The organism is Acinetobacter sp. YH12117, from assembly GCF_013418865.1.
GTDB lineage: Bacteria > Pseudomonadota > Gammaproteobacteria > Pseudomonadales > Moraxellaceae > Acinetobacter > Acinetobacter indicus.
In genome coordinates, this window is record NZ_VPBF01000006.1 from 1 (window position 1) to 91,853 (window position 91,853).

The following is a 91,853-nucleotide window of genomic DNA, read 5'->3' on the forward strand; positions in this document are numbered from 1 at the left end:
GTCAGTATTAGGCCAGATGGCTGCCTTCGCCATCGGTATTCCTCCAGATCTCTACGCATTTCACCGCTACACCTGGAATTCTACCATCCTCTCCCATACTCTAGCTAACCAGTATCGAATGCAATTCCCAAGTTAAGCTCGGGGATTTCACATTTGACTTAATTAGCCACCTACGCGCGCTTTACGCCCAGTAAATCCGATTAACGCTCGCACCCTCTGTATTACCGCGGCTGCTGGCACAGAGTTAGCCGGTGCTTATTCTGCGAGTAACGTCCACGCATCTAGGGTATTATCCTAGAGCGCCTCCTCCTCGCTTAAAGTGCTTTACAACCAAAAGGCCTTCTTCACACACGCGGCATGGCTGGATCAGGGTTCCCCCCATTGTCCAATATTCCCCACTGCTGCCTCCCGTAGGAGTCTGGGCCGTGTCTCAGTCCCAGTGTGGCGGATCATCCTCTCAGACCCGCTACAGATCGTCGCCTTGGTAGGCCTTTACCCCACCAACTAGCTAATCCGACTTAGGCTCATCTATTAGCGCAAGGTCCGAAGATCCCCTGCTTTCCCCCGTAGGGCGTATGCGGTATTAGCATCCCTTTCGGAATGTTGTCCCCCACTAATAGGCAGATTCCTAAGCATTACTCACCCGTCCGCCGCTAAGAATCGGTAGCAAGCTACCTATCTCCGCTCGACTTGCATGTGTTAAGCCTGCCGCCAGCGTTCAATCTGAGCCATGATCAAACTCTTCAGTTAAAATCATTTTGTCACTTTATTCGAAGTGACCAAATCTGGCTCATCAATTTTCTGACTTAAATTTCGCTCAAATAAACTTCGAGTAATTTAAACCAATCAATCAATGATAATATTTCGATTAATCAATCAGTAAAAATCCACACAAGTTGTTCTTCATAATCTCTTAATGATCTTCTCGATGCTTCGTCAGCATCAAGCTAGGTCGGCTATATTACTCTTTATTTTTAGAAAGTCAACATGCAATGTTGATTTTATTTCTAAACTTACCACCTAAACCAGAACTCAACCATTTTAGCTAAATCCTTGTTTATCAACAAGTTTTTATCAACATCACCACCAATGGATGTGCATTATAGGCGAAATATTTACGCTTGCAAGCCCTTTGATAAAAAAATTTAATCATCCGATTATTTTTTATTCATTTTACCTTTTTTAGCTATAAATTTCGGCCAAAAGTGTTTAAATACTCTCTTAAAATGTGCGCTGGGTCGAATGACCCTGCTTTCTCTTTTTTGCTTTCAGTATTCAAAGCACTAGGATCTTTTATGCGTCAACAACAATATGTATGGATTAGCCTGCTGACTTTAGGGATAGCCTCCCCTGCTTTTGCCAATGAATCTGCAGTAGACAGTTCTACCCGCACCACAGCAGAAGCAGACTCATCTGCAGCAACCAGCAAAGCCCCTTCACGCTTTGAATCCTTAAAAGAGCTGAAAAATATTAAAGCACAAGATTTGAAAGTGAATGCCAATGCCGCACAACCGGAAAGTGTTAAAGATCCACTACAACCTTTAAACCGTCAGGTCTATGCCTTAAATGATGTGTTAGACCGCAATATCGCCCGTCCGCTGGCTGTGCAATATACAGAAAAAGTTCCTGGCGATGTGCGTGGTTCTTATCGTAACTTCCGTAAAAACCTGGGTGAACCATGGAATGCAGTAAACCAGCTGATTCAGGGCCGTCCGCTCAGAGCAGCAAAAACGCTGGGCCGTTTTACTGTAAATACCATCACCACTTTAGGTCTGGCTGATCCGGCCCGTCGTTTGGGAATGGAAACCGAAGATGAAGATTTTGGCACCACTTTAGGCTATTTCGGGGTGCCGTCTGGCCCGTATCTGGTTTTGCCGATTATTGGCCCAAGTACCTTCCGTGATGGTTTTAGCCGTCTGGTTGACAGTCAGGCCCGTCCACAAAAATACATTCTAGAAGATCATGATGGACTGTACTGGACCGAGCAGGCTTTACGCGGCATTGATGCCCGTTCCCAGATTCTGGATGTAGAACAGGTGTTACAAGGGGATCGCTATGCCGCTATTCGTGATATTTACCTGCAGCGTAAAAACTTTGAAATTGCCGAGAAAAAAGGCTTAGAGGCCGAGAGCATTTCATTTATTGAAGATGTCGAAGACGACTACATCGAAGATGAAGAAAACTTTGATTCAGTTGCACCGCTCACTGAATAATTTGTAATACTTCTTTCTGGCGGGAAGTTCAACTTCCCCTAGTAATTCATTGATTGTTATAGTACATCTATCCCCTAAAGCGCATAGGATTATATTCTACATTTATGTATTTCATTCAGCCCACACGTGATATTCCCTATCTAGATCAGGTGATTGACACACTGCCCAGTGTGCAAATGATTCGCATAGATGACATCGACCTATATGATCAGACCATCATTGCCATTGCCGATGTGCAGGATTATTTAACCCATCGCTGGAATTTACCGACCATTGTTTTGGGCTTTGAAGATGAAGGGCTGGCCCTATCGCAAGCCTGGGAGCAAGGTGCTTTAGCCGGCTGGATCTGGAGCAAACTGCCGACAGAACCGCAGCAGGCCCTGCTTAAAATTGATGCGCAATATAAACGCAATCAGGACAGCCGTGATTTACCCTCGGCTGCAGAGTTACAAAAACGTTTACTGCCAAACCCAATTGAACTGGTCAATTATGAAATTGAAACCCTGTTTCAACCTTCCGCCTATTTATCTGGCGACTGGTTCGATTACTGGAAAATTAGTGACAAAGAGCTGATTTTTTATCTGGCCGATGTGTCTGGCCATGGGGTAACCAGCAGTTTATTAACGTCATGGATGGCGGCTTTTCATGGTCGTTCCAAAACCCCGCGCGAGTTACTGAAAAAACTCAACGGGATGCTGGTACAGGAAAATATTGAAAAGCATATCACCATGATTAGCGGGATTTTAAACCTGGAAACCCATCAGCTGCGCTGGTCCAGTGCCGGACATTATCCGCCTGCGATTATCTTTGAACCGAATCAGCCACCGAAAATTTTAAACACCAGCAGCTTCCCTTTGGGTCTGACCGAAGACCTGGAAGTAGAAGAATATGAATGCGTGCTGTCACGTCAGGCGCGCTTTATTATCTGTTCAGATGGTGCGCTTGAACCTTATGTCGGCGGACTCAATGAACAGTTTGAACAACTGGTCTATCACTTGCAGAATCAGTCCTTTAAAGCGCCAGAACACGTGGCCGATGATATTGCCATCCTCAGTTTGTGCCGACTGAATTAATCACTTAATCAACCACTTAAAACCATCCTTAGACTTATGTCCATAGCAGACACTTGAGTCTGTGGTGTCCCTATGGGATAATTTTATCTATCCTTCTCTGCAAATGGCATTTATATGTCAACAGGTCATGTTGAATACGCAAGTTTGGATGGAACGCATATTTTCAAGCTGATCGGCGAAGTGCGTGCCCAATCTTGTATCAGTTTAGACAAACTACTCAGTAAAATTGAACAGCAAACCAATGTGGTCGGCGCCATTGTCGATTTAACTCAAACCACATTTATTGACAGTACTGTTTTGGGTGTTTTGGCAAAACTTGGGCTGAAACTTAAACAGGTACATCAGATTCAGACGGTCATGCTGTCGACCAATCCGGACATCACCACACTGGCCAATAGCATGGGCTTGGGACAGGTGTTTGTGATTCTGAATTACTGTGGCGATCCGAGTGTCTGCACCCGTGCCCTGATTGAAGAGCATGTGACGCATAGCAATATGCTCTCGACCGTACTGGATGCCCACAAAACCCTGATGAAACTCAACGACAGCAACCAGAATATGTTTGAACCCCTGGTCAAACAGCTACAAAAAGAACAGGACAACTTGGAACAGGTGTCTAATCAGCAAAACGTATAATTTTCAGTTTGGGAGAATGCCTGCATGACTTTCGTTTCTGTTGCACAGATGAACTCGCAAAATGATATTGAAGCCAATTTCAACACAGTCGAGCAGCTGATTCAGCAGAGTAAAGCCGCCGGCAGTGAACTGCTGGTTCTTCCTGAAAATTTTATCTGTTTTGCTGCCGGCAAGCAGCGCGAAACTGCAGCCCAGTTTGAATCTATTCAACAACGTCTGGAACAACTGGCCCATCAGCATCAAATCTGGCTGGTGGCGGGTACCCTGCCGTGTCCATTCCGCCCGGATGGTTCAGTCATTGAAGATGGCCGGGTACGTACTGTCAGCCTGTGTATCAGTCCGGAAAAAACCGAAGCCCGTTATGACAAGATTCACCTGTTTGATGTACAGGTGGGTGATGCCGTCGGGGGTTATCAGGAATCCAAATTCTTTGAACCGGGCCAAGACGTTGTGGTGGCCAAAACCCCATTTGGCAATATTGGCCTGATGGTCTGCTATGACCTACGTTTCCCGGAACTGGCGCTAAAACTGCGTGCACAAGGCGCCAATCTTCTGACAGCACCTTCTGCTTTTACCTACACCACTGGCCAGATGCACTGGCAGCTGCTGCTACAAGCACGTGCCATGGACAGTCAGTGTCAGGTTTTAGGTGCTGCCCAGCAAGGCTGGCACGGCGAAAAACGTCAAACCTGGGGTCATTCTGGTGCGACCAATTCCCGTGGACAATTACTGGCCATGGTGCAGGACGAAGGCGCGCAACTGATTACAGTCGAATTTGACCTGAAAGAACAGCAACAGGTACGCGAGTCAATGCCTTTAATGCAGCATCGCGTGTTAGTCAATTATTAAGTCTTTCCATTAATCTCACTAATATTGTGATCGACGTAGGCTTGTAACTCAAATATAATAATGATTCTTATTTTCAACAAAAAATTATCCTGATGTTTAAAAGCGTGATCACCAGTCTGGGGCTACTGTGCTCAACACTGGCCTTGGCCGAGCTGAGTATTTCTGAAAAAATGCGTCCTGTGGTTTATTCTCAGGTCAATCCGGAGATGGCACGTCTGCCAGTTCCAGCCACACCGAATCAGATGAATCTTCCGGCCTTTGGACAGGGACTGATTGGCTGGGGCAGCGGCCCGGAAGGTGCGCAAGCGCGTTTAGATTCCATCACAGCTGCCGATGTGCATCAGATGCAAATTCAAGGTTTAACCCTGGAGATGGTGCAGGCCTGGCAGGCATTTTATACTCATGAAAGCCAGCGCAATCCCGGCAATCCGACAGCACCCTTACGCGCCCTCTTAATGCAAAAAATCGTCAGCCTGTGGTAGGGACTGACGATTTTTTTAAACAGGCTCTACAGCTCTGCTAGTCTGCCGCTTCATTGGTGACACGTAACACTTCTTCGACTGTGGTTTTACCGGCCAGTACTTTACGCAAACCATCTTCACGAATCGAACCAGATTGCTGGCGCGCATAGTTTTCCAGTTCATACTCTGCAGCATTGCCATGAATCAGGCGGCGCATGTGATCATCTACCGGTACAATTTCATAAATGGCGGTCCTGCCAGTAAATCCGGTATGCGCACACTGCTCACAGCCTTTCGGTTTCGGCAGGCGCAACATGGTTTCACTGCTAACAGGTTTAAACAGTTCTTTTTCAAAGTCATCGGCATCATGCCAGGTGGCACAGTGCGAGCACAAGGTTCGGACCAGACGCTGCGCAATCACACCAATCAGGGAACTGGACAGCAGGAAAGGTTCAATGCCCATATCTTTTAAACGGGTTACGGCACCAATCGCAGTATTGGTGTGTAAGGTTGATAATACCAGATGACCAGTCAGCGAAGCCTGTACCGCAATTTCTGCAGTTTCCAGATCACGGATTTCCCCGACCATCACCACATCCGGGTCCTGACGCAGCATGGCTTTTAAAGCACGCGCGAAAGTCATATCGACCTTGGTGTTGACCTGAGTCTGCCCAATCCCTTCCAGCTGATATTCAATCGGGTCTTCAGCGGTCAGAATATTTTTCGAGCCATCATTCAGGTCCGATAGTGCTGCATACAAAGTCGTGGTTTTCCCCGAACCGGTTGGACCAGTCACCAAGATAATGCCATGCGGACGATGTACCAGCTGTTTTAGCCGGTCATAATCATTTTGCATCAGGCCCAAATGGGTCATGTTCAGCCGTCCGGCCTGTTTATCCAGCAGACGCATCACCACCCGTTCACCATGCGAAGATGGCAAGGTCGATACCCGCACATCGACTTCACGGCCCGCCAGTCGCAGCGAAATACGGCCATCTTGCGGAATGCGTTTTTCAGCAATATCCAGTTTGGCCATGACTTTAATCCGCGATACCAGTAACGGCGCCAGCTCACGACGCGGCTGTACAATTTCACGTAATTGTCCATCTACCCGCAAACGCACCGATAAGCGTTTTTCAAACGATTCAATATGAATATCCGACGCACCGACCCGAATGGCTTCGGACAGCAGTGCATTAATTAGCCGGACAATGGGCGCATCATCTTCCTGATCCATTAAATCTTCGGCTTCAGGCACCGAGTCGGCCAGACTGAGTAAATCCGGATGATCTTCCAGACCTGCCGCAACCTGTTGTGATTCCCCGGTATCGCCGGCAAAACTGCTGCTTAACAGCTGATGAAATTCCTGATCGGTACATAACTGGAACTGGGCCGGATGCCCGAGAAAACGGCGCGCCTCCTGAATAGCCAGCAGCGGCGTATTTTCACGGCGCACGATAAAAGCATGATCCCCCTCATAGCGAATTAGCACGCCATGGCGTTTTGCAAAACTATAGGGAATTTGTAATTGTTTAAGTACTTGCATCAGCGATTATAATAATGATGAAAAAATCTCATTTGAGTGTACTCTAAGCTTATGACAGCGTGAAGTCTGTTTTTATGGTTTTAAATTGAAAGGAAGACGCCCTTGCCGCATCCGAATGAATTACTGAATCATGATGAATTGCCCGATTTAAAATGGTGGGGCGAACACGAGTTTGAGCTGCATCAGCCCAAAGCCTGGCAATTTGGCTCCCTACTGTTTCGTTTAACACGCGGCATGCAGGAGTGGCGTCTGGAATATCATCGTCCGCAGGTGCAGTATGACTATGAACAGCAATGGCATCGCATCAATGACCCGAATTTTTCCTTTCCGCAGCCGGTGAAAATTGAACGCTACATGTTCAAATCGACCACCAACAAACTCCAGCTGATGCCGCGTCTGGCAGACCGTTCAGTGGTGATTAAACCGGTCGATCCAATTTATATTCCGGCTGGCCAGCGTGGGACACTGTACATTAGTACCCCGTTATGGATTGCCGGCTTTGTCGATGGCCAGCGCGAGCCGATTTTTGATTTGCCGGTGATTTTGCCCAAAGATACCTGGTTTGGACCGAATCACCGTTATGGCGAAATCTGTTATGCCACCGCGGTGGATGGCCGGACCGAGCTGCACCAGCTACGCCCGCGCGCTTTTCGTGCCATTACGCCTATCGAGTTTCATAATATCAGCAACCAGCAATTGCGCTTTGACCGGATGAATGTACCGGTGCCGGCACTGCCGCTATTTTTTAGTGAAAGTACCGGACGTTTATGGACCTCCCAAATTAAAGTCTTGCACGAAGGCTCTGACCGGCCACCACGGGTACGAATTGAAAACCGTACCCCACCGCATGCCGGTGAAGTGATTTATGTGCATCCGCCACGTGAAACCGCGGGGGCGTTATTTAATATGTTTGATTCATTCTTCTAGGGAGTAGACATGGCCGATTCCAATATCCCTAAAGAAATTACCAATAGCCTGAAAGGGATTTTCACCAATATCAACACCGAGCGCCTGACTGAAATTCTGGTGGCGCTGGTGCTGTGCTTCTTAGGCTTTCTGGTGGCGCGTTTTGTCTCTAATGCCTTTATCCGCACCATTGGGAAACGCTTTAATGCGCATCAGAGTCTGGTCTGGCGTCGCGGGATTTTCTACTTTATTTTCCTGATTTTTGTGATGGCCAGCCTGAAAGAAGCCGGCTTTAAACTTAGTGTCTTCCTGGGTGCAGCCGGTATCTTAACCGTGGCGTTGGGTTTCGCCTCACAAACCTCGGCTTCCAACCTGATCAGCGGTCTGTTCCTGATTGGTGAAGGTTCCTTTGAAGTGGGTGACACCATCCAGATTACCCTCATTCGTGGTCATACCGTAGAAGGTGAAGTGATTTCGATTGACCTGCTCTCGGTGAAACTGCTCACCCAGGACAACGTGTATGTGCGTTTACCGAACGAACAGCTGATTCGGGCGCCAGTACACAACCTGTCCAAATTCCCGATCCGGCGGATTCCAATTACTTTGGCCATTAATTTCCATGAAGATATTATCAAGGTGCGTGAAGTGCTGCTGGATGTGGCCAATAAATATCCATTGGTGCTGGCCGATCCGAAACCTGCGGTGACAGTAACTGCCTTCCGAGAATCCTCAATTGAACTGCTGTTTGCGATCTGGTGCCAGCAGGAAAATTTCCTGCGAGTACGTGATGAAATGCAGGAACGGATTCGTAATGGCTTTGTCGATAACCAGATTGAAATTCCGGTACCGAAAATGGGCTTTGTCGATCATCCGCTGTCCCGACCGCTGGAAAATGCAGAGATTGATCAATATGCCAATGAAAAAGCCCTGAAACGTGAACCGGATGTAAAATAAACTTTGTAATATTAGCCTTCTCCACCAAGAGAAGGCTTTTTCTATTCAGAGGGTGAGCGTTCAACCGGTTGTTCTGGATCGGGCATTGGCGCAATATAGGCAATGATCAGCATCACCGCACCGGCGGCTAAAAAGGAAATGACCCGGGTTAAAGTGCCAATATGCGACAGATCAAACAGCACCAGCTTTAAGCTGACAATCACCAGAATACTGCCGCCCAGGACCCAGACCGAACGCAGCTGTTTGCGGCTGGCCCAGCTCATGGTAACAAATGCTAGGCTAACCCAAAGTAAAGTCAAACTCAGTTGTACCGTGCCATTACGCCACAGCGCCAGTTCATTCAGCGGCGTCCCCAAATACACATGCAAGCCACGCAGCACAATATAGCTACTCAGCCACAATAAACTCAGCACCATCAACACTGCAGCCATGCTGCGGTCCAGCCCGGCCTTAACCTGTAACGACAGCATCCATAAAAAGCCGACCAGCATGGCGATGCTGACCAGATCAAAAGGATTTAAGATGGGCAGCAGATAGCCATGAAACGCCTGCTGGCTTAACAGCTGCGAACAGATCATCCAGGCCAGCATCAACAGCAAACTGCTTCGGGCCTGCCAGAACATCTGCCATTCGGGCTGTGCCTGCCAGTAACACCAGCCGCAAAACAGCAGCGGCAAAATCACCATACTAATATACGGCTGCTGCGGTAATAAAGTCAGACTGGTCAGTAGCAGACTGAGTAAAGTACCGGCACTGACCCATTCCTTTTCGGTTCGCACACCCAAAAGTGGCCTCAACCAGAGCAGGCTGAGGATGATGCCAGCTCCGGCAAAGAACAGCCGCTCATTGAAAGATGCCCAGACAATACTGCCCTGTTGCATCCGCAGCATGACAATTCCTGCCGCAAACAGCAGCAAGGGAACCAAGCCCGACCATTTGCTGAATAGCCAGGCCACCCCGGCCTGACGGCGTAACAGGATTTCATTCACAACCCAATAGGCCAGACCTAGAGTCAACAAGCTCAGCACCGCACTCAGCTCGCCGGACCATTCATCCTGGAGCAGCACCAGCAACATGGTGGTCGCCAGCAACATCAGCAGACATTGAAAGCCAATCATACTGCTACTAAGTTGTTGCTGAAATTGCAGCCGGCTATTGGACAGCAATACCACGCCCACATAGCTCAGGCACAGCACCCAGAACATGGCGCGTGGAAATACAATCAGCTCCACCAGATAATACAGACTCGACAGTCCCGCCACGACCAGCAGGCCCATGGCCAGATACAGACTGATTTTGGACTGCCGCACCAGCCCCAACAGGAAAATCAGCAGGCCTTCAATGGCCCAGCCCATAACACTTTTTTCAGCTGGTAATAAAATCGGCGGAATTAAGGCCAGAAAAATTAAGGTCAGGCTTAAATAGCTGTGCGCAATTAGCTGTACCGTTTGATGGTGTCTGGACAATCGGTACAACACGGCGAACAGCAGTGCAAACAGCAGACTAAGCCCTGCCTGCCAGGCCGTGTCCTGAAAATGCATCACATATAAACCACTATAGGCCAGCAATGGAGCAGCAAAAATCAGCCCGATATCCAGCGCCGGCTTGAGCTTAAACTTGTCTAAGTCCTGCTGTGCCAATAACTGGCTAAAGCGGAAACCCAGCCAGATAAAGATAGCGGCATGTGCCAGAATCAGTACGGTCATCAGGTCACGGTCAGTATCGCTACCATGCACGAAGGCATAGCTGCCACCGACCAGCACGGTCATTAAAAAGGCAATCTGATTCAGAAACTTCCATGGCCGCAGGCTGCTGAGCACGGCCACCGCAATATTAATCACCAGATAATAGCCAATAAATTCAGGCGCAGTTGCATCACGCACCGGTAAGGTAAATGGTGCAAGATAGGCCATCACCATGGCCATTAACGCCAGTTCAACCGACTGCTGTCTTAAACTCAGCCATAACGTCAGGGCCATTAGCAGCAGAAAACAGCCACTGGCAATCAGCAAGTTTGGAATCACCGCATTGTAATAGGCAAAGAATAAGGTCAGACACAAGGCCGCCAGCCCGAGCCCTTCCAGCCCCAGAGCAAAACTGCGATTGCGCTGTTGCAGGCGATAACCCAGTCCGGTCACGGCAGCACTGCTCAGCGCGACCATGGCCAGTTTGGTGGCCAGGCTCAGCTGCCAATGTTCCGTGGCAAAACGCAGCAGCAGAATAATGCCGATCACCAGAATAGAAATCGCGGTTTTCAGCACCGGATTACCGTCAAAAATCCAGTGTTTGATTTGCTGGACTAAATTGGGAGCAGGCACTGGCGTAGCTTCAGCTGTTGCACTAAACGGTAAAGGCGGTATGTCCGGCTGTACCGAAGAAGCCGGCTGCGGCAAAAAATGCTGGGCCTGTTGAATGTGGCCCAAATACTGTTCCAGACGCCGCAGCCAGCGCAGAAAAAAGAAAATCCAGGCCGCAGCGCCAGCAGCAATCATCCAGCCCCAATCCAGCAGCCCACCGACCACGGCAATAATCGAGGAGAGATACAGCGGCACTTTGGAGGTGGCACGAAATGCAATTAACCTTTGTTCGCCTAGCGCCTGGGCCGGTTGCTGAATAGCATCGACATAGTGCATGACACTCATCAGCAGTGCAAAACCACAGACATAGGTCAGCAGTGGAAATGATAAAAACCACGCGCTGATGGCGACAATCATCAGGCTCATCAACCAGATCATGCGGATTTCGCTCTGCCCTCTCAGCATCTTGTTTTATTCCTTTATTAATTGTGCTGATCATACAACAACTTGCACAGTGCTTATTTTATATTCATCAGATATTCGGTAACCTGCATATACAATCATCACTCAGCGTGCGTGTGTAAAATCACGTACAATAAACAGGTTTTTTGGATTAGGAAACTTTCAATGCCACCATTTGTCTTGGTCGATGGGTCTTATTTTTTATTTCGTGCGTTTCACGCCTTACCCCCTTTAACCACGTCAACCGGTATACATACCAACGCCATCCGTGGGGCAATTTCCGCAATCCAGAAACTGATGCGCCGTACCCAGCCCACCCATATGGCGGTGATTTTTGATACCCCGGAACCAACCTTCCGTCACGAACTGTCACCCATTTATAAAGGTGACCGTCCAAGTATGCCAGATGAACTGTCACAGCAGATTCCTTATTTACACGCCTTAATTCGCGCACTGGGGATTCCTCTTTATATGCTGCCGGGTGCCGAAGCCGACGATATTATTGGCACGCTGGCCAAACGCGCCGAAGCCGAAGGTCATCAGGTGTTAATTTCCACCGGCGACAAAGACATGGCTCAGCTGGTGACCGACAAAGTTACGCTGGAAGACAGCTTCAAAGAAAAGCCAATGGATGTGCAGGGTGTCTTTGAGAAATTTGGCGTCTGGCCGAATCAGATTGTTGATTATCTGACCCTGATGGGCGATGCCTCGGACGGGATTATGGGTGTTCCGGGCGTGGGTGCTAAAACTGCCGCCAAACTGCTGACTGAATACGGCTCTTTAGGCGGAATTCTAGAAAATGTCGACAAAATTAAAGGTCGCGTTGGCCAGAATATTAAAGACAATGTCGATGGTATTGCCATTGATCATCAACTGGCCAGTATTGTCTGTGATCTGGACATGGGCCTGACCTTTGCAGACCTGAAACTGTGCGATCCAAATACCGAAGAATTGCGCCGCCTGTATACCGAACTGGAGTTCCGGAACCAGCTGCAGTCGCTCGATCATCCGAACAACCCGAACAGCAACAGCTACAAACAGGTCAGCCAGGCCATTAGCCAAACCCCAGCGGCCGCAGAAGTCGCTACTGAAGATCAGGCCCAGCTCAGCAGCAGTGAAGACCAGCTAGGTGAAGCCACCTATCATACGGTGTTAAGCCCGGCAGACTGGGATGCGCTATTCCAGCGTTTAAGCACCGCCACACGTTTTGCCTTTGATACCGAAACCACCAGCCTAGATTATCGGATTGCCCAGATTGTCGGCTTCTCGGTGGCTTTTGATGCTACGGAAGCCTTCTATGTGCCTTTGGCGCATGACTATGCCGGCGCACCGGAACAGTTAAACCGTGAAGCGGTGCTGGCGCAGATCAAACCGATTCTGGAAAATCCAGCGGTTGAAAAAATTGGCCATCATTTAAAATATGATGCGCATGTGCTGGAAAACCACGGCATTCACTTACAGGGCTGGTATTTTGACACCATGCTGGCCTCGTATGTCTTAAATTCTGTCGCCACCCGTCATGGGATGGATGATGTGGCACGTTTGTATTTAAGTCACCTGACCACCACCTATGAACAGATTGCCGGTAAAGGCGCCAAACAGAAAACCTTTAACCAGATCGAGATTGAAACAGCTGCGCATTATGCCGCCGAAGATGCACATGTGACGTATCGCCTGTATGAAGTGCTGAATGAAAAGTTACAGCGTCATCCGGAACTAAGCAATCTGCTGCATCATATTGAAATGCCGGTAGCACGCGTGCTAACCCAGATGGAAGAAAACGGCATCAAGCTGGATCTGAATTTCCTGGATCAACTAGGAGTAGAATTCTCCAATACCATGCTGCAACTGGAACAGCAGATTATTGAACTGGCCGGCCAGCCGTTTAATGTCAGCTCGCCAAAACAGGTTGGCGAAATCCTGTTTGAAAAACTGGGCATCAAAGGCGGCAAGAAAACTGCCACCGGCCAATACAGCACCAGTGAAAGCATTCTAGAAAAGATTGAGCACCCGATTGCCAGCCTGATTGTGGAATATCGCGGTCTGTCGAAACTGAAAAGTACCTATACCGATGGCTTGCAAAAACAGGCCAACAGCAGCAGCCATCGCGTGCATACCAGTTATCATCAGGCCCTCACCGCGACCGGCCGTCTGTCTTCCACCGATCCGAATCTGCAAAATATTCCGGTACGTATGGATATTGGCCGTCAAATTCGTAAAGCCTTTATTGCACCAGAAGGCCGCGTATTACTGGCTGCCGACTATTCGCAAATTGAACTGCGTTTAATGGCGCATTTCTCGCAAGATGACGCGCTGGTTGATGCCTTCAATCATGGTCAGGATGTACACCGCCGTACCGCAGCAGAAGTGTTGAATATTGCCCTGGAAGATGTCACGCCAGATCAGCGCCGCCAGGCCAAAGCGGTTAACTTCGGCCTGTTATATGGTATGTCCGAATTTGGTCTGATCCGTCAATTGGGCTTTACCCGGGAAGAATCGCAGAACTATATCAAGCAATACTTCCAGCGTTATCCGGGCATTTATGAATATATGCAGCGCACCCGTCAGGTGGCTCTGGAACAAGGCTTTGTTGAAACCCTGACCGGCCGCCGTTTATATACCCCGGATATTGATGCCCGTAACATGATGGTGCGTAAAGCAGCAGAACGTGCAGCAATTAATGCGCCCTTACAAGGCTCTGCGGCAGATATTATTAAAATGGCCATGGTGGAGGTAGATAAAATGCTGCCACGCCATCAGGCCAAAATGCTGCTACAGGTGCACGATGAACTGGTGTTTGAAGTCGATGCCAATGTCGCCGATGAACTGGCACCCAAACTGGCCGAAGTGATGCAGTCGGTGATTGAACTGTCTGTTCCGCTAGTGGTTGAAGTGGGCAAAGGCCAGAACTGGGATGAAGCACACTAAAGTCTTTCCACCTTCCTCCTCGGAGGAAGGCTGGGCTGAAGGTCATTTGCCTCTTGGGCGAAATATCAAGGTCTTCACCTCAAAACTTGAGCCATAAAAAAGGACTCAATTGAGTCCTTTTTTTCTTGAGCTGAATTTATTAGAAGCCGGTCAGCAAAACAATCGCCACCTGGTTCATCAGAATTTCAGCAATATACAAGGCCAGAAATGCCAGAATTGGAGACAGGTCAATCATGCCCATATTCGGCATGATCCGGCGAAACGGTGCCAGCAAGGGTTCTGCCAGCTCCTGCATCACTTCAATATAAGGCCCGCGTGACTGGGTAAACATCACTACCCAGCTTAAAATAATGGTGGCAAAAATCAGGTAACGACAGAAACGTAGCAGGTCCTGAATCATGGTCACAAAGGTGAGAATCAGCAGATGTACCGGGCCATTAGGCATCGCCCCGTTTAAATACATCATGCCGTAATTTTTCAGCAGATAAAGCACCACCAGCAGCGCCAATGCCGCCAGATTCACCCGGCCTTTTGCCACGGTCGGGAAAATACGGCTAAATACATCTACAATTTTCGTGGCCTTGATCGTAGACAACACCACCGGATTATAAGGACTCACCGCAGCCAGCTGCATGAGAAAACGGAAGAAGACGAGCAAAATCGCTACGTTAATGATGATGCCAAAAATTAGCGCAGAATTTGCACCCATACTTGAACGTTCCTAAAATTAAATACTTTATTTAATGCTGTCACTCAGCTCGGCAGCCAGTTCCTGACTGCGTGTTTTGGCAGCCGCCAACGCCGCCTGAATATTCTGCGACACTTGCGCACGGTCAAACACTTCCAACGCTGCCTGCGTGGTCCCGTTTGGAGAGGTCACGTTTTTACGCAGCTCTGCCGGGGTATTGGAACTGGTAATTGCCATTTGTGCCGCACCCAACGCAGTTTGCAAGGTTAAAGCCGTTGCCACTTTTTCATCCAGGCCCAAATTTTTGCCGGCACGAATCATACTTTCCATCATATAGAAAAAGTAAGCCGGGCCAGAACCGGATACTGCCGTGACTGCATCAATTTGCGCTTCAGAGTTTACCCAAATTGTTAAACCCGTGGCAGCCAAAACCTGACTTGCCAATTCACGGTCTTTGCTATCGACCGCATCATGCGCATATAAACCATGCGCACCAGTTTGTACCAGCGCCGGGGTATTTGGCATCACCCGTACCACACGGTCGGTATCGAGCAATGCCGAAATGGTAGCAATTTCTGCACCAGCAACAATCGAAATCACCAGTTTGCCTTCAAACTGCCCTTTTAGCGGTTGCAGCACGCTGGCCAGTACCTGCGGTTTGACCGCGAACACCACAATATCGGCATCACGAATGGCAGCCTGGTTGTCTTCGGTCACATGTACATCTTTTTCTTCCAGCAACAAACGGATTTTTTCGACCGGATCAGCAACTGTAATACGCGTTGAAGGCATGCCACGTGCAATCAGACCGCCAATTAAGGCCTGCGCCATATTTCCGCCACCAATAAAACTAATATTACAATTTAACACTGCACTCATGATTCACACTCTTGGTTGAGTTCTTTATAGTTAAGAGATTAAAGTCGGTTGCCAGCCATCCGGTTCGCAATAGGCAGAATCTGCCAGCCAAAACCCTTTTGGCGTGAAAACCCCTAGCATAACATTATCTCTGCTTAATATTTGAATTGTATGACGCTTCCAAGGAAAAATTTGTGCCTGTTGTATCGCCTTTTTTAATGGCCAGGCCCCGACACGTCCATGAAGATGGATTTTTTCTCCGCCCACTCGCGTACTTAAAGTCAATTCTTGTTGGAGTAATGCAAAAGACAAACCAACCTGATGCGGTGCATTCAACTGAAACTGTCCGGCTGGTAAATCTAGGGTTTGCCCCAACTGGCAGCACACTGGTTCCCGCGCAGGGATGGCCTGTTGACTGGCCAAATATTCCAGCTGGGGCAGACGGTAAATGACATTTTGATAGCGCACATAATAAAAGCCATTGCAATGCAAAGCTGCTTGCGCATCGGCCCGGGCCTGAATCACTTCCTGCTGAATGCGCTGCACCATGTCAAAACTTGGCCGGTACTGGCTGTCCCCTTTCATCCAGAATGACAGTAACTGGCGTTGCCGTGCCTCGGACAATTGCTGAATACGGTGTAAATCCAGATGCTCGGCATCGCCACAGTTGGCCAAATCCTGCAGCAATACTTCGGTCAGAATCTGCTCGGCATCCTGCATCAGCTGGCTGCTGCGGCAAATGCTTTGCTGCATTTTGGGAAAGCGCGCGTTTAACAGCGGCCACAACTGTTCCCGGCACCAGGCCCGGTCGTAGTGAATATCCTGATTGGTCGGATCTTGAATATGTGGAATCGAAAGCTGCTGGCACCAGCTCTGAATCTGCTCACGCGATAAAGATAGCAATGGTCGCCAGATTGACAGCTCAGGACGAAAATCGAAAGTTTTCATGGCGGCAAGACCAGGAATTCCAGCACCGGAAAACAGGCGCAATAACACCGTTTCCGCCTGATCCTGCTGATGATGGGCCAGTACCAATATCTCGTTGGTTTGAATATGCTGCTGAAATGCCTGATAACGTGCGGCGCGCGCCTGCTGTTCCAGATTGCCTTCGGCGACCTGTACCGCTTGAATGATGCAGGGAATATTGAAGGTCTGACAATACTTCTGGACAAATTTGCCCCAGGCCTGGCTGGAAGGCTGTAATTGATGATCAATATAAATGGCCCGGACTTTTTCCGGGCATAAAAACGCCATCAGATGCAGCAGCAGCATAGAATCCATGCCGCCACTACATCCGATGAGAAAATGCGTATCTTCTGGAAAAGACTGAATCTGGGTTAAGACGCCAGTCCTAAATTGTCGCTGCCAAACTTCATCAAACGCTGGTAACGTGCTTCGCATCGTTCTTGTGCATCCATCGGTTGCAATTCTTCTAGAGCCTGTTTTAACACGGCTTTTAAATCTTGCATGACTTTTTCTGGTTGCAAGTGAGCACCCTCACCTTCATCAACCACATATTCAACAATACCCATCTGCTGTAATTTTTCAGCAGTCAGTGCCAATGCTTCACTTGCCTGTTCTGCTTTTTCTGCAGTTTTCCACAAAATAGATGCACAGCCTTCTGGAGAAATCACTGAATAAATACTGTGAGATAACATCACCACACGGTCCGCCACACCAATACCCAAGGCACCGCCTGAACCTCCTTCACCTAAAACTGTTGCCACGACCGGCACTTTCAGGTTCGATAATTGAGCAAGACTGGTAGCAATCGCTTCCGCCTGACCACGTTCTTCTGCACCCACCCCCGGATAAGCCCCCATGGTGTCAATAAAGGTAAAGACCGGCAGCTTGAAACGTTCTGCCATATCCAGCAAACGCTGTGCCTTACGGTAACCTTCCGGGTTACTCATGCCGAAATTGTGCTGCAATTTTTCGCGGGTACTGCGACCACGATGCTGGCCCACGACCATGACCGGCTGACCATCGAAGCGTGCCAAGCCACCCACCATTGCACCATCATCACCAAATAAACGGTCGCCGTGCAACGCATCAAATTCAGTGAAAATTTCGCCTACATAGTCCAGGAATTGCGGACGCTCTGGATGTCGTGCAATTTGGACCGTTGTCCATGCTTTTGATTGAGCAGCTTTATTTTTCATAAGTCGACTGTTATCCCTAAATTAACCAAAACGTTAATCGACAAATTGTTCCGAATGAATTTTTAATTCAATGTCCCAATTCTTGAACTGCACTTGTTCATCGTGCAATTCAGCGACAAGCAATGGCCATTGTTTAGCATCACCCGAAACGCTGAGCTGCCATTGTTGCGCATTCTGAACACTCAATTCAATGGCAGGAAGCATCTGATCGCTGCGACTGTGATTGACTAAAACTGCTAGGCGCAGCAGCAGACATAAATGCATTAATTTATGGCCACCGACCTTGTTGACATCAATTTTATCGTCCTGACGCAGCTTGCGGCGATGGTGCGCAACCAGATGCGACAGATGGTTTTGATCAATTTGTGAAAAGCCCGGAATATCCGAATGTTGTAATAAATAAGCACCATGACGATGATAGCCACCATGACTGATCGCCAGACCAATTTCATGTAAATAGGCCGCGCGGCGCAGTAAATCACTGTCATCGCTGGTCAATTTCAGCTCCGCGGCTACGCCTTCAAACAGGTGCTGCGCGGTTTTGACCACACGTTCTGCCTGTTTCGGATCGGCGTTATAACGGCCCATCAGCGCCTGCACACTGCGGTCTCGGATATCTTCATGCTGGAAACGGCCCAGCAGGTCATACATTACGCCTTCACGTAAGGCACCATCGGAATAAACCAGTTTATCAATATCTAAAATATCAAAAACTGCATATAAAATCGCAATCCCGGCTGGCAAAACTGCTCGTCGATCTTCTTTTAAACCGTCAAAGTCCATTTCAGAGACATGCTTGTATTTAAGCAGTTTATCTTTGAGTTTTTCCAGGCCCTCACGGGTCAGATTTTCCTGCGCATTGCTCCAGCCCATATTCACGGTAATCTGGCGGCAGGCTTTAATGGTGCCACTTGAGCCTACTACGGTATCCCAGCCGGCATTTTTATAAGTATTGGCAATGGTGGATAATTCTTTGCGTGCGGCAAACACGGCTTTGTCAAAACTTTTATGGTTAATTTCACCTTTGGCGAAAAAGGCTTTGGTATAGGCCACACAGCCCATCTGTAAAGATTCGGTATGAATAGGTTCGAATTCTTCACCAATAATCAGCTCGGTTGAACCACCGCCAATATCAATCACCAGGCGGCGACCACTGTTTTCCATGGTGTGCGACACGCCCAGATAAATTAAGCGGGCTTCTTCACGACCGGCAATAATTTCAATGGGTTTTGGCAAGATTTCTGCGGCTTTTTGAATAAATTCATGTCCGTTTTTGGCCTGACGCAAGGCGTTGGTGGCAACAATACGTAAACGGTTCGGCTGTACAGCGCTTAAACGTCCGACAAAGCGTGCCAAACAGGCTAAACCGCGCTGCTGTGCGGCTTCGGTTAAATTTTTATTCTCATCTAAACCAGCGGCAAGCTGTACTTTTTCTGACATTGATGCCACTTTTTTTACTTCACCATGATCCACACGGGCAATGGCCAGGTGGAAGCTGTTCGACCCCATATCGATGGCTGCAAGTAACTCTTCATCAATTAAAAAATCAGACATTCTTCAAACAAACCTATACAGAATTGTGCCTAGAGTAATTCACATACATGCAATTTAAAAGCCATTTGTGCGCACATTTCGATGAGTATTTAAATTTTCGGCAGATGTGACAATTGTGTGACACGATCATCAGCATCGTGAGCATCAATTAGACAAATTCACAGGAAAGATCGAAAATTTACATATTCCTCTACATTGTTCTAGATGGCTATGTAATACTAATAAATATAGCTATCTATACAAAAATTCATTTGGAGCACATTCCATGTCTGGCAACATCGTAAACACAACGGATGCAAACTTCGAAGCAGACGTTCTTCAATCTGAAACACCTGTATTGGTTGACTTCTGGGCGGGCTGGTGTGCGCCTTGTAAGGCAATTGCGCCAGTACTTGAAGTTTTGGCGACTGAATATGAAGGCAAAGTTAAAATTGTGAAAGTTGACGTGACCGCTTGCGAACAAACTGCCGTGAACTACAACATCCGTAACATCCCTGCACTGTTGATGTTCAAAAATGGTGAAGTGGTTGCCCAGCAGATTGGTGCTGCACCAAAATCGAAACTGACTGCATTTATTGATGAAAACATCTAAATCCTGTCTGTTTAGAAAAATTAAAATACGCTATGTTTCATAGCGTATTTTTTTCGTCTATAAATTGACAAATCGGCGTTTCTCTCTTATATTGCTTGCTCAAGAAATAAAGGACTTCCCGTCCCGCCCGTTTCTTAAAAGACACAACACAAAAATGCCGCTCGGCAACAGAAATTGTTTTTTCACATTTTTCTCTGAAACAATTAATCAGTCCTCTGAATTGTTATTGTGCAAATACAATTGCGTTCGTTTTATTGCCTGCATGCGGTCAAATGTTGCTTCCCTTCCAACCTGTACCCCAGAATTTTTGATTCTATCTGATCACCTATGAATTTAACCGAACTCAAGAAAAAACCGATTGGCGAACTCATCAAGATTGCCGAGTTTATGGGCCTTGAAGGAATGGCTCGTAACCGTAAGCAAGACATTATTTTTGCCATCTTAAAACGTCATGCAATGAATGGCGAAGAGATTTTTGGTGATGGCGTGCTCGAAATTCTGTCAGATGGTTTTGGCTTCTTACGCTCTGCAGCAGGCTCTTATTTAGCCGGTCCTGACGATATCTATGTCAGCCCTTCGCAAATTCGTCGTTTTAACCTGCGTACCGGTGACACCATTACTGGCACCATTCGCCCACCAAAAGAAGGCGAACGTTATTTTGCCCTGTTAAAAGTTAACCAGATTAACTACGACACGCCAGAAAACTCGCGCAATAAAATCCTGTTTGAAAACCTGACCCCACTGTTCCCAACCGAACAACTGGTGATGGAACTTGGTAACGGCACCACTGAAGATTTAACCGCGCGTGTGGTGGATCTGGTTGCGCCAATTGGTAAAGGCCAGCGTTCAATTATTGTAGCGCCGCCAAAAGCTGGTAAAACCATGTTATTACAAAACATCGCCCAGTCAATTGTACGTAATAACCCGGAAGTATTCCTGATTGTTCTGCTGATTGACGAACGTCCGGAAGAAGTGACCGAAATGGAACGTACCGTGCGTGGTGAAGTGGTTGCCTCTACCTTTGATGAATCTCCAGCCCGTCACGTACAAGTGGCCGAAATGGTGATTGAAAAAGCCAAGCGTCTGGTAGAACACAAAAAAGATGTGGTGATTCTGCTTGACTCGATTACCCGTTTAGCGCGTGCCTATAACACCGTGGTGCCATCTTCAGGTAAAGTCCTGACTGGTGGTGTCGATGCTCACGCACTGGAACGTCCAAAGCGTTTCTTTGGTGCCGCACGTAATATTGAAGAAGGCGGCTCACTGACCATCATCTCAACCGCGTTAATTGAAACCGGCAGCAAGATGGATGAAGTGATTTACGAAGAATTCAAAGGTACCGGTAACCAGGAAATTACGCTGGATCGTCGTATTGCGGAAAAACGCGTGTTCCCTGCCATGAACATCAAGAAATCAGGTACCCGTCGTGAAGAGCGCCTGATGTCTGAAGACAACCTGCGTAAGGTCTGGATTCTGCGTAAGCTGCTGCATACCCAAGATGAACTGGCAGCTATGGAATTCCTGCTGGATCGTATGAAAGAAACCAAAACCAATGACGAGTTCTTTGATCATATGAAGCGTAAAGCCAGCAACTAAGATCAAAACTTTTTAAAAAGGCCATCGTATAACGATGGCTTTTTTATTTCGGTTGACCATCTTTACATAAAGACACAATTGGACGTTTTCTGTGTAAACTTATTTTTAAGTAAATGATTATAAATAAGTATTTCAAAAAAACCCTATAGTTTTTAATGATTTAAATCGCCTTTCGCCAATATAAACTGAACTCTTGATTGTTATTTTCTGTTAAAAAACAACGTATTTTAGGGCTTTTTTCGGCTTTTTTTAGAGCAAGCTAGTAGTAATTAAAAAAACTCAGTGATAGCATATTCGCAGACCAGTTAGACTGCTCCTGCGTTGTTAGTGCCTAACAAAATTAGGAATAATAAAAGCATATAACAGGCTAACGTCGGTTTTTTTTAATCTCAATTTTTTAGAGAGTGATGCCATGTTATTCAAAAAAATCGCTATTGCTGCTGCAGTTGCTACTACTTTAGCTTTCGTTGGTTGTGCTAAAAAAACTGAAGAAGCTGCTGCTGACGCTAACCAAGCTGCATCTGAAGCTGTTGTAGCTGCTTCTGAAGCTGAAGCTGCTGCTGACGCTGCTGCTGTTGAAGCTGCTTCTGGCGCTGATGCTGCTGTTGACGCTGCTGCTGATGCTGCTGACACTGCTGCTGCTGCTGCTACTGACGCTGCTGATGCTGCTACTGACGCTGCTGATGCTGCTGTTGACGCTACTGCTTCTGAAGCTCAATAATCTTAGATTATTGACAAAAAGAGAGCCTTTTGGCTCTCTTTTTTATTGTCTGAATATTTCTTACAACATCTCATCATCACATACAAGGAACACGGTAATACCTGCCGTTAGAACCTCAGCCCTTACTTTTTTAGCGGCATAAAAAAGCAGATCAATCGATCTGCTCATTTCCAACACGTTGGCGGAACTTCTGTCCGGCACGGAAGGTTACCACCCGGCGTGCAGAAATCGGAATTTCTTCACCCGTCTTCGGATTTCGGCCTGGACGTTGACGTTTATCACGCAACTCGAAGTTACCAAAACCTGAAAGTTTCACCTGCTCCCCAGAGATTAGCGCCTGGCTAATCTCATCGAAGAATAACTCGACCATTTGTTTCGCTTCACGACGGTTTAAACTCGTGAGCTCACTTAAATGATCAGCCATTTCTGCTTTTGTTAATGCTGTCATGAAGCCCTCAATGTCGCTTGATAAGTGTTTTCTAACACTTTTAGGATATTGTCCATACCTGATTTAATTTCAGCATCTTCAAGCGTACGTGTCGGATGTTGCCATAACAGTGCAAATGCCAATGAGCGTTTACCCGCTTCAACACCTTGACCAGTGTACACATCGAATAACCAGGTTGAATGCAGAAGCTCGCCGCCCGTTTGTTCGATAAGTTGCTGAATTTCGCTAACATTAATCTTATCACTAATTAAAAGCGCAATATCACGTCTTACCGACGGAAAACGTGATAATTCTGTAAAATTAGATACATAAGTTTGCAAAACAGCCTGCTGATCCAGTTCCGCCACCCAAGTGGTGCCCAAATCCAGTTCATTTTCCAGAGATGGATGCAAACGGCCCAAATAACCAATTGACTGACCATTGAACAGAATCTCTGCAGATTGGCCTGGATGCAACCAGCTACGCTCTGAACGTACATATTCGACCTGTACACGACCTGCCGCCAGTAACTCTTCAACTTCACCTTTCAGGTCAAAGAAGTCCATGGCTTGTGGTTTGCCATGCCATGATTCTGCTGTTTTAGCACCCACCGCAATCATCGCCAGGGTTGGAATCTGTTTCAGGTCATGAATTGAAGCTGCATTCTGATAATCAAAACGTAAACCCAGTTCAAAGAAACGCACACGGTTTTGCTGACGGTTAATGTTGTACTGTACGCAAGGAATCAGGCTCGACAGCAAGGTTGAACGCATCACCGCCAGATCGCTTGAAATCGGGTTCGCCAATGCCAGCGGGTTGACCGCCGCATTTAGCTGTTTTTCCAGTTTCAGGTCAGCAAAGCTAAAGCTGATTGCTTCCTGATAACCCAAAGTCACCAGGGTTTGACGCAGCTGTGCCACTTCAAACTGATCCTGATACTTCGCCAGTTTGGTATCAATCACCGGCAGGCTGATTTGAATATTGTCATAACCGTGAATACGCGCGACTTCTTCAATCAGGTCCTGGTAAATGGCCATGTCATAACGATGCGATGGCGGTACCACAGACCATTGACCTTGCGCTTTTACCGTCACTTCACAACCCAAGCGTGTTAAAGCATCGGTAATAAAGTCTGAATCTACGCTATAACCCAGCAGCTGATCGACCTGTGCCTGTTTCAGTTCAATCGCGTCACGTGTTGGCAATACTGCTGCATTTTCCGCCACCGTAATTGGGCCAAACTCACCGCCTGCAAGCTCAGAAATTAACTGAGAGGCACGGTGCATGGCGATCAATGGCAGTTCAAAATCCACACCACGCTCATAACGCTGAGAGGCATCGGTATGCAGGCCAAAACGGCGCGCACGACCGGCAATATGCAGCGGTGCAAAGAAAGCAGATTCCAGGAAGATTTCAGTGGTTTCATCGGTAACCGATGAAGACAGACCACCCATGATGCCGGCAATCGCCAGAGCTTTTTCATCATCAGCAATCACCATGACATCGTCTTGCAGTTCTACTTCTTGTTCATTCAATAGAACAAGTTTTTCACCCGCAGTCGCCTGACGCACCTGTACTGAACCTTGCACTTTTGCACCATCAAAGGCATGGAGTGGTTGACCCAGTTCCATCAAGACATAGTTGGTAATATCAACCAGAATGCTGTGCTGACGGATACCCGAACGTGCCAATGCGCGCTCCATCCATTCAGGCGTCGCGGCTTTGGTATTCACGTTCTTGATCACACGACCTAAATAACGTGGACAGCCTTCAGTCGATACAACCACTTTCTTTTCATCAGCAATGCTTGCAGCCACTTCTTGAATGTCAGGCGCAGTCACAGGCAGTTGGTTAATCACCCCAATTTCACGTGCGATCCCACGAATGCTGAAACAGTCACCACGGTTTGGGGTGATGCTGATGTCAATCACGTTGTCATCTAGGTCCAGATATTCACGAACGTTCACACCCACAGGTGCATCCGCAGGTAGCTCTAACAGACCGTCGATTTTGTCTTCTAAGTCAATTTCAGATGCACCGCAGAGCATGCCTTGTGATTCCACACCACGCAGCTTGCCTTTCTTGATTTTAAAATCGCCTGGTAATACCGCACCAATGGTTGCCACAGGCGCTTTCATCCCTGCACGTACGTTTGGCGCACCGCAGACAATTTGTAAAGGCTCGCCTGAACCAATGTTCACCGTCGTTACACGTAAACGGTCTGCATCTGGATGTTGTTCTACAGTCAGCACTTCACCAACGACTACGCCAGTAAATGGTTTTGCTGCAGGAGACAAATCATCGACTTCTAGACCTAACATGGTTAGTTGGTCAGATAAAGTATCGCTGTCAATGGCTGGGTTTACCCATGTGCGTAGCCAATTTTCGCTAATTTTCATACATTCAATTCCTGAATCTCCCCTAACCCCTCTTTAATAAAGAGGGGAACACCCACACTTTTACTTGTTTCGTGTAAGTCCCCCTTTCTCAAAGGGGGATTTAGGGGGATTATTTAAAATCTAAAAACTAATCTATGTCTCAAGCCCTAATTCATATAAGGAGAGGATTAAAAAATTCTTAAGCAAACTGGCGTAAGAAACGCACATCGTTTTGGTAGAACATACGTAAGTCGTTAATGCCATAACGTAGCATTGCAAAACGCTCTACGCCCAGACCAAAGGCAAAGCCTTTATATTTGTCCGGATCAATACCTGCCGCGCGTAATACATTTGGATGCACCATACCGCAGCCCAGCACTTCTAACCATTTACCGCGCTCATCCATAATATCCACTTCAGCACTTGGCTCTGTGAACGGGAAATACGACGGACGGAAACGGACTTTCAAATCTTTTTCAAAGAATTCGTTCAGCAAGTTCACCAGTAAACCTTTCAGTTCAGCAAAGCTGGTGTTTTCCGCCACGTACAAACCTTCAATTTGGTGGAACATTGGTGAATGCGTCTGGTCGGAGTCACAGCGATAAACACGGCCCGGGCAGACAATACGGATTGGCGGCTGCTGGGTTTCCATGGTCCGAATCTGTACACCAGAGGTATGGGTACGCAGTAAATGAGTCGCATCAAAATAGAACGTGTCGTGCATGGCACGGGCCGGGTGATGGCCTGGAATATTCAGCGCTTCAAAGTTGTGATAATCATCTTCAACTTCTGGGCCAGTAGCCACAGTAAAGCCAGCTTTGGTAAAGAACTGGCAAATACGCTCTTGCACCTGAGTTACCGGGTGAATGGAGCCAATGGTCTGACCACGGCCTGGTAAAGTAATATCCACCGTTTCGCTGGCAAGTTTTTGTTCTAATGCCGCTTGCTGTAATGCTGCCTGACGCTCGGTTAATGCAGTATTAATGGCTTCACGCACCGCATGGATTTGCGCACCAAACGCTTTACGCTGTTCAGGATCCATTTTACCAAGTGACTTAGATTGTTCCGCGAGCTGGCTTTTCTTCCCCGTAAATTGCACCCGTACTTGATCGAGTGTAGCAAGGTCGTCTGCTGCTGCAATGGCAGCGAGCGCTTCAGTGGTCAGGGCTTCCAGTGACATAGTAACTCTCAAAGCAACAAATTTTGAATATAATTAAAAAACCCCACATTCTAACAGTTTTTGGACAGTAGAATGAAGTTGCATTGCAGGAAAATTAGATTGGCATCGCAATTTGGAAAAAGTATAAGATAATCAAAATATCAATGAGATCAAACACTATGGCGCTCGATCAAATTTGGAAACAGCAACTGACCCTGGTCACCTATGGCAATGAATATCTGAGCCAAGATTTGAGTTTCAGTCTCTGGCGTGCGCATCCCATTTTTAATCAGCACCTGTTCTGGTTTCGTGATTTAAATTCCCAGCATCTGCTGGCCCAGCATTTTGAAATCTGGCTGGAAGGCTTAAAACGCCAGGGTACAACCCGACTGAGTCTGCACAATGCCAGTCTGCTGGTCGATGAAAAAAATCCCAACGCCAATGTCGAGCTGCTGCCCTACCCGCATTTTATTGTCAGCCATGAAGCACATAAAAAATTCGCCTGGATTTGTGGCAAGGAATTGCCGGAATGGTATAACGCCGACAATGATTATGAATTTCCATCGGCACAGCGTATTGAACTGCGCCAGGAAACGTTCTGGCGTTATGAACTCAATAGTAAGCTGGCCAAAAAGGTAGAGGCCGATCTAGAACCCGCTCACTGGGATGAAATTCATCTGTTTACCGAGCAGGAGCTGTTTTCCCATACACTGGCGGCCGACTTTCAGCCACCTGAACAGCAGAATTTACCCTATTATGGTGTTCCGCTTACGGCAGATACACCTGATCCGCATCAGCTGTCTTTATTACCGACTCACTATCAGGCCGATTATGCACATCGCATGCTGTACCGTTTAGAAGCGCTAAAAGATGATATTCAACAGAAAATCCAGCATCCCTATAATGCAGATAATGAAGTGCTGAGTCCGGAAGAGCAGCTTGACCTGCGCCATTTTGCCCAGAAGCTGGATGATTTAAGCGCCAAATTTATTGTCAAGGTGGCCAACCATTACCAAAGCGCCCAGCTGACGCCTGTCGCACAGCCGAATCCGCTGGAACCGTTCGCATCTGACAACAAGGCTACCCATGCGCAAGCAGCGCATTCAGCCAAAGCCCCGTCTCATCATAAAGTTGGTGCGACTGGAGTCATCAAGCTGATTCTTATTACTGTGGTAATTTGTTTATTGGCCTATTATTTCGGACTTTAAACGCGATTCAGAAACCGTTCAACCTCAGCGACCGAGGTCAGCCGAATCCAGTGCAGATGGGCATATTCGGGAGATTGCATCAGCTGCAGATAATGCCGGCGATTTTTCTGATGGGTTTTAATCATCCACCAGACAATCGAATCGCGGCTAAACAGCTGTCTGATCGTTTCCCGATTATTGGAATTAGGCCAGAGGGTTTGCTGTGAAACCGCGCGCTGCACGGCGCGTTGTACAGAGCGCAGCAAATTGCTATGAAACGGTAAATCCAGCCAGATAATAGTATCGGCCTGTGCCCATTTAATGGGAATAGTGCGGGTATAGTTGCCATCAATCACATAGCCATTGGGTGCCTGCTCAATGGCTGCCTGAATTTTGGCAAAAAAATCTGCATCAGCACTTTGCTGCCAGTCATCTAACCAGAACAGATTATCCAGCTCGATATAGGCCAGTCCCAGCTTTTCTGCCAGCGCCCGGGCAAAGGTCGACTTGCCTGTAGCCGAAGTACCAACCACATTAATTCGCTGCATACAATTTCCCTGTTTCATCATCCAGATCCTGATTCTGCGCAATAAAAAAGACCGCATAAAGCGGTCTTCTTTTAAGTCACGAGGACTTAGGCAGCCAATGCACCTTTCGCTTTTTCAGCTAAAGCAGCAAATGCAACTGCGTCATGCATAGCGATGTCAGCAAGTACGCGACGGTCGATGATCACTTGAGCTTTCTTCAAACCAGCAATCATACGGCTGTAAGATAAGCCGTTTTGACGAGCACCAGCATTGATACGCGCAATCCATAGAGCACGGAATTGACGTTTCTTCTGACGACGGTCACGGTAAGCGTATTGACCTGCTTTGATTACCGCTTGGAACGCTACGCGATATACGCGTGAACGAGCACCATAGTAACCTTTAGCACGAGCAAGAATTTTTTTATGACGGCGATGAGCCTGTACACCACGTTTTACACGAGCCATTTATAAATCTCCTTAGATGTATGGGCACATACGACGAACTGAAGCAACGTCACTCACGTGAACCATTACACAGCCGCGCAATTGACGGATACGTTTAGCAGATTTTTTGGTCAAAATGTGGCGTTTGAACGCTTGTTTACGCTTGAAACCGTTAGCAGTCGCTTTGAAACGTTTAGCTGCACCACGGCGAGTTTTTAACTTAGCCATAACAACCTCTTTTAAGTACCTGTTCGGCTCATTTGCACCATTACAAACGACCTGCAGGTAAGGGAGCACGTATTCTAAAGCATCTTTGTCTAAAACAAAAGCAAATATTGCAAAAGTCGCTCGCCTTCTATCGGCAGATGAGGTCTTTGAGATTAGCAGGATCTCTCCTTGTTATTGAACAGCCAAAACATGAAGATGGAACATCTTATTTTTATAGCGGAAGACTTGTACTGAAGCCCGATTCAGGAAATACTGCGCAGCGTTCCTTCTTTTGCCCAACAACAAGCTAATCCTCATGAAAAAAACCATTTGCCTGAGTCTGTGTCTGGCACTGCCGCTTAGTGCCACGCTTGCCATTGCTGCCCCTGCCGAACAACTGCAAGTACAAAAAACCTCGGCGTTGGCTGCCCATCTGACCACGCGTATTCAATGGACCGAGTTTCCGCAGCTGCGTTATAGCAATGCCGATTTAAAGCAGCAAAACCGCGCGGCCATTTTACGGATTCATGCCGATGAATCGGGGCAAATCAACAAAGTCACGGTACAGGAAAGTACCGGGCTAAAATCTTTAGATCAGCTGATTAGCCAGGCGGTAAAACAGGCCAGAATCAAACCACATCTGGTCGATGATACCCCGGTTCCAGTGATTGGTTATCAGGTCTTTCATCTGGATTTAAAAGATACTGCTCAGGACTGCCACTACAGCTTTGACTCGACTGTCTGGCAAGCGCAGCAAGCCGGCGCAAAAAGCGCGTTTCAATATCGCAGCCAGCCTCAACTGAACGTCACCGAAGATGAGTTAAATGGTCATGCCCGCCGGATTCAGTTCAAAATGAAAGCCGATAAATACGGCAACATCCACAAGGTTAAAATTCAGCAAGGCTCCGGCCGTTATGCGCTGGACCAGAAACTGATTCAGGCGCTGCAAGGTGCACAGGTCGATGTACCACGCAAATTCTGGATCTATAAAAAATCCAGCCTGAAAGATGAAGTCCGTTTTCAGCCAGCAGAATGTGAGGGCTAAACTAGAACATGGCATAAGCCAGATAAATAAACAGATAACGCCCGATTTTGGCTACACTCACCATCAGCAGAAATCGAGCGAAGTTTTCTTTCATTAAACCGGCAATTAGGGTGATTGGATCACCAATCACCGGCACCCAACTGAGCAGCAAAGACCAGAAGCCATATTTCCGATAAATCTGCTGTGCCTGCTGCAGCTTGGGTTCAGACACCGGAAACCAGCGCTTGTCTTTATACTGCTCGATCTTGAGTCCTAACCACCAGTTCACACAGCTGCCCAGAATATTGCCCAGACTGGCGATGGCTATTAAAGCCATCACCGAATGTTGCTCTTGAATGAGCAGGCCCAGTAATACCGCTTCAGATTGCAACGGCAATAAGGTAGCCGCCCCAAAGGCCGACAGAAATAACAGCAGATAAGCCATAACAGATGCAGTTAACAGGTTCTGCCCATCTTAACTGAAATCACAAAAAAAGCACCCGAAGATGCTTTAGGTGATTTTATGATGATTATTTAAACCTGAATCGCCAGGGCGCGTTGTACTGCCGGACGGGCGGTTAAACGCTCAATATAATCCTGCACATGCGGATAATCTTCTAGCGGAATCTGCTGCCATTCATGGCGTAACAACCACGGTAAAATCGCCATATCGGCAATTGAATATTCACCGGCTACATATTTCTGCCCGATCAGCTGCTTGTTTAACACGCCATACAGACGTTTGCTTTCATTGACATAACGCTCGGTGGCATAGGCAATACGCTCGGGTGCAAAACGGCTAAAGTGATGGTTCTGCCCCAGCATCGGGCCTAAGCCACCCATTTGCCACATCAGCCACTGCTCCACCTCTACCCGCTCGAGCTCATCTACCGGATAGAACATACCGGTTTTACGGCCCAGATATTGCAAGATCGCACCCGATTCAAAAATCGAAATCGGCTGGCGATTCGGTCCATTCTGATCGACGATAGCTGGAATTTTATTGTTGGGAGAAATGCGCAGAAAATCTGGCTGGAACTGGTCGTTTTCAAGGATATTAATCGGGAAAATTTGGTATGGCAGCGCCATTTCTTCTAAGGCAATCGTAATTTTATGGCCATTGGGCGTGCCCCAATAATAAAGATCAATCATCAGATTTTATACTCCACACACCTTCACTGGTGTTTTGTTATGACAATTTAATGTATCTTCAGAAAAACAGCAAGCGCATCATTTATAATTTATTTCTATTTTAATTTCAGTATTTTAAGAAATTTTTTTAAATAAATTTAGCTTTAATTCTTGAAATTTTAACACCTACACCTATATTTATTTTTGCGTAAGGATGAAATTCATCTTTCGCCCTGTCGATGATATTCATGACAGATCTTATTTCTTATTTTTAAAACTTTGCTGACCTCAGGAGGTTCTAATTATGAGTAATTTAAATCTTCATCCATTATTCCGCCGTAGCATTGGCTTCGACCGTCTTAACGACTTTATTGAGTATGCAATGCAAAGCGATGCACCGAATTATCCGCCCTACAATATCGAAAAAAGTGGCGAAAATCGTTACCGTATCGTGGTTGCAACTGCAGGCTTTAGCCAAAATGAACTCAGCATTAGCCTTGAAAATCAGTTACTGTCCATTACAGGCAAACCTGAAGCAGTACAGCAAGAACATACTGAATACTTACACAAAGGCATTGCGCGCCGTTCATTTAAATTATCATTGCGTCTAGATGAGCATATTGAAGTGCAACAAGCGGACTACGAAAATGGCTTATTGGTGATTGATCTTGAGCGCATTATTCCTGAAGAAAAATTACCGCGTCAAATTCCAATCGGCAAAAAACTGTTACTCGAAACACCTGAAGTGACCGAAAAAACAGTGAATGCTGAATAATCATTAAATCCCAAGAAAGACTCGAAGATGGGTCTTTCTTTTTTTATTTAAATTGATACATTTAAAGCAATGAAACATAAAAATAAAAAGTATGAATATTCAAAACCACTCCTATCCTATTTTGATCTTTCAGTATGCCTCCATTTTAAGTCTAGCTGCACCCATTGGCGTGTTATGGATTCTTTGGAAGATGGGGCTTGATAATGATATACCCTTCTTGGAAGTTTTAAATGCGCTTATCAAAGAAGCGCCGCAATCTTTGCTCTATATGCTTATTTTTATAATAATTTCATTGTCTTTGTGGAATATACGACTACATATTACCGAGTCTAAAATTTATTATAGTGTGCTTGGCATACCTACATTGTGGTCAATCAAACGCGAAGATATTTCAAGTAGCCGATTTAATGCTAAATATGACCCACCTTATTATTATATCAAACGAAATCTCACCCGATTTAATACGCCTGAATCAGAACAGCAGTTTAATTTTCGTCAGGGGACGGTACAATTTATATTTATTGAAAAAAACTTAGGCAATAGCCTCAGACAAAGGTTTACACTCATTCAGTTAGGCAGCTTCTCTAAAAATTACACTGATCAAATCGTAAACGACCTAAAGCAGCATTGGGATTTAAATACAAAAGTTTAAAAATAAAAAAGCCCTGCACTTGCAGGGCTTTTCTGATCAATGAGTGCTTACTTTTTCTTTTTCGGTCCAAGCAGCATACCCATTTGACGACCTTCCATTTTTGGCGCCTGTTCAACTACACCAATTTCAGCTACATCCGCTTCAATTTTCTGTAATTGTGCCAGACCCAATTGTTGGTGCGCCATTTCACGACCACGGAAACGCAGCGTGATTTTGACTTTGTTGCCTTCTTCCAAGAACTTTAAAATGGCACGCAGTTTTACGTTGTAGTCACCTACATCGGTTGCTGGGCGCAATTTAATTTCTTTTACCTGCACTTGATGCTGCTTTTTCTTGGCATCTTTTTGCTTTTGCTTCAGGTCAAACAAGTGCTTGTTGTAATCCATGATTTTACAAACAGGCGGCTCTGCATTTGCCACAATCTCAACGAGGTCAAGATCTGCATCCTCTGCAGCACGCAATGCTTCCGCTAAAGAAACAATTCCTTTTTGTTCACCATCCGCTGCAACGAGGCGTACTTCTTTTGCACGGATCTCGTCATTAATTGCAGGGCGGTTACTCTTAGCACCTTGTTGTTGGTTACGGTCAGGCTGTTTAATCTTTCTTACTCCACAATGTACCGGCCGCGTTCGGCAACGGCTGCTTTTACTAGGTCAATGAAAGCATCAATTGACATAGTACCCAAATTTTTTCCTGAGCGGGTACGCACGTTCACTGTACCTTCCTCTACTTCACGGTCGCCAAGAACCAGCAAGTAAGGAATACGCTCTAAAGTACGTTCACGAATCTTAAAGCCGATTTTCTCATTTCTCAAGTCAGAAATCGCACGGATACCGTTTTCTTTCAGTTTCTCGACGACTGACCCACAGGCTTCAGCTTGCGCGTCGGTAATATTCATTACACAGGCTTGTGTTGGCGATAACCAAGGTGGCATAAAGCCCGCATAGTGTTCAATAAGTATACCAATAAAACGCTCAAAACTCCCAAGAATCGCACGGTGTAACATTACCGGCTGATCACGGTCGTTATCTTCCGTCACATAAGAAGCATCTAAACGTTCTGGCAAGTTAAAGTCACACTGAATGGTACCGCACTGCCATACACGGCCTAAGCAGTCTTTCAATGAGAATTCAATTTTCGGACCATAGAATGCACCTTCACCCGGCTGTAATTCCCAGGCCAGACCCGCTGCATCCAAAGCATCGGCCAGTGATTTTTCCGCCAGATCCCACAGTGCATCATCACCGACACGTTTTTCAGGACGAGTCGATAACTTCATTTGCACATCTTCAAAACCAAAGTCTTTGTAGACGTCTAAGGTTAATTGAATAAAGTCAGCAACCTCTTGGCCAATCTGCTCTTTGGTACAGAAAATATGCGCATCATCTTGAGTGAAACCACGTACCCGCATAATACCGTGCAATGAACCCGATGGCTCGTTACGGTGACATGAACCAAATTCTGCCAGACGGATTGGTAAATCACGATACGACTTTAGGCCCTGGTTAAACACCTGCACGTGACATGGGCAGTTCATTGGCTTCACTGCGTAGTTACGGTTTTCAGAATGCGTGGTAAACATGTTTTCCGCATAGTTCGCGGCATGACCCGATTTTTCCCATAAGGTGAAATCGACCACCTGCGGAGTACGGATTTCCTGATAACCGTTGTCCTGCTGCACTTTACGCATGTACTGTTCCAGCACCTGGTAAATGGTCCAGCCATTTGGATGCCAGAACACCATACCCGGCGCTTCTTCCTGCATATGGAACAGGTCTAAGGCTTTACCAATTTTACGGTGGTCACGCTTTTCTGCTTCTTCAATACGTTTGATGTAGGCAGCCAGCTGTTTTTTGTCAGCCCAAGCGGTACCGTAAATCCGTTGCAGCTGCTCGTTCTTGGCATCACCGCGCCAGTAAGCACCCGAGATTTTGGTCAGCTTGAACGATTTTAAGAATTTGGTATTTGGTACGTGCGGACCACGGCACATATCCAGATAGTCCTGATGGTAGTACAGGCCCATTTGAGTTTCTTCAGGCATGTCTGCAATCAGGCGCAGTTTGTATTCTTCGCCACGCGCAGTGAATTCAGCAATAACTTCATCACGCGGGGTCATTTTTTTCACAACATCGTAGTCCTGGTCGATGAGCTTTTTCATACGCTCTTCGATGGCCGCCATGTCATCTAAAGTAAATGGACGTGGCATCCAGATGTCATAGTAGAAACCTTCTTCAATGACCGGACCAATCACCATTTTTGCTTCAGGGAACAATTGTTTTACCGCATGGCCCACCAGGTGCGCACAAGAGTGACGAATAATTTCGACCCCTTCTTCGTCTTTCGGTGTGATGATTTGTAAGGTGGCATCTTCGGTAATTAAATCGCAGGCATCGACTAAACGATCGTTCACACGACCTGCCACAGTATTTTTGGCAAGACCCGGGCCGATGCTTTGTGCAACTTCCATCACAGATACGGCTTGATCAAATTGTTTTTGATCACCATTCGGCAAAGTGATAATTGGCATAGAAAATCCTTAAGGAGTGATGCCCCGTACCATGGAGCATGTCACCGCGAGATTATGATCGAGGAGAACCTCAAAAGATAAAAAACGGTGGTAAATAAAAAATCGACTAGAATTTTACACGTCTTGGCGCGGTGATTAAACCTTTTCTCCGAGAAAATTCAAATTAAGCCTCGTGTTTATGCTTAATTTTTTCCGATTTAAAAAAATGTGCTGCATGGGCCAATTTTATTTCCGGATTTACCGGTCAAACGGATGATGTGGCTTTTTATATGCTGATCTGGCCAATCTATCTGCAACTGCCATCATCAGCTACACCCAGATAAAAAAGAAATATCTCCATACAATTTTACCGGATCAAAAAAGGTTTATATTTCAGATGATAGCGTGCCTATTCAGCAGCAATACCGCTCACTCGACTAAAGAATAACTGCAAGCCTGCACTGAAATGAATATCTTTAAACCAGAGAAACAATAAATATGATTAGGGAGTAATAATAATGGTTAGCGCATATGATCAATTGCCGCGTACCCCTGCCAATTTCGTGGCCTTGTCTCCACTGAGATACCTTGAACGCGCTGCTTATATCTACCCGCATCAGGACGCCATTATTCACGGTAAACGCCGCATTACCTGGCGAGAAAAATATCAACGTTGCCGCCAGTTTGCCCATCAGCTACAACAGCTGGGGGTCGGCAAGAATGATACCGTGTCCACCTTACTCCCGAACGTACCAGCCATGCTGGAAGCACATTTTGCCGTACCAATGGCAGGCGCCGTCCTCAATACCCTCAACACCCGGCTCGATGCCAAAAGTCTGGCCTTTATGCTGGAACATGCCGAATCCAAAGTGTTACTGGTTGATCCGGAATTTTCTGCCGTGGCCAAAGAAGCGTTGGCGCTGGTGCCACAAGAAATTTTTGTGATTGATGTTGAAGATGAGCTGTACGAGCAGTGCTTTACTGCCCCGATTGGCCAGATTGAATATGAAGACTGGCTGGCTGAAGGCGATGCCAATTTTGAATGGTCACTCCCACAAGATGAATGGGATGCGATTAGCCTGAACTATACCTCTGGCACCACCGGCAACCCGAAAGGCGTGGTCTATCATCATCGTGGGGCTTATATCAATGCCGCCAGTAATATTATTGCCTGCGGCATGACCCCGCGCGCGACCTATTTATGGACCTTGCCGCTGTTCCACTGCAATGGCTGGTGTTTTGCCTGGACCATGGCGGCCAATGGCGGCACCAATATCTGCCTGCGCAAAGTCGATCCTGAACTGATTTTTAAGCTGATTGCAGAACACAAAGTTGATTACTTCTGCGGCGCACCGATTGTACTGTCGATGCTGATTAATGCCCCGGAACAGCAGCAGATCAAAATTGAGCATCGCGTAGAAGTGATGGTGGCCGGTGCTGCACCACCTGCGGCGATTATTGAAGGGATGCGTAATCTGGGCATTAACGTGACCCATGTTTATGGCTTAACTGAAACCTATGGCCCATCGGCGCTATGTGCATCACAAGCTGGCTGGTCTGAGCTGACTATTCAGGAACAGGCGCAATTGCATTCACGCCAAGGCGTGCCATATCCGCTGCAAGATGGCATGAAAGTCCTCGACCCGGAGACCATGCAACCGGTACCGAACGATGGCGAAACCATGGGCGAAATTATGTTCCGTGGCAATATCGTGATGAAAGGCTATTTAAAAAATCCGGAAGCGACGGCCGAAGCCTTTGCCGGTGGCTGGTTCCATACCGGTGACCTGGCCGTTTGCCAGCCGGATGGCTATGCCAAAATTACCGACCGCTCCAAGGATGTGATTATTTCCGGCGGTGAAAATATTTCCTCGCTGGAGGTTGAAGAGGTGCTGTACCAGCACCCTGCGGTCCTCACCGCGGCAGTGGTGGCCAAACCGGATCCGCGCTGGCAGGAAGTCCCGTGCGCCTTTATTGAAATTAAAGAAGGTAAAACCGTGACCGAAGATGAAATCATTGCCTTCTGCCAGCAGCATCTGGCGCGCTTTAAAGTGCCAAAAGAAGTGGTGATTACCGAGATTCCTAAAACCTCGACCGGAAAATTACAGAAGTTTGTATTACGTGAATGGGCCAAAGAACGCGCTGTCGGCGAGTTCGGTTAAAGCCAGCTGAGATGTTGATGCGGGTCATAGTGCCCGTTTTCAAATCAGTCACCCAAAAATGAACCGCAATAAAAAAACGACTCCATTGAGTCGTTTTTAATGGCTTCGGACCAGATAAAGTCTGATTAGCTTAATTGTCAGATAACAGCGCCACTTGCTGCACATAGTTAAACAATTTTAACTTGGATGCTTCCAGCTCTGCTTCCGGCATTTCCACTTTCAAATCACGGTGAATGCGCAACACATGCTGACGCAGGGTATGTCGTTCTGCCGCATTATAAGTTTTGCAGAAATCATTAATTACCGGATCACCATCTTTAATAATCCGCTCGACCCAGCGTTGCAGCTGTGCGGTTTTTTTGGCACCCTGCTGCGGGGTTAAATAAGACAGAATCACCGATTCATCTTCATTGCGCAGCAGTTTCCCAATCCGCTGGAACTGACGGCGACGCGCCTCATGCGAACTGATATTCTGCACTTCAATGAGTGCATCAATTAAACGCTCATCTACAGGAAGCTTTTGAATTTGCTTCGGGTTCAGTTGAGACAACTGCTCGCCCAAAGCAGCCATACGCTGTACGGCTTTTTTCTGTTCAGTTTTACTTGCACGTCCTTCTAAAGATTCGAAATCATCTTCGGTAAAACGGTGCGGTCGACGTGCCACGATTAATCTGCCTCGTAAAATTTTGCTGCAAAAAGTGCCTGAATTTCAGATAAAGCTTGTTCTTCATCTGCACCTTCAATCACTAAACGTAAAGTTGTGCCCTTACCTGCGCCGAGCATGAGCAGGGACATGATATTTTTTGCATCGACCAACTTGTCACCTTTGCCAATTTGAATGGACGAACGGAATTTCGTGGTGACTTCAATCAGTTTGCCTGATGCACGCGCATGTAAACCTAGTTTATTAATTACGTCAACAGTTGTGTCAATCATGACCAGTGCTTCATTTCCCGGTGTAAGACTTGAATAGACCATTGTGCCTCAAGTGCCTTTTTTAGTCTATCCACCATATAAACAGATCGGTGCTGCCCACCGGTACAGCCAATAGAGATGGTCATATAATGACGATGCCCTTCTGCAAATGCAGGCAGCCATTTATTTAAAAACTGATAAATATCCTGGAACATTTCATTGGTCTGTTCATGCTGTTCCAGAAACTGTTGCACCGGCTCATCCAGCCCGGAATATTTGCGCAAAGACAGATCCCAATGTGGGTTCGGCAAATGCCGGATATCAAAGACATAGTCGGCATCCAGCGGAATACCATGCTTGTAGCCAAAAGATTGCAAAATCACAATCAGTTTATCGGTCTGACCCAGCTTCGACAGCAAGGTATGCTTTAAGTCATGCACACTCTTGTCGGTGGTATCAATGTGCACCGTGGAGCGCAGCTGAATCGGCATAAGCAGGACTTTTTCTTCCTGAATGCATTGATGCAGACTTTTAAACCGGCTGGCCAGAGGATGTGGACGGCGCGAAGCACTAAAGCGGGTGATCAGCTCCTGATCTTGGGCGGTCAGATAAATAATATCGACCGAGCCATGACCCTGCAGCTGTTCAAATACCTGGTCAAATTCCTGCAAATTGGCGCGGGTACTGCGCACATCGACCCCTAGCGCCAGCTGTTCCAGATTATTTTCCAGATCAAGCTTGGCCACAATTTCGGGCAGCAATGCCAGAGGAAGGTTATCAATACAGTAATATCCGAGGTCTTCGAGAACCTGCAAAGCCGAGGATTTTCCTGAACCTGATTGTCCGGTCACAATCAAAATACGCTTCATGACAAGGCTGTCCTTTCCATTGCTGAGCTATGCAGTCGGTTTGATCTGCATATTATCAATTAAGCGGGTGCTTCCCAATTTTGCCGCCACGAACAAAACAATCTCTTGATTAAATTCATCAATTTTTTGCAGTTCAGGTGTACGTGCCTCTACATAGTCCACAACAAAGCCGGCCTGCGTCAATGCTGCTTTAATATTCGCTAACACTTCTGACAGCTTTTCACCCTGTTGCAGTGCCTGTTCAGCGTTTTTCAGGCTTTGATAAATTACTGGTGCCGTTTTACGTTCCTGTTCACTTAAATAACCGTTACGTGAACTGAGCGCCAGACCATCCTCTGCCCGGACAATTGGCACGCCAATCACTTCCAGCGGAATATTCAGGTCACGTACAAACTGACGGATCACCGCCAGCTGTTGATAATCTTTTTGGCCAAAGAAGGCATAGTTCGGCTGCACAATATTAAACAGCTTGGTCACCACCACCGCGACACCATCAAAATGTCCCGGACGCTGCAAACCACACAGGTCTTCGGTAATTTCAGACACACTGATGTTGGTTAAACGCGGGTTTTTGCCATACATTTGCTCGACAGAAGGTGCAAATACGATGTCACAACCGGCTTCTGCCAGCAATTGACTGTCTTGTTCCAAGGTCCGTGGATAGTTGTCAAAGTCTTCATTTGGACCAAACTGAATCGGGTTCACGAAGATGCTGACCACCACCACATCACATAATTGACGCGCTTCACGCACCAGGCTCAGATGGCCTTCATGCAAATTGCCCATGGTCGGGACAAAACCAATAATTTTACGCGCTGCACGTGCAGGATTTAATGAGGCTGCCAATCCCTGAATCGTGGTTTCTGTTTTCATGTTTTACAACTCAACTTGGAAAGTTTGTTCACGTGCCGGGAAAGAACCGTCTTGTACCGCAGCATGATAGGATTTGAAGGCATCTAAAATGGCTGTTTCACCAGACTGCTCTTTCATAAAGTTCCGTACAAATTTGGCAACGCGGCCAAACGTCAGACCCAGCATATCTTGCACCACCAGCACCTGACCATCGGTGTCTGCACCGGCACCAATCCCAATTACCGGAATATGCGGGAACAGGGCACTAATTTCCTGACCAAGCTGCGCCGGTACACATTCCAGCAATAACAGCGCAGCACCGGCATCAACCACCGCCTGACAGTCGGCAATCAACTTGTCCGCCGCTTCACGGGTACGCGCCTGGAGTTTATAACCGCCAAAGACATGTACCGATTGCGGCGTCAGGCCCAAATGCACACACACTGGAATTCCGTTACGGGTCAGCACTTCTACGGTTTCAGCCAGCCAGGCACCACCTTCCATTTTGACCATTTGCGCACCGGCCTGCATCACGGTTTTCGAGCTTTGCAGTGCATCATTCAAGGTGGCATAACTCATAAATGGCAGATCGGTCATGATAAAGGCATGCTGATTGCCACGACGCACTGCTGCCGTATGATAGGCCATATCTTCAACGGTCACCGGCAAGGTAGAGTCACGGCCCTGAATCGACATCCCCAGCGAGTCGCCAATTAAAATACTATCAATTTCAGCAATTTCCATTGCCTTGGCCATACTCGCATCATAACAAGTCAGGCAGGAGAATTTGCGACCATCGGCTTTAAATTGTCTTAAGTCACTGAGACTAATCATGGAGATGTTCCTCTAGGAAAAGCATAGAACATGCTAAAAATCACTTTAAATATTTGCCCAGTGTTCATGGTCCAGCACATCCAGTGCGGGCTGTTGAATGAACGGCAAGTCTTTTAATAATTGCGTATGCACACGCAGTTCGGGGTCTAAATCCAGTAATGGAATGACCACGAAATTGCGTTCTAAAACGCCGACATGCGGCACAGTCAGACGTTCATGCTGAATCTGCTCCTGTCCATAGAGGAGTAAATCCAGATCGAGCGTGCGTTCACCCCAATGGCGTAAACGCACCCGTCCGGCTTCCTGCTCAAAACGCTGCAGCTGATCCAGCAATTCCAGCGCCGGTAAATCTGTACGCAGCTGTACCACCGCATTTAAATAATTCGGCTGGTCTTGTGGCCCCATTGGCGGACTTTGATACAGTTTAGAGGTTTTGACCTGACCCAACGTCGCCAGCTTGTGCACAGCTTCGGTCAGAATCTGGCGTGAATCGCCCAGGTTACTACCTAGGCCAATATAAGTCACCCTACTCATTGTGTTGGCCCGAAAATAACCTGACTTAAATCACGTTGTACCCGCTTGCGCTTCAGAATTGGATGGTCTGCACCAATACCCGAGCCATTGCTTGATGATGTTGATGCAACTTGGGCACGGGCATCTTCCTGCTGTTTGGCTTTATGGGCACGGCGGCTGCGTGGCTCCGGCTCATTCACCAGCGGTTCAATTTCGGCGGTCTGCGCGGCATTCAGCTGCTGCTCCAGATGTTCTTCCTGTGCAGCTTTGCGACGGCTCTTGGCCCGCTGACGGTTGTACTGGCCAATGGCACGTTCTTTTTCATCGGTGCTCATGGTCTGGTACTGATCCCACCACGTACCCATCTCTTGAGTCTGGGCATCGCCAGATCTTTCACGCAGCAGCAAAAAGTCGAAACCGGCACGGAAACGCGCATGGTTGGACAAGGCAGCAATTTGCTGAGGTTTTGGATTCAGCAAACGGGTTTGCATTTCCCAGACTTCACGAATAAAGGTTTCGGCAAAACGCGGAATCACCGTGCGGGTGGCCTGACGTTTCAACACATCCAGCCCAGCCTGTGCACGTGCTTCTGCCGGAATTACCCCTTTGGACAGATAAAAATCACAGCGCTCTAAAAATGGCTTCCACAGCAGCACCGCATAGAAAAAGGCCGGGTTGATGGTTTTGCCAATCGCAATGCGCTGATCGGTATTTTTTGCAGCCAGTTCAATAAAGGGGGTGATGTCCGGCTTGATGTCGGCAAAAAGCTGACGCCAGATACCGAAGTCAATCAGCATCGGCAAGACGCGATTTAAATGCCCCATGGTGAACAGTTTTTGCGATTCATCATACAGACGGTGCGGAGAAACATCGCGCAGCAACTGAGTCATTTCCGGAGTAAAAATCTCCAGAATGGCCGGATCAATATTGAAATTCAGCTTGGCCGCAAAACGTAAGGTCCGCAGCATCCGCACCGGATCTTCTTCAAAACGGACGGTCGGATCCCCAAGCAGACGCAAGGTTTTGGATTTAATGTCATCAACTGCATGACAGAAATCCAGCACGATTCCTTTACGTGGCTGGTAATACAAAGCATTGATACTGAAGTCACGACGGGCAAAATCCTGCTCAATCGTGCCCCAGTTATTGTCTCTTAAAATCATGCCCGCAGCAGAGGTCACCGCTCTTTTCGGCGGTGCACGGAAGGTAGCAACTTCCACCAGTTCACGTCCAGAATAGACATGAGCCAGCTCAAAGCGGCGTCCGATAATGCGACAGCGGCGTCCGAACACCTCTTTGACCTGAGATGGCGTGGCATTGGTCACGGCATCAAAATCCTTCGGATTCAGGCCCAACATCAGGTCACGAACACCACCACCAACGATATAAGCTTCATAGCCAGCTTTGGTTAAAGCATCAATAACATCTAGAATGTAAGCAGGTAATTGCGTGGTTGATAAACCACATTTTGACGCGCGCAAAGTTTGCAAAAGACGCTGTCTCCTACGTCTGAACGTAAAATAGATTAGATGACGCTAATCATATCTCTAACACAATCAAAGGGCAATTTGATTATCTCAATACTCGGGCCCGGCTGATGCGGTGTTGGCCGATGATCAGACCCGATTAAATACCCAGCCGGTGCCGGTTTTTGGCCAATAATGCCGGTCCAATCCCTTTGACTAACTGTAAATCTTCAATCCGTTTGAATTTTCCATGCCGATTGCGGTACTCAATAATAGCTTCCGCCTTCTTTTGTCCCACGCCAGATAATTGCTGTAATTGCGCGGCTGTTGCCATATTCAGATTAATTTTTTCACTACTGCCTGCGCTAGCTGAACGGGGTTGGGAAGTCTTCGTAGAAGCCGACGGGCTTAAGCGGGCATCAATCGCCTCTTGTTCAGCCTTCCATTGCAGATAACGCGCATCATAATTTTCTGCCTGCGCATTTTGCAGCGCGAAAAAGCTACAAAACACGCAGAACATCACAGTAAATTGAATTAGAGCTTGAGCGTGTTGAAATCTTATTCTTCTTGTCATGGTCACTCTGTCATTTTAATTGTTGTTTTGCCTGCTCCCACAACTGATCCATTTCAGCCAACGACACCTGTTCTATATTTTTATGCTGCTGTTGTAACTGCTGTTCAATGAAAGCAAAGCGGGTTCTAAATTTATGTACGGTACTCAGCAAAGCCATTTCGCTGGACAGATTCAGTTTACGGCCAACATTAATTAAAGAAAATAAACAGTCACCCAGCTCATCCAGAATTTCGTCGGAATTTTGCCGATCCACCGCCTGTTTCAACTCCTGCAACTCTTCATCGACTTTCTGCATCGCGCCAGTGACATCGGGAAAATCAAAGCCAATCTGCGCGACATTGTGCTGTAACTGCTGAGCCTGCTGAATGGCCGGGCCATGTTTGACCTCAGATAAGCGCGATGCAGGTTTGCCGGCTTTTTCCTGCTGTTTAATCTGCTGCCACAATGCACTGACATCTTCCGGGCTTAAGGCCGCAAACTGCTCGGGCTGAAATACATGCGGATGACGGCGAATCATTTTATCGGTAATGGCCTGCACCACATCCTGAAAGTCAAAAGCACCCTGCTCGCTATACATTTGCGACTGGAATACCACTTGCAGCAATAGATCGCCCAGTTCCTCTTTGACGTCCTGAGCATGACCACTGCGCACGGCCGCTTCGACTTCATAGGCTTCTTCAATCGCATACTTGGTCAGCGATTCTGGGGTCTGCTTCTGGTCCCACGGACATTGCTCACGAAGCTGTTTCATCACTGCCAATAACTGATCCATGCCGATTTCTACCTTCTTCAACCATCATCTACATAAAAATATTTGCTATGCTCTCAACAGAACCACACGTTGAAAAACAAAAACACAAGGAGTTAGCCACATGCACAGTATCTTCATTAGTGGCGCAGCACAAGGCATTGGTGCAGCAGTGGCCCGCTTATTTTATCAGGCGGGTTATAAAGTCGGAATTTATGATTTAAATGTTGCGCTGGCCGAGCAACTGGCGCAGCAGCTGGGTCCTAATGCGCAAGCCGGCGGGCTGGATGTCGCGGATTATGCGCAGTGGCAAACGGCTTTGGCGCGTTTTGTAGACTGGGCTGGCGAGCTGAATATTTTAGTCAACAATGCCGGCATTTTATATTCGGGTGCTTTTGAAGACACCGAGATTCAGGCGCATCAGCGCACCATGCAAGTTAATGTCAATGGGGTACTAAATGGCTGTCATGCCGCACTGCCTTATTTAAAACAGGCGACTTTTGCCCGGGTGGTGAACCTGTCGTCAGCTTCGGCCATTTATGGACAGGCCGATCTGGTGTCGTATTCGGCCAGTAAATTTGCGGTACGCGGTATAAGCGAAGGGCTGGATGTAGAATGGCAAAAATACGGTATCCGGGTGCTGGATGTGATGCCGCTGTTTGTACAAACCGCCATGGTCAAAGATATGGATGCCGGCACCATCCAAAATATGGGGGTACATTTAAGCGCGGAAGATGTGGCCGATGAAATTTTCAGTTGTGTTACGCGAAAAAGCTCGCTATTTACCGCCACCCATCAGCCGGTCGGATTAAAAAGCAAATTCCTGTTTACCCTGTCGCGCCTAAGCCCGCAGTGGGTGAATCGTTATAGCAATATGTGGCTGGCACGGCGTCCAGACTAGAAACTGATGGCCATAAAAAAGCCCGAATCTGATTCGGGCTTTTTTTGTATCAAGTAAAAACCGCTTAACCGCGTTTAAATTTCTTCTCGGCTTTCTTAAACTTCTGTACATAACGACGACGACGCGCAGCAGTACGTTCATCCACCTGTGATTTACGTCCTTCAAACGGGTTCTCAGAGGTTTTAAATTCAATCTTCACCGGAGTTCCTTCCAGCTTATAGACCTTACGGAACACGTTTTCCAGGTAACGACGATAATCGGCCGGGGTTTTATCCACCTTGTTACCGTGAATTACAATCGTTGGCGGGTTCTGGCCTCCCATGTGTGCATAACGCATTTTAATGGCACGACCCTGCACTTTTGGCGGATGGTGCGCTTCAGTTGCATCATTCAGAATCTGAGTCAGTTTGGCTGGTGATACTTTTAAGCGCGAAGACTCATAAGCACGATGAATCGATGGATAAAGATCACCCACCCCAGTGCCATGCAGCGCTGAAATCAGGTGAATACGCGCCCAAGGAATAAAGTCAAAGCGGCGCTCGACATCCAGCTTACACTGCTTGCGATCATATTCAGACATGTTGTCCCATTTATTGATCGCAATCACCATGGCACGGCCAGCTTCCAGCGCATAACCAATCAGGTGCAGGTCCTGCTCGACAATCCCTTCACGCGCATCGACCACCACAACCACCACGTTGGCATCTTTCATCGCCTGCAAGGTTTTTACAATCGAGAATTTCTCGATCATTTCATCGACCTTGCCTTTACGGCGTACACCGGCAGTATCAATCAGGGTGTATTTACGCCCTTCACGCTCAAACGGAATATAGATCGAGTCACGTGTTGTGCCCGGCTGGTCAAAAGCAACCACGCGCTCTTCACCCAGCAAACGGTTCACCAGCGTCGATTTACCCACGTTTGGACGACCAATAATCGCTAGACGCAGACCCGTGTCTTCATCACGCTCTTCCGGGTTTTCATCTTCCGGCACATCTTGCAGTACTTCTTCCAGCATCTGCTGAACACCGCGACCATGGCTGGCGGCCACTTGCATTGGCTCGCCCATCCCCAGTTTAAAGAATTCAACCAGCGCGGCTTCTGCATGTACGCCATCGACCTTGTTGGCCACCAGAAAGACTTTTTTACCCAGCGTACGCAGTTCACGGGCAATCTGCTCATCCGAAGCCAGCAGACCGGCACGCGCATCGACCACGAAGATGATCATATCGGCTTCATGGATGGCGGTTTTCGACTGCTCGGCCATGTAAGAATCGATACCACCTTCAGATTCGCCAATACCGCCGGTATCGACCACGATGAAGGATTTATTCTGATAGGTCGCATCACCATATTTACGGTCACGCGTCAGGCCGGCAAAGTCTGCGACCAGAGCATCACGACTCTTGGTGATCTGGTTAAACAACGTTGATTTTCCGACGTTCGGACGACCAATGAGCGCAATTACGGGTTTCATAGATTAACCTTTATTTGAGATCAGTCCACTACACGGGTCTGAACATCAGAAACAAATGGGAAGAAAAAATTTGAGTCAAAGACCTGAATAAAAACACGGGGCATTGAACATTCAATCACCCCGCGTTAAAAAATACGGAAATTGTCGCCTAGTTTAACATAAGGCAACAAAAAGTTAACGGTTTTGCCAAATGCTGAATGCACCCTTTTGCGTACCAACATATAACTGGTTGTCGATGACACGTAAAGAACGCACTTCACCGCTGGTTTTGGCGCGACCAATCAGCTGACCGTTGCTCGGGTTAAACAGATGCAAGACACCATCCATATCTCCCACCACCAGGTCCTGACCCAGCATTACCGGGTTACTTAAACGACGGTTAAGCAACTGGTCATTTTCCCACAGCTTCTGGCCACTGGTAATTTCATAAGCCACTAAACGGCCATCGGCACTGGCGACAAAAACCCCATTGCCGACCACTTCCGGACGTTTGGTGCTGCTCAGGTCTTCGCTCCAAACCACTTGCTGTGAAGCCAGATCAGTGACGGTCACCTGGCCCTGGAAGCTGGTAGTGACCAGGAACTGGCCAGCTACTACCGGATCGCCATCAATATCATTTAAACGCTGAATATCGGAGCGACCTTCACTGATGGCCACACGGCGCTGCATACGCGGCGTACCGGTCACCACATCAATTGCATAAATATAAGCATTGGCGGTTGCTACCAGCACGGTACGCGGATCAACCGCTACCGGTGCAGCGCTACCACGCAGGCTAAACTGGACATTCGGCAAATTGTAAGTCCACATTTGCTGGCCAGTCGCCAGGTTATGCGCATAGACAATACCATCATTGCTGATGGTCACCACACGGTTGGCATGCACCAGCGAAGGTGCCAGAATGGCGCCAGTCAATTGTGCGGTCCATTTTTTCTCACCTGTAGCCTGATCCAGTGCAAACAGTTGGCCTTTCTGATTCCCAACAATCACCAGACCTTCTGCCGCTTCTACACCTGAGCTGAGCCCCTGTTTGCTGACTTCGGTCTGCCACAAACGCTGCTTGCCACGATAGGCTGCTACTTCACCTTTAGGATCAATATTAAATACCACGCCATTATCGACATCTAGCTGTAAACGCAGCGGATCTTCTTCAGCAGTCGATGAGGTGTTTTGAGAAAATACAGGCACCAGGGTTTTGGCCTGTTGCAGTTTTGGCAAAGGATTCGGTTTTACTTTTTCAACTTTAATGCTGTTGCTTGAACAGCCAACCAATGCAAGGCTTAAAACAGTTAGTGCAAACGGGATCTTATATTTTCTATTCATTCAGTTTCATCCACTTGTGTGTCGATTACAGGACGTTCAATTTCAGGATCATCAACTAAAACGCCGACACTTTCGAGTTTAATTTGTAAAATTTGACGTTCCTGTTGACGTTCAAGTAACGCATTCCATGCGTTCTGATACGCTTTTTTGGCATTTTCAATATCATTTTTCGCCACGTACACATCACCACGCGCTTCTTCAGCTGTTGCTTTAAAGGCAGGATCGTTGACGGCAGACAAGGTTTTCAGTGCCTCATCATATTTCTTTTGTGCCAATTGCGCATAGGCCAAACGCAGTTTTAATACCTGCATTAAGCCGGCATCATCGACTTTAGAATTTTCAACTTTCTTTAAGGCTTTTTCTGCACCGGCATAATCGCCCTGATCATAGGCCAGTTTCGCCATTAAGAACTGGGTCTGAATGGCCTGGACGGAATCTGGTGCTTCTTTCACAATCTTATCGGCCGTGGTTGACAGATTCTGGAAAGCTTTGTCATCGCCTTCAGCCGCACGCGCCTCGTCCATCAGTTGCTGGACTTTGGCGGTGTTGGTCTGATCTTCAGCCAGGTTTTTCTTCTGCCAGTATTGCCATCCGAAAAAGGCAATCAGCGCAATCAAAATCCCGCTAATAATTGCAGAACCATATTTCTTAGCGAATGATTTTAAATGATCAAGTTGTTCATCATCACTTAATGCGCTCATTGAATTACCCTTTTCCTTATATTCTTTGGCTTATTTTGAAGAAAATTTTTCAATCATAAATGGCACAATCTCTGCCACAGCTACATCCAACTGCTCGGCAGTGGCCAGTTCTTTAACGGCGAAGCGCTGGTTTTCCCACTCACGCTCACCCAGAATTAAAGCATACAGTGCACCCGACTGGTCGGCTTTTTTCATCTGGCTTTTCATCGAGCCTTGTGAGCCGACTTTCAGGCGAATGGCACTACCACTGGCTTCAAGCTGGTCACGAATCTGCTCTGCCAGCACCAGTGCTTTACCTTGTGATGCCGGATCGGCCACCAGGAATACTTCACAATCGCGGCTTGGGCTGTTGTCTTCGACCTGTTCCAATAGAAGCAATAAACGCTCCATGCCCATGGCAAAACCAACTGCCGGAACCGACTGTTCTGGCTTGCCTTTTAACTGCCCCACCAGACCATCATAACGGCCGCCGGCACACACTGTCCCCTGTGAACCCAAATGGGTGGTGGTCCATTCAAATACAGTTTTGTTGTAATAATCCAGACCACGGACCAATTTTTGATTAATCACGAAGCTGACACCGGCATCAGTCAGATACTGCTGCAACAGGGCAAAATGCGCCATGGTGTCTTCACCCATAAAGTCGTGAAGTTTTGGTGCATTTTCCAGGATGCTTTGAGTTTTGGCATCTTTAGAGTCCAGAATACGCAGCGGGTTGGTGCTTAAACGGCGCTGAGAATCTTCATCGAGATCGGCTTTGTGCGTTTCCAGGAACTCAACCAAGGCGGCGCGATACGCGGCACGTTCATCTGACTCACCTAAAGTATTCAGTTCAAGTTGAACTTTATCTGCAACGCCCATACGTTTCCATAAACGCGCGGTCATTAAAATCAGCTCGGCATCCATATCTGGGGTAGCGACACCAAAAGTTTCCACACCAAACTGATGGAACTGGCGATAACGGCCTTTTTGCGGTTTTTCATAACGGAACATTGGGCCGATATACCACACGCGAGGCGTTGCACCGCGCAGCAGGTTATGCTCAAGCATGGCACGTACACAGCCTGCCGTACCTTCCGGACGTAAAGTCAATGACTCTGGCGGATTGCCTTTGTCCAGGAAGGTGTACATTTCTTTTTCAACGATATCGGTTGCATCACCAATGGAACGCTTGAACAGATGGGTCTGCTCAACCATCGGCAAACGGATTTGCTGATAACCATAAGCATCCATAAGACTGGACAGATGCTGTTCCAGACGTCTCCAAGCCGGGGTCTGGGTTGGGAGAATGTCATTAAAACCTTTGATTGCGACGATTGAACTCATGATCTACTCAGAAAAACCTGTGCGAATAATCTCTTTTGACTTAGCTTCTTCAAGCTCTTTAACACGTTGACGAACCATTGTTTCGATTTCATCAACCAATTGATTGGTATCAATTAAATGGCTCTTTTCACCATTACGATACACCAGTGAACGCGGACTTGCACCTACCACGCCAATATCAGCTTCTTTGGCTTCGCCCGGACCGTTAACTTTACAGCCAATCACCGACACATCCATTGGAGTGCGGACATCTTCCAGACGCTCTTCCAACATCTGCATGGCTTTAATCACGTTAAATTCCTGACGTGAACAGCTTGGGCAGGCAATGAAGTTAATGCCATTAGAACGCAGGCCGAGCGATTTTAAAATATCAAAGCCAATTTTGACTTCTTCTTCCGGCTCTGCTGCCAGGGAAATACGCATGGTGTCGCCAATGCCTTCCATCAGCAGGCCACCTAAGGCAATCGCTGATTTCACCGAACCGGTCCGATAGATTCCCGCTTCAGTCACACCTAAATGTAGCGGATTATCAATTTGCTGCGACAGCAAACGATAGGCATCCATGGTTAAAAATACATTCGATGCTTTCACCGAGACCTTAAATTCCTGGAAATCCAGACGGTCTAAAATATCAATATGGCGCATGGCCGATTCAAGCAAGGCTGCACCGGTCGGCTCGCCGTATTTTTTTTGAATATCTTTTTCCAGTGAACCGGCATTGACCCCAATCCGCATGGAAATATCATGATGTTTGGCCGCAGCCACCACTTCACGGATTTTCGCTTCCGAACCGATATTACCCGGGTTAATCCGCAGACAGTCAGCACCGAAATCGGCCACAGCCAAAGCAATTTTATAGTCGAAGTGAATATCAGCCACCAAAGGAACAGAGACCTGCTTACGGATTTCACCAAAAGCCTGTGCGGCTTCCATGCTTGGTACCGATACCCGCATGATGTCTGCACCAGCATCAACACAGCGCTGAATTTGCGCAACCGTTGCAGCGACATCACAGGTTTCGGTATTGGTCATACTCTGAATGCTGATTGGCGCATCACCGCCCACATAGACTGAACCGACACGAATTTTACGGGTTGGACGGCGTCGAATTGGATTCTCAATCATGATTTCGCTCTACTCTGTGCCATTAAGGCGACAAACGGAATTCCGCTTTGCCATTGACGGTATATGGAGACAATGAAATATTTTCATTGTTTAGACTTAATGACACTGCGGTTGCATCATCTAAACGAATCTGAAATGGTGCCTCACCAGTTAAATTCAAGCTGGACGCCTGACGGCCAGTGGCCAGCACCTTCCCGGTCGAATCCACAATATGAACCGACGTCGGACGGTTAAAGCTTAAAGACAGCTGATCGCCGGTCACGGCACTGCTGTTGTCTAAATTAATAATTTCGACATCAGACATTGGCACAATATTCTGCTCAGTGTCGCTCGACTGCGAAGATGACCAGTTTTGCACGGCCGCGATGATAATCCAGATTAAGGCCAGTGCCACTACCGCCAGCGCAATACGTTTTAACCATTTGCGGTTACGGTCACGATTCGAGCCAGGCAGTTTGCCCATAATTTTAATTGGGGAATTATTCAGGGCATGATTCGGCAGCATGCCGGTATCATTGGCATAGATTTCATCAAAACGCTGGATGATACTGGTGGCATCGACTTTTAAATATTTGGCGTAGGTGCGGTAATAACCCTTGATAAAGGTCGCTTCAGGCAGTGACTTGTATTCATCCTGCTCCAGCGCCGTCAGGGTTTTGACCGGAATATTCAATTCTTGCGCCACATCTTCAAGCTCAAGCTTCTGATTTTGACGGATTTGACGCAGATACTCACCTGGGCGTTGGATATTTCCTAATGCATTGGGCGCTACATTTGTATTTGATTGCGGTGAATTAGGATTTACTTCCATACGGCCTCAGTACTGTGCTGTAATTGCAAATAACGTTGATATTCCTGGCTTTCAGGGAACAATGCCCGAAGCTGATTGACCAGCACCTGCTGTCCCAACTGATCGCCATTTGCTCGTGCAACACGGATCCCAATCCACAATGCACGCGCACCTTGATTTTTTTGTCCCACAGCACGCACAAACTGTTCATACATTCTGGATGCTGCAGGAGTCTGCTGGTTGAAATAAAAAATTTCCGCCAACTCTAACATTGAAACATAGGAGTCACGGTTCGCCTGCAGAGCCTGCTTGAATGATTTTTCAGCATTCGCCATATCGCCCAGTTTCAGGTAAATCCGCCCCACGTTTTCCAATGCACGAAAACGTTGATCATAACCGAGTGTTGCCCCGGCAATACTCAGCTGTTCAATGGCATCATTATAGCGTTCAACCTGATACAAATACGTACCATAGTTGTTACGCGCCTGCGCATTGTTCGGATCGGCAGAGATGGCACGCTTAAAATACGTATCGGCCTTCTCCAGATTCAGCTTGCTTCCTTCTTGCTGTAGCAGCACGCCCATCATCATATTGGCCATGGAATCACGCGAATCTGTTTCCAGCGCCTGATCCAGGGCACGTTTGGCCGAGTCTAAATCACCCGATTTTAAATACTCGGCCGCCAGCTGGGTACGCACCTGAATTGCCTTTTCCGGATCTTTCGGACTTAAAGTAGGAGTTGTGGTTTGACAGCCGGTGCTCATCCATGCAGCCACACACAATGTGCTGATGGTTGTGAATTTATACATCAACTTAGTCAATGGACCTCTCCCCCTAAATTTAATTATCCTTGAGAGCGCATAATTTCATTTCGCTCTGCAACTTTCTTTTTCCATTGTTCCGCACGACGGGTACGGTCTGCCACCTGTCCCACCAGCTGGCCACACGCTGCATCAATATCATCACCGCGTGTCTGACGAATCGTACACACAAATCCGGCATCAGACAAAGTTTTTTGGAAAGAAATAATCCGGTTCCGGCTTGAACGGCCATATGGCGCATGCGGGAACGGGTTAAACGGAATTAAATTGATTTTGCTTGGCAGGTCTTTGAGCAGCTTGATCATCTCTTTGGCATGTTCAATGCTGTCATTCACGCCATCGAGCATGACATATTCAATGGTCACGTGCTTACGCGCACTTTCGTTGCCATCTTTTTTGATATAACGCTGGCAGGCTGCAATCAGCTGTTCCAGTGGATATTTCTTGTTGATTGGCACCAGCTCATTGCGCAGTTCATCGTTGGTGGCGTGTAAAGAAATCGCCAGCGCGACATCAATATCTTCAGCCAGCTGGTCAATTTTTGGCACTACACCCGAGGTCGACAGCGTTACACGGCGTTTTGACATGCCATAGGCGAAGTCATCCAGCATAATACGCATCGAGTTTAAGACCGCATCATAGTTCAGCAGCGGCTCGCCCATGCCCATCATCACCACGTTCGTCACCGAACGCTCACGATCCGCGATAGGCACATCTTCCATATAGGAATAGTTTGCCATCCACAACTGACCAATAATTTCCGCTTGGGTTAGGTCACGTTGGAAGCCCTGTTTACCAGTTGAGCAAAATGAGCAATCCAGTGCACAGCCCACCTGTGAAGAAATACACAGGGTCTTACGTGAACCAGTTTTATCTTCTGCTGGAATCAGTACGGTTTCAACCAGTGAGCCTTCCCCATCACCCACACGGAATACCCATTTACGGGTACCGTCTTTGGAGAAGTTTTTATGCACCACTTCTGGCGCTTTAATTTTACAAATCTTTTCCAGCTTTTCACGCAGCTTGCCTGAGATATTGGTCATCTCAGAAAAATCAGTCACGAAATACTGGTGAATCCATTTCATCACCTGCCCGGCACGGAATTTCTTCTCACCCATATCTTCGAAGAATTTTTCCATTTGCGGACGTGACATGCCAAGTAAGTTCACTTTCTCCACAGTTTTTTCCTGTGCAGGAGCGGATGGAGTGTGTTGCTGTGCATCAGAAACGGCTGATACAGCGACTGCTTCAGTACTCATGTGTGTTACCTAAACCATGTCTAAAGATGAAAGGAGAAGCTCAATATGTGAGCAAAGGATTATTCAGAGAATAAAAAAACCAGATAAGTATAATAACACTTATCTGGTTTGAATACTGCGTATTAACGAGTACGTGGAGCAATCTCAGTTTGAGCGAAGAAGTAGTTAATTTCGCGGTCAGCAGATGCTACAGAGTCAGAACCGTGAGCAGCGTTTTCGTCGATGCTTACAGCGAAGTCTGCACGGATAGTGCCAGGAGCCGCTTCTTTAGGGTTAGTTGCGCCCAGGATTTCACGGTGAGCAAGAACTGCGTTTTCACCTTCAAGAACTGAAACAACCACTGGACCAGAAGTCATGAACGCAACTAAGTCAGCGAAGAAACCACGTTCTTTGTGCTCAGCGTAGAAGCCTTCAGCTTCAGCTTGAGTCAAGTGTTTCATTTTAGTTGCAACGATTTTAAGACCCGCTTTTTCAAAACGTGCGAAGATTTCGCCGATTACGTTTTTAGCAACTGCGTCTGGTTTAACGATAGATAATGTACGTTCGATAGCCATGATTGGCTCCTTAAAGTCAAAGTTGACAGAAATTTTGCCGCATTATACCGAAAAATGGGCTTTTTTCTGCGTTTAATCTGTAAAAAAATCGGTTTTTTGAGGTCGCTGTTAACGTGCTTCGTCAATCCATGCCATTTGAATGGCTTCTAACAGACCTTCGGTTGACTTGGTCGGATCATCTTCAAAATCTGGAAGTGCACAAACCCAGGCATGCAGGTCAGTAAAACGGATCCATTGCGGATCGACATCTGGATGTGCTTCATACAATTCAATAGCGATATCGATGCTATCTGTCCAACGTAAACCCATGTCTATTCCTAAGGCAGTTTAGTGTGATGCACTACTTTAGCAAATTTTGCAAATGCTGTACCAGCTTTGACAGGCCGTACCGCCGGTGAATGGGCTATAGCGCAATTTCCAGATACGGCGCAGCCGAAATAATGCAGCTGGCCACCAGACCGCCAATTAGTGCACCGACCGCCACATCACTTGGATAATGCAGCCCCAGCACCATACGTGATAGCGCCACCAGAATGGTAAAAGGTAACATCAACACCAGCAGTAGCGGCTGAATATAGCCCAGCACTGTGGTAATCATGACCGCATGCAAAGTGTGACCGGAAGGAAAACTAAAGTGATCAAGCGGACGCTCGCCCAGGCGGATCACCTGATGTACCTGATAAGGACGGGGACGCACCGTTTTGCTTTTAAGCAGTTTATAGATGCCCGTACCGACCGATCCACCTAACAGCAAGTAGATAATCTGTAATCCATACAGCAGACCCTGCCATAACCAGACTGTGGCCAACATGACATACCAGAATAAACCGTCGCCTAAGCGGCTCACCACTTTAAAGAAATAAGCCACCCGTTCGGAGTGGGAAAAATGATTGAGATACAAACAGCCTTTCAAGTCGAGATCAAGTATTCTTATTTTTGCATTTTTAAGTTTCATTCTATGCTCTCCTTTAAGCTTGAGCTTAAAATCTAGGTCGTCATATGCGACTCCTGCACCACCCGATAAAGTGCCTGTTCAAATTGTTGGATCGGATATTGCCAGCCGATATGCTGGGTAGATTCACGGGCTTTTTTACCCATCTGTCTTAATACTTTTGCGCTTGGTAACTGATAAATCGAACGCATAATTCCGGCGACATCACCCAGTGGACTAAGCCAGCCGGTTTCATCTTGCTTGACATGCAAATTGGCACAAGCATAGTCATACGCCACGACTGGCAAGCCGCTGGCCATGGCTTCAAGCACCACATTACCAAAGGTTTCTACCTGACTGGCAAAGACAAACACATCGGCACTAGCATAAGCTTCAGCCAGTTTTTGTCCGCTTAAGCTGCCCATAAAAATGACTTCGCCATCGGTGTTCAGCCCTTCCAGACGTTTCAGGTCCGGACCATCGCCTACTACCACCAGCTTGGTTGGATATTTGGCAATGGACTGCATGGCCCGATAGGCATCAATCACCACATTCACTTCTTTTTCTGGCGACACCCGGCCCACATAAATCAGCACCCGGGTCTGTTCATCGGCGCCCCAACGTAAACGTAAGGCTTCTGAACGATGTTGCGGTGAGAACCTGTCGACGTCGACCCCACGACCAACGACCACCAGTGGGCCTTCCACACCAAACTGGCGTAAAGACTGCTCGGTATCGGTACTGGGTACACAGGTCAGTTGCGTATTGTTATGGAACCAGCACAGATAACGCTGGATCGGTTTAACCAGAAAAGCCAGGTCAAAAAAGCGGCTAAAGTCCTGAAAGGCAGAGTGGAAGCCGCTAGACACCGGAATCTGCTTGGATTTTGCCACCTGTAACGCAGCCAGACCCAGCGGCCCTTCGGTCACCACATGCACGATATCTGGCTCAAACTCATCCATGGCAGTGGAGAGTTTATAAAGCTGTGGCCAGCCAAACTGCAGATGACCATATTTCGGAATAGACTGCGCCTTGACCAGACATTCTTTGTTGGGACTAAAATCGGTACAAGGTTGTTTTTGTTCAGGACGAATCAGTAGAATTTTATGTCCCAGTTTTTGCAATCCTTTGCACAGTTGTAATAATGAATTGGCTACACCATTAATTTCTGGCGGCCAGGTTTCTGTCACTAACGCAATTCTTAAACGAGGTCGCACCAGCTCTTCAATTTCAATGACTTCATTAATCGCGTTTTTTTGTTTTTCCTGTTTAAAATAAAATTTAAAATTCTCAGGAATATTAGGCGACTTTAATACCAGTGTGCGTGAAGACGCTGACATCCGCGTATTCCTCTGTTGTTGTTGTCTGCCCAGCATAATCCTTACAGTTTGCAGTTTTATGATAAATTCATGAAATTAATTTCATACTTGTATCAAACTCGTGGTATTGCACCCGCCTGGTTAGAGCCTTGGAAAAATATTCGATATTTCCAATATTTAAAGCATAATTAAAACATCAAATTAATATATAGACTGTCCCGGTATACACCGGCAGGTGTTCTTGCCGTTGGACGTTCCATTAATTGTACCAACACCACAAATTTATCTTGACCAGTGGGAGCCTGACTAAGCGGAACATTCCAGCGTGAAGAGCTGGCACCACTAATATTCATCTGGGTTCTGAGCTTATAATTCTTCTCATTCACCAGATAACTGCTGCCTGTACTATTCACCAGATTTCGGCTATTAAACTTAATGGCATAACGACTATCACAATTCACCGAAAAGGAAGTCGCAGCCTGACTTAAATAAGAGGCATTCAAATTTAATTGGGTTGCCGTTAAACGCTCGATTTGGCATTGTCTCGCATGTGCCAGAGACAGACTGCTGCTGATACAACAGACTAAAAACAGTACACTCGCTTTCATTACCCCTACTCCTTTTATTTACACACAAGTTCAACTGGTACAGTTATATCTTGTGCCTGAGCTGAAACCTGTAATACAGCACTACAGGTTTGCGCCTCTCGGGTTTTAATCCGGACACTATAATTCCCTGGAATCAAGCCATATAAAGTGACCGTTCCATCCGAACCAATCGGATAAACCTCGCCACCTTCATTGTTAATATGCAGCTCTGATCCCGGTACAAAACTGCGATTTTGGACATCTACCGGCCGGATACGAACCTGTTTAGCATGGAAAACCGGGAAATTGATTTTGTAGCCGCGCTGGTTTAACGCGGTAATTTGTTTACTTGAATAAAGAATTTTATCTTCGATAGGTAACTGGTTTTCATCAAAGGCGATGTCGTATTTCACATAAGGAATAATGTCATGCACAAAGGCATAGCCGTCTTTGTTGGTTTTATCGACATAAACCAGTGAGCGTAGAATATCAATATCTTGATAATCCCCGACTTTGACCAAACCAAAAGCATGTTCAACAATTTTGGTAAAACTTAACTGATTACCCAGCCAGACAACAGCACCACGATAAGCCAGTTGCGAGTCACGCGTTTCCTTGCCCTGAACATGGTAAAAATCTAGATCACCTACCTTGGTTTTCAGCAGGCCATTTACATTATAAAGTGTGTCATCATTGCGATGATTCACACCGACAGCATAGTCAAAGCCGACCTGACTCGAGTCACTTTTCACTAGCTGCAGGTTGGTGTTCTGGTCTGCAGACTGACTAAAATAGACGGATTTATCATTATCAAAATTATAACTAAGAGATAATATCCCGCCAGAATCTTTACGATCGCCAAAAGCATTGAAATAACTGAGCCCGACAGCAAATCGGCGTCCAAAATTCCGGTTAAATCCGACATTGATCACCCGCTGGTTCTGCTGTTCAAATTCAGGATGATCATAGTATTTCTGTTCAGCATAGTTCAGATTAATATTGTGCACATAAGGCACATTGGTCAGCCCTAAATACACCAGATTTTCAAATTTTGGATAATTCGAAACATTGTCCAGATCATCGCCTAAAAACTTAAAATCCCGTTCGGTATACTTGGAACTGGCACCCAGTGAAAAATTCCCGAAATCTTTGCTGGCGGATAAACCATAGGAATAGTTCATCTGATTCCGGTCATCATGCGAGGCCATGACCACACTGTCTACAATTAAAATATTACTGATGGCCTGAGTCCACATAACCCCTGCATTCTGAATATCTTCACTATAGGACAGGTTGGTTCCCAAGGTGGTTGCGTTAGACAGCCCCCTGCGGTAAAAGCCATTAACAAAGAAATCCCGATAATCGCTACTGTCCAGATTGTAGTTATAACGCAGCTTACCTAAGGCAATATTATATTCATTCAGGCCATCACGTAATAAACGGTTAGTGACCAGCACTGGAAAAGTTTGCACACTGCGATTACCTAAAACATCTTCAACTACAATTTGTGCATCACCCGCCTGCTGAATTTGCGCCCCTGTTTCCAGCATGTAATCACCCGGGCTGACTTTCTGGCTATAAATACTCACCCCGTTAATAAACAGCTCAACAGTAGATGGAATACGCGCGCTACCCTGTAAGGTTGGAATATTCCAATAGACAAAACTTGGTCGCTCGGTGTAGTTGGTTCCCCAGTTTAAACCGGCAAAACGCAAAGAGTTAATTAACGGGTTATAGGTTGTTGTGGTGTCGCCCAGGGTTAGACGGGTCATGCTTTCCGGAAATTCCAGATCAAAACTGCTATTTAAACGTACCACCTGCTCCTCGACAGAGGTATTCTGATACAGCACCGAATTCTTGAGAATCCAGTAATCTTTAAAGATCCCCAACTCGGCCAGACCACTATAAGCTTCATTTGAATCGCTGTTGGCATAGACCCAGTCATAATTCATAAAGCCACCAAAACTGGCTTTTTCAGGAATCACTTTCTGGTTAAAAACGTTTAAATCGGATTGAAAATAGTGAGTGGGGATGGTTAATTTAATGGACTGCGATGAACTATCAAAAACCGCTTGAATATCGCCTTCACTGACCAGACAGAAATCCGCACGCTGCTGATGTTTCTTTAACTTCTGCACTTGAATTTGCCGTTCGGACAGCACATCACAACCCATATAATAATGCTGCCCTTCTGTGATTAAAATAATATCAGTATGATGATCAAGTTCATTAATCCACAGATTGGCAAGACTTTCTTCTACCGGATTTTCATTCGCATTCGCTGCGAAGCTAAATAAAATATGAACAACAATAAACCACCGATTTTTTATATTCATCGCAAATTCCCCCTATACCGCTAGTCCGAGAATTTAAGCTCCACCATGTTATCGTTCTTATCCGTAAAAAATTGGACAGTATACTTTTTTGGATCTGCAATCTTGGTTCCATTTAACTCATAGCTGTAATTCATTTTGGCCAATAAGTAAGCCATAGTATCGGCCTTAAACACTTCCTTCTTATTGGCATCAACAATCTTCAAATTATTAATCTGAACATGCGAATTGGCCTGATTTTGTGCAACCAGCCGGTTATTCTCAATATTAAATTTAACGTTCGTATCTTCCTGCTTACCGACAAATAAAGGCAGGTTAAAGCTGAGCAGAAAGTTAACTGAGGTTTCTTTCACGGCCTGTGGAATTTCTTCCACCAGAATGCGCCATGCACCCTCCTGATTACCGGTGAGTACCGACTCTAAAGGACGATTAAAACCAACACGGATAGTCTGTTTGCCATTCGGCTGCAGAATAAAGTTTTTGGGATTTAAAATAAGGGTGTCATCTGGTACTAAAACATTCTCACCATTGCCTTGTTGCGTCCATTTAAAGGCTTTAATTTCAAAAATTTTTGCTTCAGTTTCATCTGTAGATTCTAAAGTAAGCGTTGTGGTTCTTTGTTTAGCCTGACTGTTGATATACATCTGAACCGGGTCAATAGAAACACCTGCATAACTTGCAGATGCATAACACAGCGATGAAACTAAAAAGGCTATTATTTTTTTCATATTATTCCCCAGCTTTTATAACGAAAAAGCCTAACTTGGTCCGAAGACCAAGTTAGGCGAAACACTAAATTAGTAGAACACTTTGATTTTATAAGTGTCTGAATATGTACCTGCACGCTGGAATGGAGCTACTGCCGAGTTAGTAACCGAAACAGTATAGACATCATCTGCTAGACCAGCATGGTTACTGCTACCCCAAGCAATCGCACCACCACCTGTTTTTGTTGTTGTGATTGTAGTTGGAATACGTACTGTGCCATCATCTTCATGCTTAACATATGTACTTGCATTGGTACCATTGTTTGCAGTTGTAATATTTAATACATAGTGAGTATTACTTCTTACTGTATAGTTAGATGTTTTGGTACCACCGGCTTTGCTCAACTCAATTGCTGATCCGCCTTTAATTTCACATTTTTTTGGAACTTCTAGTTTAATTGGAATATCTTTTTCACAACCTAAAGTTGTACAGTTATTCCAGTTATGTTTACCACCTGGTTTACCAGCTGTTTCAGCTTCTGTTGCATAAATTGCTGATGAGCAAGTACCTGCAAATAATACCGCCATAGCTGTTTTAATTAATGTAGACATGTCGTGTTTCTCCATAACTTTAATATAAGAACCATTTTTCTAATCACTCACCCAAACCAGAATGTCTTTAGACTGATTAAAACCCGATCCTGAGCAAGTTCTTTTATTGTAGGTATTCCACAGAAAAAACCATCTATACGGGATTTTTCACACAAGGCTAAGTATTTATTTTTTAAAATTATTTTTCTTGCCTAATCGACTGTTTTTGGGCTAATTCTCTTTTTTTGGTGACCCAAATTCTCCTTGCTACTTGGGTCACTATTTTTAGGGAATTTTTTTCTAACCAGTTTTTTAAGATAAAAACAAATAGATGTTTTTTATAAAAAATATTAAATACCCTCAATAAACATTCCTTTACATTTATTACATTTTTTTTTAGTTTTCCTCGAAATATTGGAATTTTCCACCAAAAATTAGTTGAAATTTCACATATTATTAAGAAGCCTGACAATTTAAACAGATTATTTGATTGTTATTTTAAATATAAAATACTTAGTAATAGGGATAGCCTTATTCAATAAACTGTCAGGAAGAAATAATAAAATACATAAAGCACATCAGAAAAAACCAAAGCAGCCCAATCTGTTTTATTCCTGATTCATTTTTTACTTTTTTCGCATTTATTCATTTTTCACTCGACTTTTAATCTGAGTAAAAAATAATTCTTCTAAATAAAAGTATTTTTCAGCCAATTTAGTACCCCTATGCGATTAATTATCTCACTCAGTACAGTAGTTCTTTTTCATGCCGATGATCTGGCAGCGACGTCAATGCAGCGCCTTGAGTGAAGCGCAAGAAGTAGAAAAACAGTGTTTTGTATGAAGTACAAGGAAGAAAAGCACTCCTTTGAATGAAGCAAGGCACACAATATTAAATGTAAAAAAACCCACTCTAGTGAGTGGGTCTTCGCGTTCAAATCAAGTGATTCGAGAAATTAGTTCTTTTCTTTGTCTACGATTTTGTTTGCTTGAATCCAAGGTATGAGCAAGCTCAGAACACTGTTCTGAGTGAAGTGCAAGGAAAGAAAAGCACTGCTTTCTTTTCTTTAAGGCACGGAAGTTAACTTAACTCAGTAAGCTCTATTTTTAAATGACATAAAAAAGCCCCTGTGAAACACAAGGGCTTTTTGGCTCAGAAATTAGAACTTAGTTCTTTTCTTTATCAACGATTTTGTTTGCTTGAATCCAAGGCATCATCGCACGCAATTTAGCACCAGTCACTTCGATACCGTGAGCAGCATTTTGACGACGGCGAGCCGTCATAGATGGGTAGTTCAACGCACCTTCCTGGATGAACATCTTCGCGTATTCACCAGATTGAATACGTTTAAGCGCATTACGCATTGCTTCACGAGACTGTTCGTTGATGACTTCAGTACCTGTTACGTATTCGCCGTATTCAGCGTTGTTTGATACAGAGTAGTTCATGTCCGCGATACCGCCTTCGAACATTAAGTCAACGATCAATTTAAGTTCGTGTAGACATTCGAAGTAAGCCATTTCAGGCGCATAACCCGCTTCAACCAGAGTTTCGAAGCCCATTTTAACCAGTTCAACTGCACCACCACAAAGAACCGCTTGCTCACCGAACAGGTCAGTTTCAGTTTCTTCACGGAAAGAAGTTTCGATGATACCTGTACGGCCGCCACCTACGCCTGAAGCGTAAGAAAGTGCAAGGTTACGTGCATTACCAGAAGCATCTTGGTGAATCGCGATAAGATCAGGAACACCTGAACCACGTTGGTATTCAGAACGTACAGTGTGACCAGGTGCTTTAGGTGCAACCATGATTACGTCTAAGTCAGCACGTGGAACAACTTGGTTATAAAGAACAGAGAAACCGTGAGCAAATGCTAAAGTCGCGCCTTGCTTGATGTTTGGCTCAATCACGTCACGATAAAGTTGCGCTTGGAACTCGTCTGGAGTCAAGATCATCACCACGTCAGCTTGTGCAACTGCAGCAGGAACTTCAGCAACTTTAAGACCTGAATTTTCAGCTTTTTTCCAAGAAGCTGAACCAGCACGTAAACCAACAGTTACGTCAACGCCAGAATCTTTAAGGTTAAGCGCATGCGCGTGACCTTGTGAACCGTAACCAATGATCGCTACTTTCTTAGATTGGATGATAGATAAGTCGCAGTCTTTATCGTAAAAAATTTGCATTGCTGTCTCCGCTTAAATGCTTTTGATTCCTGTCCGCTAGGGCAATTTCATTATTCAGCTTGCTAGCGCCTCTCCCAGCCGAGAGAGGTGAATTCGTTGTTAAATTAAATAGTTAAAACTTTTTCGCCACGTGCGATACCCGATACGCCTGAACGCACCACTTCCAGAATGGTGTTCTCAGCCAACGCATCAATAAAGCCATCGAGCTTTTCTGTGGTACCGGCAATTTGAATGGTATAGGTCGTTGGTGTCACATCGACCACCTGACCACGGAAAATATCGGCAGTACGCTTGATTTCATCACGTGCTGAACCCAGTGCCTTGACTTTAATCAGCATCAGTTCACGCTCAATATGCGCACCTTCAGACAAATCTACCACTTTGACCACTTCAACCAGCTTGTTCAGCTGCTTGGTAATCTGCTCAATTTTGTGGTCATCACCATAAGTAGTGAGTGTCAAACGTGACAAAGTCGGGTCTTCAGTCGGTGCTACGTTCAGCGTCTCAATGTTATAACCACGTTGAGAGAACAAGCCCACTAAACGAGAAAGCGCACCAGCTTCGTTTTCAACGAGAACGGAAATAATGTGTCTCATTCTGTACGCTCCCCTTTTCCTAACCACATATCTTTCATGGACTGACCGGCAATCTGCATCGGATAAACGTGTTCAGTACGGTCAACCATCACGTTAATAAATACACATTTATCATTGATGGCCATGGCTTCAGCCAGCTTCGATTCAAGCTCATCGGCATGGTCAATCTGGATTCCCACGTGACCATACGCTTCCATCAGCTTGGCAAAGTCAGGTAAAGACTCTACATATGAGCTTGAGTGACGACCTTCATAGTTCATATCTTGCCACTGTTTTACCATACCCAAGGCACGGTTGTTCAGGCACAGAATTTTCACGTTCAAACCGTATTGCTTACAGGTCGACAGTTCCTGAATACACATCTGGATGGATGCTTCACCAGTAATACACACCACCTGCTGGTCTGGATACGCCAGTTTCGCAGCCATTGCATAAGGTAAGCCTACACCCATGGTGCCCAAGCCACCCGAGTTGATCCATTGACGTGGACGCTTATATTTGTAGTAAAGCGCACCAAACATCTGATGCTGACCAACGTCAGAAGTAATAATGGCCTCACCATTGGTCACTTTATCTAAAGCTTCAACCACCTGTTGTGGCTTCATGGTGCCATCAGTTGGCTTTTCATATTTCAGACCATGAACTTTACGCCATTCATTGATCTGCTCCCACCATGCTGCAATCGCTTCAGGATTTGGCTTCGACACATTCATCTGTTTCAGCTGTACCAGCATCTCCTGGAGTACAGGTTCAACTGCGCCCACAATTGGAATGTGCGCCATGATGGTTTTAGAAATTGTTGCCGGGTCAATATCAATATGAATGACTTTAGCATTCGGACAGAATTTTGCCGGATTGTTGGTGACACGGTCATCGAAACGCGCGCCGACACACAGAATCACGTCTGCATTGTGCATGGCCATGTTGGCTTCATAGGTACCGTGCATACCGAGCATGCCGATGAATTGCGGATCATCACCCGGGAATGCGCCCAAGCCCATTAAGGTATTGGTCACAGGATAACCCAGAATATGCGCCAGCTCAGTTAACTGTGCTGCGGCATTGCCCTGCACCACACCACCGCCTGAATAAATCACTGGACGTTTGGCATGAATCAGTTCATCAATCGCTTTACGGATTTGACCTGAGTGACCACGATGTGGTGGTTGATACGAACGCATCTTCACTTTTTCAGGATATTCGTAGGCAAATTTTTCTGCCGGATTGGTCGCATCTTTTGGAATATCAACCACAACCGGACCAGGACGGCCAGATGACGCGATATAGAATGCTTTTTTAATAATTGATGGAATTTCGCTGGCATGACGCACCTGGAAACTGTGTTTTACGATTGGTCGGGAAATCCCCACCATATCGGTTTCCTGGAACGCATCTTCACCAATTAAATGAGAAGCAACCTGACCTGACAGAATCACCATTGGAATGGAGTCCATATAGGCTGTTGCAATTGGAGTAACGGTGTTGGTTGCACCTGGACCTGAAGTCACCAGCACCACACCGGTCTTACCGGTTACGCGCGAGTAAGCATCAGCCATATGGCCTGCTGCCTGTTCATGGCGCACAAGGTAATGATTGATTTTGTCTTGTTGAAAGAACGCGTCGTAAATGTGTAAAACGGCGCCGCCTGGGTATCCAAATACATGTTCAACGCCTTCGTCCGCTAATGCACGAACGAGCATTTCACCACCAGATAAAAGTTCCAACGTGATTCACCCTAATCTTAATCACTGCGAAATGGGAGGCATTTGCAGCGTTTCATTAATTCATTGTTGCACTGTTATAGCACACATATTTCATAGTTTTCATCGCAATAGGAAAAATTTGTGATCTGATTGCTGATTGAGCAATATGAGATCTAAAAACATGTTGGGATAAACACGTTTCACAGCTTTGTTCAGCTTCTCGGCTAGAGAAGTTGCCCATTGCATGACATGACACTTATTCGAAGGGTGATCGATCTAAGGCATATAAAACTAAAGACAGCATTTTTGTAGTTTCGTCCCCTAAAGTCAAGTTTAAAAATTGGCTTTTTTCCTAAACTTGGCTGTGTGCCTGTTTTTTAAACATATCTAGTTTTCAAGCATTACATAGAAAAATTTAAATTTCCGTTATAAAACATGATATTTCATGTGTTTGCCTTTATTTCACATAAATTTTAAATATAAAATACATAAAAAAAATGAATGAATTTTATTAAATAAAAAATCGTTTATTTATAATTCACCCATCAAAATGGATCATTCTGCAGCAGTAAAATGGTTATTTCAGATACAACAGCCGAGGATATTCAGGCGCAGATTCATGCTGTTATTTTTCATCTTCCAGCCTAAAAATTAATCAACTTTGGCGCCAATTATTGCTAAGATAAACGCGCAGATTGATCAGCTGAATACAGCATGAGGATAACAAGATGAATCGCTCTATTTTAACTTGGGGATTATGTTCAGTAGTCGCACTGGCCAGCGCCAATGTGATGGCCAAACAGTACTACAAATGGGTCGATGCCAATGGTTCAACCCATTACACCACCACCCCGCCACCGAAAAATGCCAAGAAACACGGCAAAGTCGATACTTACGGCTGGCGCAACTCTGCCCCAACGACTTCAGCGCAAACGGCGGCAGCGAATAATACGCACAGTCCAACCACAGCACAGACAGCGAACACGCCAGCAACCGCTCCCGAGATGGATTCACAGCAACGTGAAGCCAATGCTGCCCTGCAGCAAGCCCAACAGGAACGTGCCAATCCGCAAGTTTTTTAAGTTTCTGCTTGCTCTGGCCTGATCAGTTAAATTTTTCCAGCAGAAACCGCCGCGCAAAATTCACTTTTCGCTGCATTTTGCGCTATGCTGTGCAACAAACTTTTAACCGTAATTCATTAATCCGTTTATGACTACTCATATTGACCCTGAATATCAAGCCAGTGCGATTGAACCTCAAGTCCAAAGCGACTGGGAAACTCGCAAAGCCTTTAAAGTTGCCGACACTGTAGAAGGTCCACGTCGTTATATCCTCTCGATGTTCCCTTACCCAAGTGGCAAACTGCATATGGGTCATGTGCGTAACTATACGATTGGTGACGTGATCAGCCGTTTCCACCGCTTAAAAGGCGAAACCGTACTGCAACCAATGGGTTGGGATGCCTTCGGTCTGCCTGCTGAAAACGCAGCCATTGCACACCAGGTTGCACCAGCAAAATGGACTTTTGAAAACATTGATTACATGCGTAATCAGTTGAAAAAACTTGGTCTATCGATTGACTGGGATCGTGAATTTGCAACCTGTACACCAGAATACTATCGCTGGGAACAATGGTTATTTGTTCAGCTTTATAAAAAAGGTCTGATCTACCGTAAACTTTCAACGGTGAACTGGGATCCAGTGGATCAAACCGTACTTGCCAACGAACAGGTTGAAAATGGTCGTGGCTGGCGTTCAGGTGCATTGGTTGAAAAACGTGATATTCCAATGTACTACTTCCGCATTACTGACTATGCGCAAGAATTACTGGACGACCTAGACACGCTGAAAGATGGTTGGCCACAACAAGTATTAACCATGCAACGTAACTGGATTGGTCGCTCACAGGGTATGGAAATTACCTTCCCTTCAGCAAATCCTGACGTGTATGCAGATGGTTTAACAGTCTTCACAACGCGTGCTGACACCTTAATGGGCGTGACTTATGTTGCAGTTGCAGCAGAGCACCCAATGGCGCTTAAAGCAGCTGAAAACAACCCTGAACTTGCTGCATTTATCGAAGAATGCCGTATGGGTTCAGTTGCAGAAGCTGATCTTGCGACTGCTGAGAAGAAAGGCATGGCAACAGGTCTTTCTGTAAAACACCCTGTGACAGGTGAAGAAGTTCCGGTTTGGATCGCGAACTATGTGCTGATGTCATACGGTTCAGGTGCGGTGATGGCAGTGCCTTCACACGATGAACGTGACTTCGAATTTGCCAATAAATATGGCCTCACCATCAAACAAGTGATTGATGCCAAAGGCGCAGATGATGCGGAATTTGACGCAACTCAGTGGCAAGAATGGTACGGCTCTAAAGAAGGTAAATTGGTCAATTCAGGTGAATTTGACGGTTTAGACTTCCAGGGTGCATTTGATGCATTCTTGGCAAAACTTGAACCACAAGGTCTTGCCAATGTCAAAGTTCAATTCCGTTTACGCGACTGGGGTGTATCTCGTCAGCGTTATTGGGGTTGTCCAATTCCAATGATCAACTGTGACACGTGTGGTCAAGTGCCAGTGCCTGAAGATCAACTTCCGGTTGTACTTCCGACTAATGTTGTGCCTGATGGTTCAGGTAACCCACTCAATAAAATGCCTGAGTTCTACGAAACCAAATGTCCATGCTGTGGTGGCGACGCACGTCGTGAAACAGATACATTGGATACCTTCGTAGAATCTTCTTGGTACTATGCACGTTATGCTTCTCCAGACTTTACAGATGGCATGGTGAAACCTGAAGCGGGTCAAACCTGGTTGCCTGTGAACCAATACATCGGTGGTGTGGAACACGCGATTCTGCACTTGTTATATGCACGTTTCTTCCACAAATTGATGCGTGACGAAGGCGTGGTACAAGGCAACGAACCATTCACCAACTTGTTAACACAAGGTATGGTACTTGCCGATACTTATTACCGCGAGTCTGAATCAGGTAAGAAAACTTGGTTCAACCCTGCCGACATCGAACTTGAAAAAGACGAAAAAGGTCGTATCACGTCTGCGAAATACAAAGGTGATGGTCAAGACGTCATTGTTGGCGGCCAAGAAAAAATGTCGAAATCGAAAAATAACGGGATCGACCCGCAAGCGATTATTGACCAATACGGCGCAGATACGGCTCGTGTATTCATGATGTTTGCAGCCCCTCCTGATCAATCTCTTGAATGGTCTGATGCTGGTGTTGAAGGTGCAAACCGCTTCCTGAAACGTGTATGGCGTTTGGCAACTGGTTTCCTTGAACAAGGCAACAATGCATCAAACATCGACAAAGCTGCGCTTTCTACAGCAGCGCAAGACTTACGTCGTAAAACCCATGAAACCATCCAAAAAGTGGGTGATGACATCGAACGTCGTCATGCCTTTAACACTGCTATTGCAGCGATGATGGAACTTCTAAACGCAAACAACAAGTTTGAAGTGAAAGATGACAATGACGTGGCGGTTGCACGTGAATCCATCACCACGCTGTTAACTTTACTTGCACCATTTGCCCCACACTTAAGCCAGACTTTATTGGCGCAGTTTGGCATTGAGTTAACCTCTGCTCAATTCCCAATCGTTGATGAATCTGCGTTAACCCGTAATACCCAAACCATCGTGGTTCAGGTGAACGGTAAGCTTCGTGGCAAATTAGAAGTGTCTGTGGATGCATCGAAAGATGACATTTTGGCACAAGCAAAAGCATTGCCTGAAGTGCAACAATTCTTGACTGGCCCAACCAAGAAAGAAATTGTGGTGCCGAATAAGTTAGTGAATTTGGTGGTTTAAGAATCTCCCCTACCCCCTCTTTAAAAAAGAGGGGAAAAGCCTCCCTGAGCAAGAGATAAAGCACCGCTTTAGATCGAAGCGCAAGAAAGGGAGGCTTAAAAAACACAAAGCCCGTTGCCAGTCAACGGGCTTTGCACATACAATCAAAATCTCATTTTATTTTTCGCTTGATTCAGGCCAACACAGAGGACAACACATGCATTTGGGCAAACGTGTCGCAGCTATTGTACTTACATGCGGTTTAGCTACTAGCCTGGTCGGTTGTGGTTTTCATCTGAAAGGCACCAACCCAACCGTCGCCCCGGTGGCCTATTCGAAAATGCGTCTGGCGCTGCCTGCCCAAGCGGAAGAATTACAGGAAAAACTGTCGATTTATTTGGGTGCCGCCGGTGTCCAGCTCAGCAATAGCAATGATGCCTATCTGCTGCGGGTACTCGACTATAGCCCGCGCCGTCTGGAATTAAATGGCAAGCTGGTCGAAACCATGCTGCGTTTAAATGTGACTTTCCGTATTGAAGATGCACAAGGCAATCCGGTAACTGAACCGCGTACCGTAGTCGCCACCCGAAGCTATCAATATGATGTCGCAACAGTGAACACCGATGATCAGGAACAGAAATTCCTGCGTGATGTGATCATTGATGACGTGGCTCAGCAAATTGTGCGTCAGATTTCATCAAACCGCTTACCTGCCGCATCGACCAGCCAAACTGCTGCACCATGAAACTGGATTACTTACAGGCCCTGAAACGGATTGATGATGCCCGGGGGGCCTGGGTGCTGCATGGTCAGGAACCATTACTAGAACAAAACCTGATTGATGCTTTTCGCCAAAGCTGGCAGAAGCAGGACATTGAACGTCAGCGCTATGATATTAGCAGCGTCAGTGACTGGAAAAATGTCTTTAATGCCTTAAACAGCCTGTCTTTATTTTCCACCCAACTGGCGGTTGAAGTGCATGGTAACATCAAGCCCGATGCCAGCAGCTTAAAACTGCTGAAAAACTACTTACAACAAGACAGCAATAACCTGCTGCTGGTGGTCATGCCCAAGCAGGATGCCAGTAGCCTCAAGTCAAGCTTTTTCCAGACGGTGGAGGCCAATGGCGTTTGCGTCGCCTTAACGGCAAATTACCCACGCGATCGTCAGCAGATTTTAGCAGTTGAAGCGCAGAAACTCGGGATTCAACTGGCCAATGATGCCTGGCAATGGCTGGAACAGCATCATGAACACAACTTGCTGGCGGCCAAAAATAGCTTGATGCGGGTGCGCGATACATTTCCGGACCTTGAACAGATTCAGATTGAGCATTTATATGCCTGCCTGCAAGACCAGTCACGCTATACCACTTATGATTTAAGCGATGCCCTTTTAGCCGGAAATCTGGCTCAATCTATCAAGATTTTTCAGTATCTGACTGCCTCTGGCGAGCCGATGAGCCTGATCTTATGGAGTATCAGCAAGGAAATGCGACTTCTGATGCAACTGTTCGAGCAACCACAGAATGCCTTGCAACTGGGGATCTGGAAAAACAAGGTCAGCACTTATCAGCAGGCGGTACGCCGTTTATCGCCACAGACGTTTTTAAGCTGGCCAGCGCTGTTATTAAATATTGATGCGGCTATTAAAGGCGTCAGTCAGGACAACCCGGAACAGCTGGTGCAGCAAGCCATTGCCAGTCTCTGTGGTCGGCCTTTATTTGCTGTTTAACCGGATATTCAGACCTGCATAGAATAATTATCATTTGCAATGTCTTCAAAATATTCACGATTTATCCTTAATTCGCTTTTATAATTCCGTTTAATTCTTTTTACCTGTTTCGATGATCATGCCTAAAATAAAACCAACCAAACTCGCGCTTGCTGCGTTGGCCATTGTGGCACTTATTGCTGCAGCCTGGTTCTTTTTAAAACCTAAACAGGAACAGCCACAGTACATTACCGCTGCCGTCAGCCGTGGCGATATTGAAAATTCAGTACTGGCCACCGGTGTCCTTGAAGCCACCAAAATGGTCAGTGTCGGCGCCCAGGTGTCGGGACAGGTCAGAAAAATGTATGTTGAACTCGGCGATCAGGTCAAACAGGGCCAGCTGATTGCCCAGATTGATTCGGTACGTCAGGAAAACGAATTAAAAACCGCAGAAGCCAGCATTAAAAACCAACAGGCTCAACTGGCGGTGCGTCAGGCCAATCTTGCCAAAGTCGAAGCTGAATATCGCCGACAACAGGCCATGTATGACCAGGATGCGACCTCACGTGCAGAACTGGAAGCCGCACTGGCCAGCTACAAAACCGCACAGGCCGATATTGCTGCCATTAATGCCCAGATTGAACAGTCCCGCTTAACTTTAGCCACCACACGTGAAGATTTAGGCTATACTCGTATTGTTGCACCCATGGATGGTACGGTCGTGGCGATTGTTACGGAAGAAGGTCAGACTGTAAACGCCAACCAGAGTGCGCCGACCATTGTCAAACTAGCCAAGCTCGACACCATGACCGTAAAATCGGAGATTTCTGAAGCCGACGTTATGAAAGTGGAAGAAGGCCAGCGTGTGTACTTCACCACCTTGGGCAACAGTGAGAAAAAACACTACGCCACCTTGCGTCAGGTTGAACCGGCACCGAATTCAATTAACACCGAAACCAGTAACAGTTCCTCTACTTCAAGCTCTGCGGTGTATTACAACGCCCTGTTTGATGTTCCGAATGAAGATGGCAAGTTGCGTATTGACATGACCGCACAGGTGTCAATTGTGCTGGATGAAGCGAAAAATGTCCTGATGATTCCAGCGGCAGCCATTCAGGCCTCTAACCGTCCACAGCGTAGCCGTGCCCCGGGTGCAGATCAGGCGCCGGCTGAACGCGGTGCATCTGAAGCTCGTGGTCAACGCCCGGCCGATGACCGTCCTGCGCGCTTAACCCTGACCGAACAGGAACGTGCCCTGATTGATCAAGGCAAAGCTGCACTGGCAATGGTACGTGTCTTACAGGCCGATGGCAGCGCCAAACCGCAACAGGTCCTGACTGGCTTAAATAACCGGGTTAGCGTTGAAATCATCAAAGGTTTGAAAGAAGGTGATCAGGTCATTATTGCCGATGGTTCAGATACTTCAAACGATGGCGCCAAACGTAGTAACCGTGGTGGTCCTTCCGGCCCAATGAGAATGTAAGCATGAGTCAACAACAGCAACCTCTACTCGAGGTCAAGAATCTGACTCGTGAATTCCCGGCAGGTGAATCAACGGTGCAGATTCTCAAGGGTGTCGATCTGGCGATTTACCCCGGTGAACTGGTCGCAATTGTCGGTCAGTCCGGTTCGGGTAAATCGACTCTGATGAATATTTTAGGCTGTCTGGATAAACCGACCTCGGGCAGCTACCGCGTCAATGGCCGTGAAACCCGTGAACTGGAACCCGATGAACTGGCGCAGTTACGCCGTGAATATTTTGGTTTTATTTTCCAGCGTTATCACTTACTCGGTGATTTGAATGCTGCTGGTAACGTTGAAGTTCCCGCGATCTATGCTGGTGCCGATACCGATGAACGTCATCAACGTGCAGAAAAACTGCTGACCGATTTGGGTCTGGGCGAGAAAACCCAGAACCGTCCGAGCCAGCTTTCCGGTGGTCAGCAACAGCGTGTTTCGATTGCCCGTGCACTGATGAATGGCGGCGATGTGATTCTGGCCGATGAACCAACCGGTGCGCTGGATAAAAATAGCGGCATCGAGGTGATGCGGATTCTGCGCGAGCTGAATGCCCAAGGTCATACCATTATTCTGGTCACCCATGACCACAATGTCGCCAAAAGCGCCAGCCGGATTATTGAAATCAGTGATGGGAATATTATTTCCGATCAGCCGAATACGCCGGAAACCGAAGGCGCGCCCCTAGAAAAACAGCAACTGCAACGCAATACACAAAAGAAAATTTCGTCCTGGCGTTCTGCGGTGGACCGCCTAGGGGAAGCCTTTCGTATGGCCTTACTGGCCATGAATGCACACCGGATGCGGACCTTCCTGACCATGCTCGGGATTATTATCGGGATTGCCTCGGTGGTTTCGGTGGTCGCACTCGGCAATGGTTCACAAAAACAGATTCTGGAAAACATCAGCAGTCTGGGTACCAATACCATCACCGTGTATCAGGGCCGGGGCTTCGGGGACAATTCACGTTCCTCTCAGGTCAGAACCCTGATTCCCGCAGATGCCGATGCGCTGGCGGAACAGCCCTATGTCGATGGGGTCAGCCCGTCGGTGAATACCAGCGTGACCGGACGCTTTAAGGAAATTGAAGCCTCGACCACCGTGAATGGTGTGAGTGAAGACTTCTTCTATGTACGCGGTCTGGATTTTAACAGCGGTCAACCTTTTGACCGGAGCAGTGTCCGCACTCAAGCCCAAGACGTGGTGATTGATACCAACACCCAAAAGACTTTCTTTAGTGACGGCTCTAACCCGGTAGGTCAGGTGATTTTACTGGGGAGCGTACCCAGTCGGATCATTGGGGTGGTCGATGCCCAGCAAGGCATGGGCGGTAATGCGGATAGCCTGAATGTCTATCTGCCCTACTCCACCGTTTTAAGCCGGATGCTGGGGCAATCGCATGTGCGCAGCATCATTGTCCGGATTAAAGATGAATATCCAAGTGCCACCGCAGAAAATGCAATTTTAAGCCTGCTGGTCCAACGCCACGGTGCGCAGGATGTCTTTACCCAGAATGCCGACAGTATTCGGGAAACCATCCAGCAGACCACTGCGACGATGACCCTGCTGATTTCAGCCATTGCCGTGATTTCTCTGGTGGTGGGTGGTATCGGGGTGATGAACATCATGCTGGTATCGGTTACAGAGCGGACGCAGGAAATCGGCGTTCGTATGGCGGTGGGTGCCCGACAAAGTGACATCTTGCAGCAGTTCCTGATTGAAGCCGTACTGGTCTGTATTTTAGGTGGTATTCTCGGGGTGCTCTTATCTTTAGGGATTGGACAACTGATTACCCAGTTCGCCGGCGGGACTTTCCAAATGGCTTACTCGACCACCTCCATTGTGGCAGCCTTTATCTGTTCCAGCCTGATCGGGATTGTGTTTGGCTTTATTCCTGCCCGTAACGCTGCCCGTTTAAATCCCGTCGATGCCCTGTCTCGAGAATAAGGATACTTTCATGCAATTGAATTTCAGTAAACTTGCAACCGCCTTGCTATTGAGCAGCAGCCTGGTCGGCTGTGCGGCGGTGGTGAAAACCCCATATCAGGCACCCGCTGTGACTATTCCAGGCAGTTTCCAGAACAGTAAAGCGGTTAGCCAGCAGGTGCATGCCCAGGTTCAGGCCGATCAGTGGTGGACGCTGTTTAAGGATGCCCAGCTGAATGCCCTGGTTGAACAAACCTTGACGCGCAATAGCGATCTGGCAGTTGCGGGGATTAACCTGCAACAGGCTCGTCTACAGGCGGGACAGTCTCAAAGCCAGCAAGGGATCCGGATTGGAGATGCCAGCATTTCAACCGGGCACCGTTTTAGTCTGGATGGCGATGGTAATGCCTCGACCGGAATTTCTCTGGGCTATCCACGCTTGAGTTATGAACTGGATTTATTTGGCAAACTGGCCAACCAGACCGAAGCTGCGCGCTGGGAAGCCTTAGCCACCGAGCAGGATTTACAGGCCACAGCACAGAGTTTGATTGGTACAGCAGCAGAGCTGTATTGGCAGCTGGGCTATTTAAATGAACGTTATCAGGTGGTCCAGCAAAACCTGGCGACCGCACAAAAAACCTATGAACTGGTACAAGTACAGTATCGGGCTGGCGCGGTATCGGGTCTGGATGTAACCCAGGCAGAACAGTCGGTACAAAACCAGAAATCAACCTTAAGCCAGATTGAGCAGCAGCGTGTAGAAACCCGGACAGCCTTGGCGGTTTTATTAAACATGCCGGTGCAGCAGCTGAATATTCAGGAACCGCCGCGTTTACCACGCACGGCTCTGCCGGAGATTAGTGCCGGTTTACCTGCAGAATTATTGGCGCGTCGTCCGGACTTACAGGCTGCCGAGTTACGCCTGCGTAAAGCCCTGGCCAATAAAGATGCCAATCGGGCCAGCTATTATCCATCGATCAGCTTGACCGGTGCGCTCTCTAGCGGTGTAGTCGCCTCTACCTCACTAAGCAGTGCATTGCAAAATCCGGCCTTGACCTTGGGTGCAGGATTAAGTCTGCCATTTTTACAATGGAATGACATGAAACGCGATTTACAGGTCAACGAACTGGAATATGAAAAAGCGATTTTAGAGTATCGCCAGACCCTATATGCCGCCTTTGCAGATGTGGAAAATGCATTATCGGCACGTAATGAGCTGGATAAGCAGCTTGCTTTACAGGCACGTAATGTCGAACTGGCGGAAAAGTCTGAACGGTTGACTGAAGTTCGTTATCGTAACGGCGCAGTGGCGTTAAAAAATCTGTTAGATGCACAGGAAACCACGCGTAATGCCCGTTTGTCTTTGGTACAAACCCGTCAGAGCCAATACAATGCTTATGTGACCTTGTTACAAGCGTTGGGTGGGAGTCCAATTCAGCAGTTGCCTTAAATTTGATTAAAAATTAAAAAGCCCTAAGGGGCTTTTTTAAATTCAAGATGTAAAAATCTTAGAGTGTAGTATTTCATGGGCTTTGTTGCACAAACCTATCTGTAAAGGCTTTTTCAGCGATATAATTTTCAAATGAAGAAGCCTACACACAAAATCTACCGTACAACCAATTGGCCCGCATATAACCGAGCACTCATGAGTCGCGGAAATATTGCCATTTGGTTTGATCCTGCTACGCGATGGGCTGCATCTACTCATAGACTCTACAGGCATGAAGTTTCTGGGTGAGGGCGAATGGAAACGCAAGAAACATGGACCTGAATATCGTCGCCAATGGCGTAAATTACATATTGGTATAGATGCTAAAACCCTGCAAATACGTGCTATTCAGCTCACAACCAATAATGTCAGTGATTCACAGGTGCTTGGTGATTTACTCGATCAGATTCCACAAGATGAGCAGATTGACTCTGTTTATACCGATGGAGCTTATGATACCAAGCAATGCCGTCAGGTCATTGCAGATCGGCAAGCGCATGCAGTGATTCCACCTAGAAAAAATGCGAAACCATGGAAAGATACAAAGAGTAGCTCGCTAGCGCGAAATGAATTACTTCGAACAGTTAAACGTTTAGGCAGGACACTATAGAAAAAATGGTCAGGCTATCATCGCCGCAGTTTGGTGGAAACCAAGATGCATTGCATCAAATTATTAGGCGATAAATTAATGGCAAGAAGCTTTCCTAGTCAGGTGAATGAGATTCATGCACGTGTAGCAGTCCTCAACAGATTTACGGAATTAGGTCGACCACTTACCCAAGTTACGCCTTAAATTTGGCTCAATTAGGGGCGCTTTGCATTTCAAATCTTTGTGCAACAAAGCCGTAAATAGACCAAACTACTTATCACTCTCCATAAGAAGTTTTATATCATCTGGTATTGATGCATCTGGTATTTCATTATTTTTTATTTTCTGTAAATAACTTTTAGCAATTTCTTCATTATTACTTGCAGCAAGTGTTAGCCACTTTTCTGCTTTTACCAAATCTTGAGTTACTCCATTAGTTCCAAAAAAATAGGCTGTACCTAAATTAAGTTGAGCAAGTGAAGACCCCTTAGATGCAGCTAACTCTGACCAATAAATAAATTTCTCTCCACTTTTTGGTACGCCCTCACCAAATGCATATAATCCAGCCAATTCATTTTGGGCAATTACATCCCCACTTTCAGCAGACGTTTCTAAAAGTTTTAAATAATTTTCCTTATCGCCAGCTTCAGAATATTTCTGTATTTTTTGATATGAATCTTGCTCCGTTGATGTAATCTTTTCTGAATCAGGAAGTGTATTCGTTGATGTACCATTACTACAACCACTTACCATCAATAGGCTGAAAAAGATAGAATAAGAATATTTCATTTACTAACTCCAAAAATTAAAAACTTGACGGAAACCATTGAGAACTCGGAGGTACATTTAAATACACAGGATTTTCTTTTTGATATCTCTCCCCCAGTTCTTGTAATCGCTTCATTTCAGTACATTTGCCACTTGAGTTGGATTAGGCATAACTAATGCAGCGGTCTTTTGCTTCATCCAATAATGTAGATGCGCCGACAGGACTTGTATTAGTATAGACTACCCACCCATCGAAAATGCTTATGGTGAGGCAGGTAAACTATAATTAGCTAATGCTGGTACTGCTACTCAGCATGCTGAGTTATATTTTCTTGCGCATGGCTTTTTTGGTCATTATCACCACACCCAGTTAACCCCAATAAAATTGCTAGTAAAAGTATTTCTTTCATTTATTTCTCCTTGTTTTCAGTTATTTTACTTTTTAATAAATGACTATAATTGGTAAGAAATAAAAAAACCTGCTAATACTTTTCTCTTTAATTACAAAAACAAGAAAATAATTTTATTTAAAAAACCTATCAAACAGTATCTTTTCATATAACCCCAGAAAATAAAGCTTCATTATGATAAAAATGATAATGAAGCCTCATCATTTATTTTTGCCTAAGAATATTTAAATTATTAATTGCGTTTAAATGTCCTTGTTTAGCTGCTTTTTCATACCAAAATTCAGCTTGATTTTTATCTTTTTTTACATACACACCTTGCTCAAAGAAAACCCCTAAATTATATTGAGCTTCAGGATTACCTAGTTCAGCAGCTTTTTCAGAAAAACTAAATGCTTTCTCATAGTTTTCCTGATCCAAGTACATTTTTGATAAACCCTCATATGCCCGTGAAGGGTTATCTTGGACCCCTAATAAATACCAACTCTCTGCTTTTTCAAAATCTGGTGATCGACCAAAATCCTTAACTCTATATAGCTCTGCTAAGTTCAATTTAGCATCTTTGTTACCATACTTATTTGCTTCTAGAAAATACTCTTCAGCCTTCTGAAAATTCTTATCTTTTCCTAAACCAGCAAAATAAATCATACCTAATGAGTTTATAGCTTCATGGTTATTAGCTTTTGCAGCCTTTTCAAACCAATAGTAAGCTTTATCATAATTAGGTTTGATATTATCTAACCCATTTAGATAGACCCATCCCATTAGATTCTCTTTTTCATCTAAGGATAGATCTTTTAAATTAAAAATTTCACACTGCTTACTACTACTTCCTGCTAATTTACACTCTTCCTCAAGCGTAGGAAACCTGTCCTGTTTATTCAAATTTGTACAAGCAATTAAACTTCCGAGAATAAAAAATAGTAAAATATGCTTCATATACGATTACCTACAATAATTAACTGCATAACAAACTGAACCCGTTGCACCAGCGCCAGCACCTACAATAACGTTCCCTGAATATGTTTGTGAGCCATCTGTATTTTGACAAGCTTGAACACCACCACCTATCACAGCAGCTCCTTTTGCACTGCCACAAGCAGAACCAGAACTTGAAAATCCTTGACTTGTTGAACTATTGGTATAACTTTGTCCACCACTTCCATAAGCGCTTGCCTCTGCTCCAGCACTACCACACACGGTTACAGCTGCACAACGTAAAACTTTTCCATATTGATCTCGAGTATGTCCACCACCAACGCCAATCGATGCTCCCGCTATTGCTGAGAGCCCAACATTCACATTTGTCATTGTCGTATAAGGCACATGTGTTGCGGCTTTTACAGGTGGAGGAGGCGTCATTACCTGATTTCGATAAGCTGGATCATTTTGCATTCGCCAATTATGTTCAGATGCTTTGGCTCGACCATACTCCATTAATCCAGGAGGGAATGCATTTGCCCAATCAAGTCCCATCGGATCAACCCATTGAGTTGGATCTCTTACATAAGCAGAAGTATTCATTCCTCCATTCAACCCAATCGGATCTTTACTCACATATCTTGCACTATGTGGCTCGTAATATCGGTAACGATTATAGTGCAGTCCTGTTTCTTGATCGTAATATTGACCTTGGAATCTGAGATTACTCTGCTCAAACGGATTGTCTGGATTTACTGTTTTGATGTCGAGTGTGCTGCCCCAAGTATCTTGGGTAATTTCCCAAACACACTCACCTCTTGCATTGGTCATAGTCTGTGGCGTACCGACTTGATCACAATGGTAAAAAGTGATCTGCTCTAACTCCACTCGATTTTTACGGGTATCATTGCGCCATACAGGATCTTTATAAACCGAATAAGGTTTACTTTGATATTCAGCATAATCAGGTGTTTCAATCAGTTGAATAAAATCTTTATATCCAGCTTGCAACAGTGGAACAAAGCTATTCGGTTCATACAGATAGTGCTTGGTAAAACTATCTTGCTCTGATTTGCGGGATTCCCAAATCATCAAATCGCCATCCCAACCAAACAAGGTCAGCGCATCTACCGTTTTCTTATAAAGTCTGCGCCCAAATACATCATAACCGTAGTCAGTGACTTGACCATTGCGATCACTGCGAATCAATCGATTTTGGTTGTCCCATGTCAGTTTGAGGGTTTTACCTGCTTGTTTAGCCTCTATGACATTGCCTTGTGCGTCGTAGTGGTAATGTTTTCCTTGATAGCTTCTGACCAGATTGTTTTTAATTTGTGCCGTACTAGATGCGGATACAGGGTCGATCAAATTACCCGCAGGATCAAAGCTAAAACTCTCGGTTTTATGTGCGCTTTGTGTTGTGATTAAGCGCCCAATTGGATCGTATTGATAGTTGAGCTTACCCAAACGGCTATCTTCAACTTGGTTTAGTAGGTAGTTTTGGTCGTAATGATAATGTCGATGCGCTTGGTACTGTAAATAGTCTTGCGTTTCTTGTTCAGGCTGAATCAGTTGTGAACTGAGTAAACCAACGTCATTATAGTGTTTAGTTTGGATGAGTCCATTTGCCAATAGGCGTGTTGTTTCTCGATGTAAGTCATCTCGTTGGAATGAAACCATGTCCTGTTTATTCAGGGCAATCGCATATAAATGTCCTGAGCCGTAACTCAAATTGGCTTGTTCCTGTCCATCTGGACGGATTGTTTTAACTAGATTACCAAGTTCGTCATATTCATAACGTAACACCGCAGTAAGTGGACGAAGCCCTGAGATTTTGTAGTGCTGATGCTCTCTCACCAATTGCCCAAGGGCATTGCGATAAAAATCAATTTGGCTAACCTCATTACTGACTCGGCTCAGTTGACTGTTCAGATTGTAATCAAATTGTTCTGTTTGCTTCTTTCCTGTATGTAAATGGGTAAAGCTTTTCGATGCGATTTGTCCATCTGCGTAATAATCAAATTGGGTCAGGATATTAGGCTGTCGGATTTCAGATAACCTGCCACTCTCATCATGATAGCTGTAGTTTTTTTCTTCTCCATCAAAAGCTTGTTCACGTACCAAATAACCATATTGATTGTAATCAAATAAATATTCTGCTTGGTTTTGGTTGATTAGTTTTTTGATGCGTCCCTGTTTATCCCATTGATAGCCAATGCGATGTCGATTAGCATCGATGCGTTGTTCGAGTAATCCTGTGGCATTGTATTGGTACTCAGTCACTAAACCTTTAGTATCAATATGTTTGAGTAAACGCCCTTCTTCATCATGTTCAAAATGTTCTTTTAATCCATCAGGGTAAACAATACTTTGGAGTTGTCCTTTGTCTCGACCTTGAGTGCTGTAAAGGTACTGTACGACTTTATCATTTGCAGTTTGTTCAGCTGTTAGCGAACCCTCTTCATCGTATTCCCAAGTACTGCTTTTGCCTGAGCAATCAGTATAGGAGGTCATTTGTCCTAATTCATTGTATTGAATTTTTTTGCTGCCGCCTTTGGCATCAATCACTTCGATCAATTGATTGTCATTGTTGTATTTATATTGGGTGATATGCCCCAAAGGATTTATTTCTTTGCTGATATTACCCTTGGCATCATATTCTCGTTTCCAAATATTGCCTTCAGGGTCTTTGGTTTCGACCAAATTGCCTTGCTCATCATAGGCAAAACGGATTACTCCGCCATTTGGCTGTACGATTTTGATGAGTTGATCTTGATCATTGTATTCTTGTTGGGTCTCTCGCCCTTCAAAATCAATTTGACGGGTAATACGTTTTTTACTATCACGGCTGTACCACGATTCACGCCCATCTGCTAAACGTGTACGGTAGGTAAATCCATTCAGATCAAAATAGTAATAGGTCGGGACATCGTAAGCGTCATAAACAGCAACTTGGCGTAAGCGAGGATGCCACTTGAGTTTGGTATGGTAACTACCATCATCTGCCCATTCTTCAATTGCTTTAGCTTGGGCGTCGGTTGATTCATAGCGAATATTTTGTCCACGCCCTGTACGATCGGTATAACGTGTAAGTTGATGAAAATGGTTGTATTCATAGTTTCGGACATGACCATTTTGATCAATAGCTTCAATTAAATTGCCTTGGGTATCATATTGATAACGCGCTAAAGGCTCAACTTGTTCATCAACAAATACAGCAATGATTTTAACTTGCTCATTAAAAGCAAATTTCAATTGATGTTGGGCATGTGCTAATTGGAAATCAACGCTTTGTAGATAGGCAATTTCATCAAAAATAAGGTAGCTTAAAACAATTTTTTCTTGCGTATTTTCATTAAATTGTTGAATCAACTGATAAGGCTGTCCAGTCGAAAATTGATGGAATTGAAAAGACCACTCTCCACCAAAGTTTAAAACGAGATCACTATTTTCAATGGGTTGTACCGTTATACCTTCATACGGCACTTCATAGGCCTGCTGAATAATAGAGGCAGGTAATTGTAGTTTGCGGCCTTTTCCATCAATAAACAGATAACCTTTTTCATTCTGTTGAATGATATTGGAAAAAGGCATCTGCCAGCGCGCCCCCATGCTGCTACCATCAAGCTCAGATAATTGAGAGTTATAGAGCCGGCTAAAGACAAAACCTATTTTGGGCAAGCTAAAGTCACTATGGCTAATCCGCTCAGCGCCGATGGCATAGCTAATACTGTTACCTGTTGCAGATTCAGATGCTACTGCGGTTTGCGACATATTCAAACAAGGCGGTTCCTTTAACGCATCAGCTTGTAAGGAAACAAACTCTAAAATATCACCTTCAGTATGTCGTTCATATTCACCGGTCTGATTGATGGGTACACTGGCTCTGCCCTGATATTCAGCGGACTGAATTGCGCTGAGCGTTTCCTGAATCAGCCAGGCCAAACTATATTGCAAACCGGCATTGGCCTGTTCTTGCAGAACGGTATTTAATTGAGTGATGGCTTCGGGAATAAGGGTCTGTAATGAACTCTGTTCCGGATTTAACTTTGGTCGTACATCCGCTTCTGCTGGTGCCTGGATTAATTCAATTAATGGACTGGCCCAATTGTTAAATTGTAATTTAGGATCACGTTTTTCTGCTGAGGCGCCAGCAGATGCCGTAGCTGTGGTCGCCCCAGCTCCAGAGGAGACCAAACTGTTTAAAATACTTCCGCCCAAATCAGCCGCTGCTTTGAGCAGGCCAGTGAGTTTGGTCTGAGTTTCCTGTAAAAAAAGCTCCAGATCACCTGCAATACGTGCATTCAGATGCAGCTCCATCCGACGTAAATCGGCTGTTTTTACTTTAGTATTGGCAGGATATAAACACTCTGCCATAAGTCCAAACATTGGACGTAGCGCCATCCGTGCATGTGCTTCATTTTTGGGCTCTGCAAATAAACCAATTAAATTGGCTGCCAGTAATGCATGACGCTGTACAGCTGCCGCGCCCGTTTGTGGCGCCATAACATAAAGCAGTAAATCTAATACGCTACCAGTTAAGGCATAAATATTGGCTACGGTTTTAATTGTAGCCTGGCCTTCAATTTGCATCAGACTGGTTTGACCACAAACCTGCAAATAATTCTGGATCTGATGGGCAATCAGTTTATGATCTTCCAGATGAGTTACACTGTTTAAATTAAATACAGCCAATTCGACAGCAGCTTGCTGTTCTTGTTTTTTATTCTGATCGGTTGATGTAGACATGTTTAATCCATACGTTCTTTATTTTAAATACCGGCACAACTTAAGTTTTCTTTCTTAAGGTTTCGGTAATTTTCAGCCCACCCGCCTGATAGTGCTTTTGGGAAATAAAATCTTCCGAGGTTGGAGAAGACTTTGCAGCCACTGGAACTGCAGGTTGCTCCACCGGAGAAAAGTCTGGCTGCTGGGTTAACACTGGAGCCACTAGATTTTTTGATGCTCCATACCGCGTGGTTTCGGTATAGGTCAGCCCTCCAGATTGGTAATATTTTTGGCTTACCCAATCATTATCCTGAGGCAAACTCGAAGATGTATTTCCATTAGAGCCTGTTGGCATCAAGGACATTGCATTCTGTGGCAATTGCGCTGTATGTTTTAATTGCTCAGGCGATAAATTAATATTGAGCTGATTGGCCACAGCTCCTAGTGCAGCTGAGCTTGCTTGCCCTTGGACCTGACTCAGCATTTGGCTTCCAGTCTGGTTCAGTGCAGTTTTAGCCATATTCTTCAAGCCATCAGCATTCAGCGTATCTGGAGATAACAGGTTTGTCTTTAGCTGTGACAGCATATTCTGTTTCACAGACTGCAAGCTATTTTGAGCCAAACTTTTAACCTGACTGCTTAATTTGTCTGTCCAGGTATAATCGCGCTCAAAGTGGCTGGCCTGATCCCAGGCACTCCGGGTATCTTTGTCAAAGATAATTTTTGCTGCTCCTGGAGCAATACCCGTCACCTGAGCAAATCCATTCGCATCCAATTTACCGCTAAACTCCTGCCCTAAAGCATCAATCACTTTATAGCTATTTTGTTCAAAGAAGTCTTGACCTCCATAACTACGCAGCAGCTCCAGGGTTCCTTTTAATGGTTTAGCTCGAGGTAATTGCTGTACGCTGGCATCTATATTGGCACCGGTATTAAAGGCATGCTGCCCCGCCTTCACCTCAAACTTGCCACCCGTGGTTGGAAAAATCCCCGAGCCATTAATCTTGATTTGTGAACCACCGGCGGTCAGGTTAATTTCGGTTGGACTGGTAATATAGACCGTGTCTTCCGTCGAAATAATTTGCACCCCTTTTCTGGCAATCAGATCTGCACCATCACCCTGTGCCTGAATTTCGACTTTGCCTTTACCCGCATATAAACGTGCACCCTCTTGTGCTGCAAACAGGCTCAGTTTCTGGCTGGCATGGGCAATCAAAGATTGCTGCGTACTCAGGTTAATACTCTCTCCGGCACTGTGACTGATCTGACCATCAGCAGAGAGATGCACATCTTGCTGGCTACTTAAAGCAATAGAGTTTGGTGCGCTGAGGATCATCAGTGCCTGTTTAAAAGCAGCGGCTTTGCTTTCATCCTGCTGTTCGATCTGCTCTAAAAAATTCTTTAAGTTATCGAGAACTTCTAAAGGGTCAGTCTGCTGGTTTTCGGCCACTTCACTTAGGGCAGTACTGTTGTTTAAGCTGCTTTCTAGCTGGCTCTTGGCTTCACTGGCATCGAGATGATTGCCTTCGGCCTGTGCCTGTGGATGGGTGGAAATCAGCAAGCCTTCTCCAGCACGGACTGCACCCCACTGATCGGTTCTCAGTTCAAAACCTTCACCACGACCGTCACTTTCAGCGCTGGCTTTGGGATGGCTCAAGTTCCCCAGGTTCAGTTGGGTCGCGCCATGACTACTTTGCAGCTGGGCTGAAATCTGCTTCGGAGTATCATCAAAACGCAGCTGGTTAAAACCACTGCCCTCAATTTCCTGTGAGCGGATCCCGCTGAGTTTTTTGGTGTCGGGTAGCTGGCCTAGGGTATCAAAGCGGGTTGGCGAGCGTTCTGCTTCATGTAAACGCCCCACCACAAATGGCCGGTCGATGTTACCGTCAAAGAAGTCGATCACCACAATTTCATTAATCCGTGGCAGGAAACGTGCCCCGTAGCCTTCTCCGGCCCAAGGCGTCAGTACATCGACCCAGGCCGAATCGGTGTCATTGTCATTACTGCCGGCCCCGCCATCATGCTGATGGTCATCACTGCGGGTAAACAGGAAACGGACTTTGATTCGGCCCCATTCATCGACATGGATGCTTTCGCCAGCAGGACCGACTACCCGGGCGCGCTGTGGATGAGCCGCCGGTCGGTGCTGTAGTGGGTGGTATTCCGGTACCGTATGGATGTTGCGACGTTGCAGGGTTAAGGTATTGCCTTGACGTTCATCCGGGTGTTGTTCGTGTTGAAAACTAAAATGGCTATGCCAGTGGCTCTGGCTGAGTAGCTGGTTAATCTGCTGATTGAGGTCTTTAGGTAAGTTGTTCTGGTTATAGAACTGTTTGCCGGTGATTAAGAATTCTTTGTCTGCTGCGCTGTGCTGATCAATTTCCGGGTGTTCATTCAGTTCAAACCAGTAGCCGACCTGGGCATCACGGACGGTGGAGTGGGCACTAAAGTATTTGGATTGCAGGTCGTGGTAGTGACTGAGGTTCTGGTTCAGCTTGTCCAGCTGGTTATTAGAGGATGCGGTGGCCTGGTCTTCGCCATTTAAATCCTGCATCCAGGCCGGGCTGATCTGCCAGGCTTGTTCCAGGCTTAAGCTGGCATTGTCCTGATTGTGGCTGTGCTGGTGTTTGCTTTGCACTGAACCGGCACCTTCTTCCTGGCTCAGGCTATCTGACTGCCAGCGTTGCAGATGTACGGCAGTCGGTTGCAGGCTGCGCTGGGCAATCAACTGGGTGATGCTGTCTAATTGTTCGGTGGCACTGGAGCGATGAAAGCGGATGCTGCGGCGGTTTAAAGCACTGTACTGGCTGTTGTCATCAATCAGACGTAGTTTCTGGGCCTGTATCGGGCTGCTGGAATGTACGACCTGTAACTGGGCTTCATCAATCAGCCAGTTAATGCCTTCACTGCGCCAGAGCCGGGTCAAAAAGTCATAGTCGGTTTCATTGGACTGCATGATAAAAGGACGCACATCCAGTTCCTGGGTCAGTCCGGTTAAGTCCAGGGTCAGGCTGGCGGCAAAGAGTGGGCTTTTGTTTTGCCATTCTTTAAACAGAATTTCACTGACCTCACGCACGCTTTTATTCATAAACACGCGGCTGTTACGGCGTTTATGCCAGAGTGCGGTTGGATCTTCTAGCGTAAGTTTATAGAGGGTGAGAGAGCCATCACTCTGGCCTTGCGCGGCGGCGGTGATGATGCCGCTGCTGCGAAACAGCTGGCCCTGGTCAGTGACCTGGTCGACGGCGACCTGCGCGCCGATAAACTGTTTTAACGGAATCTGGGCGTTGGTCGAAAGACAGATCAGTTCGGCACGTAAACCGTCATTGAGCTGGTGTTCACCTTCGATACGCTGTAAAAAAACATCGGCATTTAAGGCAGGCTGAGAAAATTGAATATGGAGGGCACGTTTTTGTGGGCTGAGGCCTAATTTTTCTAGTGCTGCAAATATATTGCTTGGCATCATTGTTCTGTAATAAATAGCTAAAAAAAAGTGTGGCTATTTTATACAAAATAACCACATAAAACATCGCTTCAACCCGGCCGCTTGTTTATCAATATGTAACTATCCGATAAAAAGCCAGCGCAGGTTAAAACGTTCCGACTTATTCTGCGTCCATCATGGCGGCGCTCATACCCACAGTATTAAAGCCAGCATCTACATATAGAATTTCACCGGTAATCCCGTTGGCCCACGGTGAGCACAGGAATAAAGCGGCATTGCCCACTTCTTCAATGGTGACATTACGTTTTAATGGGGCAATTTTTTCATTGGCATCCAACATCTTACGGAATGATTTAATTCCTGATGCAGCCAATGTACGGATTGGACCGGCAGAAATGGCATTAACACGAATGCCTTCAGCACCCAAGCTAGAGGCTAAATAACGCACCCCTGCTTCAAGCGAAGCTTTGGCCATGCCCATCACGTTGTAGTTTGGCATTACACGCTCAGAACCCTGATAAGTCAGGGTTAATAAACAGCCTTGACGCGCCTGTAATAATGGTTTTGCGGCACGCGCCATCGCAACAAAGCTGTAGGCACTGATGTCATGCGCAATTTTAAAACCTTCACGGTCGGTCACATCAGTAAAGTCACCATCTAAGGTATGGGCTGGTGCGAAACCAATTGAATGCACCACGCCATCCAGACCATCCCAATGTTGAGCAAGATCGACAAAGACCTGTTCAATTTCAGCATCTACCGCAACATCACAAGGAAGAACAATTTTAGAACCGAACTGTTCTGCAAATTCATCCACACGTTTTTTCAATTTTTCATTCGGATAGGTAAAAGCCAGCTCTGCACCTTCACGATGTAAAGCCTGAGCAACACCAAATGCAATGGATAATTTACTCGCAATACCCGCGATTAAAAAGCGTTTACCCGCTAATAGTCCTTGTGCCATGTGAATCTCACTCATATTGATTTTGCAGTATCATGCCAATTCTGAGCCAATTCGGAAATTGCATAATGCGCCTTTTTTTCAATTCCTCCGAAGAAAATAAAAATCGCGCAAAGGTTGCGCGATGTTAATGTCGATAAATGCCGGGAAGTTAATCATTGCTTTGCAATAAGCCCAGCAAACGCAGGAAGGAATAATACATCCAGACCAAGGTGGCCAATAAGGCAATGGCGCTCAGCCATTCCATGCTTTTCGGTGCACCTTGTGCTGCACCGGTTTCAATCAGGTCAAAGTCTAGAATCAGGTTTAAAGAGGCAATCACGGCCACAAATGCTGCAAAGCCAATTCCAAGCCAGTTGCTTTCAAACAGATAAGGAATACTCGACCCCAAGGCCAGACTCAGAAAGATTTGCACCACAAACACCATCGCAATCGCAATTGAGGCCGACATCACCACCGCCTTAAATTTTTCAGTGGCGCGAATTACCCGAGTACGATACAGCACAAACATCACCAATGTGGTCACAAAGGTAGCCAGCAAGGCCTGTAATGGCACACCCGGAAACTGCAACTGGAAGATCACTGAAATCCCGCCCAGAAAGGCCCCTTCAAACAGCGCATAGGGAATGGCCAGCGTGCGCGCTGTATTTGGCTTAAAGGTGGCCACCAAAGCCAGAATCAGTCCGCCAATGGCACCGACAATTGCGCCAGCATAGGCAATAGAAAGATTGGCGGTCAGGAAACTGTAGAAAAACAGGCCGATGCCCACCACGGCGGCAATTAAAGTCAGCAGGACAGATTTTTGGATTGCTCCCTGCACGCTCATCGGCTGGGCATAATCACTCGACACCTCAACGCGTGTCAGGATCGGGTTATTACTTTGCATGATTTAAGCTACTCCGATCATTGCGGCAAATGGGTTTTGAAATACACATTGCTCCTATCATAAGCGCGCAGCCGCATCCTGTCTAAATAATCGCCAAAAAGATTACATCTTTATAACGGGTGTGATTTCTGAATTACGCCGAAGTAACAGCAGATAAAACGATAGCGATAAAAAAAGAGGCCCAAAGCCTCTTCTTAAGCGCTGTGGATACGCTCGTCCCCACAGTGCAAATAGATGGATGATGAACAGATACTTATTTATTCATAATAAAGAAATATTCACGATAGTATTTCAGCTCGGCAATCGAGTCACGGATATCATCCATGGCCAGGTGAGAGGCATTTTTCTTTAAGCCGCTCATGATTTCCGGACGCCAGCGTTTGGCCAGTTCTTTAACAGAAGATACATCCAGATTACGGTAATGGAAGAACTGCTCCAGCTCCGGCATTAACCGGTGTAAAAAGCGTCGGTCCTGACAGATCGAGTTACCGCACATCGGCGAAGTTTTTGGATTGACCCATTTTTTCAGGAATTCCAAGGTTTGCTGCTCGGCATCCTGCGCGCTCAGTTTACTGCGACGTACACGCTCAATTAGCCCCGACTGACCATGCTGACGCGTGTTCCATTCATCCATGGCATTTAAAATACGATCTGATTGATGCACGGCCAGTACCGGACCTTCCGCCAGAATATTTAAATGATCGTCTGTCACAATGGTGGCAATTTCAATAATCTGATCATTATCGGTATCTAAACCTGTCATTTCCAGGTCAATCCAAATTAAGCGGGTATCAGGCGTGCTGCTCATAAATGTGCAATCTTATTCGTCTTAAAAACGGCTATAGTAGCAAATTTCTGTGTTCTTGGGTGTCATTCTGCCCGTGCTTCATGCTATTTTTGCACTCCAGATTTCATGGTTTTTTTAGGATATGAATGGCTTTAATTCGTAAGCGTCGCCTGACTGAACAGCAACAACGCCGCATTCAGAAACAGCAGCAAACCCGGCAGGAAGATATAGACAGCTCCAATGATCTGGAAGGTCTGGTGGTGCAGCATTATGGACGCCAACTGGAAGTACAAGCCCTCTCCGTGCCGGAGCAGCATCCTGAAAAACCCGTGGTGGCCGAAGGTGAACCTGAACCGTTCTGGAAACCGATTGAACTGGGCAGCATCTGGCGCTGTCATACCCGTACCAACCTGGAATTACTGGTTACCGGTGACCGGGTTAAATGGCAGGCCGATCCGAATACCGGCCTGGGTATTATTAGCGCGATTCATCCGCGCCAGTCTTTGCTCACGCGCCCGGACCGTTACCACAAAGTTAAACCGGTAGCCGCCAATATCTCATTGATTGTGATTGTGTTTGCACCGCTGCCAGAGCCAGCACCGGGTCTGATTGACCGCTATCTGGTGGCCTGTGCCGATGCCAATATTCCAGCGCTGCTGATCCTGAACAAATCCGACCTACTTACCGAAAATGATCCGATTCTGGATTTACTGCAAGAATACCGCAATTTGGGTTATGAAGTGATGCAGACCCAGTCTGATGCAGATCTGACCGAACTGTCCAACCGTTTAAAAAATGAAACTGTGGCCTTTGTCGGTCAGTCTGGCGTGGGTAAAAGCACCCTGATTAATGCCATCGTGCCGGAAGCGGCGCAGAAAACCAATATCATCTCAGAAAACTCGGCCCTGGGTCAGCACACCACCACCTCCACCCGCTTAATTCCGTTTGGTGAAGGTTCGGCGCTCATTGACTCACCGGGCATCCGTGAATTTGGCCTGTGGCATTTGACGACTGAAAAAATCCAGCAGGGTTTTCCGGAAATTAAAAATCTGCTCGGTCACTGTCAATTCCGTAACTGTACCCATAAGCACGAAAAGCAATGTGCCTTGCGTCAGGCGGCGGCAGCGGGTGAGATTTTAACGCGCCGGCTCGACAGTTATTTACGTCTGATTGATGAAGTCAACGAAGCCCAGCAAAAAAATTAGTTTAATTGCAGCCCGACCCTTGAAGCGGTGATTTTGATCACCATATTTATAGGCTATACTCTGTGACAATTTTTGAAATTGTAATTTAGGTGACTTGTGGAACGTTGGTTCGAGTTTATGGGGAATCACCCCTTCTTGTTTGGAACACTGGCAGTTTTGGTGGTTTTATTCTTCATTTTGGAAGGCCAACGTAACGGGCGTAAAATTTCCCCACAATCTTTAGGGATTCTGGTGAAAGCCAAAAATGCCATGCTGATTGATTTACGTGATGCCAAAGACTTCCGTGAAGGCCATATCAGCGGCAGCCGCAACATTCCTTACAGCAAAATTTCAAGCCATATTGAAGAGTTAAAAACCGCTGACCGTCCATTGGTATTTATCTGCAATTTAGGTCAAATTGCCGGCACTGCCCTGCAACAGGTAGGCCACGCAGATAGCTATCGTCTGGATGGTGGGATCAGTAACTGGAAAGCACAAGGCTTACCTTTAGTAAAAAGCAAATAATCCGCTTGAGGAGATTAGCAATGGCTGAAGTAACGATTTATTCAACAACTGTATGTCCATATTGCGTACGTGCAAAACAGCTTCTTGAGCGTAAAGGCGTTGTCTATAAAGAAATCAATTTATCCAACGAAGCACCAGAAGTCCGCACTGAACTGATGCAGCGCACCAACCATCGTACTGTTCCACAAATTTTTATTAATGAGCAGTTCATTGGTGGTTTCGACCAGCTTTACGCCCTTGAGCGTGAAGGCAAACTCGATGACTTACTGGCGTCATAATTTCAGTTAATTTTCTGTTCATATTTTTAAGGAATAAATAATGAGTGAACAACAACAAGCTCAACCACAATTGGCATTAGAGCGTATTTATACAAAAGATATTTCTTTTGAAGTTCCAGGGGCACAAGTATTTACCAAAGAATGGCAGCCTGAACTGAATATCAATCTGTCGTCTTCTGCAGAAAAGATTGATCCAACCCACTTTGAAGTGTCTTTAAAAGTTGTTGTTCAAGCCAACAATGCCGGTGATACAGCATTTATTGTAGATGTCACTCAAGCAGGTATTTTCCTGATTGATGGCGTAGAAGAAGAACGTCTGCCATATATTCTGGGTGCCTACTGCCCGAACATCCTGTTCCCGTTCTTGCGTGAAGCAGTGAATGATATGGTTACCAAAGGCAGCTTCCCGCAATTGCTGTTAACGCCAATCAACTTTGATGCTGAATTTGAAGCCAACATGCAACGCGCACAAGCCGCTGCTGCAGAAGGTCAGGCTTAATTGTATTCAGGCATTTAAGTCCAACACGAAAAAGCCCTGCACTTGCAGTAATGCCAGTCAGTTAAGCAAATTTTAGAAAAATGTAGTAAAAATGAGTGTATGTAAATACGCTCATTTTTTTATGTCTTTATCTGAACATTTAGAATCCACTCTTGAACATGCTCTCCCATCACTTAGCCATTTTTGTGAACTTATTGACTTAAATTGGATTGAAACAAGCCTGCATCAAACAGGTAAGGCATCGATCAGAAGGAGAAAATTACCTGCTGAGCACGTGGTTTGGCTTGTTCTTGGGCTTGCCTTGTTTCGCAATCAACCCATCAGCTATGTGGTAGAACAATTAAAAC

Annotated in this window: 81 protein-coding genes, 1 rRNA gene and 1 pseudogene; 30 read left to right on the forward strand and 53 right to left on the reverse strand. The window is 46.1% G+C overall.

What is annotated here, in order from left to right:
* Positions 1–750, reverse strand: a 16S ribosomal RNA gene (locus FTU55_RS03650); the annotation flags it as partial.
* A gap of 545 nt (positions 751–1,295) precedes the next feature.
* Here FTU55_RS03650 and FTU55_RS03655 point away from each other — a divergent pair.
* From FTU55_RS03655 to FTU55_RS03675, 5 genes are all read left to right on the forward strand, one after another.
* The gene (locus tag FTU55_RS03655; protein WP_180046213.1) at positions 1,296–2,213 is read left to right on the forward strand and encodes a VacJ family lipoprotein; all 918 of its coding nucleotides are present in this window, start codon (positions 1,296–1,298) and stop codon (positions 2,211–2,213) included.
* A gap of 104 nt (positions 2,214–2,317) precedes the next feature.
* Entirely contained in the window at positions 2,318–3,286 is a 969-nt protein-coding gene (gigA, locus tag FTU55_RS03660; protein WP_104472728.1) for an RsbU family protein phosphatase GigA, read from the forward strand.
* A gap of 114 nt (positions 3,287–3,400) precedes the next feature.
* Positions 3,401–3,922 (forward strand): anti-anti-sigma factor GigB, encoded by a 522-nt coding sequence (gigB, locus tag FTU55_RS03665; RefSeq protein ID WP_104472729.1) that lies wholly within the window; start codon positions 3,401–3,403, stop codon positions 3,920–3,922.
* Positions 3,923–3,946: 24 nt separating this feature from the next.
* Entirely contained in the window at positions 3,947–4,771 is an 825-nt protein-coding gene (locus FTU55_RS03670; RefSeq protein WP_005182522.1) for a carbon-nitrogen hydrolase family protein, read from the forward strand.
* A 92-nt stretch (positions 4,772–4,863) separates the two neighbouring features.
* Positions 4,864–5,253, forward strand: a complete 390-nt coding sequence (locus tag FTU55_RS03675; protein ID WP_168383403.1) for a DUF4951 domain-containing protein — start codon at positions 4,864–4,866, stop codon at positions 5,251–5,253.
* A gap of 37 nt (positions 5,254–5,290) precedes the next feature.
* Here FTU55_RS03675 and gspE read toward each other — a convergent pair whose 3' ends face one another.
* Complete coding sequence (gene gspE, locus FTU55_RS03680) at positions 5,291–6,778, reverse strand: type II secretion system ATPase GspE (RefSeq protein ID WP_075167381.1); 1,488 nt, start codon at positions 6,776–6,778, stop codon at positions 5,291–5,293.
* A 123-nt stretch (positions 6,779–6,901) separates the two neighbouring features.
* Between gspE and FTU55_RS03685 the strand changes: the two genes are divergently transcribed.
* A complete protein-coding gene (locus tag FTU55_RS03685) occupies positions 6,902–7,705 on the forward strand; it encodes a hypothetical protein (RefSeq protein WP_034598323.1) in 804 nt (267 codons plus the stop codon).
* A 9-nt stretch (positions 7,706–7,714) separates the two neighbouring features.
* Positions 7,715–8,638, forward strand: a complete 924-nt coding sequence (locus tag FTU55_RS03690) for a mechanosensitive ion channel family protein (protein ID WP_005182510.1) — start codon at positions 7,715–7,717, stop codon at positions 8,636–8,638.
* Positions 8,639–8,679: 41 nt separating this feature from the next.
* On the opposite strand, the gene FTU55_RS03695 is transcribed toward FTU55_RS03690, so the two are convergent.
* Positions 8,680–11,400 (reverse strand): DUF2339 domain-containing protein, encoded by a 2,721-nt coding sequence (locus FTU55_RS03695; RefSeq protein ID WP_180046214.1) that lies wholly within the window; start codon positions 11,398–11,400, stop codon positions 8,680–8,682.
* Positions 11,401–11,562: 162 nt separating this feature from the next.
* Here FTU55_RS03695 and polA point away from each other — a divergent pair, with 162 nt between their 5' ends.
* Positions 11,563–14,325, forward strand: coding sequence for a DNA polymerase I (gene polA / locus FTU55_RS03700; RefSeq protein WP_127799096.1), 2,763 nt, complete (start codon positions 11,563–11,565; stop codon positions 14,323–14,325).
* 139 nt (positions 14,326–14,464) lie between these two features.
* Here polA and FTU55_RS03705 read toward each other — a convergent pair whose 3' ends face one another.
* The 5 genes from FTU55_RS03705 to ppx are packed head-to-tail and all read right to left on the reverse strand — an operon-like array spanning position 14,465 to position 19,587.
* Entirely contained in the window at positions 14,465–15,034 is a 570-nt protein-coding gene (locus FTU55_RS03705) for a YggT family protein (RefSeq protein WP_180046216.1), read from the reverse strand.
* A 27-nt stretch (positions 15,035–15,061) separates the two neighbouring features.
* A complete protein-coding gene (gene proC / locus FTU55_RS03710) occupies positions 15,062–15,892 on the reverse strand; it encodes a pyrroline-5-carboxylate reductase (protein WP_005182498.1) in 831 nt (276 codons plus the stop codon).
* Positions 15,893–15,922: 30 nt separating this feature from the next.
* Positions 15,923–17,272: a tRNA lysidine(34) synthetase TilS gene (tilS, locus tag FTU55_RS03715; RefSeq protein ID WP_180046218.1), complete on the reverse strand. Its 1,350-nt coding sequence runs from the start codon at positions 17,270–17,272 to the stop codon at positions 15,923–15,925.
* Positions 17,209–18,033, reverse strand: coding sequence for an acetyl-CoA carboxylase carboxyltransferase subunit alpha (locus FTU55_RS03720; protein WP_045795976.1), 825 nt, complete (start codon positions 18,031–18,033; stop codon positions 17,209–17,211). The genes tilS and FTU55_RS03720 overlap by 64 nt, the downstream gene beginning before the upstream one ends.
* Before the next feature lie 33 nt (positions 18,034–18,066).
* Positions 18,067–19,587, reverse strand: coding sequence for an exopolyphosphatase (gene ppx, locus FTU55_RS03725; protein WP_180046221.1), 1,521 nt, complete (start codon positions 19,585–19,587; stop codon positions 18,067–18,069).
* Positions 19,588–19,852: 265 nt separating this feature from the next.
* On the opposite strand from ppx, the gene trxA reads away from it, so the two are divergent.
* From trxA to FTU55_RS03740, 3 genes are all read left to right on the forward strand, one after another.
* Positions 19,853–20,179 carry a thioredoxin gene (trxA, locus tag FTU55_RS03730; protein WP_016659515.1) on the forward strand — a complete coding sequence of 109 codons (327 nt, stop codon included), beginning with the start codon at positions 19,853–19,855 and terminating at the stop codon, positions 20,177–20,179.
* Positions 20,180–20,506: 327 nt separating this feature from the next.
* The gene (gene rho, locus FTU55_RS03735) at positions 20,507–21,775 is read left to right on the forward strand and encodes a transcription termination factor Rho (RefSeq protein WP_005182456.1); all 1,269 of its coding nucleotides are present in this window, start codon (positions 20,507–20,509) and stop codon (positions 21,773–21,775) included.
* A gap of 412 nt (positions 21,776–22,187) precedes the next feature.
* Positions 22,188–22,496, forward strand: a complete 309-nt coding sequence (locus FTU55_RS03740) for a hypothetical protein (protein ID WP_163142764.1) — start codon at positions 22,188–22,190, stop codon at positions 22,494–22,496.
* A 151-nt stretch (positions 22,497–22,647) separates the two neighbouring features.
* Here FTU55_RS03740 and FTU55_RS03745 read toward each other — a convergent pair whose 3' ends face one another.
* The 3 genes from FTU55_RS03745 to pheS form a co-directional block, all read right to left on the reverse strand.
* Positions 22,648–22,944, reverse strand: coding sequence for an integration host factor subunit alpha (locus FTU55_RS03745; RefSeq protein WP_004649746.1), 297 nt, complete (start codon positions 22,942–22,944; stop codon positions 22,648–22,650).
* Positions 22,941–25,322: a phenylalanine--tRNA ligase subunit beta gene (gene pheT / locus FTU55_RS03750; RefSeq protein WP_180046223.1), complete on the reverse strand. Its 2,382-nt coding sequence runs from the start codon at positions 25,320–25,322 to the stop codon at positions 22,941–22,943. Before pheT ends, FTU55_RS03745 begins: the two co-directional genes overlap by 4 nt.
* A 178-nt stretch (positions 25,323–25,500) precedes the next feature.
* On the reverse strand, positions 25,501–26,481 hold the full coding sequence (gene pheS / locus FTU55_RS03755; protein ID WP_016659518.1) for a phenylalanine--tRNA ligase subunit alpha: 981 nt from the start codon (positions 26,479–26,481) through the stop codon (positions 25,501–25,503).
* Between the two features lie 158 nt (positions 26,482–26,639).
* Here pheS and FTU55_RS03760 point away from each other — a divergent pair, with 158 nt between their 5' ends.
* The gene (locus tag FTU55_RS03760) at positions 26,640–27,668 is read left to right on the forward strand and encodes a hypothetical protein (protein ID WP_180046225.1); all 1,029 of its coding nucleotides are present in this window, start codon (positions 26,640–26,642) and stop codon (positions 27,666–27,668) included.
* On the opposite strand, the gene FTU55_RS03765 is transcribed toward FTU55_RS03760, so the two are convergent.
* The 3 genes from FTU55_RS03765 to rpmI all read right to left on the reverse strand — a co-directional run bounded on the left by FTU55_RS03765 (position 27,665) and on the right by rpmI (position 28,848).
* A complete protein-coding gene (locus tag FTU55_RS03765; protein WP_180046227.1) occupies positions 27,665–28,195 on the reverse strand; it encodes an AAA family ATPase in 531 nt (176 codons plus the stop codon). The genes FTU55_RS03760 and FTU55_RS03765 overlap by 4 nt on opposite strands.
* An 86-nt stretch (positions 28,196–28,281) precedes the next feature.
* Positions 28,282–28,641, reverse strand: a complete 360-nt coding sequence (rplT, locus tag FTU55_RS03770; protein WP_005182440.1) for a 50S ribosomal protein L20 — start codon at positions 28,639–28,641, stop codon at positions 28,282–28,284.
* A gap of 12 nt (positions 28,642–28,653) precedes the next feature.
* Positions 28,654–28,848: a 50S ribosomal protein L35 gene (gene rpmI / locus FTU55_RS03775; RefSeq protein WP_001096359.1), complete on the reverse strand. Its 195-nt coding sequence runs from the start codon at positions 28,846–28,848 to the stop codon at positions 28,654–28,656.
* 295 nt (positions 28,849–29,143) lie between these two features.
* Here rpmI and FTU55_RS03780 point away from each other — a divergent pair, with 295 nt between their 5' ends.
* Positions 29,144–29,872: an energy transducer TonB gene (locus FTU55_RS03780; RefSeq protein ID WP_005182437.1), complete on the forward strand. Its 729-nt coding sequence runs from the start codon at positions 29,144–29,146 to the stop codon at positions 29,870–29,872.
* A gap of 1 nt (position 29,873) precedes the next feature.
* Here FTU55_RS03780 and FTU55_RS03785 read toward each other — a convergent pair whose 3' ends face one another.
* On the reverse strand, positions 29,874–30,296 hold the full coding sequence (locus FTU55_RS03785; protein ID WP_005182435.1) for a YqaA family protein: 423 nt from the start codon (positions 30,294–30,296) through the stop codon (positions 29,874–29,876).
* An 89-nt stretch (positions 30,297–30,385) separates the two neighbouring features.
* A complete protein-coding gene (locus FTU55_RS03790; RefSeq protein WP_180046229.1) occupies positions 30,386–31,003 on the reverse strand; it encodes a glutathione S-transferase N-terminal domain-containing protein in 618 nt (205 codons plus the stop codon).
* Between the two features lie 283 nt (positions 31,004–31,286).
* Here FTU55_RS03790 and FTU55_RS03795 point away from each other — a divergent pair, with 283 nt between their 5' ends.
* Together FTU55_RS03795 and FTU55_RS03800 are read left to right on the forward strand one after the other, a co-directional pair.
* Positions 31,287–31,757, forward strand: a complete 471-nt coding sequence (locus FTU55_RS03795) for an Hsp20 family protein (RefSeq protein ID WP_045795981.1) — start codon at positions 31,287–31,289, stop codon at positions 31,755–31,757.
* A gap of 91 nt (positions 31,758–31,848) precedes the next feature.
* Complete coding sequence (locus tag FTU55_RS03800; RefSeq protein WP_087662381.1) at positions 31,849–32,409, forward strand: hypothetical protein; 561 nt, start codon at positions 31,849–31,851, stop codon at positions 32,407–32,409.
* Between the two features lie 47 nt (positions 32,410–32,456).
* Here FTU55_RS03800 and infC read toward each other — a convergent pair whose 3' ends face one another.
* Both infC and thrS read right to left on the reverse strand, forming a co-directional pair.
* Complete coding sequence (gene infC / locus FTU55_RS03805; protein WP_075167371.1) at positions 32,457–33,008, reverse strand: translation initiation factor IF-3; 552 nt, start codon at positions 33,006–33,008, stop codon at positions 32,457–32,459.
* A gap of 5 nt (positions 33,009–33,013) precedes the next feature.
* Positions 33,014–34,936 carry a threonine--tRNA ligase gene (gene thrS, locus FTU55_RS03810; protein ID WP_104472408.1) on the reverse strand — a complete coding sequence of 641 codons (1,923 nt, stop codon included), beginning with the start codon at positions 34,934–34,936 and terminating at the stop codon, positions 33,014–33,016.
* Positions 34,937–35,433: 497 nt separating this feature from the next.
* Between thrS and FTU55_RS03815 the strand changes: the two genes are divergently transcribed.
* Positions 35,434–37,077: an acyl-CoA synthetase gene (locus tag FTU55_RS03815; RefSeq protein WP_127801702.1), complete on the forward strand. Its 1,644-nt coding sequence runs from the start codon at positions 35,434–35,436 to the stop codon at positions 37,075–37,077.
* A 130-nt stretch (positions 37,078–37,207) separates the two neighbouring features.
* On the opposite strand, the gene yjgA is transcribed toward FTU55_RS03815, so the two are convergent.
* The 9 genes from yjgA to mazG all read right to left on the reverse strand — a co-directional run bounded on the left by yjgA (position 37,208) and on the right by mazG (position 43,872).
* On the reverse strand, positions 37,208–37,741 hold the full coding sequence (yjgA, locus tag FTU55_RS03820) for a ribosome biogenesis factor YjgA (protein ID WP_156188789.1): 534 nt from the start codon (positions 37,739–37,741) through the stop codon (positions 37,208–37,210).
* Positions 37,742–37,743: 2 nt separating this feature from the next.
* Positions 37,744–38,013 (reverse strand): HPr family phosphocarrier protein, encoded by a 270-nt coding sequence (locus tag FTU55_RS03825; protein ID WP_034598158.1) that lies wholly within the window; start codon positions 38,011–38,013, stop codon positions 37,744–37,746.
* On the reverse strand, positions 38,010–38,861 hold the full coding sequence (rapZ, locus tag FTU55_RS03830; protein WP_005182418.1) for an RNase adapter RapZ: 852 nt from the start codon (positions 38,859–38,861) through the stop codon (positions 38,010–38,012). The genes FTU55_RS03825 and rapZ overlap by 4 nt, the downstream gene beginning before the upstream one ends.
* Before the next feature lie 27 nt (positions 38,862–38,888).
* Positions 38,889–39,734, reverse strand: coding sequence for a pantoate--beta-alanine ligase (gene panC, locus FTU55_RS03835; protein WP_005182413.1), 846 nt, complete (start codon positions 39,732–39,734; stop codon positions 38,889–38,891).
* 3 nt (positions 39,735–39,737) lie between these two features.
* Positions 39,738–40,547, reverse strand: coding sequence for a 3-methyl-2-oxobutanoate hydroxymethyltransferase (panB, locus tag FTU55_RS03840; RefSeq protein ID WP_180046231.1), 810 nt, complete (start codon positions 40,545–40,547; stop codon positions 39,738–39,740).
* Between the two features lie 45 nt (positions 40,548–40,592).
* On the reverse strand, positions 40,593–41,081 hold the full coding sequence (gene folK, locus FTU55_RS03845; protein ID WP_180046233.1) for a 2-amino-4-hydroxy-6-hydroxymethyldihydropteridine diphosphokinase: 489 nt from the start codon (positions 41,079–41,081) through the stop codon (positions 40,593–40,595).
* A complete protein-coding gene (gene pcnB, locus FTU55_RS03850; RefSeq protein WP_180046235.1) occupies positions 41,078–42,550 on the reverse strand; it encodes a polynucleotide adenylyltransferase PcnB in 1,473 nt (490 codons plus the stop codon). Before pcnB ends, folK begins: the two co-directional genes overlap by 4 nt.
* 136 nt (positions 42,551–42,686) lie before the next feature.
* Entirely contained in the window at positions 42,687–43,100 is a 414-nt protein-coding gene (locus FTU55_RS03855) for a ComEA family DNA-binding protein (protein ID WP_104470595.1), read from the reverse strand.
* 10 nt (positions 43,101–43,110) lie between these two features.
* Positions 43,111–43,872, reverse strand: a complete 762-nt coding sequence (mazG, locus tag FTU55_RS03860; protein WP_104487792.1) for a nucleoside triphosphate pyrophosphohydrolase — start codon at positions 43,870–43,872, stop codon at positions 43,111–43,113.
* 100 nt (positions 43,873–43,972) lie between these two features.
* Between mazG and FTU55_RS03865 the strand changes: the two genes are divergently transcribed.
* Positions 43,973–44,749, forward strand: a complete 777-nt coding sequence (locus FTU55_RS03865) for an SDR family oxidoreductase (RefSeq protein WP_180046236.1) — start codon at positions 43,973–43,975, stop codon at positions 44,747–44,749.
* Between the two features lie 64 nt (positions 44,750–44,813).
* On the opposite strand, the gene der is transcribed toward FTU55_RS03865, so the two are convergent.
* The 19 genes from der to FTU55_RS03960 form a co-directional block, all read right to left on the reverse strand.
* Positions 44,814–46,226, reverse strand: coding sequence for a ribosome biogenesis GTPase Der (gene der / locus FTU55_RS03870; protein ID WP_005182406.1), 1,413 nt, complete (start codon positions 46,224–46,226; stop codon positions 44,814–44,816).
* Between the two features lie 174 nt (positions 46,227–46,400).
* Positions 46,401–47,549, reverse strand: coding sequence for an outer membrane protein assembly factor BamB (gene bamB / locus FTU55_RS03875; RefSeq protein ID WP_180046237.1), 1,149 nt, complete (start codon positions 47,547–47,549; stop codon positions 46,401–46,403).
* The gene (locus tag FTU55_RS03880; protein WP_005182401.1) at positions 47,546–48,250 is read right to left on the reverse strand and encodes a tetratricopeptide repeat protein; all 705 of its coding nucleotides are present in this window, start codon (positions 48,248–48,250) and stop codon (positions 47,546–47,548) included. Before FTU55_RS03880 ends, bamB begins: the two co-directional genes overlap by 4 nt.
* A 30-nt stretch (positions 48,251–48,280) precedes the next feature.
* On the reverse strand, positions 48,281–49,576 hold the full coding sequence (gene hisS / locus FTU55_RS03885) for a histidine--tRNA ligase (protein WP_005182398.1): 1,296 nt from the start codon (positions 49,574–49,576) through the stop codon (positions 48,281–48,283).
* A gap of 3 nt (positions 49,577–49,579) precedes the next feature.
* A complete protein-coding gene (ispG, locus tag FTU55_RS03890; protein WP_005182396.1) occupies positions 49,580–50,701 on the reverse strand; it encodes a flavodoxin-dependent (E)-4-hydroxy-3-methylbut-2-enyl-diphosphate synthase in 1,122 nt (373 codons plus the stop codon).
* Positions 50,702–50,723: 22 nt separating this feature from the next.
* Positions 50,724–51,512, reverse strand: coding sequence for a helix-turn-helix domain-containing protein (locus FTU55_RS03895; protein WP_127799074.1), 789 nt, complete (start codon positions 51,510–51,512; stop codon positions 50,724–50,726).
* Positions 51,503–52,300: a type IV pilus biogenesis/stability protein PilW gene (pilW, locus tag FTU55_RS03900; RefSeq protein WP_104470591.1), complete on the reverse strand. Its 798-nt coding sequence runs from the start codon at positions 52,298–52,300 to the stop codon at positions 51,503–51,505. Before pilW ends, FTU55_RS03895 begins: the two co-directional genes overlap by 10 nt.
* Positions 52,301–52,335: 35 nt before the next feature.
* Entirely contained in the window at positions 52,336–53,571 is a 1,236-nt protein-coding gene (gene rlmN, locus FTU55_RS03905) for a 23S rRNA (adenine(2503)-C(2))-methyltransferase RlmN (protein WP_180046238.1), read from the reverse strand.
* 122 nt (positions 53,572–53,693) lie between these two features.
* Positions 53,694–54,125: a nucleoside-diphosphate kinase gene (gene ndk / locus FTU55_RS03910; RefSeq protein WP_180046240.1), complete on the reverse strand. Its 432-nt coding sequence runs from the start codon at positions 54,123–54,125 to the stop codon at positions 53,694–53,696.
* Between the two features lie 108 nt (positions 54,126–54,233).
* A complete protein-coding gene (iscX, locus tag FTU55_RS03915) occupies positions 54,234–54,434 on the reverse strand; it encodes a Fe-S cluster assembly protein IscX (RefSeq protein ID WP_005182385.1) in 201 nt (66 codons plus the stop codon).
* A gap of 94 nt (positions 54,435–54,528) precedes the next feature.
* On the reverse strand, positions 54,529–55,080 hold the full coding sequence (locus FTU55_RS03920) for a phosphatase PAP2 family protein (RefSeq protein WP_016659534.1): 552 nt from the start codon (positions 55,078–55,080) through the stop codon (positions 54,529–54,531).
* A gap of 32 nt (positions 55,081–55,112) precedes the next feature.
* Positions 55,113–56,396: a glycosyltransferase family 1 protein gene (locus FTU55_RS03925; RefSeq protein WP_163142800.1), complete on the reverse strand. Its 1,284-nt coding sequence runs from the start codon at positions 56,394–56,396 to the stop codon at positions 55,113–55,115.
* A 167-nt stretch (positions 56,397–56,563) separates the two neighbouring features.
* Positions 56,564–56,983 carry a hypothetical protein gene (locus tag FTU55_RS03930; RefSeq protein WP_005182377.1) on the reverse strand — a complete coding sequence of 140 codons (420 nt, stop codon included), beginning with the start codon at positions 56,981–56,983 and terminating at the stop codon, positions 56,564–56,566.
* Positions 56,984–56,997: 14 nt separating this feature from the next.
* Complete coding sequence (locus FTU55_RS03935) at positions 56,998–59,298, reverse strand: fimbria/pilus outer membrane usher protein (RefSeq protein ID WP_180046242.1); 2,301 nt, start codon at positions 59,296–59,298, stop codon at positions 56,998–57,000.
* A 20-nt stretch (positions 59,299–59,318) separates the two neighbouring features.
* Positions 59,319–60,023, reverse strand: coding sequence for a molecular chaperone (locus tag FTU55_RS03940; protein ID WP_016659537.1), 705 nt, complete (start codon positions 60,021–60,023; stop codon positions 59,319–59,321).
* 69 nt (positions 60,024–60,092) lie between these two features.
* On the reverse strand, positions 60,093–60,614 hold the full coding sequence (locus FTU55_RS03945) for a hypothetical protein (protein ID WP_180046244.1): 522 nt from the start codon (positions 60,612–60,614) through the stop codon (positions 60,093–60,095).
* A gap of 1,145 nt (positions 60,615–61,759) precedes the next feature.
* A complete protein-coding gene (ilvC, locus tag FTU55_RS03950; RefSeq protein ID WP_005182373.1) occupies positions 61,760–62,776 on the reverse strand; it encodes a ketol-acid reductoisomerase in 1,017 nt (338 codons plus the stop codon).
* A gap of 104 nt (positions 62,777–62,880) precedes the next feature.
* The gene (gene ilvN, locus FTU55_RS03955) at positions 62,881–63,372 is read right to left on the reverse strand and encodes an acetolactate synthase small subunit (RefSeq protein ID WP_005182370.1); all 492 of its coding nucleotides are present in this window, start codon (positions 63,370–63,372) and stop codon (positions 62,881–62,883) included.
* Positions 63,369–65,096 carry an acetolactate synthase 3 large subunit gene (locus tag FTU55_RS03960; protein ID WP_035363671.1) on the reverse strand — a complete coding sequence of 576 codons (1,728 nt, stop codon included), beginning with the start codon at positions 65,094–65,096 and terminating at the stop codon, positions 63,369–63,371. Before FTU55_RS03960 ends, ilvN begins: the two co-directional genes overlap by 4 nt.
* A 707-nt stretch (positions 65,097–65,803) precedes the next feature.
* Between FTU55_RS03960 and FTU55_RS03965 the strand changes: the two genes are divergently transcribed.
* The 8 genes and pseudogenes from FTU55_RS03965 (at position 65,804) to FTU55_RS04000 (ending at position 76,321) form a co-directional block, all read left to right on the forward strand.
* The gene (locus FTU55_RS03965) at positions 65,804–66,157 is read left to right on the forward strand and encodes a DUF4124 domain-containing protein (RefSeq protein ID WP_005182363.1); all 354 of its coding nucleotides are present in this window, start codon (positions 65,804–65,806) and stop codon (positions 66,155–66,157) included.
* A 127-nt stretch (positions 66,158–66,284) separates the two neighbouring features.
* Entirely contained in the window at positions 66,285–68,906 is a 2,622-nt protein-coding gene (gene leuS, locus FTU55_RS03970; RefSeq protein ID WP_180046246.1) for a leucine--tRNA ligase, read from the forward strand.
* 196 nt (positions 68,907–69,102) lie between these two features.
* Positions 69,103–69,630 (forward strand): LPS assembly lipoprotein LptE, encoded by a 528-nt coding sequence (lptE, locus tag FTU55_RS03975; RefSeq protein ID WP_005182353.1) that lies wholly within the window; start codon positions 69,103–69,105, stop codon positions 69,628–69,630.
* Positions 69,627–70,616 (forward strand): DNA polymerase III subunit delta, encoded by a 990-nt coding sequence (gene holA / locus FTU55_RS03980; RefSeq protein WP_163142809.1) that lies wholly within the window; start codon positions 69,627–69,629, stop codon positions 70,614–70,616. The genes lptE and holA overlap by 4 nt, the downstream gene beginning before the upstream one ends.
* A gap of 118 nt (positions 70,617–70,734) precedes the next feature.
* Positions 70,735–72,078, forward strand: coding sequence for a MacA family efflux pump subunit (locus FTU55_RS03985; RefSeq protein ID WP_180046248.1), 1,344 nt, complete (start codon positions 70,735–70,737; stop codon positions 72,076–72,078).
* A 2-nt stretch (positions 72,079–72,080) separates the two neighbouring features.
* Positions 72,081–74,060 (forward strand): MacB family efflux pump subunit, encoded by a 1,980-nt coding sequence (locus tag FTU55_RS03990; protein ID WP_180046250.1) that lies wholly within the window; start codon positions 72,081–72,083, stop codon positions 74,058–74,060.
* 10 nt (positions 74,061–74,070) lie between these two features.
* Positions 74,071–75,489, forward strand: a complete 1,419-nt coding sequence (locus FTU55_RS03995) for an efflux transporter outer membrane subunit (protein ID WP_180046252.1) — start codon at positions 74,071–74,073, stop codon at positions 75,487–75,489.
* A gap of 132 nt (positions 75,490–75,621) precedes the next feature.
* A pseudogene (locus FTU55_RS04000) lies at positions 75,622–76,321 on the forward strand (IS5 family transposase).
* 66 nt (positions 76,322–76,387) lie between these two features.
* On the opposite strand, the gene FTU55_RS04005 reads toward FTU55_RS04000, so the two are convergent.
* The 7 genes from FTU55_RS04005 to orn all read right to left on the reverse strand — a co-directional run bounded on the left by FTU55_RS04005 (position 76,388) and on the right by orn (position 89,041).
* On the reverse strand, positions 76,388–76,906 hold the full coding sequence (locus FTU55_RS04005) for a tetratricopeptide repeat protein (protein WP_075167347.1): 519 nt from the start codon (positions 76,904–76,906) through the stop codon (positions 76,388–76,390).
* A gap of 593 nt (positions 76,907–77,499) precedes the next feature.
* Entirely contained in the window at positions 77,500–78,231 is a 732-nt protein-coding gene (locus FTU55_RS04010; protein ID WP_168383420.1) for a tetratricopeptide repeat protein, read from the reverse strand.
* Positions 78,232–78,237: 6 nt separating this feature from the next.
* Complete coding sequence (locus FTU55_RS04015; RefSeq protein ID WP_180046254.1) at positions 78,238–82,962, reverse strand: RHS repeat-associated core domain-containing protein; 4,725 nt, start codon at positions 82,960–82,962, stop codon at positions 78,238–78,240.
* A gap of 40 nt (positions 82,963–83,002) precedes the next feature.
* A complete protein-coding gene (locus FTU55_RS04020; protein WP_257222802.1) occupies positions 83,003–86,404 on the reverse strand; it encodes a type VI secretion system Vgr family protein in 3,402 nt (1,133 codons plus the stop codon).
* Between the two features lie 142 nt (positions 86,405–86,546).
* Positions 86,547–87,350 (reverse strand): enoyl-ACP reductase, encoded by an 804-nt coding sequence (locus FTU55_RS04025; RefSeq protein WP_005182307.1) that lies wholly within the window; start codon positions 87,348–87,350, stop codon positions 86,547–86,549.
* A gap of 148 nt (positions 87,351–87,498) precedes the next feature.
* A complete protein-coding gene (locus FTU55_RS04030; RefSeq protein ID WP_016659546.1) occupies positions 87,499–88,233 on the reverse strand; it encodes a Bax inhibitor-1/YccA family protein in 735 nt (244 codons plus the stop codon).
* A 253-nt stretch (positions 88,234–88,486) separates the two neighbouring features.
* Positions 88,487–89,041 carry an oligoribonuclease gene (gene orn / locus FTU55_RS04035; RefSeq protein WP_005182297.1) on the reverse strand — a complete coding sequence of 185 codons (555 nt, stop codon included), beginning with the start codon at positions 89,039–89,041 and terminating at the stop codon, positions 88,487–88,489.
* A gap of 125 nt (positions 89,042–89,166) precedes the next feature.
* On the opposite strand from orn, the gene rsgA reads away from it, so the two are divergent.
* The 5 genes from rsgA to FTU55_RS04060 form a co-directional block, all read left to right on the forward strand.
* A complete protein-coding gene (gene rsgA, locus FTU55_RS04040; RefSeq protein WP_005182294.1) occupies positions 89,167–90,225 on the forward strand; it encodes a small ribosomal subunit biogenesis GTPase RsgA in 1,059 nt (352 codons plus the stop codon).
* Positions 90,226–90,321: 96 nt separating this feature from the next.
* On the forward strand, positions 90,322–90,729 hold the full coding sequence (locus FTU55_RS04045; protein WP_005182291.1) for a rhodanese-like domain-containing protein: 408 nt from the start codon (positions 90,322–90,324) through the stop codon (positions 90,727–90,729).
* Positions 90,730–90,749: 20 nt separating this feature from the next.
* Entirely contained in the window at positions 90,750–91,007 is a 258-nt protein-coding gene (gene grxC / locus FTU55_RS04050) for a glutaredoxin 3 (protein WP_005182284.1), read from the forward strand.
* Between the two features lie 40 nt (positions 91,008–91,047).
* On the forward strand, positions 91,048–91,506 hold the full coding sequence (secB, locus tag FTU55_RS04055; protein WP_005182282.1) for a protein-export chaperone SecB: 459 nt from the start codon (positions 91,048–91,050) through the stop codon (positions 91,504–91,506).
* Positions 91,507–91,627: 121 nt separating this feature from the next.
* On the forward strand, positions 91,628–91,853 hold a 226-nt coding region (locus FTU55_RS04060), incomplete at its 3' end, for a transposase domain-containing protein (RefSeq protein ID WP_171260918.1).

Bases quoted from the DNA above. Each gene is read 5' to 3' on its own strand.
- FTU55_RS03655 (WP_180046213.1), top strand. From the start codon at position 1,296: ATGCGTCAACAACAATATGTATGGATTAGCCTGCTGACTTTAGGGATA.
- gigA (WP_104472728.1), top strand. From the start codon at position 2,318: ATGTATTTCATTCAGCCCACACGTGATATTCCCTATCTAGATCAGGTG.
- gigB (WP_104472729.1), top strand. From the start codon at position 3,401: ATGTCAACAGGTCATGTTGAATACGCAAGTTTGGATGGAACGCATATT.
- FTU55_RS03670 (WP_005182522.1), top strand. From the start codon at position 3,947: ATGACTTTCGTTTCTGTTGCACAGATGAACTCGCAAAATGATATTGAA.
- FTU55_RS03675 (WP_168383403.1), top strand. From the start codon at position 4,864: ATGTTTAAAAGCGTGATCACCAGTCTGGGGCTACTGTGCTCAACACTG.
- gspE (WP_075167381.1), bottom strand. From the start codon at position 6,778: ATGCAAGTACTTAAACAATTACAAATTCCCTATAGTTTTGCAAAACGC.
- FTU55_RS03690 (WP_005182510.1), top strand. From the start codon at position 7,715: ATGGCCGATTCCAATATCCCTAAAGAAATTACCAATAGCCTGAAAGGG.
- FTU55_RS03695 (WP_180046214.1), bottom strand. From the start codon at position 11,400: ATGCTGAGAGGGCAGAGCGAAATCCGCATGATCTGGTTGATGAGCCTG.
- polA (WP_127799096.1), top strand. From the start codon at position 11,563: ATGCCACCATTTGTCTTGGTCGATGGGTCTTATTTTTTATTTCGTGCG.
- FTU55_RS03705 (WP_180046216.1), bottom strand. From the start codon at position 15,034: ATGGGTGCAAATTCTGCGCTAATTTTTGGCATCATCATTAACGTAGCG.
- proC (WP_005182498.1), bottom strand. From the start codon at position 15,892: ATGAGTGCAGTGTTAAATTGTAATATTAGTTTTATTGGTGGCGGAAAT.
- tilS (WP_180046218.1), bottom strand. From the start codon at position 17,272: ATGCGAAGCACGTTACCAGCGTTTGATGAAGTTTGGCAGCGACAATTT.
- FTU55_RS03720 (WP_045795976.1), bottom strand. From the start codon at position 18,033: ATGAAAAATAAAGCTGCTCAATCAAAAGCATGGACAACGGTCCAAATT.
- ppx (WP_180046221.1), bottom strand. From the start codon at position 19,587: ATGTCTGATTTTTTAATTGATGAAGAGTTACTTGCAGCCATCGATATG.
- trxA (WP_016659515.1), top strand. From the start codon at position 19,853: ATGTCTGGCAACATCGTAAACACAACGGATGCAAACTTCGAAGCAGAC.
- rho (WP_005182456.1), top strand. From the start codon at position 20,507: ATGAATTTAACCGAACTCAAGAAAAAACCGATTGGCGAACTCATCAAG.
- FTU55_RS03740 (WP_163142764.1), top strand. From the start codon at position 22,188: ATGTTATTCAAAAAAATCGCTATTGCTGCTGCAGTTGCTACTACTTTA.
- FTU55_RS03745 (WP_004649746.1), bottom strand. From the start codon at position 22,944: ATGACAGCATTAACAAAAGCAGAAATGGCTGATCATTTAAGTGAGCTC.
- pheT (WP_180046223.1), bottom strand. From the start codon at position 25,322: ATGAAAATTAGCGAAAATTGGCTACGCACATGGGTAAACCCAGCCATT.
- pheS (WP_016659518.1), bottom strand. From the start codon at position 26,481: ATGTCACTGGAAGCCCTGACCACTGAAGCGCTCGCTGCCATTGCAGCA.
- FTU55_RS03760 (WP_180046225.1), top strand. From the start codon at position 26,640: ATGGCGCTCGATCAAATTTGGAAACAGCAACTGACCCTGGTCACCTAT.
- FTU55_RS03765 (WP_180046227.1), bottom strand. From the start codon at position 28,195: ATGCAGCGAATTAATGTGGTTGGTACTTCGGCTACAGGCAAGTCGACC.
- rplT (WP_005182440.1), bottom strand. From the start codon at position 28,641: ATGGCTCGTGTAAAACGTGGTGTACAGGCTCATCGCCGTCATAAAAAA.
- rpmI (WP_001096359.1), bottom strand. From the start codon at position 28,848: ATGGCTAAGTTAAAAACTCGCCGTGGTGCAGCTAAACGTTTCAAAGCG.
- FTU55_RS03780 (WP_005182437.1), top strand. From the start codon at position 29,144: ATGAAAAAAACCATTTGCCTGAGTCTGTGTCTGGCACTGCCGCTTAGT.
- FTU55_RS03785 (WP_005182435.1), bottom strand. From the start codon at position 30,296: ATGGCTTATCTGCTGTTATTTCTGTCGGCCTTTGGGGCGGCTACCTTA.
- FTU55_RS03790 (WP_180046229.1), bottom strand. From the start codon at position 31,003: ATGATTGATCTTTATTATTGGGGCACGCCCAATGGCCATAAAATTACG.
- FTU55_RS03795 (WP_045795981.1), top strand. From the start codon at position 31,287: ATGAGTAATTTAAATCTTCATCCATTATTCCGCCGTAGCATTGGCTTC.
- FTU55_RS03800 (WP_087662381.1), top strand. From the start codon at position 31,849: ATGAATATTCAAAACCACTCCTATCCTATTTTGATCTTTCAGTATGCC.
- thrS (WP_104472408.1), bottom strand. From the start codon at position 34,936: ATGCCAATTATCACTTTGCCGAATGGTGATCAAAAACAATTTGATCAA.
- FTU55_RS03815 (WP_127801702.1), top strand. From the start codon at position 35,434: ATGGTTAGCGCATATGATCAATTGCCGCGTACCCCTGCCAATTTCGTG.
- FTU55_RS03825 (WP_034598158.1), bottom strand. From the start codon at position 38,013: ATGATTGACACAACTGTTGACGTAATTAATAAACTAGGTTTACATGCG.
- rapZ (WP_005182418.1), bottom strand. From the start codon at position 38,861: ATGAAGCGTATTTTGATTGTGACCGGACAATCAGGTTCAGGAAAATCC.
- panC (WP_005182413.1), bottom strand. From the start codon at position 39,734: ATGAAAACAGAAACCACGATTCAGGGATTGGCAGCCTCATTAAATCCT.
- panB (WP_180046231.1), bottom strand. From the start codon at position 40,547: ATGATTAGTCTCAGTGACTTAAGACAATTTAAAGCCGATGGTCGCAAA.
- folK (WP_180046233.1), bottom strand. From the start codon at position 41,081: ATGAGTAGGGTGACTTATATTGGCCTAGGTAGTAACCTGGGCGATTCA.
- FTU55_RS03855 (WP_104470595.1), bottom strand. From the start codon at position 43,100: ATGACAAGAAGAATAAGATTTCAACACGCTCAAGCTCTAATTCAATTT.
- mazG (WP_104487792.1), bottom strand. From the start codon at position 43,872: ATGGATCAGTTATTGGCAGTGATGAAACAGCTTCGTGAGCAATGTCCG.
- FTU55_RS03865 (WP_180046236.1), top strand. From the start codon at position 43,973: ATGCACAGTATCTTCATTAGTGGCGCAGCACAAGGCATTGGTGCAGCA.
- der (WP_005182406.1), bottom strand. From the start codon at position 46,226: ATGAAACCCGTAATTGCGCTCATTGGTCGTCCGAACGTCGGAAAATCA.
- bamB (WP_180046237.1), bottom strand. From the start codon at position 47,549: ATGAATAGAAAATATAAGATCCCGTTTGCACTAACTGTTTTAAGCCTT.
- FTU55_RS03880 (WP_005182401.1), bottom strand. From the start codon at position 48,250: ATGAGCGCATTAAGTGATGATGAACAACTTGATCATTTAAAATCATTC.
- hisS (WP_005182398.1), bottom strand. From the start codon at position 49,576: ATGAGTTCAATCGTCGCAATCAAAGGTTTTAATGACATTCTCCCAACC.
- ispG (WP_005182396.1), bottom strand. From the start codon at position 50,701: ATGATTGAGAATCCAATTCGACGCCGTCCAACCCGTAAAATTCGTGTC.
- FTU55_RS03895 (WP_127799074.1), bottom strand. From the start codon at position 51,512: ATGGAAGTAAATCCTAATTCACCGCAATCAAATACAAATGTAGCGCCC.
- pilW (WP_104470591.1), bottom strand. From the start codon at position 52,300: ATGTATAAATTCACAACCATCAGCACATTGTGTGTGGCTGCATGGATG.
- rlmN (WP_180046238.1), bottom strand. From the start codon at position 53,571: ATGAGTACTGAAGCAGTCGCTGTATCAGCCGTTTCTGATGCACAGCAA.
- ndk (WP_180046240.1), bottom strand. From the start codon at position 54,125: ATGGCTATCGAACGTACATTATCTATCGTTAAACCAGACGCAGTTGCT.
- iscX (WP_005182385.1), bottom strand. From the start codon at position 54,434: ATGGGTTTACGTTGGACAGATAGCATCGATATCGCTATTGAATTGTAT.
- FTU55_RS03920 (WP_016659534.1), bottom strand. From the start codon at position 55,080: ATGAAACTTAAAAATGCAAAAATAAGAATACTTGATCTCGACTTGAAA.
- FTU55_RS03925 (WP_163142800.1), bottom strand. From the start codon at position 56,396: ATGTCAGCGTCTTCACGCACACTGGTATTAAAGTCGCCTAATATTCCT.
- FTU55_RS03930 (WP_005182377.1), bottom strand. From the start codon at position 56,983: ATGAAAGCGAGTGTACTGTTTTTAGTCTGTTGTATCAGCAGCAGTCTG.
- FTU55_RS03935 (WP_180046242.1), bottom strand. From the start codon at position 59,298: ATGAATATAAAAAATCGGTGGTTTATTGTTGTTCATATTTTATTTAGC.
- FTU55_RS03940 (WP_016659537.1), bottom strand. From the start codon at position 60,023: ATGAAAAAAATAATAGCCTTTTTAGTTTCATCGCTGTGTTATGCATCT.
- FTU55_RS03945 (WP_180046244.1), bottom strand. From the start codon at position 60,614: ATGTCTACATTAATTAAAACAGCTATGGCGGTATTATTTGCAGGTACT.
- ilvC (WP_005182373.1), bottom strand. From the start codon at position 62,776: ATGCAAATTTTTTACGATAAAGACTGCGACTTATCTATCATCCAATCT.
- ilvN (WP_005182370.1), bottom strand. From the start codon at position 63,372: ATGAGACACATTATTTCCGTTCTCGTTGAAAACGAAGCTGGTGCGCTT.
- FTU55_RS03965 (WP_005182363.1), top strand. From the start codon at position 65,804: ATGAATCGCTCTATTTTAACTTGGGGATTATGTTCAGTAGTCGCACTG.
- leuS (WP_180046246.1), top strand. From the start codon at position 66,285: ATGACTACTCATATTGACCCTGAATATCAAGCCAGTGCGATTGAACCT.
- lptE (WP_005182353.1), top strand. From the start codon at position 69,103: ATGCATTTGGGCAAACGTGTCGCAGCTATTGTACTTACATGCGGTTTA.
- holA (WP_163142809.1), top strand. From the start codon at position 69,627: ATGAAACTGGATTACTTACAGGCCCTGAAACGGATTGATGATGCCCGG.
- FTU55_RS03985 (WP_180046248.1), top strand. From the start codon at position 70,735: ATGCCTAAAATAAAACCAACCAAACTCGCGCTTGCTGCGTTGGCCATT.
- FTU55_RS03990 (WP_180046250.1), top strand. From the start codon at position 72,081: ATGAGTCAACAACAGCAACCTCTACTCGAGGTCAAGAATCTGACTCGT.
- FTU55_RS03995 (WP_180046252.1), top strand. From the start codon at position 74,071: ATGCAATTGAATTTCAGTAAACTTGCAACCGCCTTGCTATTGAGCAGC.
- FTU55_RS04005 (WP_075167347.1), bottom strand. From the start codon at position 76,906: ATGAAATATTCTTATTCTATCTTTTTCAGCCTATTGATGGTAAGTGGT.
- FTU55_RS04010 (WP_168383420.1), bottom strand. From the start codon at position 78,231: ATGAAGCATATTTTACTATTTTTTATTCTCGGAAGTTTAATTGCTTGT.
- FTU55_RS04015 (WP_180046254.1), bottom strand. From the start codon at position 82,962: ATGTCTACATCAACCGATCAGAATAAAAAACAAGAACAGCAAGCTGCT.
- FTU55_RS04020 (WP_257222802.1), bottom strand. From the start codon at position 86,404: ATGCCAAGCAATATATTTGCAGCACTAGAAAAATTAGGCCTCAGCCCA.
- FTU55_RS04025 (WP_005182307.1), bottom strand. From the start codon at position 87,350: ATGGCACAAGGACTATTAGCGGGTAAACGCTTTTTAATCGCGGGTATT.
- FTU55_RS04030 (WP_016659546.1), bottom strand. From the start codon at position 88,233: ATGCAAAGTAATAACCCGATCCTGACACGCGTTGAGGTGTCGAGTGAT.
- orn (WP_005182297.1), bottom strand. From the start codon at position 89,041: ATGAGCAGCACGCCTGATACCCGCTTAATTTGGATTGACCTGGAAATG.
- rsgA (WP_005182294.1), top strand. From the start codon at position 89,167: ATGGCTTTAATTCGTAAGCGTCGCCTGACTGAACAGCAACAACGCCGC.
- grxC (WP_005182284.1), top strand. From the start codon at position 90,750: ATGGCTGAAGTAACGATTTATTCAACAACTGTATGTCCATATTGCGTA.
- secB (WP_005182282.1), top strand. From the start codon at position 91,048: ATGAGTGAACAACAACAAGCTCAACCACAATTGGCATTAGAGCGTATT.